General features: G+C 60.5%; 105 protein-coding genes, 2 tRNA genes and 1 other RNA gene (1 of these 108 only partly in view). 63 read left to right on the top strand and 45 right to left on the bottom strand.

The window, feature by feature from the left end:
• Positions 1-371 carry the final stretch of a prephenate dehydratase gene (locus FHP24_RS10285; protein ID WP_139675947.1) on the top strand. The gene continues 496 nt to the left of window position 1, outside the view, so only the last 371 of its 867 coding nucleotides appear in the window; its start codon lies off the left edge, out of view; its stop codon occupies positions 369-371.
• Positions 372-426: 55 nt separating this feature from the next.
• Here FHP24_RS10285 and FHP24_RS10290 read toward each other — a convergent pair whose 3' ends face one another.
• The 4 genes from FHP24_RS10290 to FHP24_RS10305 all read right to left on the bottom strand — a co-directional run bounded on the left by FHP24_RS10290 (position 427) and on the right by FHP24_RS10305 (position 3,015).
• Positions 427-801 (bottom strand): VOC family protein, encoded by a 375-nt coding sequence (locus FHP24_RS10290; protein ID WP_139675948.1) that lies wholly within the window; start codon positions 799-801, stop codon positions 427-429.
• Between the two features lie 68 nt (positions 802-869).
• The gene (locus tag FHP24_RS10295; protein ID WP_139675949.1) at positions 870-1,565 is read right to left on the bottom strand and encodes a helix-turn-helix transcriptional regulator; all 696 of its coding nucleotides are present in this window, start codon (positions 1,563-1,565) and stop codon (positions 870-872) included.
• 50 nt (positions 1,566-1,615) lie between these two features.
• On the bottom strand, positions 1,616-2,593 hold the full coding sequence (nudC, locus tag FHP24_RS10300; RefSeq protein WP_139675950.1) for an NAD(+) diphosphatase: 978 nt from the start codon (positions 2,591-2,593) through the stop codon (positions 1,616-1,618).
• Positions 2,590-3,015, bottom strand: a complete 426-nt coding sequence (locus FHP24_RS10305; RefSeq protein WP_139675951.1) for an HIT family protein — start codon at positions 3,013-3,015, stop codon at positions 2,590-2,592. The genes nudC and FHP24_RS10305 overlap by 4 nt, the downstream gene beginning before the upstream one ends.
• Positions 3,016-3,086: 71 nt before the next feature.
• Between FHP24_RS10305 and ffs the strand changes: the two genes are divergently transcribed.
• The 4 genes from ffs (at position 3,087) to FHP24_RS10325 (ending at position 6,145) form a co-directional block, all read left to right on the top strand.
• Positions 3,087-3,183, top strand: an RNA gene (gene ffs / locus FHP24_RS10310) — signal recognition particle sRNA small type.
• A gap of 93 nt (positions 3,184-3,276) precedes the next feature.
• The gene (locus FHP24_RS10315; protein WP_139676220.1) at positions 3,277-5,166 is read left to right on the top strand and encodes a DNA polymerase III subunit gamma/tau; all 1,890 of its coding nucleotides are present in this window, start codon (positions 3,277-3,279) and stop codon (positions 5,164-5,166) included.
• Between the two features lie 18 nt (positions 5,167-5,184).
• A complete protein-coding gene (locus FHP24_RS10320) occupies positions 5,185-5,508 on the top strand; it encodes a YbaB/EbfC family nucleoid-associated protein (RefSeq protein ID WP_139675952.1) in 324 nt (107 codons plus the stop codon).
• Positions 5,509-5,533: 25 nt separating this feature from the next.
• Positions 5,534-6,145, top strand: a complete 612-nt coding sequence (locus tag FHP24_RS10325) for a LysE family translocator (RefSeq protein ID WP_139675953.1) — start codon at positions 5,534-5,536, stop codon at positions 6,143-6,145.
• Between the two features lie 7 nt (positions 6,146-6,152).
• Here FHP24_RS10325 and FHP24_RS10330 read toward each other — a convergent pair whose 3' ends face one another.
• Both FHP24_RS10330 and FHP24_RS10335 read right to left on the bottom strand, forming a co-directional pair.
• A complete protein-coding gene (locus FHP24_RS10330; protein WP_180355943.1) occupies positions 6,153-6,764 on the bottom strand; it encodes a hypothetical protein in 612 nt (203 codons plus the stop codon).
• A 101-nt stretch (positions 6,765-6,865) separates the two neighbouring features.
• Positions 6,866-7,471, bottom strand: coding sequence for an MOSC domain-containing protein (locus tag FHP24_RS10335; protein WP_139675954.1), 606 nt, complete (start codon positions 7,469-7,471; stop codon positions 6,866-6,868).
• Between the two features lie 69 nt (positions 7,472-7,540).
• On the opposite strand from FHP24_RS10335, the gene recR reads away from it, so the two are divergent.
• Positions 7,541-8,146 carry a recombination mediator RecR gene (gene recR, locus FHP24_RS10340; RefSeq protein ID WP_139675955.1) on the top strand — a complete coding sequence of 202 codons (606 nt, stop codon included), beginning with the start codon at positions 7,541-7,543 and terminating at the stop codon, positions 8,144-8,146.
• Between the two features lie 20 nt (positions 8,147-8,166).
• Positions 8,167-9,423: a lytic murein transglycosylase gene (locus FHP24_RS10345; protein WP_139675956.1), complete on the top strand. Its 1,257-nt coding sequence runs from the start codon at positions 8,167-8,169 to the stop codon at positions 9,421-9,423.
• Between the two features lie 13 nt (positions 9,424-9,436).
• Here the strand turns inward: FHP24_RS10345 and FHP24_RS10350 are convergent, their stop codons facing one another.
• Positions 9,437-11,068, bottom strand: a complete 1,632-nt coding sequence (locus tag FHP24_RS10350; protein WP_139675957.1) for an MFS transporter — start codon at positions 11,066-11,068, stop codon at positions 9,437-9,439.
• Positions 11,069-11,299: 231 nt separating this feature from the next.
• On the opposite strand from FHP24_RS10350, the gene rimP reads away from it, so the two are divergent.
• From rimP to FHP24_RS10405, 11 genes are all read left to right on the top strand, one after another.
• A complete protein-coding gene (rimP, locus tag FHP24_RS10355; RefSeq protein WP_139675958.1) occupies positions 11,300-11,899 on the top strand; it encodes a ribosome maturation factor RimP in 600 nt (199 codons plus the stop codon).
• Between the two features lie 70 nt (positions 11,900-11,969).
• Entirely contained in the window at positions 11,970-13,586 is a 1,617-nt protein-coding gene (gene nusA / locus FHP24_RS10360; RefSeq protein WP_139675959.1) for a transcription termination factor NusA, read from the top strand.
• Positions 13,583-14,296 carry an RNA-binding protein gene (locus FHP24_RS10365; RefSeq protein ID WP_139675960.1) on the top strand — a complete coding sequence of 238 codons (714 nt, stop codon included), beginning with the start codon at positions 13,583-13,585 and terminating at the stop codon, positions 14,294-14,296. The genes nusA and FHP24_RS10365 overlap by 4 nt, the downstream gene beginning before the upstream one ends.
• 100 nt (positions 14,297-14,396) lie before the next feature.
• On the top strand, positions 14,397-17,192 hold the full coding sequence (gene infB / locus FHP24_RS10370) for a translation initiation factor IF-2 (protein ID WP_139675961.1): 2,796 nt from the start codon (positions 14,397-14,399) through the stop codon (positions 17,190-17,192).
• Positions 17,193-17,263: 71 nt separating this feature from the next.
• On the top strand, positions 17,264-18,022 hold the full coding sequence (kduD, locus tag FHP24_RS10375) for a 2-dehydro-3-deoxy-D-gluconate 5-dehydrogenase KduD (RefSeq protein ID WP_139675962.1): 759 nt from the start codon (positions 17,264-17,266) through the stop codon (positions 18,020-18,022).
• 265 nt (positions 18,023-18,287) lie between these two features.
• Positions 18,288-19,526 (top strand): tonB-system energizer ExbB, encoded by a 1,239-nt coding sequence (gene exbB / locus FHP24_RS10380; protein WP_246091649.1) that lies wholly within the window; start codon positions 18,288-18,290, stop codon positions 19,524-19,526.
• Positions 19,527-19,530: 4 nt separating this feature from the next.
• On the top strand, positions 19,531-20,028 hold the full coding sequence (gene exbD / locus FHP24_RS10385; RefSeq protein WP_139675963.1) for a TonB system transport protein ExbD: 498 nt from the start codon (positions 19,531-19,533) through the stop codon (positions 20,026-20,028).
• Positions 20,025-20,987, top strand: a complete 963-nt coding sequence (locus FHP24_RS10390) for a cell envelope integrity protein TolA (RefSeq protein WP_139675964.1) — start codon at positions 20,025-20,027, stop codon at positions 20,985-20,987. The genes exbD and FHP24_RS10390 overlap by 4 nt, the downstream gene beginning before the upstream one ends.
• A 50-nt stretch (positions 20,988-21,037) precedes the next feature.
• Complete coding sequence (locus FHP24_RS10395; RefSeq protein ID WP_139675965.1) at positions 21,038-22,030, top strand: Ldh family oxidoreductase; 993 nt, start codon at positions 21,038-21,040, stop codon at positions 22,028-22,030.
• Positions 22,031-22,495: 465 nt separating this feature from the next.
• On the top strand, positions 22,496-23,119 hold the full coding sequence (locus tag FHP24_RS10400) for a ribonuclease D (protein WP_139675966.1): 624 nt from the start codon (positions 22,496-22,498) through the stop codon (positions 23,117-23,119).
• A 234-nt stretch (positions 23,120-23,353) separates the two neighbouring features.
• Positions 23,354-25,078: a hypothetical protein gene (locus FHP24_RS10405; RefSeq protein ID WP_139675967.1), complete on the top strand. Its 1,725-nt coding sequence runs from the start codon at positions 23,354-23,356 to the stop codon at positions 25,076-25,078.
• 102 nt (positions 25,079-25,180) lie between these two features.
• Here the strand turns inward: FHP24_RS10405 and rpsA are convergent, their stop codons facing one another.
• From rpsA to aroA, 3 genes are all read right to left on the bottom strand, one after another.
• Positions 25,181-26,887, bottom strand: coding sequence for a 30S ribosomal protein S1 (gene rpsA, locus FHP24_RS10410; RefSeq protein WP_139675968.1), 1,707 nt, complete (start codon positions 26,885-26,887; stop codon positions 25,181-25,183).
• Between the two features lie 168 nt (positions 26,888-27,055).
• Positions 27,056-27,691 (bottom strand): (d)CMP kinase, encoded by a 636-nt coding sequence (cmk, locus tag FHP24_RS10415; protein ID WP_139675969.1) that lies wholly within the window; start codon positions 27,689-27,691, stop codon positions 27,056-27,058.
• Positions 27,691-29,058, bottom strand: a complete 1,368-nt coding sequence (aroA, locus tag FHP24_RS10420) for a 3-phosphoshikimate 1-carboxyvinyltransferase (RefSeq protein ID WP_139675970.1) — start codon at positions 29,056-29,058, stop codon at positions 27,691-27,693. The genes cmk and aroA overlap by 1 nt, the downstream gene beginning before the upstream one ends.
• Positions 29,059-29,286: 228 nt before the next feature.
• Between aroA and FHP24_RS10425 the strand changes: the two genes are divergently transcribed.
• A complete protein-coding gene (locus FHP24_RS10425) occupies positions 29,287-29,679 on the top strand; it encodes a TIGR02300 family protein (protein WP_139675971.1) in 393 nt (130 codons plus the stop codon).
• A gap of 152 nt (positions 29,680-29,831) precedes the next feature.
• Positions 29,832-29,907 (top strand) — tRNA-Ala (locus FHP24_RS10430).
• Positions 29,908-29,931: 24 nt separating this feature from the next.
• Here the strand turns inward: FHP24_RS10430 and FHP24_RS10435 are convergent.
• The 7 genes from FHP24_RS10435 to FHP24_RS10465 all read right to left on the bottom strand — a co-directional run bounded on the left by FHP24_RS10435 (position 29,932) and on the right by FHP24_RS10465 (position 36,615).
• A complete protein-coding gene (locus tag FHP24_RS10435; protein WP_139675972.1) occupies positions 29,932-30,189 on the bottom strand; it encodes a hypothetical protein in 258 nt (85 codons plus the stop codon).
• A 119-nt stretch (positions 30,190-30,308) separates the two neighbouring features.
• Positions 30,309-31,322, bottom strand: a complete 1,014-nt coding sequence (locus FHP24_RS10440) for an ABC transporter ATP-binding protein (protein ID WP_139675973.1) — start codon at positions 31,320-31,322, stop codon at positions 30,309-30,311.
• Positions 31,323-31,335: 13 nt separating this feature from the next.
• The gene (locus FHP24_RS10445) at positions 31,336-32,397 is read right to left on the bottom strand and encodes a Gfo/Idh/MocA family protein (RefSeq protein WP_139675974.1); all 1,062 of its coding nucleotides are present in this window, start codon (positions 32,395-32,397) and stop codon (positions 31,336-31,338) included.
• Positions 32,394-33,233, bottom strand: coding sequence for a carbohydrate ABC transporter permease (locus tag FHP24_RS10450; RefSeq protein ID WP_139675975.1), 840 nt, complete (start codon positions 33,231-33,233; stop codon positions 32,394-32,396). Before FHP24_RS10450 ends, FHP24_RS10445 begins: the two co-directional genes overlap by 4 nt.
• Positions 33,234-33,246: 13 nt before the next feature.
• Positions 33,247-34,197, bottom strand: a complete 951-nt coding sequence (locus FHP24_RS10455; RefSeq protein WP_139675976.1) for a carbohydrate ABC transporter permease — start codon at positions 34,195-34,197, stop codon at positions 33,247-33,249.
• Between the two features lie 219 nt (positions 34,198-34,416).
• Entirely contained in the window at positions 34,417-35,673 is a 1,257-nt protein-coding gene (locus FHP24_RS10460) for an ABC transporter substrate-binding protein (RefSeq protein WP_139675977.1), read from the bottom strand.
• 18 nt (positions 35,674-35,691) lie between these two features.
• Positions 35,692-36,615 carry an N-acetylmuramic acid 6-phosphate etherase gene (locus FHP24_RS10465; RefSeq protein WP_139675978.1) on the bottom strand — a complete coding sequence of 308 codons (924 nt, stop codon included), beginning with the start codon at positions 36,613-36,615 and terminating at the stop codon, positions 35,692-35,694.
• Between the two features lie 205 nt (positions 36,616-36,820).
• Between FHP24_RS10465 and FHP24_RS10470 the strand changes: the two genes are divergently transcribed.
• Genes FHP24_RS10470 through nagA form a run of 4 tightly spaced genes read left to right on the top strand, consistent with a single transcriptional unit; the run spans position 36,821 to position 40,664 of the window.
• A complete protein-coding gene (locus tag FHP24_RS10470; RefSeq protein ID WP_139675979.1) occupies positions 36,821-37,708 on the top strand; it encodes an N-acetylglucosamine kinase in 888 nt (295 codons plus the stop codon).
• On the top strand, positions 37,705-38,469 hold the full coding sequence (locus tag FHP24_RS10475; protein ID WP_139675980.1) for a GntR family transcriptional regulator: 765 nt from the start codon (positions 37,705-37,707) through the stop codon (positions 38,467-38,469). The genes FHP24_RS10470 and FHP24_RS10475 overlap by 4 nt, the downstream gene beginning before the upstream one ends.
• Positions 38,470-38,487: 18 nt before the next feature.
• Positions 38,488-39,510 carry an SIS domain-containing protein gene (locus FHP24_RS10480; RefSeq protein WP_139675981.1) on the top strand — a complete coding sequence of 341 codons (1,023 nt, stop codon included), beginning with the start codon at positions 38,488-38,490 and terminating at the stop codon, positions 39,508-39,510.
• The gene (nagA, locus tag FHP24_RS10485; protein WP_139675982.1) at positions 39,507-40,664 is read left to right on the top strand and encodes an N-acetylglucosamine-6-phosphate deacetylase; all 1,158 of its coding nucleotides are present in this window, start codon (positions 39,507-39,509) and stop codon (positions 40,662-40,664) included. Before FHP24_RS10480 ends, nagA begins: the two co-directional genes overlap by 4 nt.
• 72 nt (positions 40,665-40,736) lie before the next feature.
• On the opposite strand, the gene FHP24_RS10490 is transcribed toward nagA, so the two are convergent.
• The 3 genes from FHP24_RS10490 to FHP24_RS10500 form a co-directional block, all read right to left on the bottom strand.
• Complete coding sequence (locus FHP24_RS10490) at positions 40,737-42,137, bottom strand: sensor histidine kinase (RefSeq protein ID WP_139675983.1); 1,401 nt, start codon at positions 42,135-42,137, stop codon at positions 40,737-40,739.
• The gene (locus FHP24_RS10495; protein WP_139675984.1) at positions 42,134-42,823 is read right to left on the bottom strand and encodes a response regulator; all 690 of its coding nucleotides are present in this window, start codon (positions 42,821-42,823) and stop codon (positions 42,134-42,136) included. The genes FHP24_RS10490 and FHP24_RS10495 overlap by 4 nt, the downstream gene beginning before the upstream one ends.
• Positions 42,824-42,895: 72 nt before the next feature.
• Positions 42,896-43,402 (bottom strand): DUF1993 domain-containing protein, encoded by a 507-nt coding sequence (locus FHP24_RS10500; protein WP_139675985.1) that lies wholly within the window; start codon positions 43,400-43,402, stop codon positions 42,896-42,898.
• Between the two features lie 169 nt (positions 43,403-43,571).
• On the opposite strand from FHP24_RS10500, the gene FHP24_RS10505 reads away from it, so the two are divergent.
• From FHP24_RS10505 to FHP24_RS10520, 4 genes are all read left to right on the top strand, one after another.
• Positions 43,572-44,654 carry an ABC transporter substrate-binding protein gene (locus FHP24_RS10505; RefSeq protein ID WP_139676223.1) on the top strand — a complete coding sequence of 361 codons (1,083 nt, stop codon included), beginning with the start codon at positions 43,572-43,574 and terminating at the stop codon, positions 44,652-44,654.
• A gap of 228 nt (positions 44,655-44,882) precedes the next feature.
• Entirely contained in the window at positions 44,883-45,827 is a 945-nt protein-coding gene (locus FHP24_RS10510) for a Bug family tripartite tricarboxylate transporter substrate binding protein (protein WP_139675986.1), read from the top strand.
• Positions 45,824-46,315, top strand: a complete 492-nt coding sequence (locus tag FHP24_RS10515; protein ID WP_139675987.1) for a tripartite tricarboxylate transporter TctB family protein — start codon at positions 45,824-45,826, stop codon at positions 46,313-46,315. Before FHP24_RS10510 ends, FHP24_RS10515 begins: the two co-directional genes overlap by 4 nt.
• 21 nt (positions 46,316-46,336) lie before the next feature.
• Complete coding sequence (locus FHP24_RS10520; protein WP_139675988.1) at positions 46,337-47,854, top strand: tripartite tricarboxylate transporter permease; 1,518 nt, start codon at positions 46,337-46,339, stop codon at positions 47,852-47,854.
• Positions 47,855-47,939: 85 nt separating this feature from the next.
• Here the strand turns inward: FHP24_RS10520 and FHP24_RS10525 are convergent, their stop codons facing one another.
• Genes FHP24_RS10525 through FHP24_RS10550 form a run of 6 tightly spaced genes read right to left on the bottom strand, consistent with a single transcriptional unit; the run spans position 47,940 to position 53,357 of the window.
• Positions 47,940-48,869: a glutaminase gene (locus FHP24_RS10525; RefSeq protein WP_139675989.1), complete on the bottom strand. Its 930-nt coding sequence runs from the start codon at positions 48,867-48,869 to the stop codon at positions 47,940-47,942.
• A gap of 3 nt (positions 48,870-48,872) precedes the next feature.
• Complete coding sequence (locus FHP24_RS10530; protein ID WP_139675990.1) at positions 48,873-49,556, bottom strand: ABC transporter ATP-binding protein; 684 nt, start codon at positions 49,554-49,556, stop codon at positions 48,873-48,875.
• Positions 49,556-50,305, bottom strand: a complete 750-nt coding sequence (locus tag FHP24_RS10535) for an ABC transporter ATP-binding protein (RefSeq protein WP_139675991.1) — start codon at positions 50,303-50,305, stop codon at positions 49,556-49,558. The genes FHP24_RS10530 and FHP24_RS10535 overlap by 1 nt, the downstream gene beginning before the upstream one ends.
• Positions 50,298-51,272 carry a branched-chain amino acid ABC transporter permease gene (locus FHP24_RS10540; RefSeq protein WP_139675992.1) on the bottom strand — a complete coding sequence of 325 codons (975 nt, stop codon included), beginning with the start codon at positions 51,270-51,272 and terminating at the stop codon, positions 50,298-50,300. Before FHP24_RS10540 ends, FHP24_RS10535 begins: the two co-directional genes overlap by 8 nt.
• A 9-nt stretch (positions 51,273-51,281) precedes the next feature.
• On the bottom strand, positions 51,282-52,205 hold the full coding sequence (locus FHP24_RS10545; protein ID WP_139675993.1) for a branched-chain amino acid ABC transporter permease: 924 nt from the start codon (positions 52,203-52,205) through the stop codon (positions 51,282-51,284).
• Between the two features lie 9 nt (positions 52,206-52,214).
• Positions 52,215-53,357, bottom strand: a complete 1,143-nt coding sequence (locus tag FHP24_RS10550) for an ABC transporter substrate-binding protein (RefSeq protein WP_139675994.1) — start codon at positions 53,355-53,357, stop codon at positions 52,215-52,217.
• Positions 53,358-53,586: 229 nt separating this feature from the next.
• Here FHP24_RS10550 and FHP24_RS10555 point away from each other — a divergent pair, with 229 nt between their 5' ends.
• The 4 genes from FHP24_RS10555 (at position 53,587) to FHP24_RS10570 (ending at position 57,309) form a co-directional block, all read left to right on the top strand.
• The gene (locus FHP24_RS10555) at positions 53,587-54,411 is read left to right on the top strand and encodes an alpha/beta hydrolase (protein ID WP_139675995.1); all 825 of its coding nucleotides are present in this window, start codon (positions 53,587-53,589) and stop codon (positions 54,409-54,411) included.
• 49 nt (positions 54,412-54,460) lie between these two features.
• Complete coding sequence (locus tag FHP24_RS10560; protein ID WP_139675996.1) at positions 54,461-55,669, top strand: TIGR03862 family flavoprotein; 1,209 nt, start codon at positions 54,461-54,463, stop codon at positions 55,667-55,669.
• Between the two features lie 104 nt (positions 55,670-55,773).
• Complete coding sequence (locus FHP24_RS10565; protein ID WP_139675997.1) at positions 55,774-56,490, top strand: YoaK family protein; 717 nt, start codon at positions 55,774-55,776, stop codon at positions 56,488-56,490.
• Positions 56,491-56,520: 30 nt separating this feature from the next.
• Positions 56,521-57,309, top strand: coding sequence for a YdcF family protein (locus FHP24_RS10570; protein ID WP_139675998.1), 789 nt, complete (start codon positions 56,521-56,523; stop codon positions 57,307-57,309).
• Here the strand turns inward: FHP24_RS10570 and FHP24_RS10575 are convergent, their stop codons facing one another.
• Positions 57,310-57,738, bottom strand: coding sequence for a hypothetical protein (locus FHP24_RS10575; protein WP_139676224.1), 429 nt, complete (start codon positions 57,736-57,738; stop codon positions 57,310-57,312).
• A gap of 168 nt (positions 57,739-57,906) precedes the next feature.
• On the opposite strand from FHP24_RS10575, the gene FHP24_RS10580 reads away from it, so the two are divergent.
• Positions 57,907-58,566: a trimeric intracellular cation channel family protein gene (locus FHP24_RS10580; RefSeq protein ID WP_139675999.1), complete on the top strand. Its 660-nt coding sequence runs from the start codon at positions 57,907-57,909 to the stop codon at positions 58,564-58,566.
• 3 nt (positions 58,567-58,569) lie between these two features.
• On the opposite strand, the gene irrA is transcribed toward FHP24_RS10580, so the two are convergent.
• Positions 58,570-58,986: an iron response transcriptional regulator IrrA gene (gene irrA / locus FHP24_RS10585; protein WP_139676000.1), complete on the bottom strand. Its 417-nt coding sequence runs from the start codon at positions 58,984-58,986 to the stop codon at positions 58,570-58,572.
• A 291-nt stretch (positions 58,987-59,277) separates the two neighbouring features.
• Here irrA and fabA point away from each other — a divergent pair, with 291 nt between their 5' ends.
• The 4 genes from fabA (at position 59,278) to FHP24_RS10605 (ending at position 61,765) form a co-directional block, all read left to right on the top strand.
• Positions 59,278-59,793: a 3-hydroxyacyl-[acyl-carrier-protein] dehydratase FabA gene (gene fabA / locus FHP24_RS10590; RefSeq protein ID WP_112459053.1), complete on the top strand. Its 516-nt coding sequence runs from the start codon at positions 59,278-59,280 to the stop codon at positions 59,791-59,793.
• Positions 59,794-59,838: 45 nt separating this feature from the next.
• Positions 59,839-61,062, top strand: a complete 1,224-nt coding sequence (gene fabB, locus FHP24_RS10595; protein ID WP_139676001.1) for a beta-ketoacyl-ACP synthase I — start codon at positions 59,839-59,841, stop codon at positions 61,060-61,062.
• 114 nt (positions 61,063-61,176) lie between these two features.
• Entirely contained in the window at positions 61,177-61,359 is a 183-nt protein-coding gene (locus FHP24_RS10600; protein WP_139676002.1) for a type II toxin-antitoxin system HicA family toxin, read from the top strand.
• 10 nt (positions 61,360-61,369) lie between these two features.
• Positions 61,370-61,765 (top strand): type II toxin-antitoxin system HicB family antitoxin, encoded by a 396-nt coding sequence (locus FHP24_RS10605; protein ID WP_139676003.1) that lies wholly within the window; start codon positions 61,370-61,372, stop codon positions 61,763-61,765.
• On the opposite strand, the gene FHP24_RS10610 is transcribed toward FHP24_RS10605, so the two are convergent.
• From FHP24_RS10610 to FHP24_RS10640, 7 genes are all read right to left on the bottom strand, one after another.
• Positions 61,762-62,406: a tetratricopeptide repeat protein gene (locus tag FHP24_RS10610; RefSeq protein ID WP_139676004.1), complete on the bottom strand. Its 645-nt coding sequence runs from the start codon at positions 62,404-62,406 to the stop codon at positions 61,762-61,764. The two genes, FHP24_RS10605 and FHP24_RS10610, sit on opposite strands and share 4 nt — an antisense overlap.
• 90 nt (positions 62,407-62,496) lie before the next feature.
• A complete protein-coding gene (locus FHP24_RS10615; protein ID WP_139676005.1) occupies positions 62,497-63,504 on the bottom strand; it encodes a class I SAM-dependent methyltransferase in 1,008 nt (335 codons plus the stop codon).
• Between the two features lie 96 nt (positions 63,505-63,600).
• The gene (pnp, locus tag FHP24_RS10620) at positions 63,601-65,736 is read right to left on the bottom strand and encodes a polyribonucleotide nucleotidyltransferase (protein ID WP_139676006.1); all 2,136 of its coding nucleotides are present in this window, start codon (positions 65,734-65,736) and stop codon (positions 63,601-63,603) included.
• Positions 65,737-66,034: 298 nt separating this feature from the next.
• A complete protein-coding gene (rpsO, locus tag FHP24_RS10625; RefSeq protein ID WP_139676007.1) occupies positions 66,035-66,304 on the bottom strand; it encodes a 30S ribosomal protein S15 in 270 nt (89 codons plus the stop codon).
• 164 nt (positions 66,305-66,468) lie between these two features.
• Positions 66,469-67,398 (bottom strand): tRNA pseudouridine(55) synthase TruB, encoded by a 930-nt coding sequence (gene truB, locus FHP24_RS10630; protein WP_139676008.1) that lies wholly within the window; start codon positions 67,396-67,398, stop codon positions 66,469-66,471.
• A gap of 22 nt (positions 67,399-67,420) precedes the next feature.
• Positions 67,421-67,828: a 30S ribosome-binding factor RbfA gene (gene rbfA, locus FHP24_RS10635; RefSeq protein WP_139676009.1), complete on the bottom strand. Its 408-nt coding sequence runs from the start codon at positions 67,826-67,828 to the stop codon at positions 67,421-67,423.
• Positions 67,829-68,015: 187 nt separating this feature from the next.
• On the bottom strand, positions 68,016-69,725 hold the full coding sequence (locus FHP24_RS10640) for a hypothetical protein (RefSeq protein ID WP_139676010.1): 1,710 nt from the start codon (positions 69,723-69,725) through the stop codon (positions 68,016-68,018).
• 359 nt (positions 69,726-70,084) lie between these two features.
• Between FHP24_RS10640 and FHP24_RS10645 the strand changes: the two genes are divergently transcribed.
• From FHP24_RS10645 to FHP24_RS10685, 9 genes are all read left to right on the top strand, one after another.
• On the top strand, positions 70,085-70,414 hold the full coding sequence (locus FHP24_RS10645) for an STAS domain-containing protein (RefSeq protein ID WP_139676011.1): 330 nt from the start codon (positions 70,085-70,087) through the stop codon (positions 70,412-70,414).
• A complete protein-coding gene (locus tag FHP24_RS10650; RefSeq protein ID WP_139676012.1) occupies positions 70,411-70,779 on the top strand; it encodes a response regulator in 369 nt (122 codons plus the stop codon). The genes FHP24_RS10645 and FHP24_RS10650 overlap by 4 nt, the downstream gene beginning before the upstream one ends.
• A complete protein-coding gene (locus tag FHP24_RS10655; RefSeq protein ID WP_139676013.1) occupies positions 70,776-72,761 on the top strand; it encodes a chemotaxis protein CheA in 1,986 nt (661 codons plus the stop codon). The genes FHP24_RS10650 and FHP24_RS10655 overlap by 4 nt, the downstream gene beginning before the upstream one ends.
• The gene (locus FHP24_RS10660) at positions 72,758-73,273 is read left to right on the top strand and encodes a chemotaxis protein CheW (RefSeq protein ID WP_139676014.1); all 516 of its coding nucleotides are present in this window, start codon (positions 72,758-72,760) and stop codon (positions 73,271-73,273) included. Before FHP24_RS10655 ends, FHP24_RS10660 begins: the two co-directional genes overlap by 4 nt.
• A gap of 24 nt (positions 73,274-73,297) precedes the next feature.
• Positions 73,298-74,980: a methyl-accepting chemotaxis protein gene (locus FHP24_RS10665; RefSeq protein WP_139676015.1), complete on the top strand. Its 1,683-nt coding sequence runs from the start codon at positions 73,298-73,300 to the stop codon at positions 74,978-74,980.
• 185 nt (positions 74,981-75,165) lie between these two features.
• Positions 75,166-76,971, top strand: coding sequence for a methyl-accepting chemotaxis protein (locus FHP24_RS10670; RefSeq protein WP_139676225.1), 1,806 nt, complete (start codon positions 75,166-75,168; stop codon positions 76,969-76,971).
• Positions 76,972-76,974: 3 nt separating this feature from the next.
• Positions 76,975-77,481 (top strand): chemotaxis protein CheW, encoded by a 507-nt coding sequence (locus tag FHP24_RS10675; RefSeq protein ID WP_139676016.1) that lies wholly within the window; start codon positions 76,975-76,977, stop codon positions 77,479-77,481.
• On the top strand, positions 77,478-78,350 hold the full coding sequence (locus FHP24_RS10680; RefSeq protein ID WP_139676017.1) for a CheR family methyltransferase: 873 nt from the start codon (positions 77,478-77,480) through the stop codon (positions 78,348-78,350). Before FHP24_RS10675 ends, FHP24_RS10680 begins: the two co-directional genes overlap by 4 nt.
• Before the next feature lie 7 nt (positions 78,351-78,357).
• Complete coding sequence (locus tag FHP24_RS10685) at positions 78,358-79,440, top strand: protein-glutamate methylesterase/protein-glutamine glutaminase (protein ID WP_139676018.1); 1,083 nt, start codon at positions 78,358-78,360, stop codon at positions 79,438-79,440.
• Between the two features lie 5 nt (positions 79,441-79,445).
• On the opposite strand, the gene FHP24_RS10690 is transcribed toward FHP24_RS10685, so the two are convergent.
• A complete protein-coding gene (locus tag FHP24_RS10690; RefSeq protein WP_139676019.1) occupies positions 79,446-80,360 on the bottom strand; it encodes an SDR family oxidoreductase in 915 nt (304 codons plus the stop codon).
• A 76-nt stretch (positions 80,361-80,436) separates the two neighbouring features.
• Between FHP24_RS10690 and FHP24_RS10695 the strand changes: the two genes are divergently transcribed.
• On the top strand, positions 80,437-81,045 hold the full coding sequence (locus FHP24_RS10695) for a TetR/AcrR family transcriptional regulator (RefSeq protein ID WP_139676020.1): 609 nt from the start codon (positions 80,437-80,439) through the stop codon (positions 81,043-81,045).
• A 287-nt stretch (positions 81,046-81,332) separates the two neighbouring features.
• Positions 81,333-82,052, top strand: a complete 720-nt coding sequence (locus FHP24_RS10700) for a ParA family protein (RefSeq protein ID WP_139676021.1) — start codon at positions 81,333-81,335, stop codon at positions 82,050-82,052.
• 6 nt (positions 82,053-82,058) lie between these two features.
• Here FHP24_RS10700 and FHP24_RS10705 read toward each other — a convergent pair whose 3' ends face one another.
• Positions 82,059-83,096, bottom strand: coding sequence for an NAD(P)-dependent alcohol dehydrogenase (locus tag FHP24_RS10705; RefSeq protein WP_139676022.1), 1,038 nt, complete (start codon positions 83,094-83,096; stop codon positions 82,059-82,061).
• Positions 83,097-83,403: 307 nt separating this feature from the next.
• Here FHP24_RS10705 and yghU point away from each other — a divergent pair, with 307 nt between their 5' ends.
• Both yghU and FHP24_RS10715 read left to right on the top strand, forming a co-directional pair.
• Positions 83,404-84,309 (top strand): glutathione-dependent disulfide-bond oxidoreductase, encoded by a 906-nt coding sequence (gene yghU, locus FHP24_RS10710; RefSeq protein ID WP_139676023.1) that lies wholly within the window; start codon positions 83,404-83,406, stop codon positions 84,307-84,309.
• Between the two features lie 12 nt (positions 84,310-84,321).
• Entirely contained in the window at positions 84,322-84,699 is a 378-nt protein-coding gene (locus tag FHP24_RS10715; RefSeq protein WP_139676024.1) for a hypothetical protein, read from the top strand.
• 12 nt (positions 84,700-84,711) lie between these two features.
• On the opposite strand, the gene ubiV is transcribed toward FHP24_RS10715, so the two are convergent.
• The 3 genes from ubiV to ubiT are packed head-to-tail and all read right to left on the bottom strand — an operon-like array spanning position 84,712 to position 87,148.
• On the bottom strand, positions 84,712-85,650 hold the full coding sequence (gene ubiV, locus FHP24_RS10720) for a ubiquinone anaerobic biosynthesis protein UbiV (RefSeq protein WP_180355944.1): 939 nt from the start codon (positions 85,648-85,650) through the stop codon (positions 84,712-84,714).
• Between the two features lie 5 nt (positions 85,651-85,655).
• The gene (gene ubiU / locus FHP24_RS10725; protein WP_139676025.1) at positions 85,656-86,633 is read right to left on the bottom strand and encodes a ubiquinone anaerobic biosynthesis protein UbiU; all 978 of its coding nucleotides are present in this window, start codon (positions 86,631-86,633) and stop codon (positions 85,656-85,658) included.
• Positions 86,624-87,148, bottom strand: a complete 525-nt coding sequence (gene ubiT, locus FHP24_RS10730; RefSeq protein WP_139676026.1) for a ubiquinone anaerobic biosynthesis accessory factor UbiT — start codon at positions 87,146-87,148, stop codon at positions 86,624-86,626. The genes ubiU and ubiT overlap by 10 nt, the downstream gene beginning before the upstream one ends.
• 109 nt (positions 87,149-87,257) lie before the next feature.
• Here ubiT and FHP24_RS10735 point away from each other — a divergent pair, with 109 nt between their 5' ends.
• The 6 genes from FHP24_RS10735 (at position 87,258) to scpA (ending at position 94,493) form a co-directional block, all read left to right on the top strand.
• Positions 87,258-88,787 (top strand): UbiD family decarboxylase, encoded by a 1,530-nt coding sequence (locus FHP24_RS10735; RefSeq protein WP_139676027.1) that lies wholly within the window; start codon positions 87,258-87,260, stop codon positions 88,785-88,787.
• Positions 88,781-89,356 (top strand): UbiX family flavin prenyltransferase, encoded by a 576-nt coding sequence (locus FHP24_RS10740; RefSeq protein WP_342782338.1) that lies wholly within the window; start codon positions 88,781-88,783, stop codon positions 89,354-89,356. Before FHP24_RS10735 ends, FHP24_RS10740 begins: the two co-directional genes overlap by 7 nt.
• Positions 89,349-90,458: an NnrS family protein gene (locus tag FHP24_RS10745; RefSeq protein ID WP_139676029.1), complete on the top strand. Its 1,110-nt coding sequence runs from the start codon at positions 89,349-89,351 to the stop codon at positions 90,456-90,458. Before FHP24_RS10740 ends, FHP24_RS10745 begins: the two co-directional genes overlap by 8 nt.
• A 93-nt stretch (positions 90,459-90,551) precedes the next feature.
• Entirely contained in the window at positions 90,552-90,995 is a 444-nt protein-coding gene (locus FHP24_RS10750) for a hypothetical protein (protein ID WP_246091651.1), read from the top strand.
• An 80-nt stretch (positions 90,996-91,075) separates the two neighbouring features.
• Positions 91,076-91,759 carry a DUF2161 domain-containing phosphodiesterase gene (locus FHP24_RS10755; RefSeq protein ID WP_139676030.1) on the top strand — a complete coding sequence of 228 codons (684 nt, stop codon included), beginning with the start codon at positions 91,076-91,078 and terminating at the stop codon, positions 91,757-91,759.
• Positions 91,760-92,321: 562 nt separating this feature from the next.
• Positions 92,322-94,493 (top strand): methylmalonyl-CoA mutase, encoded by a 2,172-nt coding sequence (scpA, locus tag FHP24_RS10760; RefSeq protein WP_246091652.1) that lies wholly within the window; start codon positions 92,322-92,324, stop codon positions 94,491-94,493.
• A 4-nt stretch (positions 94,494-94,497) separates the two neighbouring features.
• Here scpA and FHP24_RS10765 read toward each other — a convergent pair whose 3' ends face one another.
• Both FHP24_RS10765 and FHP24_RS10770 read right to left on the bottom strand, forming a co-directional pair.
• The gene (locus FHP24_RS10765) at positions 94,498-95,493 is read right to left on the bottom strand and encodes a LacI family DNA-binding transcriptional regulator (protein ID WP_139676032.1); all 996 of its coding nucleotides are present in this window, start codon (positions 95,491-95,493) and stop codon (positions 94,498-94,500) included.
• A 130-nt stretch (positions 95,494-95,623) separates the two neighbouring features.
• A complete protein-coding gene (locus tag FHP24_RS10770) occupies positions 95,624-96,340 on the bottom strand; it encodes a GntR family transcriptional regulator (RefSeq protein ID WP_139676033.1) in 717 nt (238 codons plus the stop codon).
• 238 nt (positions 96,341-96,578) lie between these two features.
• Between FHP24_RS10770 and FHP24_RS10775 the strand changes: the two genes are divergently transcribed.
• The 7 genes from FHP24_RS10775 to FHP24_RS10805 all read left to right on the top strand — a co-directional run bounded on the left by FHP24_RS10775 (position 96,579) and on the right by FHP24_RS10805 (position 103,559).
• On the top strand, positions 96,579-97,670 hold the full coding sequence (locus FHP24_RS10775; RefSeq protein ID WP_139676034.1) for an ABC transporter ATP-binding protein: 1,092 nt from the start codon (positions 96,579-96,581) through the stop codon (positions 97,668-97,670).
• A gap of 33 nt (positions 97,671-97,703) precedes the next feature.
• Positions 97,704-98,993: an ABC transporter substrate-binding protein gene (locus tag FHP24_RS10780; protein WP_139676035.1), complete on the top strand. Its 1,290-nt coding sequence runs from the start codon at positions 97,704-97,706 to the stop codon at positions 98,991-98,993.
• Positions 98,994-99,235: 242 nt separating this feature from the next.
• Positions 99,236-100,144 (top strand): ABC transporter permease, encoded by a 909-nt coding sequence (locus FHP24_RS10785; RefSeq protein WP_139676036.1) that lies wholly within the window; start codon positions 99,236-99,238, stop codon positions 100,142-100,144.
• A 1-nt stretch (position 100,145) separates the two neighbouring features.
• Positions 100,146-100,964, top strand: a complete 819-nt coding sequence (locus FHP24_RS10790) for an ABC transporter permease (RefSeq protein ID WP_139676037.1) — start codon at positions 100,146-100,148, stop codon at positions 100,962-100,964.
• Between the two features lie 9 nt (positions 100,965-100,973).
• Positions 100,974-101,720 carry an aspartate/glutamate racemase family protein gene (locus FHP24_RS10795; protein WP_139676038.1) on the top strand — a complete coding sequence of 249 codons (747 nt, stop codon included), beginning with the start codon at positions 100,974-100,976 and terminating at the stop codon, positions 101,718-101,720.
• Positions 101,717-102,550: a GNAT family N-acetyltransferase gene (locus tag FHP24_RS10800; RefSeq protein WP_139676039.1), complete on the top strand. Its 834-nt coding sequence runs from the start codon at positions 101,717-101,719 to the stop codon at positions 102,548-102,550. Before FHP24_RS10795 ends, FHP24_RS10800 begins: the two co-directional genes overlap by 4 nt.
• Positions 102,551-102,782: 232 nt before the next feature.
• The gene (locus FHP24_RS10805) at positions 102,783-103,559 is read left to right on the top strand and encodes a siderophore-interacting protein (protein ID WP_139676040.1); all 777 of its coding nucleotides are present in this window, start codon (positions 102,783-102,785) and stop codon (positions 103,557-103,559) included.
• A 75-nt stretch (positions 103,560-103,634) separates the two neighbouring features.
• Here the strand turns inward: FHP24_RS10805 and FHP24_RS10810 are convergent, their stop codons facing one another.
• From FHP24_RS10810 to FHP24_RS10820, 3 genes are all read right to left on the bottom strand, one after another.
• Positions 103,635-104,294, bottom strand: a complete 660-nt coding sequence (locus FHP24_RS10810; protein ID WP_139676041.1) for a peroxiredoxin — start codon at positions 104,292-104,294, stop codon at positions 103,635-103,637.
• 213 nt (positions 104,295-104,507) lie between these two features.
• The gene (gene recQ / locus FHP24_RS10815) at positions 104,508-106,367 is read right to left on the bottom strand and encodes a DNA helicase RecQ (RefSeq protein WP_139676042.1); all 1,860 of its coding nucleotides are present in this window, start codon (positions 106,365-106,367) and stop codon (positions 104,508-104,510) included.
• Positions 106,368-106,542: 175 nt separating this feature from the next.
• Positions 106,543-106,619, bottom strand: a tRNA-Met gene (locus FHP24_RS10820).
• Positions 106,620-106,912 lie beyond the last annotated feature (293 nt).

Here is a 106,912-nt window from a genome sequence, read left to right on the forward strand (position 1 = left end):
AAAATGTCGAAGACACGGAAAACAACGTGACACGCTTCGTCGTTCTCTCGCGGGACGAGAGGTGGGTGCAGCGGAACGATTTGGACGACATGATCGTCACGACCTTCGTGTTCAACGTCCGCAACATTCCCGCCGCGCTCTACAAGGCGATGGGCGGATTTGCGACCAACGGCATCAACATGACGAAGCTCGAAAGCTACCAGCTGGGCGGCAAGTTCGTCGCAACGCAGTTCTATGCGGATATCGAAGGCCATCCGGATGACGCGCCGGTACGCCGGGCACTGGAAGAGCTGCGGTTCTTCTCGGAAAAGGTCCGCATCCTCGGCACCTACAAGGGCCACCCGATGCGCGGGACATTGCAGAAGGCGTAATTCAGGAAGTCTCGGCGTGAGGTAAGGCGGCGTATTGAACGCCGCCCTACCGGTTTCATGCAGCGCCGCTCATGGCGTAAACACGCAGGCGATGGCCATCGGGATCTGTAACGGCGAAAGTGTAGCCGAAATCCATCTCTGCCGGTGTCTGTAACACCCGCAAGCCGCGCTTCGCCCAATCGGCATAGATCCGATCGACGTCTGTGGCATTTTCGAGCCGAAAGCAGACCTCTGCGCCGCCGGTCTGCCCCGTCACTGTGGGTAGCGCCGTGTGGCGGGACCAGAGGCCGAGTTTCATGCCGGTGGACAGCACGAACAATGCGAATGTGGGAGAATTTTCGACAGGTTCCGCACCCAGCAGGTCGCGATAGAATGCGGCACTTGCAGTCGGATTGTCGACGAAGAGAATGATGAAATCAGGATGGGTCATGTCAGCTCCTTTGTTTGGGACTGACCGGAGCCTATCGTGCTCTACTGTCAAATTCTGTCAGTAGCAATCTAGCCGGGCGCAGCAATGCCTTCCTCTTTCCGCCATTCCTTGAGCAATACCAGACGCCGACGCGTATAACGTTCTCCCGTCGAAACAGCAGAAATTATGCGGTCCGTGCGGAAATGGCGAAATCCCCGTCGCATCTCGCACCAGGCGACCACAACCCGAACGCTATCGAAAAAACCGAGCGCAAAAGGCCAGATACGGCGTTGCGTGATTGTACCTTTTTCATCCTCGTAGGCGAGGTCGAGCATGTGCTCGGCGCGGATCGCGTTGCGGATCATCGCCAGATCGGTCTTGTCCTCCCTGCTCCGCGGTGTGGCAACCAGCAAGGTGGAATTGTCGATCTCCTCCTTGAGTTCCGGTGGCAATACAGCAGCAATCTTTTGCAACGCGTCCACGGCACCGGCGGCAAGTCTGGGGTCAGCCATCTTCGCAACCCAGCGGGAGCCGAGCACCAGCGCTTCGATCTCCTCCTGTGAAAACATCATGGGCGGCAGCATGAAGCCCGGCTTCAGGACATAACCAAGCCCGGCCTCGCCTTCGATCAACGCGCCCTGCGCCTGCAGGCTGGCTATGTCTCGATAGAGAGTACGAAGGCTGACGCCTGTTTCCACGGCAAGGATCGCACCGCTTACCGGCTGCCGATAACGCCGCAGGACCTGCAGCAGGATCAGAAGACGTTCCGAGCGGGCCACGGTCATGAAAATCTCCATTCTGCGGCGGCACGCAACAGTGTCATCGGCCGGAGAGCTCAGGCATCGCCCGCCCCCTCATCCGCCCAGTCGATCCAGTCCTTCATCAGCCGGTAGGCGATCGCCCCATGGGCGGGACCGTAAGGTTTTACGTCAGGACCGGCATCGAGCATGGCGCGCACCTCGTCACGGGTGAACCAGCGCACGTCCGACATTTCCTGCGTATCGATGGTGATCTCAGTCGAGACCGCCTCGGAATAGCAGCCGATCATCAGGGAATGCGGCATTGGCCAAGGCTGCGACGCGTGATAGCGCACGCGGCCGACCTCGATACCGGATTCCTCGACCGTCTCGCGGCGGACCGCAGCCTCGATCGTCTCTCCCGGCTCGACGAAGCCCGCGAGACAGGAATACATACCCTCCTGGAAATGGTGGCTGCGTCCGAGCAGGCAACGGTCGTTGTCGATATCGACGGTCAGCATGATCACGACCGGGTCGGTACGCGGGAACATCATATGCTCGCACGCGGTGCAGACGCGCTTGTAGCCGCCGATCTTGGTTTCCGTCGGCGCGCCGCATTTGCCGCAGAAGCGGTTGGCCGCGTTCCAGGCCAGAAGCGAAACGGCCTGGGCGACTTCCCCCTGCAGCTCGCCATCGATCAGCGCCTCGCGGTAAAGCGCGCGGGCATCCGTCGGCTTGTACTGGCCCGTCAGTTCATCGGCTGCGACCTGAACCGGTACGGCGACACGCGGTTCACCCGTTTCGCGGTAACCAAGCAGGACGGCATTGTCGAAATCCGGCTTGAATTCGGCAAGCTCGTAGACCGAAAACAGCGGATCGAGAATCTGCCCGTCATGTTTGAGGATGAGCTTGCCCGCCGCAAAAGCGAGGATATGCATGCCTTCGATGGCAAGCGCCTGCTCGACGCAGTCATCGGCGCGATATTCCGCACGGCGATCGAGCCTGTTGCCGGCAAAGGCCGTCAGGCTGCTGGGCTCCGGATGGGGAGCATTCGATTCGAAAAGGTCTTTCGTCATGATGCGAGATTTTCCGTCAACCTGTCGATGAGGATTTGCCGTGCGGCATCGTCGTAGGATTCGGCCTGGCCGAATCCCCATATGGGGCCGGGCCAGTTCGGGTCACCTTCGGAACGTGCGACGATATGGACATGCAGCTGTCGGACGATATTGCCGATGGCCGCAACATTGGTCTTTTCGGCACCGGTCGCCTTTTTCAAGGCAGCCGCTACCGTATTGGTCTCGAATGTCAGTATCGCCTGATCGAGCGGCGTCAGCTCGAAAACTTCGCTGACGCCATTGCGTTGCGGCACCAGCATGAACCAGGGCCAGCGACTGTCCTTCATCATCCGAAGCTGACAGAGCCCGAGGCTCGCGACGAGTTCGGTATCCCTGGCAAGCCGTGCGTCCAGTTCGAATTCGCTCAAGCGTTCCTCCTGCATTTTTTTATTTCGATAGCATTTTTTACAGGGTTGGCTTGCATTTGGAAGCATTATTGCCGATATGTGCGGCGGGAGGTTGGTGGTGGACGAGCCACTCGCCAACCGGGTCAGGTCCGGAAGGAAGCAGCCCTAACGAGCCAGGCACGGGTCGCCGTGCCAGCCTCCCACCTTCTCATCTTGGTCAACATCCGGCCCGGTCAAGATCGCCTGACAGCCGGAATGGCCCGTACAGGCGGCCGATCGGCCTATAGTCAGGACCTTATGAGCGACAGCGGGCCGACATCATCCACTCCTTCTACGCCGGCCTCGGCTGGCAGCGCCTACCGGGTGCTTGCCCGTAAATATCGCCCGAAGGATTTCTCCGATCTGATGGTCGGCCAGGAGCCGATGGTCCGTACGTTGACCAACGCGTTCGAGACCGGCCGTATCGCCCAGGCCTATATGCTGACCGGCGTTCGCGGGGTCGGCAAAACGACGACTGCCCGCATTCTTGCCCGCGGGCTCAACTACAAGACACCGGAGATCGACCGTCCGACGATCGACCTGCGTGAACCCGGCGAACATTGCCAGGCGATCATGGAAGGCCGGCATGTCGACGTGATCGAGATGGACGCCGCCTCCCATACTGGCATCGACGATATAAGAGAGATCATCGAGCAGGTACGCTACCGCCCGGTTTCGGCCCGCTACAAGGTCTATATCATCGACGAAGTGCACATGCTTTCGACGCAGGCCTTCAACGGCCTGCTGAAGACGCTCGAAGAGCCGCCCGAGCATGTGAAGTTCATCTTCGCGACGACCGAAATCCGGAAAGTTCCGATCACCGTCCTGTCGCGCTGCCAGCGTTTCGACCTGCGCCGGATCAGCGCCGCCGATCTCGTCGGCCTGTTTACCACCATTCTCGAAAAGGAAGGCGTTCCCGCGGAGCAGGAAGCGCTTGCGATGATCGCGCGTGCCGCCGAAGGCTCTGCCCGTGACGGCCTCTCCTTGCTCGACCAGTCGATCGCCCATGGCGGCGGCAGCGTGCATGCGGATACCGTGCGCGGCATGCTGGGTCTTGCCGACCGTGCGCGTATCGTCGACCTGTTCGAACATATCGTGCGTGGCGACGTGACCGCTGCACTTTCGGAATTCAACACGCAATACGAGGCCGGCGCCAATCCGGTTGTCGTGCTGACGGATCTTGCCGACTTCACCCATCTTGTCACCCGGTTCAAATATATTCCCGAAGCCGCCGACGATCCTTCGCTGAGCGAAGTCGAGCGCCTGCGCGGCCGGGAGTTCTCCGAAACCGTGGCCGTCAGCGCCCTTTCGCGTATCTGGCAGATGCTGCTCAAGGGTATTCCCGAGGCAGAAAACTCCTCGCGTCCTGCCGGTGCTGCCGAAATGGTACTGATCCGGCTGACCCATGCGGCATCGTTGCCTTCTCCGGAAGACGCGGCCCGCAAGCTTGCCGACTTCGCCAATGGCGACATCCAGGGTATGCCGAACGGCGGCGGTGGCGGAAACGGCACCGGACGCGGGACACCGATGGCCCAGCAGGCATCCGTCAATGCCCGCGGTTTCGACGGCGGCGGTCAGCGATCCCCATCCGGCGGGCCGACGGCAATGCTGAAGGCGGTGCCCAACACGACGCCGCGGGAGATGCCGGTCGGTCATGCCGAGACGCGCCCTTCCGAACGGCCCGAACCGAAAGTTCCGGTCCGGTCGCTGCATGACATCGTCGATCTCTGCACCCAGAACCGCGATCCGCGGCTGAAGGCGCTGCTGCGCAACTTCGTCCGTCTGGTGAAGATAGAGCCCGGCCGGCTCGATATCCGCATGACCGATGGCGGTCCCGGCACGCTGCCCGGCGAACTCGGCGTCAAGCTGAAGGAATGGACCGGTATTCACTGGATCGTCTCGCTCAGCAAGGACGAGGGCGAACCGACGCTGGTGGAAGCCGATGCCAGCGCCCGCGAAGCACGTTTGACCGACGCACGATCCGACCCGGATGTCGCGGCCATCCTATCGCAGTTTCCGGGTGCGAAGATCACCGACGTCCGTATCCGCGTCCTTGAGGACGACAACGAAATCGAGGATGCACCGGCTCCGGCCGTTGCGGAATCCGCCGAGGGCGACATCCTGCCCGGCGACGACATCGAGTTTTAAGAGAAGAGGACAAAGACGATGCGCGACATCATGGGCATGATGGGCAAGGTCAAGGAAATGCAGGCCAAGATGGAGAAGATGCAGGCGGATATCGCTGCTGTCGAAGTCGAAGGTGCTGCCGGCGGCGGACTCGTCACCGTCAAGATGAACGGCAAGGGCGAAATGCTCGGCCTGAAGATCGATCCGTCGTTGTTCAAGGAAGACGATATCGAAATCCTCGAAGACCTGATCGTTGCTGCCCACAAATCTGCCAAGGACCGGGCCGAACAGATCACGGCCGAAAAGACCAAGGAACTGACCGCCGGCCTGCCGATCCCACCCGGCATGAAGCTGCCGTTCTAGGTCCCGTTTCTAAAAGGCCGCTCCGATGACATTGGCTTCCGTGCTCGTATTCGCCGCCGCGCTGTTTGTCGCAGCGGGTTCTCCCGGCCCCAGCATCGCAGCGCTCGTTTCGCGCGTGCTGACCAAGGGCTGGCGCGACGTGCTGCCCTTCCTCGTGGCGATGTGGGTGGGCGAGACCGTCTGGCTGTCCTTTGCGGTTGCCGGTCTTTCCGCCATCGCCGAAAGTTTTCATGTCGTCTTCATCGCGATCAAGTGGATCGGCGTTGCCTACCTTCTCTATCTCGCATGGAAGATGTGGTTTGCCGGAACGGATGGCACCGATGGCGAACTGCCGGAAAGCCGCTCTGCGACAAGGATGTTTTTCGCCGGGCTGACGGTGACGCTCGGCAACCCGAAGATCATGATGTTCTACGTGGCGCTTTTACCATCGATCATCGATCTCAATGGGGTAACGGTGACCGGCTGGCTGGAACTGATCGCCGCGATGCTGATCGTGCTTGCCACCGTTCAGATCGGCTGGATGGTGCTGGCCAACAAGGCGCGGCAATTCCTGAAAAGCCCGCGTGCGTTGTGCATCGCCAACCGGGTTTCGGCCGGGACGATGGCAGGGGCTGCCGCGGCGATCGCGACCCGATAAAATCCGCTCAGAAGTTATATCTGACGCCAACGACATTGGCGTTGGACCCGCCATGCATGTCGCCAAGGGTGCCCCAAGCGCCGGAGCGGTGGTGCAGGCGCCAGAAAACCTCAAGCTCCGGCCGTGAGACCGCACTGAAGCTGAGTTCCGGCCCGAGATAGAAGAGCGTCGAGGCATTGCCTTTGCGCGCGTCTTCATTGTTCTTTTCGCGACCGTCCATGGTTTCGGTCACATGGCTGAGGCCGAAGGTGAAGGACGGGATGATACGGATCGTATTGGCGATCTCGATCGCATCATAGCGGCCGACCACGCCACCCCAGATCTCGGCATTGGCGTTGCCGCCAAACCGCCCGGCAAGGCCCGCCTCGAGGCCGAGCTTCACGGAGCCGATGCTGTAGGGAAAGAACTGATAGCCGATACCGAAGATCGGGTGATCCTCGTAATCGACGCCGAAGGGATTAGCCGATTCGGCCATATCGCCATCGACCATCGCACCACCAAAGGTGAAGAGCGAATGTTCGACATCGGTCCCTTCGGCCACGGCAGCACCCGCTGTCACGAGCTGTACGATCAGCGCGCCGGAAAGAAACCCGAAGGGGATGCGTCTCAGAAAACTCATACAAAGCTCCGCATAGCCATCATTCATGCGGTATAGGGCCTGAAACCTAAGCAACCATATCACCAAACATCACGGTTTCGTGAGATACGCCTAATGGATGCCTAAAGCTTTTCTCTCCAGCGGCTGCCGATCGGCACCGAAAGGAAGCGGGTTCTCTCGGCATCCGATATCCTTCGTCCAATCGAAGCCAGCAAATCGGCAACGGGCACACGCTCGCCAATATGGAGCTTGTGCTCCACAACATCTGCGGGGTGAAGGGTGCCCGGCCGAATGATCCTGCAATAGATGCCGGGACGGCCAGCCGTGAGAAATGCCCGGGAAAATCCCGGATCGCCCATGCGGGCAGCAAGCGTGTTGCAGGGCGAACGGGGAGAGGTGGCTTCGAGCACAATCTCACCAATGTGAAACCGGTCACCCACTGCCACGTCCCGATTGTCAAGATTTTCGATGACGAGGTTTTCGCCGAATGTGCCGAACGGCATGTCGCGACCGAGTTCGGCCGACCACCAGTCGAGGGTCAGCGATCCCTCGAGAAGGACCGCCTGATCCGGCCCGCCGTGATGTTTTTTGTTGCAGACGGCATCTCCGACCAGACCAAGCGCATCGACCATTACGGCAGCATTGACCACGGCCTTGTTGATGCCGGTCTTGTAGCTCTTGCCGGGCAGCTTTTCCGCATGGCCGGTGCAGATCGCAAGAAGTTTCATCGAACCGCTATCCTTGGTGATGGCTTTCAGTCTTTCCGTCTACCGGGCATATGGGCTAAAGGGGACGATATGGCAAAGCGAGTCACCGGACCAGAAATCGAAAAACTCATCCAGCTGCTGGCAAAGGTCCCGGGCCTTGGTCCGCGGTCGGCACGGCGTGCGGCGCTGCATTTGATCAAGAAGAAGGACCAGTTGCTCGGTCCCTTGTCGCATGCGATGGGCGAGGCCTATGACAAGGTGAAGATCTGTTCGCGCTGCGGCAATGTCGATACGTCCGATCCCTGCACCGTCTGCACCGATATCCGCCGTGACCACTCGATGCTGATCGTCTGTGAAGACGTCTCCGACCTCTGGGCGCTGGAGCGCGCCGGCGCGATGAATGCGGCCTATCACGTTCTTGGCGGTACGTTGTCGCCGCTTGACGGCGTCGGCCCCGACGATCTCAACATCCGCACGCTTGTGGATCGCGTCAGCGAAGGGACGGTGAAGGAGATCATCATCGCGGTCAACGCGACCGTCGAGGGGCAGACGACCGCGCATTACATCACCGACCAGCTTTCCGATTTCGGCGTCAAGATCACGAGGCTCGCCCATGGCGTGCCGGTCGGTGGCGAACTCGATTATCTCGATGAGGGCACGCTGACGGCAGCGCTTCGGGCACGAACGGCGATCTGACGTTTTTGAGGAGGACGACAATGGAAAAGCCTGCCCGCCGCCATGCAACAGCCTTGCTTGCAGTTCTGGCAGCCGCCCTCCTTCCCCTCCCCGCTTTCGCCCAGAACAAACCGGATGTCGAACGCCAGTTCCAGCAATGGATCGCAAGCGATCTTGGCCCGGAGGCACACAAGGCGGGGATTTCGGAAAAAACGCTGAATGCGGCATTCGACGGGCTGAAGCTCAACTGGAGCCTGCCGGATCTGGTGCCGCCCGGTTCCAAACCGCCAAAACAGCAGGACCAGAGCCAGGCGGAATTTTCCTCTCCCGGCGCCTATTTCAACGAGAACCGGCTTCAGACGCTGGGCTTGGCTGGGCGCGGGCTGGCCGGGACCTATGCTGCGGGTCTCAAGAAGATCGAAGCCACTTACGGCGTTCCGGGTGAGATCATCATTGCGATCTGGGGTCGGGAATCCGGTTTCGGAAAAGCTAAACTGCCCTATTCGGCGATCGAGGTGCTGGCGACCAAGGCCTTCATGTCGACCCGCAAGCCGATGTTTCGCGAGGAGTTGATCGCCGCGCTCACCATGATCGAACGTGGAGATGTCAGCGCCTCGACGATGAAAGGGTCATGGGCCGGTGCGCTCGGCCAGCCGCAATTCATGCCGACGAGCTATCTGAAATATGCCGTCGATTTCGACAAGGACGGGCATCCGGATATCTGGAATTCGGTGCCGGACACACTTGCTTCCATAGCCAACTATCTGAAGCACGAGGGCTGGAGCCGAGGCCGCGACTGGGGCTTCGAAGTGTCGATTCCCGCCAATGTCTCTTGCGCACAGGAAGGTCCAGATCTTGCCAAACCGATCTCCTCATGGGCGGCGACAGGGATCACACGCATTTCCGGCAAGGCGTTTCCCGCTCCCGAGATGAAGGCCCAGGGTATGATGCTTCTGCCGGCTGGCAGAAACGGGCCGGAATTCATCGTCACGCCGAATTTCTACGTGCTGAAGGAATATAACAATTCCGACCTCTATGCGCTGTTCATCGGCAATCTGGCCGATCGCATCGCTTCTGGCGGCGGGCCGTTCGAGGCCAAATGGGGCGATGTCGGGAAGATGCTGCGTTCCGACGTGCTTTCGATGCAGAAGGCTCTGGTCACCAAGGGATATGACGTCGGCAATGTCGACGGGCTACCGGGCTTCAAGACCCGCCGCTCGCTGGGTGACTGGCAGGCGAAGGCAGGAATTTCACCCACCTGCTATCCGGATGCATCGTTAAAGGCAAAACTTAGATAGCGATCTGCCTGCATCAATGATGCAGGTCGACATGGTGTTTGTGGAAGATATCGTCGCTCGGCGGGATCGTCTGGCGCTCGATCATGCGGTGGACACGCGGTCCCTCAATGCCTTTGTGCAGTTTTCGGATGGCGTCCCATATCTCCTCGTCGATCTGCAGCCGGCGGCGATTATGGCGAACGTAATCCGCCCAGGTGGCCGTATGATAACTCTCCGTCCAGATTTCAGGATTTTCCAGATCACGCATGAGCGCCCACTGGCGGGCGCCGTCGCGAATGCGAACACGCCGGCGCCGCGCCATCAGGGTAAGAAATTCGGGAATGTCATCCTCGCCGATCTCATAGTCGATCTGCAATACGATCGGGCCGCTCCGCGGTTGCAGGTCGAGCTTAAGCATCGGCTCGTTGAACTTGTTCAGCGGGCTCAAATCGAGGTCGCTGAATTGCGGCAGCGGGTTCTTCAAACCGGCCATGCCGCCCACGAGCATCGCCAGGCTTGCGAGGCTCAGGGAAACGGAAACACCCAGATCTTCAGCGGCCAGACCCCAGATCCAGCTGCCGACCGCCATACCGCCGAATGTTGAGGTCTGGTAGAAAGACAAGGCGCGGCCAACGACCCAGCGCGGCGCCGACAGCTGCACCGTGGTGTTGAAAAGCGACAGAGCCAGGACCCAGCAGGCCCCCGGCACGATCAGCACGATTGCGGTCAGGGCCGTATTGGTGCTCAGGGCGATAACGGCCGAACTTGCGGCAAAACCGACGAAAGAAAACTGGACGATCCTCTCGCTCGTCAGCTTTTCGCGCAATCTCGCATTCGCCATGGCGCCGCCGATCGCGCCCACTCCGAAGCAACCGAGCATGATGCCGTAGGTCAACGGACCACCGGAAACGAGGTCGCGGGCAACGATCGGCAGAAGCGCGAGGATGGCGCTGGCAGAGAAGCCGAAAAGCATGCCGCGGAAAAGCACGTTCAGAATATTCGGCGACATGGAGACGTAACCGAGCCCTGCCGACAGCGCCCGCAACAGGGTTTCGCGCGGCAAAGCATCGTCGCGACGCTCCGGCTTCCAGCGCAGCAGCGCATACATGAGCGCGATATAACTTGTGGCATTCAGTGCGAAAGCGGCCGCAGCTCCCGCCGCAGCAACGACGGCACCGCCGATCGCCGGCCCGACGCTGCGGGTGATATTGAAGCCGACGCTGTTCAGCGTCACCGCCTGAGGCAGCATTTCGCGCGAGACGATGTCGCCGACGGAGGCCTGCCATGCAGGGTTATTGAGCGCCACGCCGCAACCGAGAAGGAAGGTGAAACAGAGAAGCAGCCAGGGTGTCAGCAGATCGAGATAGGCGAAAACCGTCAGCGCGATCGAGACGACCAGCATGAAGACCTGCGCAGTCAGCATGATGCTGCGGCGGTTGAAATTATCCGCCAGGGCGCCGGCGATCAACGAGAACAACATGATCGGCAAGGTCGTCGAGGACTGGACAAGGGCCACCATGTCCTGCGAACTGGAAATCGACGTCATCATCCAGGCGGCGCCGACGGCCTGAATCAAGCCGCCGAAATTCGACGCAAGGCTTGCTATCCATATCGTCCGGAATGTTTCGTTCTTGAATGGCGCGAGTGTTGCGATCCTGTCCGGCACGATGTGGCCCTAGCTCCTCTTTCGGGTCTGAACCCCGGTTATAGACATCGAGCCGGCTAATTCCAGCTTTCGATGGCGGAAATGCGGAAGTCTTGCAATTGCCGGTTCAAGCGCGTATATGCAGCCCATATTCTTGATCGTCCGATGAAGAGTGGGCCCTCCCGGACCCGCTCTTTTTTGTTAGGCGATCGCTTCAACCCGCAGTCACGCGGGCATTGAACCGGAGAGCTTATGCAGCAGACAGACCACGAGCCGCGTCTCATCGTCGAGACAGGACTCGACCTGAGGGTCGCCGAGATCATCGAGCCGGTACTGACGGCAATGGACTACCGTCTGGTGCGTGTTCGCATGCTGAACCAGAACGGCATGACCTTGCAGGTCATGGCCGAGCGCAACGACGGCACGATGGATGTCGAGGGTTGCGAAGCAGTTTCGACAGCGATTTCACCCGTTCTTGATGTGGAAGATCCGATCGATCGCGAGTATCATCTCGAAGTGTCTTCGCCCGGCATCGACCGGCCGATGGTGCGCAAGTCGGATTTCAGCCGCTGGCTGGGACATATCATCAAATGCGAAACGTCGATCATGATCGACAACCGCAAGCGATTCCGCGGCAAGATCGCCGACGTGAATGATGATGGGTTCACCATCGAGCGCGACCAGGTCGCTTATGGCGAAGAGCCGAGCGTGACGATCCCGTTCTCGGCACTTGCCGAAGGTAAGCTGATCCTGACCGACGACCTGATCCGCGATGCGCTGAGGGCCGACAAGCTCGCCAAGCAGCAGGCCGCGAACCAGAACGACGAAGTCGAAGCTGAAGACGAAGAATAATCGACCAACACACTGGCCTTCTCCTTGAAGATGAAGGCCGCCAGAATTGGACCTACGGAGACCAACGACAATGGCAGTGAGCGCAAACCGGCTTGAACTTCTGCAGATCGCAGATGCTGTGGCACGCGAAAAGGTCATCGACCGCGAGATCGTGCTGGCTGCGATGGCCGACGCCATCCAGAAGGCTGCGCGCTCGCGTTACGGCTCGGAAACCAATATCCGCGCCGACATCAATTCCAAGACCGGCGAAATTCGCCTGCAGCGCCTTCTTGAAGTCGTCGAAGTTGCAGAAGACTACGGCACGCAGATCCCGCTGATTCTGGCCCGCGACCGCAATGTCGACGCCAAGATCGGCGATTTCATCGCCGACCCGCTGCCGCCGATGGATTTCGGCCGTATCGCCGCACAGTCGGCCAAGCAGGTCATCGTGCAGAAGGTGCGCGAAGCCGAGCGTGACCGCCAGTTCGACGAGTTCAAGGATCGCGTCGGCGAAATCGTCAACGGTACCGTCAAGCGCGTCGAATACGGCAACGTCATCGTCGATCTCGGCCGTGGCGAAGGCATCATCCGTCGCGACGAGATGATCCCGCGCGAAAACATGCGTTACGGCGATCGCGTCCGTGCCTATGTCTACGACGTACGCCGCGAACAGCGCGGCCCGCAGATCTTCCTGTCGCGTACCCATCCGCAGTTCATGGTGAAGCTGTTCACCATGGAAGTACCGGAAATCTACGACGGCATCATCCAGATCAAGTCGGTTGCCCGTGACCCCGGTTCGCGCGCCAAGATCGCCGTCATCTCGAACGACTCGTCGATCGATCCGGTCGGCGCCTGCGTCGGTATGCGTGGTAGCCGTGTTCAGGCCGTTGTCGGCGAGCTTCAGGGCGAAAAGATCGACATCATTCCGTGGAGCCAGGATCCGGCTTCCTTTATCGTCAACGCCCTGCAGCCGGCTGAAGTCGCCAAGGTCGTTCTCGACGAGGACGCAGAACGGATCGAAGTCGTGGTTCCGGACGAGCAGCTGTCGCTCGCCATCGGCCGCCGCGGCCAGAACGTTCGTCTGGCCTCGCAGCTGACCGGCTGGGACATCGACATCATGACGGAAGCCGAAGAGTCGGAACGCCGTCAGAAGGAATTCAACGAGCGCACCAACCTGTTTATGGAAGCGCTGGACGTCGACGAAATGGTCGGCCAGGTGCTTGCCTCGGAAGGCTTCGCCCAGGTCGAAGAGCTCGCCTATACCGAGCTCGAGGAAATTTCTTCGATCGACGGTTTCGACGAAGACACCGCAGTCGAGATCCAGACCCGCGCACGCGAGTATCTGGAGCGTATCGAAGCAGAGAACGATGCCAAGCGCGTCGAACTCGGCGTTGCCGACGAGCTGAAGCAGATCAATGGCCTCACCGCCCAGATGCTGGTTGCACTCGGCGAAGAAGGTATCAAGACGATCGAGGACTTCGCCGGCTGCGCCGCTGACGACCTGGTCGGCTGGAGCGAACGCAAGGACGGCGAAACGAAGAAGTTCGAAGGCACGTTCTCCAAGTTCGACGTTTCACGCGTCGAGGCGGAAAACATGATCGTTCAGGCACGTCTTGCTGCCGGCTGGATCACCGAAGCCGATCTCGCCAAGGACGAAGAAGAAGTCGAAGTCGCCGAGGAGGAGGCCGTCGCCGCCGATCAGGAATGATCGCGGTCGGCAACCAGCCGGATGATGCAGATGCCTTGGATGATCATTTTGATGATCAGTGGCCGGACGATTTCGTCGTGAACGATCGCACCTGCATCGTGACCCGCGAAGCGACCAGCCCGGATGCGCTGATCCGTTTCGTCCGGGCTCCGGACGGAAGCGTGGTGCCGGACCTGAAGCGTCAGCTTCCGGGCCGGGGCTGCTGGGTCCGCGCGGACCGTCAGCTCATCGAGCGGGCGATCAAGAAGCAGCTGTTTGCGCGTGCGCTGAAGAGCGACGCCAAGGCGGCTGCCGATCTTGGCGCCCTCGTCGAGCGGCTGTTGGTGGCAGATCTTGCCGGCATGATGAACCTGGCGCGCAAGGCTGCCCAGTTCATCAGCGGCGCTGCTAAGGTTGATGCGGCAGTGCGCTCCGGAGCGGCGATCGCGGTGTTTCACGCCTCGGATGCTGCCGCGGACAGCGTGAGAAAGATAGACCAGGCCCGCAAGGCCTGGAAGCTCGGCACAGATGCCGGGCAAGACATTCCGTCCTTTTTGCTGCTTACAGCGGCAGAATTGGACGAAGTGATAGGCGAGAATGCTTTTATCCATGCCTGCGCGCTTGCGGGGCAGGCAGGTGAAGGTGTAGTGAAGCGCGCAAACCTACTTGAACAGTTCCGCAAGGGCGGTCTGTCCCAGACAAAAGGTGTCGCTGACATGCCGAAACAATGACGCGGTCACCGGCTTTAGCCGGACGCACATCGATATGTATGATTTGAACGACAGGTTCTGATGGTTTCCATCTGTTCCTGTACGAAGGAACAGGAACGGAATGACCGATAACAACGACGACAAGACACTGGGCGTGAAGAAGACCCTTTCCCTCAAACCTACGGGGATGAGCCAGGGTACTGTACGCCAGGATATGGGTCGCGGCCGCACCAAGGCGGTCGTCGTCGAGACGGTAAAGCGTCGCCCGACGAGACCCCAGGACGAAAAGCCGATTACACCCATCGTTACCCCTGTCGCAGCAGCACCGGCTCCCCGCCCGGTCGAGGCAGCAGCAGTGCAGCCGGCTGCTCCGCAGCCGCAGCAACCCGTTGCCGCTGCACCGCAGCCTCGCGTCCAGCAGCCTGCACCGCAGGGTCAGCGTCCAGCCCACCAGGGCCAGCGCCCCCCGCATCAGGGTCAACGCCCAGGCCAGCATGGTCAGCGTCCGGGACAGCCGCAGGGCCAACGCCCGCAGCAGTCCAACCAGCCGAACCGCCAGCAGCAGCGTCCCAACGTACTTCACGATCTTTCCGCAGGAGAGATGGAAGCCCGTCGTCGCGCTTTGATGGAAGCACAGGCCCGCGAAGTCATCGAAGCCAAGCAGCGTGCCGAAGATGAAGCCCGCCGTGCAGTCGAAGAAGAACGCCGCAAGGTCGAGGAAGCTGCCGAGGCTGCCCGTCGTGCAGCCGAGCCTGCGCCAGAGCCAGAACCGGTTGTCGCAGCACCTGCTCCAGTTGTTGCCCGCACTCCTGCAGGACGTCCGCAGGAACAGCAGCCGCAGCCTCCCCGTCCGGGTGCACCCGCTCCCGCCGGCCAGCCTGGAGCCGTACGCGGCCGCCGTGGCAATGAAGAAGAAGAAGATCGTGGCCCAGCCCGTGGTCCGGCTGGCGCACCCGGCCGCGGCCGCGTGACCGCTCCGGCCCCGGCCAAGCCGCCGGCACGTCCGAAGGGCGACGAAGGCCGCCGTCAGGGCAAGCTGACGATCACCGCTGCCAGCACCGACGACGACGGTAACAACCGTGGTCGTTCGATGGCTGCCATGCGCCGCCGCCAGGAAAAGTTCCGCCGCAGCCAGATGCAGGAGACCCGTGAAAAGGTCATCCGCGAAGTGACCCTGCCGGAAACCATCACCATTCAGGAACTGTCGCAGCGTATGTCCGAGCGGGCCGTCGATGTGATCAAGTACCTGATGAAAGAAGGTCAGATGATGAAGCCGGGCGACATCATCGATGCCGACCTCGCAGAACTCATCGCCAGCGAATTCGGCCATACCGTCAAGCGTGTTTCGGAATCCGACGTTGAAGAAGGTATCTTCAACAAGGCCGACGATGCCGGCGAAATGGTTTCGCGTCCTCCGGTCGTCACGATCATGGGTCACGTCGATCACGGCAAGACCTCGCTGCTCGACGCCATCCGTCAGGCGAACGTGGTTTCGGGCGAAGCCGGTGGCATCACCCAGCATATCGGTGCCTATCAGGTCGAACAGAACGGCCAGAAGATCACCTTCATTGATACGCCCGGTCACGCCGCCTTTACGGCAATGCGTGCTCGTGGTGCGCAGGCGACGGATATCGCGATCCTGGTGGTTGCAGCCGACGACAGCGTGATGCCGCAGACGATCGAATCCATCAGCCACGCAAAGGCTGCCGGTGTTCCGATCATCGTGGCGATCAACAAGATCGACAAGCACGAAGCCAATCCGGACAAGGTCCGTCAGCAGCTTCTGCAGCACGAAGTCTTCGTTGAATCCTTGGGTGGTGAAGTGCTCGACGTCGAAGTTTCGGCGAAGAACAAGACCAACCTCGACAAGCTGCTCGAAGCCGTACTGCTGCAGGCCGAAATCCTCGACCTCAAGGCTGACCCGACGCGTACCGCAGAAGGTATCGTGATCGAAGCTCAGCTCGACCGTGGCCGCGGTGCGGTTGCGACCGTGCTCGTCCAGAAGGGTACGCTGAAGCCGGGCCAGATTATCGTTGCCGGCGATCAGTGGGGCCGCGTTCGCGCCCTGGTCACCGACAAGGGCGACCATGTCAAGGAAGCCGGTCCGGCCATGCCGGTCGAAGTGCTCGGCCTGTCGGGTACGCCTGCTGCCGGCGACAAGTTCGCCGTCGTCGAAAACGAAAGCCGTGCCCGCGAGATTTCCGAATATCGCCAGCGGCTTGCCCGTGACAAGGCGGTTGCTCGCCAGACCGGCCAGCGCGGTTCGCTCGAACAGATGATGAGCAAACTGCAGAACACCGGCTACAAGGAATTCCCGCTGCTCATCAAGGGCGACGTGCAGGGTTCCATCGAAGCGATCATCGGCGCTCTCGACAAGCTCGGCACCGACGAAGTGCGGGCACGTATCGTCCATTCGGGCGCCGGCGCCATCACCGAGTCGGATCTTTCGCTGGCCGAATCCTCCGACGCTGCGATCATCGGCTTCAACGTCCGTGCCAATGCACAGGCGCGTCTTGCCGCTGAACGTGCCGGCACCGAAATCCGCTACTACAACATCATCTACGATCTGGTGGATGACGTGAAGGCAGCGATGTCGGGCCTGCTGTCGCCGGAACGTCGCGAAACCTTCCTCGGCAATGCCGAAATCCTGGAAGTGTTCAACATCACCAAGACCGGCAAGGTCGCGGGTTGCCGTGTCGTCGAAGGCAAGGTCGAACGTGGTGCGGGCGTCCGCCTGCTGCGCGACAACGTCGTCATCCACGAAGGCAAGCTCAAGACACTCAAGCGCTTCAAGGACGAAGTCTCGGAAGTGCCTATGGGCCAGGAATGCGGTATGGCCTTCGAGAACTACGAAGACATCCGTGCCGGCGACACGATCGAGTGCTTCCGCGTGGAACATATCACGCGCACGCTTTAAGCTTGACAATTGTCATGTTACGAACCGCCGGGGAGAAATCCCCGGCGGTTTTCGTTTATGTGGAGGTTTGTATGGCTATTTCGTTCGATCTGACCGGCAAGACAGCAATTGTCACCGGCGCCAATACCGGGTTAGGCCAGGCCATTTCAGTGGCGCTCGCCCAGGCCGGCGCCAAGGTCGCGCTGGTCGGCCGCTCGTCGATGGCGGAAACGGAGGCCGCGATCAAGGCCACCGGAGGCGAGAGCCTTGCCATATCGGCCGACCTTTCCACGCTTGAACCAATCGAACGCATCTTCGACGAGACCACTTCATGGTCCGGCGGCGCCGATATTCTGGTCAACAATGCCGGGATCATCCGCCGCGCCGATGCGCTGGATTTCACCGAGGCAGACTGGGACGCGGTGATGGACGTCAACCTGAAGAACGTTTTCTTTCTTTCGCAAGCCTTCGGCCGACGCCTCGTCGCGGCCGACAAAGGCGGAAAGATCGTCAACATCGCCTCGCTCCTATCCTTCCAGGGCGGCATCCGTATCCCGTCCTATACGGCATCGAAGAGCGGACTTGCCGGCCTGACCCGGCTTCTGGCCTGCGAATGGGCGGGCAAAGGCATCAACGTCAACGCTATCGCACCCGGTTATTTCTCGACCAACAATACCGAGGCACTGCGCGATGATCCCGACCGCAATGCTGCCATTCTGGCGCGCATTCCCGCCGGCCATTGGGGTAAACCGGAGGAGCTTGGTGGCGCAGCCGTATTCCTCGCATCATCGGCGTCAGACTATGTTCATGGCACCGTCCTGCCTGTCGATGGCGGATGGCTCGCCCGCTAGTCCCTCATGATCCCCCGTCAAAAGTCAAACCTGCGCCATCATCACTTGGCGCAGGCGAACTTCGGCGTTGCTCATCGTCATGTTTCGATATCATGAAGTTAAAATTGGCTGCTTCACTCAAGATTTATTAGTTGCCATTTGCAGTCATGTTTATTATCGCATAGCAGCAAAGTCTGTTGCTGGCCTCGGGGGCTGGCCTTGACCGAGTGATGTCATGCCGAGCCGGCAAAAATGCCTTTCGGCAATAGTCGGAGTACCGCCTGAAATGTCTGCTTTTGTCCCTGCCGTCGCCGGAAACCGCCGCTTTGGGAAGGTTGCCAAACAGCTCGGGACGACGGCTGCGGCGCTTGCTCTGTTGAGCGCAATAGCGATGGCCCAGACGGCCGAGACCCCTGCTTCGCCGACACCGACCGTTCCACAGGCAGAGAATACGACACAGCAACCGGCTCCACCCTCTTCCGCTGCACCGACCACTGGCCGAACCGCTCCGGCCTTGCCATCTGCGACGGCGCCTGCCCCGGCAGCACCTTCTGCCCCTGCGGAAAGCACAACACCCGCAACGCCTGCCACACCTCCGGCAAGCCAGACCGCTCCTGCAGATCAGGCGCCGGTACAACCTGCCCAGCCTGCAACCCCGACCGATACGGCAGCTCCTGCCGCTCCGCAGCCCGCTCCCGCGTCAACGCCAACCGAGACCAACACCGCTCCTGCCCAGCAGCAGGCGCTGCAGGAAACCGTGACCGATCTCGAGCCGGCCGAAGAGCCGCCGGTCCTGACAATTCCGCATAACCTGTCCCCCTGGGGCATGTTCATGGCGGCGGACTGGGTCGTGAAGAGCGTCATGATCGGACTTGCCATCGCCTCGCTCGCAACATGGACCGTTTGGGTGGTCAAGACACTTGAGCTTGCCGGTGCCCGAGCCCGCGCAGGCCGGATCATCAAGATCATCCGCACCTCCCGCACACTCGCTGAAGCGGTCGATGCCTCTGCCGGACGCGGCGGCCCCGCCGCATACATGCTGCAAGCCGCAGCAGAGGAAATAAAGATGTCTGCGGATGCTCTCGACCATGTCGAAGGCGACGGCGTGAAGGAACGGGTCGGATCCTCCCTGTCGCGCATCGAAGCTTTTGCCGGTCGCCGGATTGCCCGCGGCACCGGAATTCTCGCAACCATCGGCTCGGTCGCTCCTTTCGTCGGCCTGTTCGGCACTGTCTGGGGCATCATGAACTCGTTCATCGGCATCTCCGAGACGCAGACGACCAATCTTGCTGTCGTAGCGCCCGGCATTGCCGAAGCACTGCTGGCGACCGCCATCGGCCTGGTTGCCGCAATTCCGGCGGTGGTGATCTACAACCTCTTCGCCCGCTCGGTGACAGGTTACCGTCAGTTGCTTGCCGATGCCGCCAGCGGTGTCGAGCGGCTGGTGAGCCGCGACCTCGATTTCCGCAAGGTTCCTCCGGGTGGCCGCAAGTCGGCCCCGGTATCTCTCATGGCCGGAGAATAGATCCATGGCCGGCGGTATTCGCGAACATCACGGCGAGGAACTGCAGGAGAACCACGAGATCAACGTGACGCCGTTCATCGACGTCATGCTGGTGCTCCTGATCATCTTCATGGTTGCCGCACCGCTTTCGACAGTCGACGTCAATGTCGATCTGCCGGCATCGAGCGCCAAGCCTGCGCAACGGCCTGAAGAACCTCTCTATCTGACGGTTCAGTCGGATCTGACGCTCAATCTCGGCAATGACCCGGTGGCCCGCGAGCAGCTGGCAGCCAAGCTCGATACGGTCACCGGCGGTAACAAGGAGACGCGGATCTTCCTGCGCGCCGACAAGGCCGTCGATTACGGTCAGTTCATGGAAGTGATGAACCTGCTGCGCAATTCCGGGTATTTGAAGATCGCGCTGGTCGGGCTGGAGACGCTGCCGGGAGCTGCTTCTCCGGCAGCCGAACCCGCAGGTCAGCCTGCAGTACCCGCTCCGGCCACACCGGGAGTATCGCCATGAACCCTGCTGCCCCGTATCGCAACCGGGTCCAGAAGATCGGCGAGATCTCGTTGTGGACCGGCGCCGGAATTCTGGTGTTGAGTGCGCATATCGCGGCGGCGGCTCTTCTTATGCAGGAAGAGCCGACAATGCCGGCTGACAATGCGCCTCCCTCGGCAATCATGATCGAACTCGCTCCGGAACCGGAAGCCGTCATGCCGGAAGAGGAGCAAATTGCTCCCGATACGTCTGATTCGGAAAAGGTGGAAAGCGAGCAGACGCAACCCATCGAAGAAGCTCAGCCTGAGTCGACGCCGGATCCTATCGAACCACCGCCGCCGGAAATCGCGGAGCCTCTGCCGGAACCACCACCGCCGGAACCTGTCGAAGAACCCACACCTCCGGAGCCGGAGATCGCCGAAACTCTGCCCGAACCGCCCCCCGAGCCTATTGAAGAGCCGGAGCCGATCGAAGAACAGGTCATGGCTGCGCTCGACAACGTGGAAGTGCCGCTGCCGACCATGCGCCCGCCGCCACCACCGGAAAAGCCGGAGGTCGCGGAGAAAAAGCCCGAGCCCAAGAAGGAGCCGGTCAAACGCGTGGAACGCCGCAAGCAGCAACAGGCGCAGAAGGAAATGGCGGAGGCAAAAGCAGAAGCCACCCAATCCGATCGTAATGCCGCCAGCCAGACGTCTTCCGGATCGCGCTTTTCGTCGCTCTCCCCGGCCACTTGGAAGTCGCGCGTGCAGTCGCGTTTGGCCCGTAATGCCCGTCGTTGCCCTGGCGGCAATACCGGCACGGCAGCAGTTCGCTTCAACTTCGACAATGGGGGCAACGTGACCAGCGTGTCGCTGCAAAGGTCTTCCGGCGACTCGAATATCGACGACTATATCGTCTCGATCGTCCGCCGCGCTTCCCCCATACCGGCACCGCCTGCAGGCGTACCGAATTTTCTGACGCAAGCACTGACCTGCTCCTGACAAAACGCTATAAGCGGGCTCCCTCGATGTAAACAATCCCGGAAGCCTGCATGCATTTAAGCCTTACCGAAGCCGAGACGCTGGTCCTCGGCATCTTCGAAGACAATGGCGTCCTGCCCTCGGCGGCCGTTTCCGTTGCCCGCGCACTGGTGCAATCGGAAGCCGCCGGCCAGTCCGGTCACGGTTTTCGCCGCGTGCCTGCCTATATAAAACAGGTTCGTACCGGCAAGGTGGACGGCGCTGCCACGCCACAGCTCACGCGGCCCCGCCCTGCAGTTCTTTCCATCGATGCCGCACATGGCTTTGCCTACCCGGCGCTCGACCTCGCCGTTACCGAACTTCCCGCCGTGGCACGCGAACAGGGTATCGCCTTTGCCGCAATCGGCCGCTCACATCATGCCGGTGTTATGGCACTGACAGTGGAGCGTTTTGCCGAACAGGGCCTGATTGCGATGATGTTCGCCAACGTGCCGGCTGCCATGGCCCCCTGGGGTGGCAAAAGCCCGCTCTTCGGCACCAATCCGATCGCCTTTGCAGTCCCTGTCGCCGATGCGGATGCCTTAGTTATCGACCTGGCGCTGTCTAAAGTCGCGCGCGGCAAGGTCATGGAAGCGAACCAGAAGGGAAAAGCCATTCCCGACGACTGGGCTTTCGATATCGATGGAAACCCCACGACCGATGCCGCTGCGGCGCTGAAGGGCACCATGGCGCCCTCCGGCGGCGCAAAGGGCGCCGCACTGGCGCTGATGGTGGAAGTGCTCTCGGCGGGCCTTGCCGGCGCGAATTTCTCCTATGAGGCGAGCTCGCTGTTCGAGGAAAACGGCCCGCCACCGGAGCTTGGCCATACGATCATCGCAATCGACCCGGACGCCGCCAATGGCGGCGGCACGTCGATGCGCATGGCAAGCCTTGCCGAAGAAATGGCAAAGCAGGACGGCGTACGGCTTCCCGGCCGCAGGGGAAGAGGCCTGCGGGCCGATGCGCTTGCGAATGGGATCGAGATCGAGGACGACGTGCTCAAGGCAATCGACGCTCTTCGCTGATCGCGTGATGTGAAACCGCTGCAGCGTCCTTGGTGCGCCTCGCATGAGAGCGCCAAAGGACGCTGCGCATCTCGCCGATTCGGCGCAGACAAGATGCACGATCGCGCAATCACCTGGGTGATGCTGTTTGATTGTATTTAGGGGAAAAGACCTCCAGAAAAGCGAAAAGCCTGGCGCGGGAGGAGGATGCGCCAGGCTTTAAACTTGATCGACAACTGGGAGGAGGAGGATGTTGTCGATCCGTATCGAACGACACTGGGAGGAGGAGTGCGTCGTTCGATGACCAACATATAGGCTGACACAGGTATGTTCGCCAAGCCGGTTGGGCGCATTGCAGCAATGCATTAGGTGCAATGCTGAGCATTTGCCCAATATGCTGATACCGGCTCGTCATCACAGCTATATCGCGGCGGGGAAAGCTGGATTATAGCCAATATCGATTCAAATGCTTGGAAAGGCACGGATATGGCCGAGATACGCTATCACGAAGGAGACCTTCCGGCAGCAGCAGCAGCCCGTTACACCGGCGCGATTGCGATCGATACCGAAACGCTTGGTCTTGTCCCGCGCCGCGACCGCCTATGCGTTGTGCAACTTTCCTCGGGCGATGGCACAGCCGATGTCATTCGCATTGCTGCCGGACAAAACCAAGCGCCAAATCTCGTCGCATTACTGGCTGATTCGTCGCGCCAGAAGATATTCCACTATGGCCGATTCGACATTGCCGTCCTGTTCCATACGTTTGGCGTAACCACTACGCCGGTCTTCTGCACCAAGGTCGCCTCCCGCCTGACCCGAACCTATACCGACCGGCACGGGCTCAAGGACAATCTGAGAGAATTGCTCGAGGTGGACATTTCCAAAGCCCAGCAACAGACCGACTGGGCAGCTGAAAAACTATCCCAGGCACAGCTCGAATATGCGGCATCCGATGTGCTTCATCTGCATGCCTTGCGTGACAAGCTCACCATGCGGCTTATCCGTGACGGCCGAACGGAACTCGCCGCTGCCTGCTTCGAGTTCCTGCCGACCCGTGCCAAGCTCGACCTTCTCGGCTGGGAAGAAACAGATATCTTTGCTCATAGCTGAGCGACGCAGACCCGATTTCCGATCCCAGATGGGCGGCCCGATAATGCCGACATAGTTTCCGTGCCGAAGTCTATGTTCCGTATCAATGGTGAATTAGCCGGCCGTTAACCATTCTCGTTTAACGTCTGTCAATCGGCATCATCTCGCCATGAGGCGCCGCGGCTGCATGGCCGCACAATTTTCAAAAGCATGGCCGAACTGTTCCACCGTCGCAGATAACAGATGGAGCATGCGATGCTGCCACCCGTTCGTGCCGCGTTGAGTTCGAATGCAGAGTACCAGAGCCAGGCGCAGGCAACGATCAGCCGCGCCCGCGTGGATGTGTCGCCGAACTCCGCACAATCGCAGCTGAAGAGTGACGCTACCCTTTCAGGCGCGCGCTTCGATGCCGCCTCGTTGTCGGCCCAGCTCAAGCTGGCGCAAGGCTCCTCGATTTTTGCCGAGACGATCGGCAAACTGCTGAAAACGCCACGCCGTGAAAACGAGACGCTGATCGACTACACGACGCGCCTTGTCGCAGCCGTACAGGCATTGAAGCCGCAGGAAGTCGCGAATGTGGAGCGACTGTTGAACCAGATCGTCAAGGGTATCTCCCTGCGGCTCATGGCAGAAATCCTGAAGGAACCTTCTGGCCCGACCGCTGCCCGGCTTGCCGCCCATATCGAGGCCTCGAACCTTGCGCAGCGCGATCTTGCCGCAAAGACCGTGGTCAGCTTCTACCGGCAGAACGCCAGCACGGAGGTTCCTCCGAATGCCAACACAGCGCGTGTAGCGCAAGGCGGCAACCCGGCGGCTGCGCAAGCGAATTCGGCCGTTCAGACATCTGTTGCCGCAGCCGACGATCAGATTGCCGTTCCCGGCCAGCCAGCGACGAACGATGCTTCGTCGAAGGCTTTGGAGGGACAAAGTCAGCGCTCTGCGAGTTCGCCACTGTCCCCGACATTGGCGGCGAAGCCGGAGCAGTCGGTGCAAGTATCGAAACCCGCGATCAGCCAAATCGCGGTTCCCTCACAGGACACACCAGACCAACCAACTGCCGCGCCGTCGAGCGAGGTGGCAGGAGCGACCAAGGCCACGACGCCTCAAACTACGCAACCGGCTGGGCCACAGCCGAGCTCTGAGCGGGTTGAGAACAATGTCGATAAGACCGCCACAGTCGGCACGATCACCGGTAATCAGGCTCAGATTGAAACCGATGAAGCCGCACGACAGACTGCCACGGCAAAGCCGAATGAGATGCAGGCCTTGGCTCGCTCCGCCGTAGAGATTTTCAAGTTGGAGATGCCGGTTCCCGAGCGGCTGTGGTCGTCGCTTTCCGACCAGACGCTTTTGAAACTGGCAACCTGGCTCGCGACAGTCCTGTCCGAACTCGATGGACCGGAAACCGCGCAGACGCTGCCGCCCTTGCCCACCGCCCAAACGGCAACCAAGGATGGACCCGTCGAGCAACAGCGCGCCGCAGTTGGCCAGAACGCTCAAGTACCGTCCCCCACGTCGCAGGGCACGCAGACACCTGTACAAGCCGGCCCGGTCGACAGGCCGGATAGTGCCCGGCTGGCCGCTGTGGCGGTTTCAAGAGGCGAGACGGCGGAGCAGCAGATGGCCATCATGGCGGCTGCTCTACCGGCTGTGGCGGCACGCGAGGCTTTGCCTTGGCCTTATGTGGCCGCCTACCCTCCTGCAGACGACGAACCCCGACGCGAGCAGCGAAAGACCCATCCGATCGAGGCTATCGAGGACGAGGAACAGGATGGATCGACACAGCAGCAATTCTTCGATGACGAGCAACAGGATAGCGATCCTGAACAGGAAGATGCTCATGGCGAGGAAAAGGCTACGGAAAGCATGACGGTGGCCGAGAAGGCTGCCGGATACACCGCTTCCGAGGCCAACGTCGAAGCGGAAGCTGCCGAAGCGCGCCCGAGCGATCTCTACTGGCGCATGGCCGGCTGGAACTGAGCCTGCAGTCAGGCACGGTTACGCGCCTCACCAAAATTCGAGCATAAAAAAAGCCGCCGGATCTTTCGATCCGGCGGCTTTCTCAATTTGAGGAAACGACGATTACTCGTTGTTGCCGCGGTTCTTCAGGGCTGCGCCCAGGATGTCGCCGAGCGAAGCGCCAGAGTCGGACGAACCGAACTGTGCGACTGCTTCCTTCTCTTCGGCGATTTCCAGCGCCTTGATCGAAAGCATGACCTTGCGGTCCTTCTTGGAGAAGTTGACGACGCGGGCGTCGAGCGTCTGACCTACCGAGAAACGCTCCGGACGCTGATCGTCACGATCACGTGCCAGGTCGTTGCGGCGGATGAAGGAGGTGAGGTCTTCGTGGGCAACGAGCTTCACTTCGATACCACCGTCGTTGACGGCGATGACTTCAGCCGAGACGACAGCGTTCTTGCGCAGTTCGCCGGACGTTGCGGCATCGCCGACAGCATCCTTGCCGAGCTGCTTGATGCCGAGCGAGATACGCTCCTTCTCGACGTCAACATCGAGAACGACAGCCTTGACGACGTCGCCCTTGTTGAACTCTTCGATGACCTGTTCGCCCGGACGGTTCCAGTCCAGATCGGACAGGTGAACCATGCCGTCGACATCGCCTTCGAGGCCGATGAACAGGCCGAATTCGGTCTTGTTCTTGACTTCGCCTTCGACTTCAGTGCCGGCCGGATGCGTGAAGGCGAATGCCTGCCACGGGTTTTCCAGCGTCTGCTTGAGGCCGAGCGAAATACGGCGCTTGGACGGGTCGACTTCGAGAACGACAACGTCGACATCCTGCGTCGTGGACAGGATCTTGCCGGGATGTACGTTCTTCTTGGTCCAGGACATTTCGGAGATGTGGATCAGGCCTTCGATGCCCGGCTCCAGCTCTACGAATGCACCGTAGTCCGTGATGTTGGTGACGGTACCGGAGATCTTCTTGCCGATCGGGTACTTGGCCGCAATGCCATCCCACGGATCCGACTCGAGCTGCTTCATGCCGAGCGAGATACGGTGGGTTTCCTGGTTGATGCGGATGATCTGAACCTTGACCTGCTGGCCAATGGACAGGATTTCCGACGGATGGTTGACGCGGCGCCAAGCCATATCGGTGACGTGCAGCAGGCCGTCGATGCCGCCGAGGTCAACGAACGCACCGTAATCGGTGATGTTCTTGACGACGCCGTCAACAACCTGGCCTTCTTCGAGGTTCTGAACGATTTCAGAACGCTGCTCGGCGCGGGACTCTTCAAGCACGGTACGACGCGAAACAACGATGTTGCCGCGACGCTTGTCCATCTTGAGGATTTCGAAGGGCTGCGGGTTGTGCATGAGCGGGGTGACGTCGCGGATCGGACGGATGTCGACCTGCGAACGTGGCAGGAAGGCAACGGCGCCATCGAGATCGACGGTGAAGCCGCCCTTGACCTGGTTGAAGATAACGCCTTCAACGCGCTCGCCAGCTTCGAACTTGGCTTCGAGCTTGACCCAGCTTTCTTCGCGGCGAGCCTTCTCGCGCGACAGCACAGCTTCGCCGAGAGCATTTTCGATGCGCTCGACATAGACTTCGACTTCGTCGCCGACCTTCAGCGAACCGTCTTTGCCCTTGGCGCCGAATTCCTTCAGTGCGATGCGACCTTCGACCTTGAGGCCGACGTCAACAACCGCCATGTCCTTTTCGATCGCCGTTACCAGACCTTTGGTAACGTAGCCTTCGGCCAGATCGTTGGATGCGAAGGATTCCTCGAGAAGAGCTGCAAAGTCTTCGCGCGTGGGGTTAGTTACTGCCATGAAATCTCCTGATCGTGTCCGGCAAGGACACGAATGCGTCGGTGGTTCGTGTTAAACACGCCCGAAGTCCAGGCCCGCCTCTCTCAACGGTTGTTCCGTGGGAGGCAATCCGACGCTGGGACTGAACTGCGGGTATCAAAAACGAAACGCCGGATAACCGGCAATTCGTCAATTCTTCTTCAGAGCGGCATCGATGAACGATTTCGCGGCCTGAAACGCCGCCTCTATACTCATTTCCGACGTATCAAGCAAGTGCGCGTCGTCGGCAGGCTTCAAAGGGCTGTCGGCGCGGCCCATATCGCGCTCGTCGCGCTTCTTCACGTCGGCAAAGATGTCCGCATATTCGGCGACACCACCCCTGCCGACGATCTCGTCATAGCGGCGTTTTGCCCGCACATCCGCTGAGGCCGTAACGTAAAGTTTCACCGGCGCGTCGGGGCAAACCACCGTGCCGATATCGCGGCCATCAAGAACGGTGCCGGGCTGGCGCTTCGAAAATGCCCGCTGCGCCTCGACCAGCGCGCGCCGGACCTTGGGCATGACGGCGATCTTCGATGCCGCCTCGCCGATCGCATGGGCGGACAGGATATCGCGATCGAGCCCTGCCAGCTCAACCTCGCGCGCCATCGTTTCGGCTACGGCCTCATCATCCAGCGCCAGGCCGGCATCGAGCAGCGCCTTGGCCGTGGCCCGATAGGTCAGGCCGGTGTCGAGGTGATGAAAACCGTATGCATCGGCAATCTGCCGCGACAGCGTGCCTTTGCCCGCCGCCGCAGGCCCGTCGATAGCGATGACGAAGCCCATCAGGCCAACTCACTGCCAACCAGGTCGATCTTCGCGCCGAGACCGGTCATCAGGTCCATGAATTCCGGAAAGCTCGTGGCAATGATCGAGGCATCGTCGACCGTGACCGGATGTTCGGATGCCAGTCCGAGCACCAGGAAGCTCATGGCGATGCGGTGATCGAGATGGGTGACGACGGCTGCCCCAGCGGCATTGCCGTAACCCTTGCCGCCCGGCCGACCGCGAACGGTGAGCGTTTCCTTGCCTTCGTCGCAATCCACACCGTTCAGTTTCAAGCCATCGGCGACCGCGGAAAGACGATCAGATTCCTTCACCCGCAGTTCTTCCAGGCCAAGCATGGTCGTCGTGCCGGAAGCGTAGGCGGCGGCGACAGCGAGAACCGGATATTCGTCGATCATCGACGGCGCGCGATCGGCCGGCACGGTAACGCCCTTCAGCTCCGAATATCTTACACGCAGGTCTGCGACATCCTCGCCGCCGGCAAGCCGGGCATTCAGCACTTCTATATCCGCGCCCATTTCCTGCAGCGTCAGGATCAGGCCGGTACGCGTCGGGTTCATCAGCACGTTGAGGATGGTCACGTCGGAACCCGGCGTCAGCAGCGCCGCCACCAGCGGGAAGGCGGTCGAGGACGGATCACCCGGCACATCGATGACCTGGCCCTTGAGCTGACCGCGGCCGACAAGGCGAATGGTGCGGACGCCATCAGCATCGGTTTCGACGGAGAGATCGGCGCCAAAGCCCTGCAGCATCTTTTCGGTATGATCGCGGGTCATGACCGGCTCGATGACGGTCGTGATACCGGGCGTATTGAGACCGGCCAGAAGCACCGCCGACTTGACCTGCGCAGAGGCCATAGGCACGCGATAGGTGATCGGGTTCGGCGTTTTGGGGCCACGCAGCGTTACCGGCAGACGGTCTCCGTCATGCGAGGTGACCTGTACGCCCATCTCGCGCAGCGGGTTCAGAACGCGGCCCATCGGGCGCTTGGTGAGCGACGCGTCACCGATGAAGGTGCTGTCGAAATCATAAACGCCGACAAGGCCCATGGTCAGGCGGCAGCCGGTGCCGGCATTGCCGAAATCGAGCGGCGCTTCGGGTGCGAGCAGCGCGCCGTTGCCGGTGCCCTGAATGATCCATTCTGCGCCGACCTTTTCGATCTTCGCGCCCATGGCGCGCATCGCCTTGCCGGTATTGATGACATCCTCGCCTTCAAGCAGGCCGGTGATGCGGGTTTCGCCGGACGCAAGACCGCCGAACATAAAGGAACGATGCGAAATCGACTTGTCGCCGGGTATCCGGATCGTCCCTTTGAGAGCTTCCGACCGTGCCGATTTCGCCGGCTTCAACGCGGTACCATGCGACATTGAGTATCCCTATTCCTCAAGCGTTCCTGAATTTTGCGCCGTCGTTATCACAAAGCGTTTTGGCGGTCATCCGGTTGTTGGCCCCACCTGTCCAAGAAAGCCCGGAAAGTTTGGCTTTGACATGAAGTCCTGTTGGCCTTATGGGGTCCGGCTTAGATTTTTCACCCTTTCATCCATCGCTGCGAGAGTGGCGCGCCGATCTGATCGGCCGGCTTATGAGGCTTAACAGTGGCAAAAGCGGAACTCGGAACAAAACGTACCGACCCCGATACCGGAAAGAAGTTCTACGACCTGAACCGTGATCCGGTCGTTTCCCCCTATAGCGGCAAGTCCTGGCCGATGTCTTTCTTCGCTGAGAACAGCGCTGCGATAAAGATGGAGCAGGCTGCGGAAGACGAGGACGACGTCAAGGAAGTCGACAGCGAGAGCCAGGAGGCCGAAGTCGTATCGCTCGAAGACGCCGACAGCGAAGCCAGTGGCGACGACATCCCGGATATCGGTGATGACGAAGACGTCGATATCGGCGATGACGACGACGACACCTTCCTCGAGCAGGAAGATGAAGACGACGACGACATGACAGGCATCATTGGTGTCGGCGGCGACGACGACGAACAGTAATTCAAGCTAACGCCCGGCAATTTCAGAAAAATTGCCGGGCGTTCGAATTTTCGGCTTGCACTTTGAAAAATCACGAAGTAATAAGCCGCCACCCCGGAGCAAACGATGCTTCGGAGTTTCCCAGGACCGGAAAAATACCGGACCACCCTGATGGGGCTATAGCTCAGCTGGGAGAGCGCTTGCATGGCATGCAAGAGGTCAGCGGTTCGATCCCGCTTAGCTCCACCAATCTTCCCAGACTACGTATCCAAATCAGACATGCGTGAAAACGCGATTACCTGCCACACAGGCATGATCTATCCTGCGCCGTGCCAGGGCAGTATTGCGCAGGCGGGTGGATGCTGTCTTGAGCTGCGGCTTCGAGCGGAATGACCCGATAAGTGCGGGTTCGTTCAAGGCGGCCTGATCGCGATAATATTCCTGATGTGCAATTGCCTTCTGGCGGATCACTAGACCGATCAGGACGGCAGACAGGGAAAGAACGGCGAGCAGTGTAATTGCTGTTATCATGACGTTTCCTCTGCCTTGATAACGCAGAGGGTGGCATAAGGTTCGCTTTCCAGGTCAAAGCCTGAATGCCCGCATCGTTGATGTCCGTTATCTGATGGGCATTCAGGCGGCCGTGCCGTTTATGCGATCGCCCGATCGTTCGCGTCGAAGCGATGAATGGAGGCCTTGTCCGGCGTTGCGAAGACGATGTCGTCAGCGGCATAACGATGTTCGCCGAACAGGCGTACGGTCACCAGATCCGCCGTCTCGGTTTCGAGATAGAGGATGGTATCGGCACCGAGATGTTCGGCATGGATGACCTTGCCCTTCCAGTCGCCGCTTTCGCGCGAGAGCGCGATATGTTCAGGCCGGATGCCGATAGTTTTTACCGCCCCCTGGGCTCCGGCTTCACCGAGCTTCTCGGCAGGAATGAAATTCATCTGCGGCGAGCCGATGAAACCGGCGACGAAGATGTTGGCAGGTTTGTTGTAGAGATCCATCGGCGAGCCGATCTGCTCGATTGCGCCGGCATTGAGCACGACGATCTTGTCGGCAAGTGTCATCGCCTCGACCTGGTCATGCGTGACGTAGATCATCGTCGCCTTCAGGCGCCGGTGCAGGCGGGCGATCTCGAGCCTTGTCTGGACACGCAATGCGGCATCCAGATTGGACAGCGGCTCGTCGAAAAGAAACAGGCTCGGCTCCCGCACGATGGCACGGCCGATCGCGACGCGCTGCCGCTGGCCACCGGAAAGCTCTGCCGGGCGGCGGGCGAGATAGGGATCGAGCGACAGCATCGACGAGGCTTTCGCCACGCGCTGCTCGATCTCAGGCTTGGGCGTGCCGGCCTGCTTGAGACCAAGCCCCATATTGTCCTTCACCGTCAGATGTGGATAAAGCGCGTAGGACTGGAAGACCATGGCGATGCCGCGTTTGGCGGGTGGCACGGTCGCCACTTCCTGACCATCGATGCGGATCGAACCGGAACTTGCATCCTCGAGACCGGCGATGACCCGCAGCAGCGTGGACTTGCCGCAACCGGACGGTCCGACGAAGATGACGAATTCGCCTTCCTTGACGTCGAGATCGATGCCCTTGAGCACCTCATGGTCGCCAAAGGCCTTGCGGATGGATGACAGTTGCAGCGAACCCAAGAGCTTAATTCCTTTAAAGATAGACCGGCTTGCCGATACGGGCACTTTCGTCCGCCGCAAGGCATATGCGCAGCGATTGCACCGCGTCGTCCATATGTCGTGTGAGATCGATATTTTCGATGACGGCCTTCAGCATATAGGCCTGTTCCAGATCGCAGAGCTGCTGATGGCCCGGCTCACCCGCCATCTTCATGTCCTCGTCGGGCGACAGGAATTTTCCGTCCGGACCGGTTTCGGCGCTGTGCAGGCGGATGACCGAGGTTTTCGTATGAGTGTCGATATCGTCCGATTTCGCATTCGGATCCATGACGATCGACACCGAGCCTTTTGGCGACATCACATCCTTCACGAAGAAAGCGGTTTCCGAGATCATCGGTCCCCAGCCGGCCTCGTACCAGCCGACGGATTTATCGTCGAAAATCACCTGAAGATGGCCGTAATTATACATATCCGGTGCGATCTCGTCGGAGAGGCGCAGGCCCATGCCGCGAACCTCGACGGGCCTGGCATCGGTGATCTGGCACATGACATCGACATAATGCACGCCGCAATCGACGATTGGCGGTGTCGTGTTCATCAGCGCCTTGTGCACATCCCAGGTCGGGCCGGAGGACTGCTGGTTGAGGTTCATGCGGAAAACGTAAGGCGGGCCGAGCTTTCGTGCTTCCTCGATCAGCCGGATCCAGGACGGGTGATGGCGCAGGATATAACCGATCACCAGCTTCTTGCCTGCAGCCTTCGCGGCTGCCACGACGCGTTCGGCATCAGCGACCGTGGTCGCCAGAGGCTTTTCGACGAAGACATGGCAGCCGGCCTCGAAAGCGGCAACGGCATAATCCGCATGGCTGTCGGAATAGGTGCAGATCGCGCAGAGATCCGGCTTCAGCTCGGAGAGCGCGGTCAGAAAATCCGGGTGGATCTCGTACTCCGACAGCGCCGGATCGAGTTTTGGCGTCGAACGGTTGACCAGGCCGACGATCTCGAAGCCCGGATCGTTGTGATAGGCGAGCGCATGACTGCGGCCCATATTGCCAAGGCCGGCGATGAGGACGCGGATCGGCTTCTGCTCACTCATTTGACCGCCCCAGAGGTGATGCCGCGGATCAACTGGCGTGAGAAGATGACGTAGAGAACCAGAACAGGCAGGATGGCGAGCGACAGCGCCGAAAGAACCGCATTCCAGTTGGTGACGAACTGGCCGATGAACATCTGAGCACCCAAAGTCACCGTCTTGGTCGCCTCGCCCGGTGCGAGGATCAGCGGGAACCACAGGTCATTCCAGATCGGGATCATGGTGAAGACGGCAACCGTTGCCATGGCCGGCCGCACCAGCGGCAGGACGAGGCGGAAGAATATCGCATATTCGGACAGCCCGTCGATCCGCCCGGCATTTTTCAGATCATCGGACACGGTGCGCATGAATTCCGACAGGATGAAGATCGCCAGCGGCAGTCCTTGCGCCGTATAGACCAGCACCAGCGCCGTCAGCGTATTGACGAGGCCGGCGGCGACCATGCCCTGCAGGATGGCGACGGTGCCCAATCGGATCGGGATCATGATGCCCAGCGCCAGATAGAGCCCCATCAGCAGGTTACCGCGAAACCGGTATTCCGACAGTGCGAAGGCCGCCATGGCGCCGAACAGCAGCACGAAAGCGATAGAGACGACGGTGACGATCATGCTGTTCTGAAAATAGCCGAAGAAATCCCCCTGTTTTAGAACCGTCTCGTAACCGACAAGGCTGAAAGTCGAGGGCGTCGGGATCGCCATCGGATCGCGGAAGATGGCGTTGCGGCTCTTGAACGAATTGACCAGCGTCAGGAACACCGGAAACAGCGCGATCAGGGTGTAGCTGATCAGCGCCAGATGGATCAGTCCGGTGCGCAGATACGACGTGCGGGCCTTGGCCATTTGGTGCGCCTCCTCAGAACTGGTAGCGGCGGATGCGCCGCTGGATGACGAAGAGATACAGCGAAACGCCGGCGAGAATGATCAGGAACATCACGGTGGCGATCGTCGCGCCCATGGAGCGGTCGCCCATCTGGTTCTGGAAACCGAAAAAGGTGCGATAGAGAAGCGTGCCGAGAATATCGGTAGAGCCATCCGGCCCCGCGAGCGCGCCCTGCACAGTATAGACGAGGTCGAAGGCGTTGAAATTGCCGACGAAGGTGAGGATCGAGATAATGCCTATCGAAGGCAGGATCAGGGGCAGCTTGATCTTCCAGAACTGGCTCCAGCCGGTAATGCCATCGCATTCAGCTGCCTCCAGCACCTCCTCGGGAATGTTCAGGAGGGCGGCATAGATCAGCATCATCGGGATGCCGACATATTGCCAGACCGAGATCAGCGACACGGTGATCAGCGCGCTTTCCGGCCTGCCGAGCCACGGGGCGAATGCCCATTTCAGCCCGACCAGATCCATCATGCTGGGTGCGATGCCCCAGATCGGCGACAGGATCAGCTTCCAGATAAAACCGACAATGACGAAAGACAGAAGTGTGGGCACGAAAATGGCTGTGCGGTAAAAAGTTGCGAACCTGAGCTTTGGCACCGACAGCATGGCGGCAAGCGCGACCCCGATCGGGTTCTGCACCAGCATATGGATGACGAAGAAGATCAGGTTGTTCCAGAGCGCGTTCCAGAAGTTGGCTGCAAGCCGCGGATCGGAAAACAGGGTGATGAAATTGCTGAGGCCAACGAAGACGGTTTGGTTATCGACCAGATTGTAGAGCGACAGCCGTAGGGTCTCGATCAACGGCAGGATCATGACTGCCGTGTAGACAAGAAACGCCGGTGCCAGGAACACAAGAATGTGCCAGCGAGCGGGCCGCTTGATCGGAGCGATCTCAGGATCGGCAGTGTCGATGTCGCTCATGGGTCGGTCCTGGGTGTTATTTTGTAATTTCTTGGCTTTTTGGCTTCTTGGGTGCGGCCAACCCTCATCCGGCTGCCGCCACCTTCTCCCCGCCAGCGGGGAGAAGGAATATGCCGCGACCTCTCGCCCCATCGCAACGTTGCGTGATGAACGTCCCCTCTCCCAGTTTACGGGGAGAGGGTCAGAGGCACTTCAGCCTGTCGAAGCAGCCAAAGGCTGTCACTTCGCCGGCTTGTACCAGCTGTCGAGGCCCTTCTGGGTCTCGGCTGCCGCCTGTTCCGGCGTCTCGCTGCCATTGATGACATTGGCCGAGACGCGCCACATTTCCAGATCGAGGTTCGGCTGGCCGCGGCCGACGATTGCCGCGCTTGGGCGGATGGTCGGCTTGCAGTTCTGCCGCCAGGAGACGAATTCCTGGGCCAGCGGATCTTCCATCTTCACCGCCGTCGAATTCAGGCTGAAGAAGCCCGGCAGCGAATTGGCGTAAAGCGTGGCGAATTCCGGAGAAGCGACCCAGGCCAGGAATTTCTTCGCGGCTTCCGGGTTCTTACCCTTGGCATTCAAACCGATGCCGATGTCGTTATGGTCGGAAATGTAGCAGGTATCGCCGGCCTTCTTCACCGGCGGCGGGAAGGCGCCCATTTCGAAATCAGCCTGCGCCTTGAACGGCGCGATTTCCCAGGAACCGGCAGGATAGATCGCGGCACGGCCGAGCGTGAACAGGTTCTGGCTGTCCGGATAGGTCTGGGCTTCGAAACCGTCGCCGAGATAAGGCTTCCACTTGGCGAGCGTCTTGTAGGGCTCGACCCAGTCGGCATCGGTCAGCTTCTGGGTGCCTGCAATCAGCGCCTTGCGGCCTTCCTCGCCCTTCCAGTCGTTGGGACCGATATTGTAATAGCCCATGGTGGCGGCTTCCCACTGGTCCTTGGTGCCCATGGCCAGAGGGATGTAGTTGCCGTCCGCCTTGATCTTGTCCAGAAGCGCGAAGAACTCATCCTCGGTCTTCGGCACTTCGACCTTCAGCTCTTCAAACGCCTTCTTGTTGTAGATGAAGCCGTGGATGACCGATGCCATCGGCACGCAGAAGGTCGTTTTGCCGTCGTCGGTGGTCCAGGCGGACTTGGCCGTGTCGGAAAAGTTCTTGATTCCGTCCAAATCGTTCAGCGGCGCCAACTGGCCCTTCTGGAACATGGCAAGCGACAGGTCGAACGGGCGGCAGGTGATGAGATCGCCTGCGGTGCCGGCTTCCAGCTTGGCGTTGACGGCGGAATTGTATTCGGTCGGCGCCATCGGTGCGAAGGTCACCTTGATGCCGGGGTTCTTCGCTTCGAAGGCCGGGATCAGCTTTTCCTGCCAGATCGACAGGTCGTCATTGCGCCAGCTTTCGATCGTCAGCGATGCGTCCTGCGCCAGAACCGCGCCTGCCGGAGCAAACATGGTCGTGGCAAGAAGCATGCCTTTCAATAGACGGGTCATGATGTTCTCCCTTATTGGTTAGCGCTTGGCAGCGCGTTTCACGGTATTTTCCGTCATGTTCAGTTCCGTCAGTGCTTTCCTCAACACTTGGCCGGAACGATCCAGCAAATCTCTTGCGGCAGCCGCATCCGCGGCACCGGCGGCCAGCAGCACGGCGACTTTTACCGATCCATCCGCCTGACCAAACCATTCGCGGGCTTCATCAAAGCCGATGCCGGCAATCTCGGCCACCATTGCGGCAGCGCGGATGCGCAGTTTCTCATTATCGGCACGCAGATTGACCATATGGCCGTCATGCACATGACCGAGCTTGATGGCCGCGAGCGTGGACAGCATGTTGAAGGCAAGTTTCTGGGCCGTGCCGGCACCCATGCGCGTTGAACCTGCCACCACTTCGGGCGGAGTTTCGAGCAGAACGGACACATCTGCGCCTTCAAACAGTTGCGCCCCCGGATTGTTGGCGAGCGCTACGACCTTTGCGCCACGGCCGCGGGCGATTTCGACAATTTTCAACACATATGGGGTAGAGCCGCTTGCGGAGACGGCAAGCACGCAATCACCTTTCGCGATGACGGAAGCGTCTTTTTCGGCAAGCACCACATCGTCTTCCGGAGCGCCTTCCATGTCGGAAAGGCTGGATACGCCACCGGCAAGCAGAAGCGCGATCTGCTCTCGGGCAATGCCGTAGGTTCCGGGCAGTTCGAGCGCATCGGCCATTGCCATCAGACCGGAACTGCCGGCGCCGACATACACAAGCTTGCGACCTGCCCGTATCGATGCGGCAACCAGTTCCGCTGCCTCAGCCAAAGCCGGGATCGCAGCATCCACCGCACGGGCCGCGTCCTGCTGGCCTGATGCCAGAAGCACAAGAATGTCCTTCGGCGCCCTCGTGTCGAGGCCGTCCGCTTTTCCATGCCTGGCTTCGGTGGCTTTTTGGCTCATCCGTTTCTCCCTCTAGTTAAAATGATGCCAAAAAAATACCAATTGTCCAGCGGGAAATTAATGATTGTTACCAGGTCCGGCCATGCCAGCGCTCCAATCAGCTAAAACATTAGGAAAACTGGGCTGTTACGCTCGAATTTTGTAATTTCGTCATTTCACTCTTGGTAAATGGTATTTTTTTGGTATCATTTCCGTGGAGGTACCAATGACGGGTTTCATTCTCGGGATAGATGGCGGCGGAACAAGCTGCAGGGCGGCGCTGGCCGATGCTGACGGCGTGATGCTCGGCCGGGGCAGGAGCGGCGCATCCAATATCCTGACCGACCCCGATACCGCCCTCAAGCACATTACCGAGGCCGCAAGGCTTGCCTTCGAGGATGCGGGACTGAAACCGCGGCTCGACGCGACACAGGCCATTCTCGGGCTTGCCGGCAACAATGTCGGCGATGCCGTTGGTTATGTGACGGCCCGCCTGCCGTTTGCCCGCTCGCAGATCGTCTCCGACGGTGTGATCGCGTTGCAGGGTGCGATCGGCGACGAGGATGGGGCGATCGGTATCGTCGGGACCGGAACCGTCTACATCATCCGCGACCAAGGCCAGTTCAGATCCATAGCCGGCTGGGGTTTTCAGGTCAGTGACCTCGGCAGCGGCGCAAGGCTCGGGCAGCTGGCGCTGCAGGAAACACTGCTCGCCTTCGACAAGATCCGGCCGATGAGCCTTCTGGCCGAGGCGATCCTTGCGGAATTCGACGGCAATCCGGAGCTGATCGTCGATTTCGCGCGGCTGGCAAAACCCGGCGATTTCGGCCGCTACACGCCCAAGGTTTTTGAGTTCGCCGACCAGGGTGACGAGACCGCGCTGCGGATACTGAAAGTCGGGGCGAGTGGCGTCGATGAGGCGCTGGATGCTGTTTACGCCGTCACCGGAGCCGCGGGTAAACTCTGCCTGCTCGGCGGTCTGGCGCCGCTTTATCCGCCCTATCTGGCCGAACGACACCGGACACGCCTTTCCGAACCCCGGGCCGACGCGTTGACAGGTGCCGTCGAGCTGGCCGTAAAGGCTTATGCGGAGAAATCGGGGGTGCGCGCATGAGCGATGCGCTGACCGCCATCCTTCCCCTCGACGGACTGCAATCGGCCGGATCGGGGCCGCTTTATCTGAAGCTGCGGCAAAGTCTCGAAGACGCCATTCTCTCCGGCAAGCTCGGCCATGGCGATGCGCTGCCGGCCGAACGGGATCTTGCCGATTATGCCAATGTCAGCCGTGTCACGGTGCGCAAGGCGGTCGACGATCTCGTCAGGGACGGGCTTCTGACGCGCAGGCACGGGTCCGGCACATTCGTGGTCAAACCGCTATCGCGCGTCGAGCAGCCGCTGACGAAGCTGACCTCGTTTACCGAGGATATGGCACGGCGTGGGCTCGTTTCACGGTCCGAATGGCTGGAACGCGGGCTCTTTCATCCGTCGCCGGAAGAGATGATGATGCTGGGTCTCGCGCCCGGCACGATGGTGGCACGGATCGGCCGCCTGCGTTTCGGCAACGACATGCCGCTTGCGATCGAGCGGGCCAGCATTTCCGCCGAATTCCTGCCCGACCCGACCCTGCTTACGGGTTCGCTTTACGCAGAACTGGAAAAAAAGGATGCGCGGCCGGTGCGCGCGATCCAGCGGATTTCCGCCACCAATATGAAGAAGACCGATGCCGGGCTGCTGGAAGTGCCGATCGAAGCTGCCGGCCTGTCGATCGAACGGGTTTCCTATCTGGCGTCCGGGCGCGTGGTGGAATTGACCCGTTCGCTCTATCGCGGCGACGCCTATGATTTCGTGGCCGAGCTCTCGCTCGGCGAAAACTGACACTTCGAGGACCGTAAGATGCAGACCCATATGCGCCAGGAGATCAACGAGATACCGGAAGCAGCCGCACGTCTGCTCGACCGGTCAGCCGCGGACTTGGCCAAAGCAGGACACGCGCTTCGGAAAAAAGACCCCGCCTTTCTGGTGACGATCGCCCGCGGCTCTTCCGACCATGCCGCGACTTTCATCAAATATGCGATCGAACTGACGGCCGGCCGGCCGGTCGCCTCGCTCGGGCCATCGCTCGCCTCGATCTACGGCGCCGACCTAAAGCTCGGCGGCGGCGCGGCCATCGCCATCTCGCAGTCGGGCAAAAGCCCCGACATCGTCGCCATGGCCGATGCGGCAACGAAAAGCGGTGCGGTTACAATCGCGCTTACAAACACCCTGCCATCGCCGATCGCAGAAGCGTCGCTGCATGCGGTGAATATCAGCGCCGGTCCCGAACTTGCCGTCGCAGCAACTAAGTCCTTCGTCAATTCGATTGTGGCCGGTCTGGCACTTCTGTCGGAATGGACTGGTGACGAGGCGTTGAAGGCTGCCGTTCGCGCTCTGCCAGGCCATCTGGAAAAGGCCGTCACGCTCGACTGGAGCGAATTCGCCGGCCAGCTCGGCGATGCGGAATCGCTTTACATGCTCGGCCGCGGCCCGGCGCTGGCGATTGCCAGCGAGGCGGCACTGAAATTCAAGGAAACCTCCAACATGCATGCCGAGGCCTATTCGGCGGCTGAAGTGCTGCACGGACCGGTGGCGCTGGTGGAGAATAGGTTCCCGGTGCTCGCCTTTGCCGCCCGCGACGCAGCCGAAGCCTCGATCGTGGAGATCGTCGACAGCCTCGCCGGAAAACGGGCACTGGCTTTCGCAACCTCCGACGCGGTCAAGGCTGCCCAAAGGCTGCCTTTCGTCGCGACCGGTCATCCGCTCACAGATGCCCTGACACTGATCGTGCCGTTCTACGGTTTTGTCGAAGCATGGTCCCGCTCAAAGGGTTTTGATCCCGACCAGCCCGCAGCTCTGAAAAAGGTCACGGAAACGCTATGACCGAGACAAAAGCACTTATCGGCCAACGCATTTTCGACGGCACGGACTGGCATGAAAATGCTGCAGTCGTTTTCGAAGGCGGCAAGATCACGGCCATTCTGCCGGTCGAGCAGCTCGCACGGGAGATCGAAAAGATCGAGGGTGGCGAGATCATCGCACCGGGTTTCATCGATCTGCAGGTGAATGGCGGCGGCGGGGTGCTTTTGAACGAGGAACCGACGGTCGAAGGCCTGATAACGATTTGTGCCGCGCATGCGAAATTCGGTACGACGTCCCTTCTGCCGACGCTGATCACCGATACGTTCGAGATCACCAGCCGCACGGTAACCGCAGGTATCGAAGCGAAGAGGCTCGGCGTTCCCGGCTTTCTGGGCCTGCATCTGGAAGGTCCGCATCTCTCCATCGCCCGAAAGGGTGCGCATGACCCGGCGCTGATCCGGCCGATGGACGATCGGGATCTCGAAATGATCCTTTCCTGCGGCGAGGCGCTTGATGCGCTGATGGTGACGATCGCGCCGGAGAGCGTCTCTCCCGAACAGGTCAACACCCTCGCACGCGCCGGCATTACAGTCAGCCTCGGCCATACGGAAGCAAGCTATGACACGGCTCGCCTCTACGCCACGGCCGGCGCGCGGACTGTGACCCATCTGTTCAACGCCATGAGCCCGCTTGGTCACCGCGAACCGGGCATGGTCGGCGCCGCACTCGATACGAGGAACCTTCACGCGGGCCTGATCGCCGACGGCCTGCATGTGCATCCGGCAGCGATGGCTGCAGCTTTGCGTGCCAAGAACGGACCAGGCAGGATTTTTCTTGTGACCGACGCGATGTCGCCGATCGGTACCGATATGACCTCCTTCACCCTCAATGGCCGCGAAATCCTGCGCCAGGACGGCCGGCTGACGCTTGCGGACGGCACGCTGGCCGGTGCCGATATCGACATGGCATCCTCCGTGCGGCTGGTTCATGAAACGCTCGGCCTTCCGCTTGAGGAAGCGCTGCGCATGGCCTCCACCTATCCGGCGGAAGCCGTCCAGATCGCCGAGACCAAGGGATCGATCAGGCCAGGCCTCGACGCCGATTTCGTGGTACTGGACGCCAGTTTGCACACGCAGAACACATGGATCGGCGGTGTGGAAGTGTATCGGCCCTAAAGCCCCTCATCCGGCTGCCGCCACCTTCTCCTCGCAGGCTGGAAGAGAGTTAGGGTGAGGGGCAGACATGGCCTATTTCGCAGCGGGAAAAATGATTACAACCCTCAGCCCCTCGCCGCCACGTCCGTCATCAAGACCGAGGCTTGCGCCATGCAGGCGCGCGATTTCATCGACAATCGGAAGGCCCAGTCCCGTTCCCGGTCGGCCCTGCCCGTGAGTACCCGCTTCGCCACGCTCGAAGCGCCTCAGCACGGCCTCGCGGCGATCGGGCGGGATACCCGGGCCGTTGTCCTCGACCTCGAGAACTGCCCTGTCCTCTTCCGCGCGCACGCGTACCGTCACCTCGGCGCCTGTCCCGGCATAAAGCAGGGCGTTGGAGATCAGGTTCTTGACCAGTTCGCCGATCAGGATCGGTTCGGCGATGGTCATCACCTCGCCCTCTCCTTCGAAACCGAGATCGATGCCGGCCTCGGCAGCGCGCGGCACATGTTCGGCGGTCACGGCACGGGCAAGATCCACGAGGTCGACTTCGCGCATCGCTTCCGGGCGGGCGGCGGCGTCGATGCGTGCCATGAGCAGAAGCTGCGCCAGGATGCGCTCGGCGCTGCCGACCGCTTCATCCGCCTTTTCCGCCGCCTGTTGAACTTCCCCAAGATTATCCGAGCGTCTGGCAAGCGTCAGCTGGGTGCGGACGATCGCCAGAGGCGTGCGCAACTGGTGGCCGGCATTGCCGGTGAAATGGCGCAGCGCATCGAGCGCGCCTTCAAGCCGGACCATGAAGGAATTGACCGTATCGACCAGTCCCTGCACCTCGTTCGGTACCCGCTCGGTAATCGGATGCAGATCGTCGGGGCTGCGCTCGGATAGCGCTTCGCTGAAGCGATAGAGCGGCCGCAGCGACAGCGTGACGGCGACCCAGACGATGGCGGCGGCACCAAGGATCATGAAGAGGATACGCAAGGCCGAGCGCAGCAGGATGGCATGGGTCAGCTGCTGGCGGGCAATCGTCGTTTCGGCCACCGTGACAGTGAAAGGCACCGAATTGATGCCGGTCGAAGCCGAGCGCGCCAGTGCCGCGACACGGATCGGTTCGCCGCGAAAACTGGAATCGCCGAAGGCCGCCGCCTGCCCTTCGCGCCGCGGGATCGATGGCAGGTTCTGATAGCCCGTGACGAAAGTGCCGGGCGGTCCGTCGACCCGGTAGAAGACCCGGTCCTGCGCAGCCGATGTCAGCATTTCCAGCGCGACATAGGGGATATCGACTTCCAGCGAGCCATTTTCCGAGACGATGACCCGCTCGGCGATGGCAAGGGCCGAGCCGGCAAGCACGCGGTCGGAAACCTCGTTGGCAGTATCGATCGCCTCGTCCCAGGTATCGATCATGGCGATAGCGCCGATCGCCGCCGTTGAGACCAGCAACCAGGCGAGCAGCCGGCGACGCAGGGAATAGGCGCTCAGGACCGCAGCCGTCATGAGGCCCCACCTGACGCAGTGCTCACGGCTTCGAGATAATAACCGATGCCGCGGGCCGTCTTCACGGTCAATCCATGCGGCATCAGGCGTTTTCTTAGCCGGCTTACATATTGCTCGATCGCGTTGGCCGACAGGTCGTCGTCAAAGCCGGTCAGCGAAGCGACGATTGCTTCCTTGGAGACGACTTTTCCCATTCGGAGGAACAGCAATTCAAGAAGCGCGATCTCGCGCGCCGGGATGTCAAGCGGCGTGCCGTTGCAGGAAAAGGTGCGCGAGGTGAGGTCGAAGGTAACGCCGCCATGGCTGATCAGCGAGCTGCGCAAGCCGGCCTGGCGACGCAGCAGAACCCGGATCCGCGCCTCGAATTCCGGCACGTCGAAGGGTTTGATCATGTAGTCGTCGGCGCCGAGATCGAGCCCGCGCACCCGCTCTTCCGGCAGACCCCGCGCGGTCAGGATCATCACCGCAGCACGGTTTTGCCGGGCCCGCATGGCGCGCAGCACGTCGAGGCCGTCCATCTCCGGCAGGTTCAGATCGAGGATGACCAGATCATAGGCCTGAGCGACAACCGCCGCTTCTGCAGAGGCGCCATCGGCAACGAAATCGACGACATAACCGCTGCCGCGCAAGATGGCCCGCAGGCCCTCGGCCAGAGCCAAATTATCCTCGACCAGAAGTATGCGCACGAAATCCCCCCATTTGCCCGCCGACTATAGTCGGTGAAGCGGAGGGATGTCACGATGGCACACCGCTTATGCTCAGGGACGGCCGAGATAATCCATCTTGCCGATCGGCACGCCCTTGTGGCGCAGGATCGCGTAGGCCGTGGTGACGTGGAAATAGAAGTTCGGCAGCGCAAAGCCGAGGACATAGTTTTTGCCGGTAAAGACTGTTTCGCCCGAGCGGGTCTTCAGCACGACCTCGATGTCCTCGCGATCGGCCATGCCCGTCGGCACGACGGCGTTGAGGAAGGCAACGGTCTTGTCGATACGTGCGTGAAGATCGGCGAAGGTTGCTTCCTCGTCGGCCATCGAGACATTTTCGGCAGCGCCGAGACGGACCGGCACGAATTTGGCGGCATCGCTTGCCCGCTGGATCTGCCCCGTCAGCGGCAGCATGTCCTCGATCAGCCGCGCTTCGAGAAGCTCCTTATGGGCGATACCCTTCTCGTCGGCAAATGCCTCGCCCTTTTTCAGGATTTCGGTGAGGTTGGCAAAACCGCGCAGGAAAGCCGGGACGGAAACGTCATAAAGCGAAAGCGACATGGAGATCTGACCTCGTTGAGGGTGGCAGGAACGGATAAGGTCGCCCTCAGATAGTCCGGCTAAACTGCGAAACAAGACAGCCGAAACGAAACTCTCCCAACCCTTGCCGGAAGGTGATGAGCTGCGGCGGCTTGCCGCAGCCCCAAGTGTCGGGCATTCTCGAATAATGATGCGGTTTCTTATCCTCTGTCTCTGTCTTGCCGGGCTCTGTCTCAGCGCCCTGCCCGTTCCAGCCGTGGCGGATGTGCTGATGTTTCCGGCGCCGTCCGGCAAAAAAGATGCACCGGTCCTGACGGTCTATTCTTCGCTCGACGAACCGTTGGCGAAACCGATGATCGATGGTTTCCAGGCCGCAAACCCGGATGTGACCGTTTCCTACGAGGACATGTTGACCGGCGAGATCTACGACCGGATCGTGCGCGAAACGGATGCGGGCAAAAAAACCGCCGATTTCGCCTTTTCGTCTGCCATGGACCTGCAGGTTAAACTCGCCAATGACGGTTATGCCCAGGCAAGCGACCTGCCGATGAGCGACCGGTGGCCGGAATGGGCGAACTGGCGCAATACCGTCTATGCGCTGACCTTCGAGCCTGCCGTTTTCGTCTACAACAAACCGAGTTTCCAGAACGAGGCGCCGCCTTCCACCCGCGCCGAGTTCATAGAGTTCCTGCAGAAGCACGGCGATTCGATCCATGGGCGGATCGGCACCTATGACATCGAACGGTCCGGAGTCGGCTTCCTGTTCATGTCGCGCGACCAGGAACAGTTCGGCGATATCTGGTCCGTGGTGCGGGCCATGGGGTTTGCCGGCGTGAAACTCTATTCGACCAGCGGGGCTATCCTCGAACGGGTAGCGGACGGACGTTTTCTGCTCGGCTACAATATCGTCGGCTCCTACGCCGCCGACTGGGCCTCGCGCAGCCCGAATGTCGGCATCGTATTGCCGAAGGATTATACCGTCGTCATGTCGCGCATCGGGCTTGTACCCCAGGCAGCAGCCCGGTCGGATCTCGGTAAGCGCTACCTGGAATTCTTCATGTCGAAAGAGGGCCAGACGATCATGGCGCGCGAGCTGCAGATCCCGGCCGTCAGCCCGGAAGTGGCCGGCAATAATACCGCGACGACGATGCGCGAAATGCTCGGCGGGCAGCTGAAGCCGGTTCCCGTCAGCCTCGGGCTGATGGTCTATCTGGATCAGGTGAAACGGGCGCGGCTGATCGCAAAGTGGAATGAAGAACTGAGGCTGCAGTAGGCTGAAAAATGGCTGGCAGAAGCGTTTCGCTTGCTGCAAGAATGACAGCCGTCAAGCGATGTCAGGTAAATGTCAGCTTCCTGTGATCGCTTAAGGCATCCGGAACCCATGGAGGTGGGGCCGTCGATAACGGGAGGAGAACGGCAGGGGAAGCTATCGCCCTGCCCAATGCGCCCTCTCGTTGCGTAAAAACACTTCGTCCCACGGGACGACAACGGAGGACATACCTTGAAACATTTCTTGCTCGCTTCCTTCCTCGCGGGTGCAATCGCCCTTCCGGCGGCTGCGGCCGATTATTCGATCATGGCACCGGCAGCGCCGGGCGGCGGCTGGGACCAGACCGCGCGCACGATGCAGAACGTGCTGCAGCAGGAGAAGATCTCCAAGCGCGTACAGGTGATGAACGTACCGGGCGCCGGCGGCACGATCGGCATTGCCCAGTTCGCCAGCCAGCAGAAGGGCAACGCGAATGCCCTGATGGTCGGTGGTTACGTCATGGTCGGCGCGATCCTCACCAACAAGTCGCCGGTCACGCTGAAGGATGTCACCCCGATCGCCCGTCTTACCGGCGAATACGAAGTGATCGTCGTTCCGACATCGTCCGACATCAAGTCGATCGGCGATCTGATCACCAAGCTGAAGGCTGATCCGGGCTCCGTGTCCTGGGGCGGCGGCTCGGCCGGCGGTACCGACCATATCGGTGCAGGCCTGATCGCCAAGGCGGCCGGGGTCGATCCGACCAAGATCAACTATATTGCATTCTCCGGCGGCGGCGAAGCACTGGCCGCGATCCTCGGCAGCCAGGTGACCGCAGGCATTTCGTCCTACGGCGAGTTCGAATCGCAGATTAAGTCCGGCACACTCCGTCTTCTGGCTATCTCCTCGGCGGAAAAAGTTGCCGGCATCGATGCCCCGACGCTGAAGGAATCCGGTCTCGACGTCGTGCTGCAGAACTGGCGCATGGTTGCCGCGGCTCCGGGCATCTCCGACGAGCAGAAGAAGGCGGTCACCGCCGATGTCGAAAAGCTGGTGAAGTCGGCCTCGTGGCAGGAAAATCTGAAGACCAAGGGCTGGATGGACACCTACCTTTCCGGTCCGGCCTTCGACGAGCAGCTTGCCAAGGACATCGCCTCCACGGAGACGATCCTGAAAGAAATCGGACTGGTTAAATGAGCCTCGACACCAACAAGACCAGCAGTGAGCGCCGCCCGGATTGGGCGGCGCTTGTCATTGCCGCCGTCCTCGCCATCGTCGCCGTCGTCATCTTCGTCGATGTATCGCGTCTGACAGCTACGACCGGTTATTCGCCGGTCGGACCGGCCTCGGTTCCCTACTGGATCGCCTTCGGGCTGATCGGCCTTGCCATCTGGACCGTCTTCGCCGCATTCCGCCGCGACTTTCCCGAGCGTGAGCGTCAGGAAGTCAGCCCGGTCCTATGGATCGTCGGCGGGCTTCTCGCCCAGATGATCCTGATCCGCTTTGCGGGCTTCTCCATCGCCACCGGCATCATGTTCGGCTGTGCGGCACGTGGCTTCGGCGCACGCAGGCTGCATATCAGCATCCCGGTCGGCATCATCATCTGTCTCGCCATCTGGTGGCTGTTTGCGGGCGTATTGCAGCTCTCGCTTCCCGCCGGCCCGCTTGAAAACCTGCTTCAGTAACGGGGCTGGGGAGTCAATCTCATGAGCACATTCGAATTCCTTCTCCAGGGACTGGTCTCGGCCGCAGAGCCGATGAACCTGTTCTATGCGCTGATCGGCGTGACGCTTGGCACCATGGTCGGCGTGCTGCCGGGTATCGGCCCGGCCACCACAGTCGCGTTGCTTCTGCCCGTCACCTACCAGCTCGATGCGACCGGCTCGCTGATCATGTTCGCCGGCATCTATTACGGTGGCATGTATGGCGGCTCGACGACCTCGATCCTGCTCAACACGCCGGGTGAAAGCGCCTCGATCGTCACCGCGCTCGAGGGCAACAAGATGGCCCGTGCGGGTCGAGGCGGACCGGCGCTCGCGACAGCGGCCATCGGCTCCTTCGTCGCCGGCCTGATCGCGACCCTCGCGCTCGCTTTCATCGCGCCCTATATCGTCAAGCTGGCGCTGGTCTTTGGCCCACGCGAGTATTTTGCTCTCATGGTGCTCGCTTTCGTTACCGTGTCGTCGGCTTTCGGCAACTCGACGCTGCGTGGCCTCACCTCGCTGTTCATCGGTCTTGCCCTTTCGCTCGTCGGCATCGACCAGCTGACCGGCCAGAACCGCCTTTCCTTCGGCGTTCCCGACCTGCTCGACGGCATCGAAGTGACGACCATGGCGGTTGCGATGTTCGCGATCGGCGAGACTTTGTTCATCGCCGCGCAGGGCGCACAGGCTCCCGACAAGATAGAGGCGATCAAGGGCTCCGTCTGGATGACAGGCCAGGACTGGGCGCGCTCGTGGAAAGCCTGGCTGCGCGGTACCGTGATCGGTTTTCCGATCGGCGCCATGCCGGCCGGCGGCGCCGAAATCGGTACCTTCCTCTCCTACGCGACGGAAAAGAAGCTCTCCAAGCATCCTGAAGAATTCGGCAATGGCGCGATCGAAGGCGTCGCGGGACCGGAAGCTGCCAACAATGCGTCTGCCGCCGGCACGCTCGTACCGCTGCTGACACTCGGCCTGCCGACCTCGGCAACGGCTGCGATCATGCTCGCCGGTTTCCAGCAATACGGCTTGCAGCCGGGCCCGCTTCTGTTTGCGACCAATCCGCAGCTCGTCTGGGGTCTTATCGCCTCGCTGCTGATCGCCAACCTGATGCTGCTGGTTCTCAACCTGCCGCTGGTCGGTCTGTGGGTGAAGCTGCTGACGATCCCGAAACCGTGGCTTTATGCCGGCATTCTGGTGTTTGCGACGCTCGGCACGATCGGCGCCAACCCGTCGGTGTTCGAACTCGGTATGCTGCTTGTCTTCGGCCTCGTCGCCTATGTCATGCGGGTGTTCGACTACCCGATCGCGCCGGTCATCGTCGGTCTGATCCTTGGCCCGCTGGCCGAACAGCAGCTGCGCCGTGCGCTGTCGATCAGCCAGGGCGATGTGACGGTGCTGTTCACCTCGCCGATCGCAGCCGTTCTGCTACTGCTTGCTGCAACTGCATTGATCCTGCCGCTGGTGCTTCGCCTGCGCGGTCGCGGCGACGTGCTGAACCAAATGGCTGCCAGCGAAGACTGAAACAAACCGGTCCTTTCAGGACGGAAAAGCCCGGCACTCTAAAAAGAGGTGCCGGGCTTTTTTATGTTTACCTGCTTAGGCAGTTTCAGTGTCCGAACACCGACCAGCCCGTCCGATCCGCCAGCATTTCCAACGCCAGCGACCCGACCAAAGAATTGCCATTGTGATTGAGGCCCGGCGACCAGACGGCGATCGACGCCTGCCCCGGGGCAACGGCCATGATGCCGCCGCCGACGCCGCTTTTTCCCGGCAGACCGACGCGATAGGCGAATTCGCCGGAGCCGTCATAATGGCCGCAGGTCAGCATCAGCGCATTGATCCGCCGCGCCCGCTGGCTCGAGACGACGGTGTGGCCGGTCATCGGGTTGCGACCGCTGGCAGCCAGGAAAAGGCCGGCCCTGGCAAGCTGGGTGCAGGTCATGGCAATGGCGCAGTGGTGGAAATAGACACCGAGCACATGTTCGACCGGATGGCTGAGCTTGCCGAAGGAGCGCATGAAGTTGGCAAGCGCGAAGTTGCGAAAACCGGTCGCCTCCTCGGACTTCGCCACCGCGGGATCGATGGCAATCGTATCGTCATCCGCCAGATAGCGGACGAAACGCAGAATCTCGCCGATCGCCTCACGCGGCGTATGCCCCGCCAGCACGAGATCGCTGACCGCAATCGCGCCGGCATTGATAAAGGGATTGCGCGGCTTGCCTTCCTCATGTTCCAGCTGGATGATGGAGTTGAAGGCCGAACCCGAGGGCTCTCGGCCGACGCGGTTCCAGGTCGTTTCGCCATGTTTGCCGAGTGCCAGCGTCAAAGTGAAGACCTTCGACACGCTCTGGATCGAAAAAGGCTCATTGCAATCACCGGCGCTGTGAACGTTGCCGTCTGTGGTGACCAACGCAATGCCGAATTTCTTCGGATCGACATGGGCAAGCTGGGGGATGTAATCGGCGACCTTGCCTTCGCCCAGCCGCTTCTGCAGCTTTGCATGGATTTCATCAACGATTGCCTGCAGGTCGCTCATCGTTCACACCCCGAGATATCGGTCCTGCACTTGCGCAGTTAGTTCGGCCGGGACACCGGTCCAGACACTTCTTCCGTTTTCGAGGATGACGCAACGGTCCGCAACCGGCAAAAGCTCGGAAAGCGTCTTGTCCACCACGAGAATGGAGAGACCTTCCGCCTTCAATTGCCGGATCGCCCGCCAGATATCCTGCCGGATCACGGGGGCAAGCCCCTCCGTCGCCTCGTCGAGGATCAGCAGGCGCGGATTGGTCATCAGCGCGCGGCCGATCGCCAGCATCTGCTGCTCGCCGCCCGACAGCGATTTTGCCATCTGCGCATGCCGCTCTTGCAGCCGCGGGAACAGCGCATTGACTTTATCCAAGGTCCACTTGCCCGGCCTCGCAGCAGCCACGAGATTTTCATGGACGGACAGATTGGGGAAACAGCGTCGTCCTTCCGGCACCAGCCCGACGCCGAGCCGCGCCACCTTGTAGGGCGCCATCCGCTCCGTCCCCTTGCCACCGAAAAAGATGCGGCCGGTCTTCGGCGGCACGAGGTTGCAGATCGACTTGATCGTCGTCGATTTACCCATGCCGTTACGGCCCATCAGCGCCACGACCTCGCCTTCGCCCATCCTGAATTCTACACCTAACAGTGCCTGGCTGGCGCCGTAATAGGTGGTGATATCCTGAACATCCAGAAGCATCAGGCGTGATCTCCCAGATAGGCGGTGCGGACCGTGGAATTGTTGCGGATCTCGTCCACCGTTCCGGTCGCGATGACCTTGCCGTAAACCAGAACCGAAATCCGGTCGGCGAGTGCAAAGACCGCATCCATGTCGTGCTCGACCAGCAAGATCGGCGCCTCCCGGCGCAGCGTGTCGAGAAAGCCCGTCAGCCGTTTCGAACCTTCCGGCCCCATGCCGGCCATAGGCTCGTCGAGCAAAAAGGCCTTGGATTGCAGCGCCAGAGCCATGGCGATTTCCAGCTGGCGGCGCTCGCCGTGGGAAAGCTCGGCTGCCGGCAGACGCGCACGGTCGGCAAGCCCTACCCGCTCAAGGATCGCCATTGCCGGATCGACAAGCGAGGCATCGCGCATCACCGGCCGGAAGAAACCGAAGCTCGATCCCTGCTTTGCCTGCACGGCGAGCATGACGTTGCGCAAGGCGGAAAATTCCGGTGCCAGCGACGACACCTGAAACGTGCGGCCAAGCCCCCGTTGAGCGCGTTCGGCGGTATTCAGTGTGCCGATATCCTCGCCGGCAAAACGGATCGTGCCCGAATCCTGCCTCAGCGTGCCGCAGATCTGGTGGATCAGCGTCGATTTGCCGGCGCCGTTCGGGCCGATCAGCGCGTGGATTTCGCCGGGTCGAAGATCGAGCGAAACGCCGTCAGTTGCGCGAAGAGCAGCGAAATTCTTGACGAGATTGTCTATCTGGAGAACCGGCTCAACCATGTCTGGCCTTTCCTGCCAGAAGGCCAAGCAATCCACCGCGCGCAAACAGAACGACACCGAGAAGGATGAGGCCGAGGAAGAACTGCCAGCGTTCCGTCAGGCCACCCAGCGCGAATTCGAAGGCGACATAAAGGGCAGCCCCCGCAAGCGGCCCGAACAGCCGCCCAGTGCCGCCGAGAATGATCAGCACGATCAGCTCGCCGGACATGTGCCAGGAGAGCATGGACGGGCTGACGAAGCGGTTGAGATCGGCGTATAGCGCACCGGCAAGCGCGGTAATCATCGCCGAGATGACGAAGCCGGTCAGGCGGATACGATAGGGATGGATGCCGACTGTGGCGACGCGCGTCTCGTTCTGCCTTGCCGCCTGCAGGGCCGCGCCGAAACGGGAGGCGCGGATCAGGGAAAAAAGGCCGATGCCGACCAGCAGCACGACATAAGAGACGAAGAAGAAGCTCAGCGGCTTCATCGTGTTGATACCCGGAAACTGGTTGCGTACCAGGATCGACAACCCGTCCTCGCCGCCATAGGCCGGCCAGGAGATGGCGAAATAATAGACCATCTGGGCGAAGGCAAGCGTGATCATGATGAAGTAGACGCCGGATGTCCGCAGGCTGATCGCGCCGATCGCCAGCGCCACGAGACCGGCAGCGATCACCGCGACAATCCAGATGATCGGCATCTGCACCGTGCCGGGTAGACCGAAGATCATCGGCTCATAGGAGAGCGCGTGGCTGGACAGTATCCCCGCCGCATAACCGCCGATGCCAAAGAAGGCGGCATGCCCGAAGGAAACGAGGCCACCAAGACCAAGCGCAAGGTTGAGCCCAAGCGCTGCCAGCGCCAGAATGGCGATGCGGGTTGCCAGCGTCACATAAAAAGGCTGGCCGAATGCATTGGCGGCCAAAGGAGCCGCAAGCAGCAGAACGGCAGCTAAGAGATTGACGGTGTTTTCGCGTGTCAGCATTTTTCGGCCTCACGCATGTGCCGGCGGGAAAAGCCCGCGCGGCTTGACGGCCAGAATGACGGCCATCACGACATAGATCAGCATTGAGGCCATCGCGCCGCCGATCATGCCAGCCTGGGACGGATCGACGAAAACCGCCAGAAGCTGCGGCAGCAGAAAACGGCCTAGCGTATCTGTAATGCCGACCAGAAGCGCGCCATAGAGAGCGCCTTTGATCGAGCCGATACCGCCGATGACGATAACGACGAAGGCAAGGATCAGCACCGGCTCACCCATGCCGACCTGTACCGATTGCAGCGCGCCAACAAGGGCACCGGCAAGACCTGCGAGCGCCGATCCCAGCGCGAAAACCAGCGTGTAGAGCGTGCGGATGTCGACGCCGAGCGCGCCGATCATCTCCCGGTCGCTTTCGCCGGCACGAATGCGCATGCCGAGGCGGGTTTTTCCGATCAGCAAGTAAAGGCCGAGCGCGATCAGCGCACCGACGGCAATGATCGCCAGACGGTAAACCGGATAGCTCGCGTCTCCCGGCAGGTTGACGATACCCTGCAGCAGCGGCGGAATATCGAGATACAGCGGGAAATCGCCGAACAGCCAGCGGGTGCCTTCAGAAAAAATCAGGATCAGCGCAAAAGTCGCAAGCACCTGATCGAGATGGTCGCGGTCATAAAGCCGTCGGATGACGGCAAGCTCGACGATCGCACCGGCGGCAGCGGCACAGGCAAGGCTGGCGATCAGGCCAAGCCAGAACGAACCGGTCCAGGCGGCGACGGTGGCGCAGGCGAATGCTCCGACCATGTAGAGCGAACCGTGAGCGAGGTTGATGAGGCCCATGACGCCGAAGATCAGCGTCAGCCCGGCTGCCATGAGAAACAACATGACGCCGAGCTGGATGCCGTTCAGCAGCTGCTCGAGAGCAAGTGCGATGGTCACGCTGCGACCTTAGATCTTGCAGTCTTTGGCATAGGCATCGCCGTGATCGGCAAAGATCTTCTCGACCGTCTTGTTGGTCAGAACTCCGTCCTTCTTCACCACTTCCGTCAGGTAGATGTCCTGGATCGGATGCTGGTTGGTGTTGAACTTGAAGTTTCCACGTGGCGACTTGATGTCGGCCTTCAGCAGTTCGGCACGGAAGGCATCAGCATCCTTGACGCTCGCCTTGGCGGCAGCCGATACGATCAACTGGCCGGCATCATAGGCCTGCAGGGCATAGATCGACGGAAGGCGGCTGTATTCCTTCTGGAAATCGGCAACGAACTTCTTGCTGACATCGGTGTCGAAATCGGGTGCCCACTGGCCCGACGCCTTGGCGCCCAACGCTGCATCACCGATTGCCGGCAGAACGTCCTGACTGAAGGAGAAGCCCGGGCCCATGACCGGAATCTTGACGCCCGACTGGGCGAACTGCTTCATGAAGGAAATGCCCATGCCGCCCGGCAGGAAGACGAAGATGCCATCGGCACCGGATGCGCGCATCTGGGCAATTTCGGCGGCGTAGTCCGTCTGGCCGACCTTGGTATAGACCTCGCCGGTCAGCTCACCCTTGTAATACCGCTTGAAACCGGTGAGCGAATCCTTGCCGGCCGGGTAGTTCGGCGCGAGGATGAACATCTTCTTGTAGGTCTTAGCCGCGTATTCGCCCATCGCCTCGTGCAGGTTGTCGTTCTGGTAGGCGGCGTTGAAATAGAGCTTGTTGCAGCCGGCACCGGCAAGAGCGGCCGGCGCCGCATTGGTGGACACGTAGAACTTGCCCTGCGCGACCGCACCCGGCACCACCGCCATCAACAGGTTCGACCAGACGATGCCGGTCAGAACGTCGACCTGATCGCTCTGGATCATCTTGTCGGCGATCTGGACGGCCAGTTCCGGCTTCTGCGCATCGTCTTCGGTGACGACGGTGATGTCCTTGTTGCCGGACTGCTTGATCGCCAGCATGAAGCCGTCGCGCGTATCGACGCCGAGGCCGGCACCGCCGCCAGACAGCGTGGTGATCATGCCGATCTTGAGCGGTTCGGCCATCGCCAGACCCGACACGCCGAGGCCGAGGCCGAGCGCCATCGTGGCTGCTGCAAGGATTTTTTTCATCTTCGTATTCCCCTTCTTCGTTCCCCAATCCGCCTGTCCGGCAGTTGGCTCCTACCTTCCACATTCCTCGCAAAACTTCCACCTCCAGAGCGAAAATTCGCAGCCCCCCGTCGCTTTCAGAAACAGTGCAGACAAAGGTTCTCTCGCATCCGTGTACGGTCATCGCCCTTTCCCTGAACCGGCGATACGATATGTGGAAAAAGACGGAAAAACTTTTATGGAGAACCGCATGCGCCACAAGATCACCGACTGGGACGACGCCTATGCCAACGGCATCAACATTCCGCAGGGCGATCGCTGGCCGGGTGCATGGGCCGAACCGGCGAAGGCGTATCGCGAGCGCATGGTGGAAACCGGTCAGGCGAAGCTGGGCTTGAGTTACGGCGACAAGCCGCGCAACCGTTTCGATCTGTTCGTGCCTGCCGGCGATCCGCTCGGTCTCGTCGTCTTCGTCCATGGCGGCTTCTGGATCAGGCTCGACAACAGCTATTTTTCACATCTCGCCCATGGCGCGGTTGAAACCGGTTATGCCGTGGCGATGCCGACCTATACGCATGCCCCGGAAAACCGGATCTCGGAGATTACGCAGGAGATCGGAAAGGCGATCGAGGCCGCAGCTGAGATCGTCTCCGGCCCGATCCGACTGGCAGGGCATTCGGCCGGCGGTCATCTGGTCACCCGCATGGCCAGCGCCTCATCTCCCTTGCCGGAGGAGATCCGCAAACGGATCGTCAATGTCGTGTCGATCTCCGGCGTTCACGACCTGCGGCCGATCATCAATACGCAGATGAACGAAATGCAGCGGATCGATATCGAGGAAGCCTACCTTGAAAGCCCGGCCCTTCTCGAACCGCTCTTTCGAACCCGCGTTACCTGCTGGGTCGGCGCTTCGGAGCGCTCGGAATTCCTGCGCCAGAACGCCCTGCTCGCCAATATTTGGAAGGGGCTCGACGCCGAGACGGATTGCGTCGAGGAGCCCGACCGGCACCATTTCAACATTCTGGACGGACTTGCCGATCCGCATCATCCGCTGACGGAAGCGCTGCTTTCGTGACGATACGAAGCCTCTGGAAAAGCGGCACGATCTGCCGTAACCGGGGAGCATGACGAAACAGGTGGCAATCATCGGCGGCGGGCCGGCGGGACTGATGGCAGCGGAGGTGCTTTCGGCAGCCGGTCTTTGCGTGACCGTCTACGATGCAATGCCGACATTTGCGCGCAAATTTCTGCTTGCCGGAAAATCCGGGCTGAACATCACCCATTCGGAGGATTTTGCCCGTTTTGCCGAACGTTTCGGCAGCGCTTCCCCTCGCCTGCGGCCGGCTCTGAATGACTTCACGCCGGACGACGTGCGGCAATGGGCGACGGGGCTCGGCACGGAAACATTCGTCGGCACATCCGGCCGGGTTTTCCCGACAGTGATGAAAGCCTCTCCGCTGCTGCGCGCATGGCTGAAGCGGCTTGAAACGCAGGGCGTGACGCTGAAGACCCGACATCGGTGGGCCGGCTTTGACGGTGATGGATTTTGCTTCATAACGCCGGACGGCGAAACCACCATCCGGCCCGACGCCGCACTTCTTGCGCTCGGCGGCGCAAGCTGGCCAAGGCTCGGTTCGAATGCCGCCTGGGTGCCGTGGCTGAAGGGCCAGGGCATAAATGTTCACGACCTGCAACCCGCCAATTGCGGTTTCGATGTCGCTTGGAGCGATGTCTTCATCGAGCGTTTCGCCGGTGCGCCGCTGAAATCGGTCTCAACGACATCCGATGCCGGCACTTATCCGGGCGAATTCGTCATATCCAAACACGGGATAGAGGGCAGTCTCGTTTATGCCCATTCGGCAGCACTGCGCGATCGGCTTGCCCGTGACGGGAAAGCCGCCCTTACCGTCGACCTGATGCCGGGACGAGTGCCGGAACGTCTCGCCCGTGATCTCGCAAGACAGGATGCCAGGGCAAGCTTTTCCAACCGCTTGCGCAAGGGCGCCGGACTGGATGGCGTCAAGGCCGCGCTCATCCGCGAACTTTCTGCGGATGCGAACCGGCTGCCAGCGGAGCAATTGGCGGCTCTGATCAAGGTGCTGCCTATCCCGGTTCTGCGACCTCGTCCGATCGCCGAGGCGATCTCGTCGGCCGGCGGCATCGCTTGGAGCGAAATCGACGAGCGCTACATGTTGAAATCCCGTCCCGGACTGTTCGCGGCCGGTGAAATACTCGACTGGGAGGCGCCGACCGGCGGTTATCTGCTGACCGCCTGTTTCGCCACCGGGCGGGCAGCGGCACGCGGCATCAAGAACTGGCTTTCAAACAATTAGTTTCGACAGGACCGCGCGCCTTTCTCCCGCTATTGTCATGGATCAATGCCGCCAGGTGGCTTTACGGCAGATTGCCTAGAAAGCACCCCAACCACTCTCGTCCAATGACACGCCAGCGACGTCGACACCTCATCCGCAAACGACGGACCACAACCGGTTTGGCGCTTGTTGCCGCCATTTCCTTTATTGCCGGGATGACGGATGCCATTGGCCTCATCCTGTCCGGAGATTTCGTCTCGTTCATGAGCGGCAACACGACGCGCGCGGCAATCTCGTTTGCAGACGGCAACTATGCTCATGCGCTGACCCTGTTCGGCGCAATCTGGATTTTTGTCCTCGGCAATGCGCTCGGCATCGTGCTTGCCCATCGGGTATCGGCACGGCGCGCCTTCGCAGTGCTCTCGACGGTAGCGATCCTGCTTGCGGGCGCTTCGGTCGTGCCGGCGGATCACCTTCGGCTGCAATTCTATCTCGTCGTGCTTTCCATGGGCATGATTAATGCGACCGTGGAGCAGATCGAAGGCCTGCCGATCGGGCTGACCTATATTACCGGTGCGTTGTCCCGTTTCGGCCGCGGCATTGGACGGTGGATGATCGGCGACCGCAATCCGCGGGGCTGGCTGATCCAGACCGTGCCCTGGACCGGTATGGCGGCCGGAGCCTTGGCCGGAGCTTTCGCGACCCACTACATGGGCAAGGATGCGCTTTCGATCGTTGCCCTGGTGGCGATCGTCGTCGCGCTCGCCACCAGGGCCCTGCCACGCCCACTCCACCTGCATTTCCAGCAGCCGATCGTTCACCGGCGTCGCGACGCATTGTAGACTGGCCGCGAATCGAATTCGCGAGCCTTCATGTTTCTTCTTTCCAAACTATTCTGGGTTTTCGCCCAACCGCTCTCTCTTGCCTTCCTGCTGGCTGCCCTTGCGGCAGTGCTCGCCGTCGTCGGCTGGCGAAGGTTTTCCGGCCTCTCGGCTTTTCTGGCCGCACTCACGCTTTTCATCACGCTGTTCACGACAACGGGGACTGTCGCGCTTCAGGTTCTGGAAGCAGGCTTTCCGAAACCGGCAACCGAGCCCTCCGAAGTCGCCTGCATGATCATCCTCGGCGGCGCATTCGATAACGAGATCAATACGGCGCGGGGCGGCATGGAGCTCAACCAGTCGGCCGACCGCTTCGTCGAAGCCCTCAGGCTCGCCCGCAATTACCCTGAGGCGCGTATCCTGATTTCAGGCGGCGACGGGTCGATCAGCGGTACCTTCGAGGGCGAGGCACAAACGGCGGAACGCTTCTTCTCGGCCTTCGGCATATCGCCGGACCGGCTGATCAAGGAAAACACCTCTCGCACGACCTACGAGAACAGCCTCAATACGGCCGAACTCCTAAAGGCTCAGGGTCTGGAAAACTGCCTGCTGATCACCTCCGCCTTTCACATGCCGCGCTCGGTCGGCCTGTTCCGCAAAGCCGGCATCACGGTCACCCCCTGGCCGGTCGATTACCGAACGAGCGGCGTTGTCTCGCCCGCCCTCGACTTCACCCAACCAGCGCTCAACGCGCAGATCACCACGACGGCCGTGCGCGAATGGATGAGCCTGACCGCATATTATCTGACGGGCCGGATAGACAGGATCTTCCCGCAATAACTACTTCTTGGAAATCGTGACGAATTTCGTGCCCCGAACTCGGACGCGCATTTCGCAAGGCTCGGCATCGGTGCGCTCGCAGAAACGCGGATGCATTTTGAACATGAAGACCATGTTGCCGAAATACTGTACGAAATCGTAACCGTAGACCTGCGCGGTGGCTATCATGATGTAACCGCCCTCCTTGGCCTGAACGTAGAAATTCTGCGGGCAGCCGTCCTGATTGCATTTCGGACCACGCACCCCGTCGCAGGTCAGGGCGCTGTGATCGATTACCACATCGACGATATTGTCGTTGTTGATATCGAAGCGCTTGACGAAATCGGGGCCGAAATCGACCGTCTTGCAGCTTTTCCGAAAGAAACCCTTTTCGAACATTTCAGGGTCCTGCAGCAATTGCTGCTGAGCCGATGCCATGACAGGCATCATCACCAGAAGGGCAATGGCTTGGATTATCGCGACAAAATGCTTTTTCACGGTTCTCACCACGGAAAATTGATCTGTTCATGATGCAGCGGCACGGATGACGTGTACGCACGGCACGGACTATATCCTCAACCCTTAGCCTTAAGCACTTGCGCGACGCTGGAGAACGACATGTCCCTGCTGATGATACTCGATTATGCGGGCGTTGCGGTGTTTGCAGCGACCGGCGCACTTGCCGCCTCGCGAAAGGAGCTCGATTTCATCGGTTTCCTGTTCTTTGCGGCGGTGACGGGATCGGGTGGCGGAACGGTGCGTGACCTTATTCTCGGTCGTCCCGTCTTCTGGGTCATGGACCCTGCCTATATTCTCATCTGCGTAGCAACCGGTGCTTTCGTGTTCTTCACCGCCACTTATGTGGAATCGCGCTACAAGCTGCTTTTATGGCTGGATGCGATCGGCCTTGCCGCCTATTGCGTGCTGGGTGCCGCCAAAGGCATGGCCGCCACCGGTTCTCCGACGATCGCGATCGTCACGGGCGTGATGACCGCGACGCTCGGCGGTGTGCTGCGCGATGTCCTGGCCAACGAACAGTCGGTGCTTTTGCGGCCGGAGATCTACATCACCTCCGCACTGGCAGGCGCCGGGGCATTTACGGCCGTACATATGATGGGGCAGCCGCTGATCGTCAGCGCCGGCTTCGGCGTGGTTATCTCATTTGCATTGCGCGGCGGCGCGCTTCACTACGGCTGGACCCTGCCGCGCTACATGTCACGGCCGGGTCGGCCTCCCGAGGAAGCTCTGAAGTCCGGTAAAAGGAAAAAACGCCGTTAAGCGTCAGGAGCGCTTTTCGCGCAGGCGGATAACGACATCCACATGGGCGATTTCCATGCCTTCCGGAGGTTCCGGGAGGTTGCCGATAACCAGATTGCCGATCGGTACGTCCAGCACTTCATTGCGTCCTTCGACGAAGAAGTGGTGATGATCCGACGTGTTGGTGTCGAAATAGGTCTTTGCGCCTTCGACGGCGAGAACGCGGATCAGCCCGGCTTCGGTAAACTGGTGAAGCGTGTTGTAAACGGTGGCCAGCGAAACCGGCACGCCAGCGATAATCGCCTCTTCGTGCAGCTCCTCGACCGTCAGGTGGCGGTCACCCTTGGCGAAAAGAAGATCGCCCAGCGCAACGCGCTGCCGTGTCGGCCGCAGACCATAACGGCGCAACTTCACTTCGATTTCGGGCATGGCTTCTGCCATTCTATCCTGGAGCTCCTGCAACTCGCGATACTTCTCAAGTTTCGGATATAACTTTTGACGGCTTGAGTTTCAACAGTTTCCCGCGTCGGATGCGCGCGCGGTGTCTCAAATATTCGGATTTTATGCCCGCGCCTCTGGTTTGCACGCTCCGGTTCCTATATGCGGACGTGACAAAACGACGTTCTGAGGCCCAATACGCAGGGCCTGGAATGTTGAACGCTTCAATCATGGCCGTGCCTGGAACAGGCTTGGCCCGCCTGACCTAGCGATCATAGGGGAACGCGGAATTCGATGACCACCAGACAGTCCAGCTTCAGCTACGAAGAAATCATCTCTTGCGCGCACGGTGAACTCTTCGGACCGGGTAACGCGCAATTGCCGCTGCCGCCGATGCTGATGGTCCACCGTATCACCGACATTTCCGAAACCGGCGGCGCCTTCGACAAGGGCTATATCCGCGCGGAATACGATGTGAAGCCGGATGACTGGTATTTCCCCTGCCATTTCGAAGGTAACCCAATCATGCCGGGCTGCCTCGGTCTTGACGGCATGTGGCAGCTGACCGGCTTCTTTCTCGGCTGGCTGGGCGAAGAAGGCCGCGGCATGGCGCTTTCGACCGGCGAAGTAAAGTTCAAGGGCATGATCCGCCCGACCACAAAACTTCTCGAATTCGGCATCGACTTCAAGCGCGTCATGAAGGGCCGGCTCGTGCTCGGCACCGCAGACGGCTGGTTGAAGGCCGATGGAGAGACTATCTATCAGGCGACCGACCTTCGCGTCGGCCTGTCCAAGGATAAGACGGCCTGAGGTGAACTCAAGGCCAACTCACGGAAACAACAAGGGTTACAGCAAATGAGACGGGTAGTTGTCACGGGCCTCGGTATCGTGTCCTCGATCGGTAACGACGCAGGCGAAGTCACCGAATCCTTGCGGACTGCGAAATCCGGCATCTCCTTTTCTCCCGATTTCGCGGAGCACGGCTTCAAGTGCCAGGTTTGGGGAAAGCCGGATATCGACGCGACGGACCTCGTCGATCGCCGCGCCATGCGCTTTCTTAGCCAAGGCGGCGCCTGGAACCACGTTGCAATGAAGCAGGCGCTGGCTGATTCCGGACTTGAGGAAAAGGACTACGCCCAGAACGAGCGCGCAGGCATCATCATGGGTTCGGGCGGTCCTTCCACCCGCACGCTGATCGAAGCCGCCGACATCACCATCAAGAACAACAGCCCGAAGCGCATCGGCCCGTTTGCCGTGCCCAAGGCAATGTCGTCCACGGCATCCGCCACGCTTGCCACCTGGTTCAAGATCCACGGCGTCAACTACTCGATCTCGTCGGCCTGCTCGACTTCGGCACACTGCATCGGCAATGCTGCTGAAATGATCCAGTGGGGCAAGCAGGACATCATGTTCGCCGGTGGCCACGAAGATCTCGACTGGACCATGTCGAACCTGTTCGACGCCATGGGCGCGATGTCGTCGAAGTATAACGAGAATGCTTCCAGCGCCTCGCGCGCCTATGATGCCGACCGCGATGGTTTCGTCATCGCCGGCGGTGCTGGCGTTCTGGTTCTCGAAGAACTGGAACATGCCAAGGCCCGCGGCGCCAAGATCTATGCGGAAATCACCGGTTATGGCGCAACCTCCGACGGTTACGACATGGTCGCTCCGTCGGGCGAAGGCGCCATTCGTTGCATGCGCCAGGCGCTTGCGACGGTGAAGGGCGAAGTCGACTACATCAACACGCACGGCACCTCCACGCCAGTCGGCGACTCGAAGGAAATCGGCGCGATCCGCGAAGTCTTTAAGGACAAGATCCCGCCTATCCAGTCGACAAAGTCGCTGACAGGCCACTCGCTGGGTGCTGCCGGCGTGCAGGAATCGATCTATGGCCTTCTGATGATGCAGGCCGGCTTTATCGGCGAAAGCGCCCATATCCAGAACCTCGATCCCGAATTCGACGGCGTGCCGATCGTGCGCAAGCGCATCGACAACGCCAAGATCGACACGGTCCTGTCCAACTCGTTCGGCTTCGGCGGCACCAACGCCACGCTCGTGTTCCAGCGCTACAACGGGTAAACCCAAACGGGTTGCCTCTACTGGCCGATCAAAGACAGGTGCGCATCATGATGCGCACCTGTCTTGCGTTTGAGGGATACTCGCATTAGGATCTCGTATCGTTTGGAGCGACCGATGGAGCGGAATAGCCAGAAGATCATCGCCCAATTGAAGCGCGAGGGTTTCGAGTTGGTCTCGATCAAGGGATCGCACCATAAATTCCGCAAAGGCTCACAGACGATCATCGTTCCGCATCCGAAAAAAGACCTGCCGGTCGGCACCGCCATGGCTATCGCCAAACAGGCAGGTTGGATTTGAGGCTTACGCAATGAAACACTACATCGCCATCGTGCATAAGGATAAAGGCAGCGCTTTCGGCGTCACCTTTCCGGATCTCCCATCCGTCTTTTCCGCCTCCGACGGTGAGGAGGATTTGATCGCAAATGCGATCGAGGCACTGCGTCTTTGGGCGGAAGACGAGCAACTCCCTCTCCCCTCGACCTATGAACAGGTGACGGCACGTGAGGCTGTTCGTGCGGAGCTGGCAAAAGGGGCGTTCCTGGTGCGTGTCCCCGTTATAGAGGACGATGCGCGTGTGGTGCGTGCAAATGTAACATTCGAGAAGGGCATGCTGGATGCAATCGATGCTGTCGCTCGTGAACGAGGCCTGACCCGCTCCGCCTTTCTCGCAAGTGCGGCCCGCAAGGAAATCGACGCCGCTTAATCACGGTACCGCTTCAGGTCCTCCGCCGCCTGAACATTTCCGGCGGTTGCGGCTTCTCTCAGCAATGTTTTTGATTTCGCGGGATCTTCCGCCTCGATCAGATGGGCAAGCTTCCATTTTGCCCAATGATCATTGGTCTTCGGCAGGCTGAGTTCGAGGTAGCGTCTCGCCAAAGCCGGATCCTTCTTCATGCCCTCGCCATCGGCGAGCATGAAGGCCAGCATATGATAACCCCAGATATTGTCGTTCTCGGCTGCGGTCCGATACCAGATGGCAGCGATCGCCGGATCGGCTGCAACGGCTATGCCCTTCTGGTAACACCAGCCGACCTTGAGCTGGCCGTGCTTGTCGTTCCTGGCCGCTGCTTTCATATACCAGGAGAAGGCCTGAACCGGGTCTTTGGCGATGCCCTGGCCGTTTTCATAGATCTCGCCGAGCTTGTAGGCCGCGGCCGCATTGCCCTTTTCGGCGGCAAGCCGGAAGTAATGGGTAGCGAGCCTGGGATCGCCCCTTCCCCGGCCCGTCTGGACCTGATGGAGTTCGGCGGCGTTATACCATTCCCAGCTGATATTCGGCGGCTCGGCATGGAGCGGCGCTGCCGATGCGGCCAACCATATCAAAACAGAGCCGACCCGCTTCATGCTCACCCCCGACACCACCGAATGCAACTCTAGTTTGCATTCGGCAACATTGGCAAGATGGGATAAAGCCTCCGGCGTTTCCTTGGGTGCTTACTTCTTCGCCCAGAGAATCTTGAACTTGGAGTTACGGCAGGTCTCGCCGTATTCGCGAAAAGCTTCGGCCAGGACCGGTTCGTAAGGCAGGCCGCGATTGGCGACCATCATCAACCGGCCGCCCTGCTTCAAGGCACCGGCGGCGGTGCGGATCATCGTGCAGCCCAGTTCCGGATCGGCGGCCTGCGCCTCGTGGAAGGGCGGGTTCATGATGACCAGATCGTATTTTTCCTTCGGCGGCTCGGCGCCCAAATCCTGCCAGAAGAAACGTGCCTCCAGATCCGGGGAGTTATGGGCGACGTTCTGCTTGGCGAATTCCAGCGCCCGGTAGTCAGCCTCGAAAAGATCGATGCGATGAACCCGCGGCGAGCGCTCGGCCAGCATGATCGACAGATAACCCCAGCCCGCGCCGAAATCGGCAACATTGCCGTCAAAATCGGTCGGGAAACGGCTCGCGAGAAGCTCCGAACCGGCGTCGACGCGCTCGTGGCTGAACATGCCCGGAGCGGCCTGGTAACGGCCCTCGACGGTCACAGCCGGCTTCTTCAGTGCGCTCAGAGCAGCAGAGACATCTTCCGGCCGTCCGAACCAGATCGCCACGCCATGATATTTCGGCGCGTAGTCCAGAACGATACCGAGTTTCAGCAGCATGGTGCGGATCGACTGGATACCGTCTTCCTTGCCGCCAGCGACGACGATCAGTCCGCCGACCTTTACCCGCGCCAGCGCCTCGGCAATGCGGTTCTCGTTGTCGCCGCGATGTTTTCCGCACAGAACCAGCGCAGCATCGTAATCCTCGCCCTCGGGCTCCGGAAAGGCGTTTTCGCGCAGCGAGCGAAAGAGTGGGCGGAACGGCTGCACGGAGGTGATCTCCGCATCAAAGCCTTCCGGCCGGGCATTGCCGGCCTCGGCGCCGAGAAAAATCACCCGCTCGCCTTTACCGGGCATGGGCACGGCATCGGTAGCGAAAGGATGGAAGAGGGTTTTCAGGGCGTCGCGGCTCATGGGTGCGGACCTTAGTGGAGAGAGTGTATGTCTACGAATAAAGAAAAGGCGCGGAAGAAGAAACTTCCGCGCCTCTCGTTTTGATTAAGCGAAAGCTTATTCGGCGGCGGCGTCGCCGTCGGCTCTCTTGATTTCCTGGCCGGTGGCCTGATCTACGACCTTCATCGACAGGCGAACCTTGCCGCGCTCATCGAAGCCCATCAGCTTGACCCAGACCTTGTCGCCTTCCTTGACGATGTCGGAGGTCTTGGCAACGCGCTCGGAAGCGAGCTGCGAGATATGGACGAGGCCGTCACGGGCGCCGAAGAAGTTGACGAAGGCGCCGAAATCGGCGGTCTTCACAACGGTGCCTTCATAGATGACGCCAACTTCAGGCTCGGCAACGATCGAGTGGATCCACTTGCGGGCCGCTTCGATTTCCTTGCCGGAAGACGAGGCGATCTTGACGGTGCCGTCGTCCTCGATGTTGATCTTGGCGCCGGTCTTTTCGACGATTTCGCGGATGACCTTGCCGCCCGAACCGATGACTTCACGGATCTTGTCGACCGGGATGTTCATCACTTCGATGCGCGGAGCAAATTCGCCGAGCTGCGAACGGCCTTCGGTGATGGCGTTGGCCATTTCGCCGAGGATGTGGGTACGACCGCCCTGTGCCTGGGCAAGTGCGACCTTCATGATCTCTTCGGTGATACCGGCGATCTTGATGTCCATCTGCAGCGAGGTGATGCCGTCGGCAGTACCTGCAACCTTGAAGTCCATGTCGCCGAGGTGGTCTTCGTCGCCGAGGATGTCGGAGAGAACAGCAAAACGGTCACCTTCGAGGATCAGGCCCATGGCAATACCGGCAACCGGCTTGGCCAAGGGAACGCCTGCATCCATCAGGGCGAGCGAAGTGCCGCAGACGGTTGCCATCGAGGACGAGCCGTTCGACTCGGTGATCTCGGAGACGACGCGCAGCGTGTAGGGGAACTGTTCAGCCGAAGGCAGCATCGGACGGATAGCGCGCCATGCGAGCTTGCCGTGACCGATTTCGCGACGGCCTGGGGAGCCCATGCGGCCGGTTTCGCCAACCGAGTAGGGAGGGAAGTTGTAATGGAGCAGGAAGCGCTCCTTGTACATGCCTGTCAGGCTGTCAACGTACTGTTCGTCTTCGCCGGTGCCGAGCGTCGCAACAACGATCGCCTGGGTTTCGCCGCGGGTGAACAGAGCCGAACCGTGGGTGCGCGGCAGGAGGCCGACTTCCGAAACGATCGGGCGAACCGTGACGAGGTCACGACCGTCGATACGGCTCTTGGTGTCGAGGATGTTCCAGCGAACGATCTTCGCCTGAAGATGCTTGAAGGTCGCGCCGATGACTTCGGCGGTGTATTTCGGCTCTACGCCTTCCGGGAAGAAGTGAGCCTTGACCTTTGCCTTGACGGCATCGACGGCAGCGTAACGATCAGCCTTCTGGGTGATCTTGTAGCCTTCGCGCAGCTCGGCTTCGAAATGCTTGAGCATTTCGGCTTCGAGTTCGGAATAGTCTTCCGGCTGGAAGTCGCGCGGTTCCTTGGCAGCCACTTCGGCGAGCTTGATGATCGCATCGATGACCGGCTGAAAACCACGGTGGCCGAACATTACGGCGCCGAGCATGACGTCTTCGTTCAGTTCCTTGGCTTCCGATTCAACCATCAGGACGGCGTCCTGGGTGCCGGCGACGACGAGATCGAGAACCGATTCTTCCATCTCGTCGAGATGCGGGTTCAGGATGTATTCGCCGTTGATGTAGCCGACGCGTGCGCCGCCGACCGGGCCCATGAAGGGAACGCCGGAGAGCGTCAGCGCTGCGGAAGCGGCAACCATCGACAATACGTCGGGATCGTTTTCAAGGTCGTGCTGGACGACGGTGACGACGACCTGGGTGTCGTTCTTGTAGCCTTCCGGGAAGAGCGGACGGATCGGACGGTCGATCAGGCGGGAAACCAGCGTTTCCTTTTCCGACGGACGACCTTCGCGCTTGAAATAGCCACCCGGGATCTTGCCGGCGGCATAGGTCTTTTCCTGGTAGTTGACGGTCAGCGGGAAGAAGTCCTGGCCCGGCTTCGGCGACTTGGCCGAAACGACGGTGGCGAGAACGACGGTTTCGCCGTAGGTGGCGAGAACGGCGCCATCAGCCTGGCGGGCGATCTTGCCCGTTTCCAGCTTCAGCGTACGGCCGGCCCATTCGATTTCGACGGAGTGGGTATTGAACATATGTTGTCCTTCAACGCGGGAAACGGCGTCTCGCCCCAGCATTTCTGCAAAGGGCGGCAACACACTTCACCGCAATCATTGCGACACATCACGGGCAAGACAACGAGAGGCTTTTCAAACTGACCGAAGCCGCCTAGCGGCTTCGGTCAAAAGCATCCTGCAATCCTGCCCCATGACAGATCTGGTTTTGGTGGCGAAACCGGCCCATCCGGGTCCACCTTAGGCTTTGGCACCTTCATAAAGGTACCGAAAAGTGATCCGGCGGGCACTTCACGAGGAAATGCCCGCCGGGACCATATTAGCGGCGCACGCCCAGGCTGGTGATCAGCTTGGTGTAACGGCCTTCGTCCTTCTTCTTGAGATAATCAAGAAGCGAACGACGGCTCGAAACCATGGTCAGAAGGCCACGACGGGAGTGGTTGTCCTTCTTGTGACCCTTGAAGTGTTCCGTCAGATTGTTGATCCGCTCGGTGAGGATCGCAACCTGGACTTCCGGCGAACCGGTGTCGCCTTCGACGGTTGCGTATTCCTTGATGAGTTCGGCCTTGCGCTCTGCAGTGATCGACATCGTCTGATCCTTTATGAGAAGAGGAAATAGGGTCGCCAAAGGCCGGGATGTCGTCCAGCCTTGGCCGTGAAAAGCCTCGTAAACCGAAAGCTTGCGGGGCCTATAGACGAATTTCAGGTAAAAGGAAAGAGCCGTGAATCGAGCGAGGGGATCCGTCCAACCGCTTACCCAAACACGCGCTTCGGGCGGAATTCGCCTTGGCCGATCTCTCCGATGGCAATCAGCCGGCCGCGTACGGTCGCATAGGCTTCCGGCTCCTCGACCGGCGCGGCGTTGCCGCGCAGGATGATCGGATTGCCCATCTTGATACGATGGGCCTGTTCTTCCGTCACCGGCAGATGCGGAAGACTGGACAGCGCTTCGGCGGTATCGATCAGATAAGCATCGAGTGCGGCGAGACGCTCGTCACGATCCTCGATCTGTTCCAGCGCCACGAGATCGGCGAGCGGCACCATCCTGTCCTCGCCGAAGGGAGCGACGAAGGTGCGGCGGAGATTGGAGATATGGCCGTAGCAACCGAGCTCGCGACCGAAATCGCGGGCAAGCGAACGGACATAGGTACCCTTGCCGCATTCGACTTCGAAATAGGCCTCGTCTGCCGTGACGCCGAGCAACGTAAGCCGGAAAATCTCGACTTCGCGCGACGGGATCTCGACCGTCTCGCCTTCGCGTGCCAGATCGTAGGCACGCTCGCCGGCGATTTTGATGGCGGAAAACTGCGGCGGGATCTGGCTGATGACGCCGGTATATTTCGGCAGGAGATCGCGGATCGCCTGCTCATCCGGACGCGTATCGGACGAGGCCGTCACCTCACCCTCGAGGTCGTCGGTCGCACGCTCTTCACCCCAGCTCACGGTGAATTCGTAGATCTTGCGGCCGTCCATGACGTAGGGGACGGTCTTGGTCGCATCGCCCAGCGCGATCGGCAGCATGCCCGAGGCAAGCGGATCGAGCGTACCGGCATGACCGGCCTTCTGGGCGTTGAGCAGCCACTTGATCTTGGAGACGGCTTCGGTCGAACCGAAGTCCACCGGCTTGTCGAGGATAAGCCAGCCGGAAACCGCCCGGCCCTTGGGTTTGCGTGGTTTGGACATGCGTTCTTTCAGATTGTGCTTGTTATTCGTCGTCGCCCTTCGTCTCGCCGAGATCCCTCTGGACCTCCGGCGAACGAAGCAGTTCGTCGATCTTCTTGTAGTTGTCGAAGCTCGTGTCATCGCGGAAGCGGACTTCCGGCATGTATTTCATCTGCTTCAGCGGACCGCCGAGCCGGCCGCGGATATATTTTGCATGACGGTTGAGAGTATCGATCACTGCCTGATGATCGGGCAGTCCAAGCGGCGTCACATAGGCAGTCGCGATCTTCAGGTCGGGCGACATACGCACTTCCGACACTGAGATCACCGTCTTTTCGATCAGGTCGTCGCGCACTTCGCCGCGCTGCAGAACCTGGGTGATGGCGGCGCGAACCTGCTCGCCAACACGAAGCATGCGCTGGGAGGGCGCCGAAGAAGTAGCCTTTGCCATGTTTAATCTCTTTGCTAACGCCGCCGGGGTTCGTCCCGCCAGGGTGAGACCCCAGGGCGCCTTTTCAATCAAGGGGCGTCAAATGACCCACAGCCGGCCAAAGGTCAAGGCGCAGGTGTCGATAAATCACGCCCTGGCTCTGCAGGATGCAGGCTCCGATCTTCAGAAATGAGGGCCGTATGCCCTATCAGAACAGGGCGTCGTCGATGTCATCGTCGCTCATCACGGCAGCAACCACCGCCGTCTCGGCCGGAGGTGCGGTTCCCAGAATGGCTGCATGCAGCTCGCGTTCGGAGACCATCGTATAAAGCCGGGCGATGCGACCGCCAAGATCGGCCAGCGCCGGCTCCAGCCCGGCTGACGGCTCGGCAATTTCGACCATAGAGATTTCATCGGCGCAGCTGCGCAGGACTTCGCCGAGTTCGGCCTGAAAATCGAGACGCGAAAGGCAATTCTCCATCTGATCGATGGCGACACCGCTCTGCTCGCTCAGCGCATCCATCTCGCTATCCATCCGGTCGCCGACGGCGCGGATATTCTGCATTGCCCTGGCCAAACGATCGTCCAGCAGTTCCTGACCGCCATCATCATGGCCGATATCGAGCTTGTCCGAGGCCGTTTCCAGGGTTTTCAGCTCGACCAGCACGTTCTCTGCGGTTTCATCCAGCCGCGCTGCGAAATTGCGCAATTCTGCCGTGACGACGTTGAGCGCCTTGCCGTGCTCTCCGATCTTGCCGCAGCGAAGATTGGTGTTCAATGCCATATAATGGATGTCGGTGCGCACCAACTGCAGCAACCCGACGCCATTGATGAGTTCGCGAACCGTGGTTCCGGTCGAGCGGCTGAGTTCGCCCGCCTCCAGCGCGACGGCTTCGATCTCGCTTACCGCTTCGCGGGCCACGCCGACATTGCCTTCCAGGCGGCGCATCGCGTTGTCGCCGCCACTTTCGGTCATCACCCGGCGCAGGCTATCGATCTCGGCGAGGTCCGAACGAAAGCTCGCGACGGTCTTGACGATCTTTGCCGTGTCGCGGTCGAAATCGTCGATCGACTGGCTGAGCTGCAGAGCGACGAGGTTGGTGATGATCGATGACAGATTTGCCCTGTCTTCCGCCGTCAGCGTTGCCGCCTCGGTTTCAACATAGCTTTCCATGAGTGATAGCGAACTCTGGCAATGTTCGATACGCTGGCGGGTGATGTCGCCGATCTGCATCGCCGACAGAACGGAAGCCAGCTTGCCCTGAATGCCGGCCGCAATCTTGCGAACCCGTGCCGCCCGCTCGACAAGCACTTTCTGCTGCGTGCTGATTTCGGCACCGCCCGTCGAAAGACCCGTAACGATGTCGGGAATGGTCGCTTCATATCGCTGAATGGTGGTCGCGCCGCGTTCCATGACGGAACCCAGACCGGAGCCGAGAGACTTCAGCTGGTCGCCGAACTCGTTCACCTGCCTTGTGCCGGTGTGGATGCGTTCGAGAATCTCTTCGGCAAATCCGGCAAAATCATCAATGCCTGCCCCGGTGATCTTGGCCGTCACCGCGAACGTGCGCAGATAACGCATGGTTTCCTGCATGTCGGCCACATGCGGACGAAGATTGCGTTCCGCCCCCGAGATATCGACAAAACCCGCCTGGCGCGCGGTTTCGATCTTGCTGAGTTCGGAAAGCCGGCCAACCGTTTGCTGCAGTTCGGCCATGGTCTTGGCTGCGGTTTCCTCGTCGAGCGATCCGGTGATCTGGTCGAGTGATCCGGTCAGCTTGTTGAGGACGTCCAGAACGGAAAGAAGTGCCGCACCACCGTCGAGGAAACGCTCTTCCAGACGAACTCGTGCCGTCTCCATCCGCTCCACGAGGCCCGAAACCGGGGCCAGACCTTCAAAAAGCTCGGTCCTATTCACCAAAACTGCCGCAACTGCCACTTCGGCCACCCTTTACGCTCTGCCGGGACTCTTGAGTCCTTATCGGCAACGATTTGCCCTGTTCATTATGGGACAACTCTCCGCCAGCCGGAAAAGCCGGTTCTGGGCACGGGTCGTCCTCACATGCGGACAATCTGCGTCGGCGACAGTTAACCGGGTCGAAACAGCCCGCCGGTTTCGGCGCTCGTGGTTAATTTTCAGAAGATATGAATATGATCTAAATGCGAATGATGACTAATGCACATGAAAACTCACTGGCGCCAATTAACCTCTGATTAAGCATGATGGCCCAAATTTGGCAGGCTATTTCAGCATATTCTAAGGCTTTTGGAGCAGGTATGAATATTGCAGGCCAAAACGAAGCATGCCTCCGCTTGCCTGAAAACCTGACGGTCCGGGCGATCATCCCGGTGCGCGAGGACATGCTGACATTCATCGACGCACACGAGACCGCCACGATCGAGCTGGCGGATGAGGTGCAGGTCGACATCAGCTTCATCCAGATCATCGAGGCGGCCCGCGTTTACGCCAGTACGGCCGGCAAGCAGATCACGCTTGCGCAGCCGGCAAGCGGTGCGCTTCTCGAAACGCTCCGCAGAAGCGGTTTTCTGGAAGGCATGTCGGACGACGACGCGAAATTCTGGCTTCATCAAGGGAAAATTCAATGAGTGCCAACATCCTGACCGTCGACGATTCGGCGAGCATTCGCCTGACGACGAGGGTCGCGCTTTCCAATGCCGGCTATCAGGTCACGGAGGCCGTCGATGGCGTCGATGGCATCGCCAAGCTCAATGCCGGACAGTTCGATTTGGTCGTCACCGACCTCAACATGCCCAACATGGACGGCCTGACGATGATCCGCGAATTGCGGAAACTAACGGCACACACGGGCGTTCCGGTGATCTTCCTCACCACCGAATCAGATGGTGAGATCAAGCAGCAGGCCAAGGCCGCCGGCGCGACCGGCTGGCTGACCAAACCCTTCGACCCGGAAAGCCTGGTGAAGATCGTCAAGAAGGTGCTCGGCAAATGAGTTTCCCTGATCCTATCGCAGTATTCAGGACAGAAGCGGCCGAGCTTCTGGAACAGATCGAAGCGGGGCTTCTCGATCTCAATGTGAATCTCGGCGACAAGGATCAGGTCGACGCGGTTTTCCGCGGCCTCCACACGCTCAAGGGCTCCGGCGCCATGTTCGGCTTCGAGGCGCTTGCTGCCTTCACCCACCATTGCGAAACGGCCTTCGACCGGGTGCGCAAGGGCGAGGTTCCGGCAACCCATGCCCTCGTGACCGCCGTTCTCGAAGCCAAGGATCACATGCGGGCGCTGGTGGAAACACCGTCCGGCGACCATGAGGCGATGAGCGAAGCGCTGCTCGTCAATCTGCGCCGCGCCGTCGATGGTGGTGGTGATGCCGCCACAGCGCCTGCGGCAGCGCCTCCGGCCCAGACGCTCTACAAGATCCGTTTCAGCCTGCCCCAGAACGCCATGGCAAACGGCACCAATCCGCTGCCGCTGCTCGATGAATTGCGCGATCTCGGCACCTGCCGCATCGTCGCCGACCGTTCGGGTATCCCCTCGCTCGACGAGCTCGTTCCGACCGACTTGCACATCTCCTGGGATGTCGAGCTTCTGACAGCCGAGCCGCGATCGGCGATCGACGACGTGTTCATCTTCGTGATGGACGACATGGAACTTACGGTCGAAGAGATCGCAGCTCAGGCACAAGCGCCTGCCGTCATCGCACCTGCATCCGTCGCAGCAGCGCCCGTTGCGGCCGCGGCAGTCGTATCGGCCGCCGCAGCATCGGCGCCAGCGCCGGTCGATGCCAAAACTGCCAAGGCGAATGAAAACGTCCGCGTTCCCGCCGAAAAGCTCGACGAGTTGATGGACAGGGTCGGCGAGCTTGTAATCGCCCAGTCGCGGCTGTCTCAGCTGGCGGGCGGCAGCGGCGATCTCACGCTGCGCGCCGTTTCCGAAGACGTCGAACGCCTTTCCGGCGAGCTGCGCGACACGATGATGGTCCTGCGCATGGTGCCGGTCACACATCTGTTCAGCCGCTTCCGCCGGCTGGTGCACGATCTCGCCAACGAAACCGGCAAGAGAATAGAACTGATCACCGAGGGTGAAACGACGGAAGTCGACAAGAGCGTCATCGAACGCCTCGCCGACCCCCTCGTCCATCTTGTGCGCAATTCCTGCGACCATGGTCTGGAAACGGCAGATGAACGCCTGGCGACCGGCAAAACCGAAGCCGGCCATATCCACCTTTCGGCCCGCCAGCAGGCCGGCGAAGTTATCATCACGATCAAGGATGACGGTCGTGGCATCAACAAGGATCGGGTTCGCGCCAAGGCGGAATCCTCCGGCCTGATCGCCGCAAATGCCAGCCTTACCGACCAGGAACTCTACCAGTTGATCTTCCAGCCGGGCTTTTCCACGGCAAGCGAAGTCACCAATCTGTCCGGCCGCGGCGTCGGCATGGATGTGGTGAAGCGGACGATCGACGCGCTACGCGGCACGATCAACGTCGTCAGCCGTCCGGGTGAAGGTTCGGAAATCTCGCTGGCCATCCCGCTGACGCTCGCCATCATCGACGGCCTGCTCGTGCGTGTCGGCAATGCGCGCTACGTCATCCCGCTTTCGGCTGTCGAGGAATGCCTCGAACTTTCGGTCGAGGAAGACATGCGTTCGCGCGGTCGCAGCTTCATCTCGCTGCGCGACAGCCTCGTGCCCTTCCTTCGCCTGCGGGACCTCTTCCGCACCGGCACCAAGCCCGATCAGTTCCAGAAGGTGGTGGTGATCTCGACCGGTTCGGAACGCGTCGGCCTCGTCGTCGACCAGATCATTGGCGACCACCAGACGGTGATCAAGGGCATGTCGAAACTTCACCATGACGTGGCGACTTTCTCGGGCGCCACCATTCTCGGCGACGGCGATGTCGCCCTTATTCTCGATGTCGGCCACCTCGTCGCCGAGGGCCAGCAGCAGGAGGCGCATCTGCGCGCAGCCGGATGAACCAAGTGGTCAGAAAACTCTCGGAAGACCTGTGGCAAGGACGTGACGAACTCGAGGTCCTGACCTTCGAGATTGCCGGCGAAACCTTCGCGCTTGAAGCCTTTATCGTTCAGGAGATTCTCGATCTCTTGCCGGAAACCAGTGTTCCGGGCGCCAAGGCCTTTGTCGGCAGCGTCATCAATTTCCGCGGCAAGGTTATTCCGCTCGCCGATATAAGGCTTGCCTTCGGCATGGAAGCGACGAAGCCGACGATCGACAGCCGCATCATCGTCATCGTCATCGAGATTGATGGAGAGCCGGTACTTGCCGGGATCCGCACCGACAAGGTGAACGAAGTCACGACACTTCTGCAATCCGCCAACGAACCGCCGCCAAGTGTTGGCATGCGCTGGCGTCCGGATTTCATCAACTGCCTGGTCAAGCGGGGAAGCGAATTCATCATTCTTCCCAATCTGCAGGTCATCTTTTCGGCCAGACACGAGCATTCCGCAACCGCGTCGACCCACGGTTGATCATATTTTGACGGAGATAAATATATGCGTGCCTCGATCAAGCTAAAGCTCGCTTCGGCCTTCGGCTTCATAATCCTGATGCTGATTGTGACCGCCGGTTACGGCGTCTTCAGCCTCAGCAATCTCAATGACACTCTGGAGCAGGTGATCCAGGGACCGGCGACGCGCCTTAAGCTGACGCAAACGCTCAATGCCGAACAGCTGCAGCAGCTGCGCCAGCAGAAGAACCTCCTGCTTGCCTCCAATCAGGCCGACATGCGCCGCTATATCGAAAGCAACGACACCGCACGGGCGGCTTTCGACGAGACCCTCAAGATGGTCCAGGCGCGCGCGACGGAGCAGGGCAAAGTCTACTGGGACAAGCTTTCCGGCATGACTACCGAATTCCGCAAGCAGGATGATCGCATCCGCGCGCTCATGCTCGCAGGGGATTCGGTCGGCGCCAATCAGATTTCCAGCAACGAGGCACGCGTGATCATCAACGAGATCGACGCCCTGCTGGAAGAAGTCATCAAGCTCGAAGATAGCCGGCTTCAGGCCGCTGACGAACAGGCCGATGTCGACTACGCCCAGACCCGCACGATCATGATCGCGGTTGCCGCTTCGGCCCTTCTGATCGCCGCCCTTGCCGCCCTGTGGATCGCGATGAGCATCAGCAAGGGGCTGCGCAATGCAGTCAGTGCCGTACAGAATGTTGCCGAAGGCGACCTCACACGCTTTGCCACGATTTCCAGCAAGGATGAGATCGGTGACCTGCTGGGTTACGTCAACACCATGATCGAGCGGCTGCGCGGCGTCGTCGGCGATGCGCTGTCGGCCTCCGACAATGTTTCATCCGGCAGCCAGGAGCTTTCGGCAAGCTCGGAACAGCTCTCGCAGGGTGCGACCGAACAGGCATCCTCGGCCGAAGAGGCTTCCGCCTCGATGGAAGAGATGGCTTCCAATATCAAGCAGAATGCCGACAACGCCGCCCAGACGGAAAAGATAGCCCGCCAGTCCTCCAAGGACGCCGAGCTTTCCGGCCAGGCGGTCAACCGTGCCGTCAGTGCGATGCGGACGATCGCCGAAAAGATCTCGATCGTTCAGGAAATTGCCCGCCAGACCGACCTTCTGGCACTCAACGCCGCCGTCGAGGCAGCGCGTGCCGGCGAACATGGCAAGGGCTTTGCCGTCGTCGCGTCCGAAGTGCGCAAGCTTGCCGAACGCAGCCAGGCGGCTGCCGCCGAAATCAGCGCGCTTTCCGGTGATACCGTACAGGTTGCTACCGAAGCCGGCGAAATGCTGAACAAGCTCGTGCCGGACATCCAGAAGACCGCCGAACTGGTCTCGGAGATCTCTGCCGCCTGCCGCGAACAGGATATCGGCGCCAGCCAGATCAACGAAGCGATCCAGCAGCTAGACAAGGTGACCCAGCAGAATGCCGGTGCATCGGAAGAGATGTCGGCAACCTCCGAGGAACTCGCCTCCCAGGCCGAGGAATTGCAGGCTTCGATCGCCTTCTTCCGGGTCGATCAGGCCGGCGCGAAGCCTGCGCCCAGACGGGCTGCCGCCCCCGCCCCGCGCGCTACGGCAAAGCCTGCCTACAGAGCCCCTGCCCACGCCGCCCATTCCGTTCATGCACAGCAGGCCAAGGCCAAGGGCTTTGCACTCGACATGTCGATGGGCGGTCCGGACGCGGACGACCAGCACTTCCGCGAAAGCGCCTGAAACAAATAGCTGGTTCGGACCGCGTTCAGCGGCCCGAACCACCGCCGCCGTGTGTATGCGACGACGTCAGACCGGTTCTCAATCAGGTCCCGGGGCGAATGCCTTGCCCGAATACCTATCCATTCGGCTTTCACCATCCAGAGTGAAGGCTTCACGTCGCCATCCATGCATATCGGGGTATGACCTTGCGTTTCACCATCAAACTTAAGCTGGCCTTGTCTTTCGGACTGATGATCGTCCTTCTGGCATTGACCGCCGGCTACGGCATCTTCAGCCTCTCCAACCTCAATACAGCCGTCTCCGACCTCATCGCTGGGCCTGCCAAGCGGCTTGAGCACGCGCAGAATGTCGGTGCATTGCAGCTGCGGATCGTCCGCGCCCAGATGAATATGGCCACGGCCACCAATTCGGCTGACGTAGACAACTATATCAAGGCCAGCGACACGAACCGCCAGAAGTTCAAGGACGAGATCGCATGGCTGATTTCGGCCGCGACATCGGACCAGGGCCGCAAGTCCTGGCAGGATGTCGGCGATCTCGGTGACAAGCTGTTTGCGATCGACGACAAGATCCGCGAGTTGGCGAAATCCGGAAACGGTTCGGAAGCAGTCCGGCTGGCAACGACCGAAGGCCGCACCACGGTCGATGCGATCGAGGAGCTGGCAAATGCTCGCGCGGATGCGAGCCGGGAAGCCATGCAGAAAGCCGATGCCGACACCAACGAACAGTATACGACGACCCGGAACTTCATCGTCGGCCTTGCAGCGATCGCCCTCCTCATCGCAGTCGTCGCAGCTCTCTGGATCGCACTCGGAATCAGCAGTGGCCTGCGCAAGATCATGGGCGTTGCCGAAGCCGTCGCGATCGGCGATCTCAATCAGAATGTGCAGATCAAATCCAACGACGAAATTCGCGATCTGGTCAACATCATCAATCTGATGACCGCAAATCTGCGCAACACCGCCGATATCGCCGACCAGATTGCCAATGGTAACCTGACCGTGACGCCGAAGCCGCTCTCCGACAAGGATACGCTCGGCATCGCACTCGAAAGCATGGTACAGCGCCTTCGCGGCGTCGTGGCGGACGCTCTTGCTGCTGCCGACAACGTATCTTCGGGTAGCCAGGAACTTTCCTCCAGCTCCGAACAGCTGTCGCAGGGCGCAACCGAACAGGCATCGTCTGCCGAAGAAGCCTCGGCTTCGATGGAGCAGATGGCCGCCAACATCAAGCAGAATGCCGATAACGCTGCCCAGACGGAAAAGATCGCCCGCCAGTCCTCCAAGGATGCAGAAGCATCCGGCGAAGCTGTCGCCCGTGCCGTCGGCGCCATGCGCACGATTGCAGAGAAGATCTCGATCGTTCAGGAAATCGCCCGGCAGACCGACCTTCTGGCTCTCAACGCCGCCGTCGAGGCCGCGCGTGCCGGCGAACACGGCAAGGGTTTTGCCGTCGTCGCTTCGGAAGTCCGCAAGCTTGCCGAGCGCTCGCAGGCAGCGGCTGCCGAAATCAGCTCGCTCTCCGGCGAAACCGTGCAGACGGCCGCAGAAGCCGGCGACATGTTGAACAAGCTGGTGCCCGCGATCCACAAGACCGCCGAACTGGTTTCGGAAATCTCCGCCGCCTGCCGCGAGCAGGATATCGGTGCTTCCCAGATCAACGAAGCGATCCAGCAGCTCGACAAGGTCACCCAGCAGAACGCCGGCTCGTCGGAAGAAATGTCCTCGACCTCGGAAGAACTCGCTGCCCAGGCCGAGGAACTGCAGGCTTCGATCGCCTTCTTCAAAGTCGATACGGGCAGCTCCCGCGAGCGTGCGGCACCGGCCGCAAGGGCACCGGCCTATAAGCCTGCCCAGCAGGCTTCGCGGGCCAGCGCCTCGGCATCGGCCAACAACATCAAGTCGCAACAGGCGCGCGCCAAGGGTTTTGCCCTCGACATGTCGATGGGTGGGCCGGATAGCGACGACGCCGATTTCCGGGAAAGCGCTTAAACCATGGCCGCATCATCCGAATCCCAGTTCGTAACCTTCAGTCTCGGCGAGGAACTCTTCGCCGTGCCTGTCGAGGTGGTGCGGGAAATCCTCGACCATGAGGACGCCTTCAAGATCCCGCACGGGCCAGACTACCTTCTCGGCCTGCGCGACGTGCGCGGACAGGGCGTGCCGATCATCGATCTTCGGATCCGTCTCGGCTTGAGCCCGACCGCCAGAACGCCGCATACGCGTATGCTCGTGCTCGACGTGCCGATCGGCGACAAGGTTCTGGCGCTCGGCCTCGTCGCCGACCGCGTCTATGAAGTCGTGCCGTTCCGCACGGAGCAGATCGAGAATGCGCCCGATATCGGCATTCGCTGGCGATCCGACTATATCGCCGGCGTCGTCCGGCGCGATGGCGGCTTCGTCGTCATCATCGATCTCGCCCGACTGTTTTCAGATACGGGCCCGGCGCTTTCCGGCGTTGCGCCCACATCGCAGGCGGCGCCCGCCTCGCAGGTCGCATGACGGGACCCGGCGTGAACGCAGCAGTAAAGACCCAGCCGCTGGACGACCGGCTCAGCAAGCGCGATTTCGAAGCACTGTCGAAATTCATCTACAGCTACAGCGGCATCAAGATGCCGCTGAACAAGGTAACCATGCTCGAAGGCCGGCTCCGTCGCCGGCTGCGGGTCACGGGCATCGCCACCTTCGGCGACTATTGCGACTACCTCTTCAACCAGGGTGGCATCGAACGCGAGGCCATCTACCTGATCGACGTGGTCACGACCAACAAGACCGACTTCTTCCGCGAACCGAAACATTTCGACTACATGCGGGATGTGGCGCTTGGCGATATCGTAACGCAATTTTCCGGGCGCCGGATCCGGGTCTGGAGTTCCGCCTGCTCCACGGGTGCCGAGCCCTATACGCTGGCCATGGTGATGTCCGATTTCGTCCAGTCGCAGGCGTCGGACAGGGACTATTTCATCCTCGCGACGGACCTTTCCACCGACGTGCTGCAGAAAGCGCAGAAGGGTATCTATTCCTCGGACATCATGGCACCGGTGCCGCCGGAGATGATGCGCAAGTATGTCCTGCGGGCAACGAACTCGCACCGGCAGGAAATGCGGGTTGCCCCGATGCTGCGCCAGAAGGTCGGATTTGCCCGTATGAACCTGATGGACGCGAAATATCCCATCGGCGATCCGATGCACATCATCTTCTGCCGCAACGTGCTGATCTATTTTGACAAGCAGACCCAGCAGCAGGTTCTGACTCGGCTTTGTAACAACCTGGCACCCGGCGGTTATCTGTTCATCGGCCATTCGGAAACCGTCAGCGGCTTCGATCTGCCGATCCGGCAGGTCGCCAACACAATCTTCAAGCGGATATAGGAAAAGCATGGGCGGGAAAATTCGTGTCCTGATCATCGACGACTCGGCGAGCGTAAGGCAGACGCTCTCGACCCTGCTATCGGAAGACCCGGATATCGAGATCATGGGGGTCGCCAATGACCCGTTCATGGCCGCCAAGAAACTGCGCGACGAGATACCGGACGTCATCACGCTCGATGTGGAGATGCCGCAGATGGACGGTATCACTTTCCTGCGCAAGCTGATGGTGCAGCATCCGATCCCCGTGGTCATGTGTTCTTCGCTGACGGAATCCGGCTCGGAGACGCTGATGCAGGCACTGGAAGCGGGTGCCGTCGATGTCATCCTCAAACCGAAGATCGGTGCGGCCGACCATCTGGCCGAACATGCCGAACAGATCCGCCAGGCGGTGAAGGGCGCAGCGCGCGCCAGCGTTTCCAAACTGCGGGCAAGTCGCCTCAAGGAGCGGACCGTCCAGGGCAAACTGACGGCCGATGCCGTGCTGCCGCCGCCGAAGATCGGCGCAATGGCGAAAACCACCGAAATGGTCGTCTGCGTCGGTGCATCAACCGGAGGGACCGAGGCCTTGCGCGTATTGCTGGAAGCGCTGCCGGCGAACTCGCCGGGCATGGTCATCGTCCAGCATATGCCGGAAAAATTCACCGCCGCCTTCGCCAAACGGCTGAACAGCCTATGCGAAGTCGAGGTGAAGGAAGCCGTCAACGGCGATCCTGTCCTACGCGGCCACGTGCTGATCGCGCCTGGCGACAAACACATGCTTTTGGAGCGCCGCGGCGCACGTTACGAGGTTTCCGTTCGGGAAGGCCCGCTGGTCAGCCGGCACCGGCCTTCGGTCGACGTACTGTTCCGCTCCGCCGCACGGTCGGCCGGTTCCAATGCAATGGGCGTGATCATGACCGGCATGGGCGATGATGGCGCCCGCGGCATGAACGAGATGCACCAGGCCGGCGCGTTTACTGTGGCGCAGGACGAGGCAAGCTCGGTCGTGTTCGGCATGCCGAAGGAAGCGATCGCCCACGGCGGCGTCGATCGCATCGTGTCGCTTGACCAGATCGCGCGCGAGATATTGGCGGCGGATAGGCGGCGGTAGGCCACCTATCCGAAGGACGCTCCCGTCAATTGGATCGACCTGTCCCACAGGCGGGCAGCGACCTCCCTGTCCTCAGCCTGCGACGGCATTTTCGCACGTGCAGGTGCCCCACGGGTCTCGCCCATCTTGTCCGGGCCGTAATAACCACCAGGCTTGGCATTCGGCGAGGTTGCTGCAAAAAGCGTCGGCAGCGCCCCTTGGGCCGAGGGCTGAAACAGGAACCAGAACAGTGAGCGCGCCAGGCCCATCGGACTGAACCTTCCGGGAGCGTTGTGGAGCAGGCTGGTGCGCGAAATGCCGGGATGCGCGGCAATACTGGTCAGCCCCCAACCCGCGGCGTCGCTTCGCCGCTGCAATTCGAGGGCAAACATCAGGCAAGCGAGCTTCGACTGGCTGTAGACCGACATCGGCCTGTAGTTCCGTTTGGCCTGCAGATCATCGAGATCAATTATCCCGGACCGGGCAGCGATACTTGAAAGCGAAACCACGCGCGGGTTCTCACCCTTGCGCAGCAGGGGCATGAGTTGCGCCGTTAGCGCAAAATGGCCGAGATAATTTGTAGCGAACTGAAGTTCAAAGCCATCCGATGTCTCATGTCGGTTCGGCGGCATCATCACAGCGGCATTGTTGATCAGGATATCGAGCCTTTGCTGCTGGCGCGCCAGTCGCATACCGAAATCTGCAATCGAAGAAAGGCTCGCAAGATCGATCATTTCGAAGCGGATGCTGGCGCCGGGGACCTCCCTCCTGACACTTGATACAGCATCCTCACCCTTATCGGTGCTGCGGCCCGCAATAATCACATCGGCGCCGGTCCGCGTCAGTGCCAGAGCATCCTGGTAACCGAGGCCACCGGTTCCGGTGACAACGATCGACCGTCCCTTTTGAGATGGAATATTCGAAACGCTCCACGTCGCCATATTTCTAACTTCCTTAAAAATCGCACTTGGTGTAAAATTATAATTGCACTGAGTGTAATTTTCAAGAGGCACGAAATTGTCGCCACCCGACATCGAAAAACAGGAATATGGCGGAAGCGGCCTGCGCGAGCGGAAGAAACAGGAAACCCTGCAGCGCCTTATCGAAACTGGGGTGAAGTTATTCCTTGCAAACGGCTACGAGACGACAACGGTGGACGCCATCGCAGCCGCAGCAGGCATTTCGCGCCGCACTTTCTTTTATTATTTCAAATCGAAAGACGATATCCTGCTCTCGATGCAAAGCAGCGGTTTTAAGATCGTTTGCGATGCTGTTGCAAAGTCTGCTTCAGATCTGGCTCCTCTTGATGCCGTTCAAGCCGCTTTCGTGGAAGCCTGCGCTCCTTATCTTCCTGACGAGATGATGATTCTCGACAGAGTGATGCTTTCCAGCGAAAGTCTGCGGGCTCGAAAACAAATGGCTTATATGCAACAGGAGCAGGAACTCCTCGCCAGTTTATACAGACGCTGGCCCGATCCTGCCAAGCGTAGCTCGCTGCGTCTCGTCGCCATGGCATCGATGGGCGCGATGCGCCTTGCAATGGAGGCCTGGCGCGAAGACGGTGGCAAACGGCCCCTTACGGCACTGATCGTAGAAACCTTCACAGCACTTAGAACGGAAATCTGATCCGATTGTCTCGACGCGTCGCCGAATGCCAGCTTACTGAACCGGCCTTTACGCTATCAATGGCATTTCTATCGTTGGTACGGCCATTGAAAAAGTGCTGAATGCTACGACGGAGTGACTGTTTGGGACGCCTGACGACCTCCGCTCATTCCAACCGGGGCGAAAATCTCACAGCCCGATCTTCATCGCCTATTAACCATGTTCACCAACAATGGAACACACGCATCATGAGGGTGCGGTCAGAGCCATGACCATCATCGGCTCGCAGCCGAACAGGTTCCCTTAGAATGCCCGTCATCACTTTCGCCAACACCAAAGGCGGCGCCGGCAAGACGACTGCGGTGCTGCTGCTCGCAACTGAGCTTGCGCAGGTCGGTTATCGCGTCACCGTTCTCGATGCCGATCCGCAGCGCTGGATCTCGCGCTGGCACCAGCTTTCGCCGGCTCTGCCGCATCTCAACGTGATTTCCTATGTGACGCAGGCATCGATCGAGCGGCATATTGCCGATAACCGCTACACGACGGACTATTTCATCGTCGATCTTCCCGGCGCCCAGACCCCGCTGCTCGCCAAGGCGATCGGCCTTTCCGACCACGTGCTGATCCCGATCCAGGGCTGCGCCATGGATGCCCAGGGCGGCGCCAATGTGCTGGAACTTCTGCGTTTCCTCGATGACAAGGCGGGCATCAAGGTCCCACACTCGGTCGTGCTCACCCGCGTCAACTCGATGGTGACGACGCGCGCACTGCTGGCGGTCAAGATGCTGCTTCTCGAGCGCGGCGTCGAGGTGCTCGGTACCCCGATCATCGAACGCGCGGCCTTCCGTGACATTTTCGATCTCGGCGGCACGCTTCATACGATGGACGATGGCCGGATCAGCAATCTCGACAAGGCCCGGCAGAACGCTCGCGCGTTTGCGCTCGAAATGCTGCGGCACGTGCCACTCAGGGGCACAAAGCCGATCGCAGAGAGCACGACCGCCCGCCGTTTCTGGCAGGCGGCCTGAGCAGGTTCAAGGCTTCAGCTTGATCTGCAGCTTGACGTCGGACGCATGTCCGGCGGCGGCGCGTTCGAAGGCAGCGATCGACTGGCTGAAATCGAAAGTGCCGGTGATCAGAGGCTTCAGATCGACCTTGCCCGAGGCGATCAGTTCCAGCGCCCGGTCGAAAATGTTGGCGTAACGGAAGACGGTCTCGATCCGCACTTCCTTGGAGATTGCACTCGCCACGTCGAACGGCACCGGCTCGACGGGCAGGCCGACGAGAACGAAGGCACCGCCCGGCCGCACGAGATCGAACATGCCCTGATAGGCCTTCGGGCTGCCGCTCGCCTCGAACACCACATCAGCGCCCCAACCGGGAGTCTCTTCAGCAATCACGTCGGCAAAGGCTTTTTCGCGGATATTGACCGGGATGATGCCGGGATATTGCGCGGCGATCTTCAGTTTGTCGGCGCTCAGGTCCGAAATGAAGACGCGGGCGCAACCGCCGGCAAGTGCCGCCAGCGCCACCATGATGCCGATCGGGCCGGCACCGATGACGGCTGCCACGTCGCCCGGCTGTAGCCTGGCGCGGGTCGCGGCCTGCATGCCGATCGCAAACGGCTCGACCATCGCCCCTTCCTCGAAGGACACGTTGTCGGGCAGTTTGTAGGTGAAGGCCGCCGGATGGACGGTATAGGGCGCCAGCACGCCGTGGATCGGCGGCGTCGCCCAGAAACGCACGTCCGGATCGACATTGTAGAGGCCAAGCTTTGAGGCGCGCGACGAGAGGTTGGGGATGCCCGGCTCCATGCAGACCCGGTCGCCGACCTTGAGGTTCTTCACCTCGGCGCCGATTTCGACAACGATCCCGGCAGCCTCATGGCCCAGCACCATCGGTTCGCGCAGCACATAAGGGCCGATCGCGCCGTGGGTGTAATAATGCACGTCGCTGCCGCAGACACCGACTGTGTCTATCTCGATCTTCACGTCGCCAGGGCCGACATTCAGCGGAAGATCGATCTCCCGCAGCGCCAGCTTGCCTTTCTGCTCCAGTACAAGAGCCTGCATGTGTTTTCCTTCCCTATTGTCCGGAACAGCCCGGCTGCCTTTTCGGCAGCTCAGGCCATGGGGTGTTCATTCCAGTCTTGACATACATAGCCGCGCAAAAGCCGCCGCGCGACTGGGCGTCGCGTGACAAATGAGAAATATTTCGCAGAAGAAACTTTTGCTCATTCGCTCGCACCGGATGAAAAAACGCGCCTCGCCTGACAGCCGTCATCTTTATAAAGGTCGGTGGTAGCAGGCCGCGGACCAATCCCTATATTGATCCCGGCGCAAGCCGCTTTTAAGGCGCGATGAGCAAGGACCGATTTCGATGACCGATAAATCCCCCGCCGACAATTTCCCCGCAGGTTACGAACCCTCCAAGATCTGGACCTGGGAAAAGGGCAATGGCGGCCAGTTCGCCAATATCAATCGGCCGATCGCCGGCCCGACGCAGGAGAAAGAACTGCCGGTCGGAAAACATCCGCTTCAGCTTTACTCGCTCGGCACGCCGAACGGTGTCAAAGTCACGATCCTGCTTGAGGAGCTTCTGGCGGCCGGACATTCCGGTGCCGAATACGATGCCTGGCTGATCAATATCGGCCAGGGCGATCAGTTCGGTTCGGGCTTCGTCGATATCAATCCCAACTCGAAAATCCCGGCGTTGATGGACCATGCGCCGAAGGATGGCGGCAAGCCGCTGCGTCTGTTCGAATCCGCCTCGATCATGACCTATCTGGCAGAAAAATTCGGCGCCTTCCTGCCCACGGACTTGCGGACACGTGCCGAAACCCTGAACTGGCTGTTCTGGCAGATGGGCTCGGCGCCCTTTCTTGGCGGCGGCTTCGGGCATTTCTATGCCTATGCGCCGATGAAGATCAAATATGCGATCGATCGTTATGCGATGGAGGTCAAGCGCCAGCTCGATGTGCTTGATCGGCATCTTGCCGACAACCAGTTCATGGCGGGCAAGGAATATACGATTGCCGACATGGCGATCTGGCCATGGTACGGCAATCTGGCACTTGGTCAGGCTTACGGCGATGCCGGTGACTTCCTCGACGTTCAGAGCTATAGGAACCTGCAACGCTGGACGGCAGAAGTTTTAGCTCGGCCGGCAGTGAAGCGTGGACGTATGGTCAACCGGACATCCGGCGAGCCTTCCGAGCAGCTACGCGAGCGTCACGACGCTTCCGATTTCGACACCAAGACGGTCGACAAGGTCGCAAACACTTAAAGGAACCACGACATGGCAAACCTGCCCGAAATGACCAAACACCGCGGTTTTCCGGGCGGGATGCCAAGCACGGGGATTCAGTTCACCATCCGTCGCGCCAATCCGAAAGGCGTGACACCGCTCAAGGCCATTCCCCGGCGGAAACGTCCGGGAATGGCCGAACACCGGGTCGATGCTGCCTTCCTGCATGCGCTCTGGCACCATTTCGGCAATGAGCCGTTCGAACGCGGCAATCTCGATGCCGCTCGCCTCAGCCTTCTGTTCGGCCGCGAGGTGCTGCCGGCGGACAAGGAATTCGATCCCCTGTCCTATCAGTCGATGCTCGTCATCAATGAAAAACTCGCCCGCGAGAATTTCCCGGAATCGTTCGAAAACTTCTTCGAAATCTGATCCGGGAAAAGGTCAGGCCGGCCATGCCGCCTGCAGGCTGCGCGTGCGCGCAACCCAGGCGGCGCCTTCCTTTGCATGATGAAAACCGTTCGCCAGCGGTGCTGCGGCATAAAGCTGCCGAAGTTTTGCGACGGCTGCATCCGCATCCACCGTTTCGTCCAGAACCGCACGGTGCAGCTTTGCCACCGCCACCATGTCACAATCCTGCGGCGACAGACGAAACGAACGCACACCCGCTTCGACCAGATGATCCAGTTCGCCCAGCAGCGACTGGCAGGCATGCGACACCGTCTGCACGCCGTTCAGCGCCAAGAAGGACTGGCGATCCAGGGTTTTTACCGGCAGCCCATCCGGATCCTCGCGGCAGACGAACTGGCAATTGTCCTTGATCTTGCCCTTGGAACGGGCATGGGCGCAGCGTGCCGAGATTGCCAGCGGCATGCGGCCGAAGGCAAAAACCTCGAAATCGATGTCCGGGAACTCGGCAACGATTTCCCGGACCGAGGAGAAGGGCAATTCCGGCGGCAGGCAGATGCGTCTTGCGCCGCGGCTTGCTAACAGCCTTGCGGTCGGCGCGTTATAGACATTGACCAGCGGCCCGATCGTGTGCGGCTTGTCCTTCAGGATCGCCAGCGCCGACAGGTCGTTGGCCTCCAGCAGATGCTCGCTCACCTCCGCCATTTCGCGGATCTGCTTGGCTTCGCGGTTGAGTGTCACCAGCGCCAGCGTCGACAGGATCACCGTCTTGCCGGCGCTTTCCAGGCGCTCGACGACGTCGGCCAGATGCGGCTCGATGAAATGCTGGCGTTTCGAACAGACGGTTTCGCCGATCACCACTCGGTCCACGGGTGCTTCGTCGGCAATGCGGAAGTGAAAATCCCGCCACTTTTCCGCATCCCAGAGATAATAGACCGGCCCGAGCGTCAGGCTGGTTTTCTTCATATCGGTCATGACGCTTATCTCCAGCGTTTCTCATAGGCGCCGGACGTCGTTTTCTGCCCTTCGCTCATGCTGCGCAGACGCGCCAGAAGCGGTGCGCGGCGTTCCGGCGGGCTGTTCAGAGCCGCCTTCATGGTTGATACAACCTCGGCCACATAGGCCTTGCCGCGCTGCCGGCCCTCGATCTTCAGAGCCTTCACACCGGCTGCCTTCAGCGCTTCCAGCTCGCCCATGACGTCCAGCGAGACCGGGTCTTCGAAGGCATAACCATTGCTGTCGGCAATATCGAAACGCCCCTTGCACAAGGTCGGGTAACCCGCCGCTTCGCCGGCCGGAAAGCGGTTGATGGTGAATTCGCCGAGTTCGGAGACGAGTTCGCCGCCATCCTTGCGGTAACGGACATGGCTTGCCGGCGAACAGACGCCGTTCATGTTGGGCGATTTTCCGGTCGCATAGGAAGAGAGCGAACAGCGACCTTCCGCCATGACGCAGAGCCCGCCGAACACGAAGACTTCCATTTCGCAGCGGATATTCTTGCCGATCCGCGCGATGTCGGCGATCGTCAATGTGCGTGGCAGAACGACACGCTGGGCATTGAATGCATCGACGAGGAAATTGATCGCATCCGGATTTGACGCCGACGCCTGGACCGAAACGTGCAGCCGCTGCTGCGGATACCGTTCCGCCACATGCGCCATCAGACCGAAATCGGCCAGAATGAGGGCGTCAGCGCCTGATGCCACGGCATCGGCTGCGCCCTTGTACCAGATCTCTTCGGCGCCTGCGCGCATGAAGGTGTTGAGCGCCACGAAGGTCTGCGTGCCCCGGCTTTTGGCATAGGCGATCGATTGCTTCAGTTCCTCGCGGGAAAAGTTGAGGCCCGGAAAATTGCGGGCATTGGTCTCGTCGCGAAAACCGCAATAAACGGCATCGGCACCGGCATCGACGGCCTCGTGAAAAGCGGCCGGCGTGCCTGCGGGGCAGATCAGTTCCATGCTGCTGCTTCTCCTGCGGGCCTCATCTGATCCTTCAGCGCACGGTCACGAACCTCGCCGATGACACGTCTCGCAATGGGTGCGAAGGGACCGGCAAGCTTCGCCAGGTCCTTCTGCAGATCGATATTGCTGGCATCCAGCGCGTTTCGCATGGCGAGCATCGCTTCCATGTCGCCGGTCACCGAAAGATCGCGGGAAAAGAACAGCGCATCTGCGTCACAACGTCCCTCCATCAGCGCCAGAAGCAGGAAAAGCGGGGCCTCGGTCACACAATCCGCCACGACATCCACCGGCTTGCGCAGCACGGAAATCTCCTGCCTGCCCGGCACGACGACGAAAGCCAGCGGAAGGTCGGTCGGCAGGAAGGCGAAGCGTTTCTCCCGATGCTCGTCCAGCCGTTCGAAAAGACCCGGATGAGCCTTGGCGATACGGCCGAACATAAGCCTGCAGATCCGCTCGATCAGCGGGATCGGGATCATGTGCAGGGGTGCGGAAAGAATAGGTGGTATCTGCATGGGCGGACGACATTTTCGTTTCAGGGTTCTACGGAACGTAAATCCCCGGTCAGCAAATCCACTTGAGCTATGACAAGGACATCTGCAGAATCTCCCGGCAGACAGAGGCATGCCCCACGCCTCCCCTTCCCAGCCGGCTCCACGGCGTTACGACGACCTGCAGCATTTCGCCCGCGAACTCGAAAATCGCGGCCTGCTGAAGCGGATTTCCCGGCCGGTCAGCCTCGTGCATGAGGTCACCGAAATCCATCGCCGCGTACTTCTCGATGGCGGGCCGGCGCTGTGGTTCGAAAAGCCCGTGGATGCGGATGGCAATGTGGCTTCGATGCCGCTTCTCGCCAATTTGTTCGGCACGCGCGAACGGATCGAGCTCGGCTTCGGGCTGGAACCCGGCAGGATCGGCGACCTCGCCGCGCTGCTCGGTGAACTGCGAGAACCGAAGCCGCCGGCCTCGCTGAAGGACGCATTCGGAAAATTGCCGATGTTGCGCTCGGCGCTGTCGCTCGGCGTGCGGCGTCAGGTCAGCCATGCGCGTTGCCAGGAGCAGCTGCTGATCGGAGACGAGATCGATCTTGGCAAGATCCCGATCCAGTGGTGCTGGCCGGGCGAACCGGCACCGCTGGTCACCTGGCCACTCGTGGTCACCCGCGGCTTTACGGATGAGAACGACGTCAATCTCGGTATCTACCGGATGCAGAAGCTCGGTCGCGACCGGCTGATCATGCGCTGGCTTGCCCATCGCGGCGGTGCCGGGCATCATCGGCAGTGGCAAAAGGCAGGACAGGACATGCCGGTGGCGATTGCCATCGGCGCTGATCCGCAGACGATCCTTTCCGCCGTCATGCCGCTGCCGGAGGGAATGAGCGAGCTCTCCTTCGCCGGCGTTCTGCGTCGCCGCCGCAGCCGTGTCGTCAAGGCCAAAACCCAGCCGCTCTACGTTCCGGCCAATGCGGAAATCATCATCGAAGGAACCGTCTCGGCAACCGAGATGGCCGACGAAGGGCCTTATGGCGACCATACCGGCTATTACAATGCGGTGGATCGTTTCCCCGTCATGCAGGTGACCGCGATCACCATGCGGCACAAACCGGTCTATCTCTCGACCTATACTGGCCGGCCGCCGGACGAACCGTCAGTGATGGGCGAAGCGATGAACGAGCTTTTCATCCCGCTGGTGAAAAAGCAGTTCCCGGAAATCGTCGATCTGTGGCTGCCACCGGAAGCCTGTTCCTACCGCGCGATCGTCGTGTCGATCGACAAGCGTTATCCCGGCCATGCACGGCGGATCATGCTCGGCCTGTGGTCGATGCTGCCGCAGTTCAGCTATACGAAGCTGATCATCGCCGTCGATCCGGACGTCAACGTGCGCCACTGGCCCGACGTCATCTGGGCGCTTTCGACCCGTTTCGACGCCTCGCGCGATATGGTCGTGCTTGAAAACACACCGATCGACTATCTCGATTTCGCCTCGCCGAAACACGGGCTCGGCGGCAAGCTGGGCATGGACGCAACCGACAAGATCGGCGCTGAGACGGACCGGGAATGGGGCCGGGTTCTTGCCATGACACCGGAGGTCAAGGACCGCGTGTCCGCCATGTGGGGCGAGCTCGGCCTTGCTCCCGCCGGGGATGCATCTTGAAGCGGGTCGTGCTGGGCGTATCCGGTGCCTCGGGCGCGGTCATCGCGCTGAGGATCGGCGAGTTGCTCGCAAGTCTGCCGGATGTGGAGCTGCATCTCGTCGTCTCCGAGGCGGCGAAGCGCACCTTTGCCCACGAACTCGGACCGGATGCGCTTGGACGCCTGGTCGAATTCGCCCGTCACAATTACCCGGCTAATGACATTGGCGCCACGATCGCCAGCGGCTCGTTCAGAACTGCCGGCATGATCGTCGCACCCTGCTCCATGCGCTCTGTGGCGGCGATCGCTACCGGTCTTTCCGACAATCTTCTGACCCGTGCAGCAGACGTGCACTTGAAGGAACGCCGAAAGCTTATTCTGCTTGCCCGCGAAACCCCGCTGCATCTCGGCCATCTGCGCAACATGGTCGCCGTCACCGAAATGGGTGCCACGATCATGCCGCCAGTGCCGGCCTTCTACCGGCGCCCGGAAACCATCACCGACATCATCGATCATATCGCTGCCCGCGCCATCGATCAGCTCGATCTCGGCCAGCCGCCGCTCGCCGTGGAATGGGACGGCGATGCCTGAGAAAGATGCGTCGGAAAAGGCGCCTTTCGATTTTTTCCGCATCGCCTTTTTCCTCGCCGCGATCACCGCCATCCGCGCGATCGCCTCACCTGCGGACATCTGGAGAGGCGATTATTCGCATCATGCCAACGAACTGATCTTCGGTTTCATGCTGGTGCAATTGTTCGGCTTCATGCTGAAGGCGCTGCCACGCTGGGTCGGTCGGCCGATATTGGCACCACAATGGATCCGGCTGTTGCTGCTTGCCCAAGCCCTCGCCTTTCTCGCGGGCTTCTATGACCTTGCTCTTGGAGCACAGTTGCGATCGATCATCGGTCTCGCCGCCGTCGCCGCCTTCTCCACGACCGCGATCCGGGCGCGCGCGATCCAGGCATGGCCGCTGCTCGGACTGGCGGCAGCCCATGCCGGCACCGGAATCATTGCCGCTTATGATCTCTGGCCGGGCGCCACGATGCTCGGTTTCTGCCTGATCCTGGCAATCTGCTTCGAAGTCGGCAACCGTATCTTCCCGATGGTGATCGATTCGGGCCGTACGCGCGAAGGCGGAAAGTCGCGGCCGCTTCCGGCTGCATGGCTCTGTCTCACCCAGCGGATCACCAGTCTCCTGACGCTGCTGCTCTGGGCCTTCGATCTGCCCTATGCGCTTGCCGCCGCACTGGCCGGTATCAGCGGAATAATCTGGATGATCCGGATCGCGCCATGGCAGGCGTTCCAATATGGCGGCGTGCGCTTCATGACCTTCGCCATGGTGTCGAAACGCGCAGGCTTTCTGCTTCTGGCGATCCAGGCATTGCCTCAAAGCACCATGCCGCTTGCCGTGCCGCAACATGTGCTGGCGATCGGCGGGCTCGCTTCGCTTGCGCTCGCGATCGCCACATCGATGGTGCGAAAACGCAACGGCCAGTCCTTCCAGCACTCGTTGCTCGGCTCGGCGACCTATCTCTGCCTTGCCGGTGCACTTGCCCTGCGGATCGCCTATGCGCTCTATCCCGAGCATGGAAAGGGCCTGCTCCACGGCGCGCAGATTTTCTGGCTCGCCGGGTTCAGTGGCTATGCGATGCTTGTTCTTCGTCGGCGCAGTGCTCCGAAAAGCTCGCGCTGATTTCGAGGCCTGCTCAATAAAACATGCGAAAAAGCGCTTGAGCATGCTGGCCGGCCGCGCGACAAATGGTGCGTTGAAGAGGAGTTCGACACGATGCCGCTCTCATTCATCCTGCAGATGGCGAAACTGCCCGATCCATTCGACTGGCTGAAACCCCGTCGGCTCCGGCGATGGACCGACCGGCAAAGAGCGCGCGACGCGTTGCTTCACAATTCCCGCAAGCCGAAAATGACGCCCGAGGAAGCCCGCCGCGATCACCAGGAGATGCTGCGTTTTCTCGGCCTCAACGCGGTCTTGGGCATCGTCATCGGCCTTGCTGTTGGTTGCTGCCTGATCGGGCTCGATATCGGAGGATTGCGCGGGCTGATCATCCGGGCAGCGAATCCGATCCTGCCTCTTTTTCTGGTGCTCGTGCCTTTCGCCTCATTGTTCGGCGGGGCTGCGGCGGCATCGGCCATTCTGACGCTTCCCTACGAGAGCAAGTTCCGCGAAGAAGAGGAAGACGATAAATCCGGGGACGATCGCCGGTCTCCATAAGACGCACGGCCGCGCCTGCAGGGGGTGGGTTTGCAGGCGAAAATCAGCTATCGGTCGCCGATCATCGATTTCGGGCCTTCATGGAAACGTCGCTCTACCTCCCCGTCAAACAGTTTCTCGAAACAGCCGGTTATTCGGTCAAGGGTGAAGTCGGCGGCTGCGATATTCTTGGCTTGAGCGACGGTGACCCGACCGTGATGGTCGTCTGCGAACTGAAACTCAGCTTCAATCTGGAACTGATCCTGCAGGCTGTCGATCGCGCCGCGGCTGCCGACGAAGTCTGGATTGCCGCGCGCATTTCGGCCAAGGGCCGAGGCCGGGAAGCCGACAAGCGCTATCGCGACCTCTGCCGCCGGCTCGGCATCGGAATGCTGGGCGTGTCCGATATGGGGGAGGTCAGCATCCTCGTCAGCTCCGTCTCGCCCATGCCGCGCAGCAATCCGAAACGACGCACGAAACTCATCAAGGAACACCGCAAACGTCAGGGAGACCCGGCGCTCGGAGGCTCCACCAAGGTGCCGATCATGACCGCCTATCGTCAACAGGCCCTTGCCTGCGCAGCGGCGCTTGTCGATGGCCCCTTGAGGCCCCGTGACCTGAAAGCGATCACACCCAAAGCCGGTGCGATGCTGCGCGACAATTATTACGGCTGGTTCGAGAGGATCGACAAAGGCGTATATGGATTGAGCGAGGGCGGTTTGAAGACAGTTGAAAAAATGGCGGGGATAAATTCACCCTCGACGTCAGCAATTACAACGACCTAACCGAAATCTCATCCCCGCCCTCCAAACCCGTGCCTACAATCACCCCGTTCCGTCACGGATACACCGGCAGGCGTGCCGGCGAGGCGGGACCGGCGCTGGTGGTGGCGGGACGACGTGAATCGTCACCACTGGGGTTCGCGGAAAATGGTCTCCCTCCGGCGACACGGGGGAAGCGGTTAAGGTTCCGGACCGGCCTTTCCGCTTCTGATGCCCGAATGGCGCGTCGGATGTGCCTGTGCGGCACACAGGGTGACTTGAAGAATGGTTTCGCCGGGCTATTGAAGTCCGCCTGCCAAAAGCGGGTAGCCCGGCGGCGGTAAAGCGGAGTGTCGGCGGTAAGTCGTTCCGTCCGTGTTCCGTGGCATCAGACGAACACCATCCTGAAAGGCCAAGGCAGAGGGACCGGAGTCGCGGATAAAAACTGCCGAACGGGGCGCTGAGAGATGTCACCTATAAACTTAACTTACGAGGCAGCTTTCAGCGCCCCGTCCGAGTTCTATATTGATCATCACGGCGTTCAAAAAACGCGCGTGGACGAAACCGCATGTTCAGGAGGCAACCGGTGCCGGACAACAGCTCGAAGACCAATACGCAGTCCAACAGGCAGGATTGGGAAACGCTTGCCGAAAAGGAGCTGAAGGCCTCACCCGAGACGCTGACCTGGCACACTGCCGAAGGCATCGACATAAAGCCGCTCTATACGGCGGAGGATCTCGACGGTATCGACCATCTGGACACGATGCCGGGTATAAAACCCTTCGTGCGCGGGCCGCGCGCCACCATGTATGCCGGCCGGCCCTGGACGATCCGGCAATATGCGGGCTTTTCCACCGCGCAGGAATCCAACGCTTTTTATCGCCGCAATCTCGCCGCCGGCCAGAAGGGGCTTTCCGTCGCCTTCGATCTTGCCACTCATCGCGGTTACGATTCGGACCATCCCCGCGTCGAAGGCGATGTCGGCAAGGCGGGCGTGGCGATCGATTCGGTCGAGGACATGAAGCTCCTGTTCGACGGCATTCCGCTGAAGGACATGTCCGTCTCGATGACGATGAACGGCGCCGTCATCCCGATCCTCGCCTCCTTCATCGTCGCCGGCGAGGAACAGGGCTGTTCGCGAGCCGAGCTTTCCGGGACCATCCAGAACGACATCCTCAAGGAGTTCATGGTCCGCAACACCTATATCTATCCGCCCGAGCCTTCGATGCGGATCGTTGCCGACATCATCGAATATACGGCAAAGGAAATGCCGCGTTTCAACTCCATCTCGATCTCCGGCTACCATATGCAGGAGGCCGGCGCGACGCTGGTGCAGGAACTGGCCTTCACGCTGGCCGATGGACGTGAATATGTGCGCGCCGCGCTCGCCAAGGGCCTCAACGTCGACGAGTTCGCCGGGCGGCTGTCCTTCTTTTTCGCCATCGGCATGAACTTCTTCATGGAGGCGGCGAAACTGCGTGCCGCGCGCCTGCTCTGGTCGCGAATCATGGAGGAGTTCGAGCCGAAGAAACCCGGCTCGCTTATGCTGCGTACTCATTGCCAGACCTCGGGCGTGTCGCTGGCCGAACAGGATCCCTATAACAACGTCATCCGCACGGCCTATGAGGCACTGTCGGCCGTGCTCGGCGGCACGCAGTCGCTACATACCAATGCGCTCGACGAGGCGATGGCGCTACCGACCGATTTTTCCGCCCGCATCGCCCGCAATACCCAGCTTATCCTGCAGCACGAGACCGGTGTCACCAAGGTCGTCGATCCGCTTGCCGGCTCCTATTACGTCGAAAGCCTGACGAACGAACTCGCGGAAAAGGCTTGGGCGCTGATCGAGGAGGTGGAAAATCTCGGTGGTATGACCAAGGCCGTGGCCGACGGTCTGCCAAAGCGTCTCATCGAGGAGGCGGCGACGCTGCGCCAGGCGAAGGTCGATCGCTCGGAAGAGATCATCGTCGGCGTCAACAAATTCCGGCTGGAAAACGAGGACGACATCGACATTCTGGCAATCGACAATTCAGCCGTGCGCAAGTCGCAGATCGAGCGGTTGGAAAAGGTACGCCGCCAGCGTGATCCGAAAAAACTCGAGGAAACTTTGGCCGCGCTGGCCGATGTGGCGAAGACGGGAACCGGCAATTTGCTGGAAGCCGCCGTCGAAGCCGCTCGAGCCCGCGCTACCGTTGGCGAGATTTCCGACGCGATGCGGCAATCCTTCGGCGATCATGCCGCCGTGCCGGAAGTGGTGGGCGATATCTACGGCCCCGCCTACAATGGCGACCCGGAATACAAGACGATCGTAAGCCGGCTATCTGACTACGGCAATTCCTCCGGCAAGGGCAAGCCGAAGATCCTGGTCGCCAAGCTCGGTCAGGACGGGCATGACCGGGGCGCCAAGGTGATTGCGTCGGCCTTCGGAGATATCGGTTTCGAAGTTCTCGCCGGCCCGCTGTTCCAGACGCCGGAAGAGGCGGCGGATCTGGCAGTAAAGGAAAAGGTGCAGGTCGTCGGCATGTCGTCGCTTGCCGCCGGCCATCGGACGCTGGCACCGCAACTGGTCGAAGCCCTGAAACAAAAAGGTGCGGAGAACGTCATCGTCGTGGTCGGCGGCGTCATCCCTCGGCAGGATTACGAATACCTGCTGGAGCGTGGTGTGGCCGCCGTGTTCGGGCCGGGCACCAACGTTCTTGATGCCGCAAATTCGATCATCGACCTGCTGGAAGGCAAAAGGAGAAATGCCGTCGCCTGATCTTTCAGGGGTGAAGGAAACTTTTGCGGAAAACGAGTTGCGGAATGACCCGCTCAAGGGCACGCGGCTCGTCGGGGTTTTGCTGCCGCCGATCGATCAGCATCACCGCACGGGCCGCTATCGTCGCTGGATCCTGCCGGAACGTGGTAAGGCCATAACTCAGCCAGGCCGCCTCCGGCACGTCGTCGAAGCCGATCAGCGCGACGTCCTGCGGTATCGAAAGGCCGAATTCCTGACGGATCACATCCATGGCGCCGAAGGCCAGGAGGTCGTTGGCGCAGAAGATCGCATCCGGCCGCTCGCCTTCCGAAAACAGCGCGCGGGCCGCAATAACCCCGCCGTCATAATCGGAATCACGGCCGTGGGCGATCCGCGCTTCAAATCCCGAAGCGCGGGCTGCGATGACGAAAGCGTTCTCGCGTTCGGCGATGCTTGGCGTGGCTGAACGCGAGGCGATGACCGCCAGCCGGCGACGGCCGGCAGCGATGAACGTATCTGCCGCCTCGCGCGATGCCTCGGCATTGCCGGCCAGAACACGGTCGGCATCCGGCTCGGACCGACCGATGACGACTAGCGGCTGGCCGTTGCGTTGCGCGAGTTCGAAAAAGCTTGCCGGCGGCGAACCGGAGAGAATGACCGTCGCCTCTGCGCGATGCCCGATCAGCATCTTCTGGGCTGCAAGAAGCTCTTCCTCGGTTTCGCCGGTATTGATGAGGACAGGAATGGAGCCACGGCGAATCAAAGCCTTGGTGAGCGCCGCGGTTAGATGGGCGCGAAAGCCGATTTCCGGCTTGGTCGCTACCACGCCGACCAACCGGCTCTGGTTGGCGAGCACGCCGCGGGCCAGATCGTTGACGTGATAACCGAGTTCTTCGGCTGCCTTCAGCACCTTTTCACGGGTCGCCGGCGCAACACTGGCGCCTTCGGTAAAGGTTCGCGATACAGCGGAACGTGAGACCCCCGCGAGTTGCGCTACCTGTTCAGCGCTGACAAAGCGCATTCTTCTATCGTCTTTCATGCCATGCTTCACGCCTGTTTGCTGCACAGGCGTGCAGACTGCGTAAAATGTCATAATCAGCGATATTTACAGTGGCATGACAGTCGGTCACGGAAAAGGCCGATCGGGATCTTCAGCTGATCGCCAAGGCATCCTTCAACGCCACGCCCTGCTTCGGCTGCAGGTCCAGGTCGGCTTCGATATGATCGATATGGTGCAGCATGAGGGCGGCGGCACGCTTGGCATCGCCGCGTTCGATCAGATCGAGAATGGCGAAATGCTCGCTGTGACCGCAGCTCGACACGCCGGATCGGCCGTAGAGCGCAATGACCAGCGAGGAACGCGCAACGAGTTCATCCATGAAACGCTGGAGAATGGCATTTCCGGCGACCGAGGCCAGCATCAGGTGGAAATCGCCGGATGCCTTGATTTCCGCCCGCCGGGCCGCCGGGCCGCGCTCGTTCATGTAGCGCTCTTCCTCGACAAGCTGTTCGCGAAAACGGGCGATATCGTCCGATGTGATGCGATCGACGGCTGCGGCAACGATACCCGGCTCGATCAGGCGGCGGGATGCGAAAATCTGGCGCGCCTCTTCGGGAGAGGGGTTGGAGACGAAGGCGCCGCGGTTGCGCTCGGTCTTCACCAAGCCTTCGAAGGTCAGCATCTGCAGGGCGGCACGGGCAACGGTACGGCTGACATCGAACAGCGCGCCGACTTCCGCCTCGGACAATTTCGTCCCCGGTGCCAGCCGCCGGTCTATGATGGCGTTGCGCAGGGACTCGCGGATCGCCATCGAGCGGTCCTCGATCGTCGGGTCAAGAGAGGATGGGGTGTTTTCGATCAAGGTCATGGGTTTTCGTCCGGCATGCCCTGTTCTAGCGCGTCTGGGGGCTTTCTGCCTAGTAGGATGTTTTGCAATCCCCCATTCAGATTGCATACAATTTGGACAGGTGATCGAAAACGATCGCTGTAAATTTGCGCAACCGCAAATGCCAAAAGATAGGCCGGCCCAAAATATCGTGACTCTTCAACGAGAAATCGAATTGGCACGCCTCCTGCATTACCAGAATAGTCGCAGGAGAATGCCTATGAGCAAAGCCGCTGAAATAGACATCGTGTCCGTCTCCAAGATTTATGGCAGCACGACCGCTGTCCACGAGATCAGCCTGAAGATCCCGGCCGGCACCTATTGCTGCCTGCTTGGCCCGTCCGGCTGCGGCAAAACATCGACGCTCAGAATGATTGCCGGCCATGAATCGATCTCGACCGGCGATATAAGGCTTGGCAATAGCGTCATCACCGACCTGCCGCCGGCACGGCGCGGTACGGCGATGATGTTCCAGTCCTATGCGCTGTTCCCGCATCTCGATCTCGTCGACAATGTCGCTTTCTCCTTAAAGATGAAGGGCGTCGAGAAAGACGAGCGGCGCGCCAAGGCGATGGACATGCTGCGGCTGATGCAGCTCGAAGCCTATGCGACACGCCGGCCGGCCCAGCTTTCCGGCGGCCAGCAGCAACGCGTGGCGCTGGCCCGTGCGCTCATTACCGATCCGGAAGCGCTGCTGCTTGACGAACCGCTTTCAGCCCTCGACCCATTCCTGAAGATCCGCATGCGGGCGGAGCTCAAAAAGCTGCAGACCTCGCTCGGCATCACCTTCGTGCATGTGACCCACAGCCAGGAAGAGGCGATGGCGCTGGCCGATATCATCGTCATCATGAATGACGGACGCATCGAACAGGCGGCCCATCCGCGTGTCGTGTTCGAAAAGCCGGCAACGGCCTTCGTCGCCAAGTTCATGGGCGACCATAACGTGATTTCTGGTCGGGTGACGAAAAGCGAAGGCGACGAGTTGATGATCTCGGTGCCGGCCGGCGGCGATTTCCTCGCCATCGGCGCCGAGGCCGCGGGCTTGACCGATACGGCCGACATTGCGGTGCGCACCGACCATGTGCGGGTCGCACCGGCCGCCGAAAAGGGGCTGGGTTTCACCGGTTCGGTCTCCAATGTCGAATATCGCGGCTCTTCGGTGAAGCTCACCGTCAATGGCGCCGGTGTCGAGGATTTCACCGCCATCCTCAGCGACAAGGACTTTTTCGCCAATCCGGTGAAGGTGGGCGATGCCATTCCGCTTTCTTGGGAGCGCGAGGACGCACTGGTCCTCGGGCGCCTGAAGCACTGAACCACAACAATAAACCTCAAGAGGAGAACTGACATGACGGAGACCAAAAAGACGGCCAAGGGGATTTCCCGCCGTTCGCTTTTGAAGACGGCATCTGCCGCAGCCGGCCTTGCCGCCGGTTCCGGCGCGATTACCGGCTTCCCGACCATCTGGGCGCAGAACCCGATCACGCTTCGCCAGTTCGGCACCGGCGTGTCCAACATCAATGCGATCGCCGAGAAGTGCAAAGCCGATCTCGGCATCACGCTGGAAATGACGGCAACCGATTCCGACGCCGCAGCCCAGCGCGCGGTAACCCAGCCGAAATCCTACGACATTGCCGATATCGAATACTGGATCCTGAAGAAGGTCTATGCCGCCGGCGTGATCCAGCCGATGGATGTGAAGAAGCTGAAATATTACGACAAGGTCGTTCCGCTGTTCAAGAACGGCAAGCTGAAGCCCGACAGCGTGATTGCCCAGGGCACGGCGCCGCACACGGTCGGCTTCGTCGAAAAGGCGGGCGACAAGAAGTTCGCCAAGGAAGAAACCCAGTGGTTCACGATGATGCCGACGATCTACAATGCCGATACGCTCGGCATTCGTCCGGACCTCGTCGGTCGCGAGATCACCAGCTGGGCCGATATCCTTGACCCCGCATTCAAGGGCAAGACGGCGATCCTCAACATCCCGTCGATCGGCATCATGGATGCCGCGATGATCATGGAAGCCTCCGGCCAGCTGAAATATGCCGACAAGGGCAACATGACCAAGGCGGAAATCGACAAGACGATCGACTTCCTGATCAAGACCAAGCAGGCCGGCCAGTTCCGCGCCTTCTGGAAGTCTTTCGACGAGTCGGTCAACCTGATGGCATCGGGCGAAGTGGTTATCCAATCAATGTGGTCGCCGGCCGTTGCCGCCGTCCGCTCCAAGGGCATCGCCTGCAAGTTCCAGCCGCTCAAGGAAGGTTATCGCTCGTGGGGCGGTGGTCTCGGCCTCGCCTCGCATCTCAAGGGCGCCGAGCTCGACGCAGCCTATGAATATATCAACTGGTACACGTCCGGCTGGGTCGGCGCCTACCTGAACCGCCAAGGCTATTATTCCGCCTGCATGGACACCGCCAAGGGCTTCATGAGCGAAGACGAATGGGGCTACTGGATCGAAGGCAAGTCGGCCAAGGGCGACATTCTTTCGCCCGAAGGCAAGGTGATGGAAAAGGCCGGTGCGGTGCGCGACGGCGGCTCGTTCGAAGAACGCATGGGCCATGTCGCCTGCTGGAACTCGGTGATGGACGAAGACCGCTACATGGTCCGCCGCTGGAACGAGTTCATCGCGGCTTAAGGGGCTGAAGGTTGCAAAGAAGGGGTTCTTCTTCCACGACGAAGAACCCCTCCCAACCCTCCCCACAAGGGGGGAGGGCTTAACCCAGTCGCTCCGCCGAACCTCAATCGAAGCAAAGCGGTTGCCGCGAATTTTCTCCCGCCTTGTGGGGGAGATGGCCGGCAGGCCAGAGGGGGTCTTGCCGGACGCGATGTCTTTCCCGTGACGGAAAACCCTGACGGCCCAAAGGGAGAAGTTAAACGATGGCGACGATCACATCATCGGAGACGGAAAATGCCGGGCGGCGGCCGAAAAGCTTTCGCCTGCCGCTTGCCGTCATCTCCTATCTGCAATCGGTGCCGCTGGCGCTGATCCTCGGTTTCTTCCTGCTTCTGCCGATCCTGATGATCGCCGTCGTCAGCTTCTGGGATTATGATTTCGCCCAGATGTATCCCGACTTCCTGACGATGAACTATGCCGAGACACTCGGGTCCTGGGTCACCTGGAAAACCTATCTCAACACGCTGAAATATGCCCTGATGGTCTGGGCGATCACGCTCGTCATCGGCTTCTGGGTCGCCTATTTCCTCGCCTTCCATATCCGCACAACCTCGATGCAGATGGTGCTTTTCCTGATCTGCACCGTGCCGTTCCTGACCTCCAACATCATCCGGATGATCTCGTGGATCCCGGTTCTCGGACGCAACGGACTGATCAATTCGGCGCTGGTCGGATCGGGGGTGGTGTCGGAACCGGTGGAATGGCTGCTCTATTCCGACTTTGCCGTCGTGCTCGCCATGGTGCATCTCTACACGCTGTTCATGGTGACGCCGATCTTCAATACGCTGATGCGCATCGACAAATCGCTGGTCGAGGCGGCGCGTGATGCCGGCGCCACTTCCTGGCAGATCCTTGCGAACGTGATCATTCCGCTCGCCAAACCCGGCATGGCAATCGGCACTATCTTCGTCGTGACGCTGGTCATGGCCGATTTTTCCACCGTGCAGGTGATGTCGGGTGGCCAGAGCGCGTCCGTAGCGCTGATGATGAAGAACCAGATGTCGCTCTTGCAATATCCGGCAGCCGCGGCAAACGCCGTCGTGCTGCTGGTGCTCGTTCTCCTGATGGTCGCGGGCATTCTGCGTATCGTCGATATCCGCAAGGAGCTTTAAGATGTACCGCGAAAAACGCTCCCGCGAATTCTATATTCTTGCCATATTCTTTGCCGTCTTCGTGCTGTTTCTCTATGGGCCGCTTTCGGCGATCCTGATCCTCTCCTTCCAGGGACCGAATGGCGGCCTGACTTTCCCGCTCAACGGCGTGTCGCTGCGCTGGTTCGCCAATCTGTTCGAAACCCAGGCGGTCGGCGATTTCGGCGGTTCGTTCCGGCGCTCAGCCATGCTCGGCATCATGGTGATGGCGGTGACCGTCGTCGTGTCGCTGCTGGCCGGCCTTGCGTTTCGCCGCAAGTTCATCGGCGCCACCGCTCTGTTCTATCTGGCGGTCGCAAGCCTTGTCGTGCCGTCGATCATCGTGTCGCTCGGCATCGGCGTGCTGTTCAACCAGCTCGGGCTGCAACCGGCCTGGTATTCGTCGGCTTTCGGCGCGCATCTGACCTGGACATTGCCGTTCGGCGTGCTGATCATGTTTGCGGTGTTCAACCGCTTTTCGCCGGCTTACGAAGAGGCCGCACGCGATCTCGGCGCCTCGTCGTGGCAGACATTTTCAAATGTCGTTTTGCCGATGATCGCGCCGAGCCTGATCGGGGTTGGCCTGTTCGGCTTCACGCTTTCCTATGACGAATTCGCCCGCACGCTGATGACATCAGGATCGTTCAACACGCTGCCGCTCGAAATCTACGGGATGACTACCAACGTGACGACGCCAGTGCTTTATGCGCTCGGCACGGTGACGACGGTGTTCTCCTTCCTCGTGATCGCCGGCACGCTCGGCCTGATCATTCATCTCAACCGCCGCCGCCTGAAATCGTAAAGCCAGACCATGCGCATTCTCGTCATCAATCCCAATACGACCGCCAGCATGACCGCGACGATCGCCGATTCGGCACGCCGCGTTGCTGCCCGCGACACCGTGATCACTGCCGTCACCTCCTCGATGGGGCCGGTGTCGATCGAGGGTTACTATGACGAGGTTTTCGCCATTCCGGGCCTCCTCAAAGAGATCGCGGCGGGGCAAAAAGCCGGCGCGGATGCGGTGGTGATCGCCTGTTTCGACGATACCGGGCTTGATGCGGCCCGGGCTCTCGCCGATATTCCGGTGATCGGCATCTGTGAGGCAGCGGTTTCCGCCACTGCATTCATCGCGCAGAAATTCACCGTGGTCACGACCATGGAGCGCTCACGGCTGCCGCTCGAACATCTGGTCTATCGTTACGGCATGTCGTCGCGCTGCAAGGTGCGCGCCGCCGACATTCCTGTCCTGTCGCTGGAAGACCCTAATTCCAACGCCCGCGACCGGCTGCGGGCCGAAATCACGCTGGCACTGAGGCAAGACCGGGCGGAAGCGATCGTGCTCGGCTGCGCCGGCATGGCGGATCTGACGGCTGAGCTGAGGGCCGAATTCGGCGTGCCGGTCGTGGATGGCGTGGCCGCGGCGGTGAAACAGGCGGAAATGCTGGTGACGCTCGGCCTATCAACCGGCAAAAGCGGCGCCTACGCGACGCCGATTTCCAAACCTTATCTCGGCATGCTGGAAGCCTTTGAACCGGGCCGGCTGACCGGCGCATGACTGAGATCGTGATCCGCCCGCTCAATCTTTCGGAGGTCGAGACGCTTCTCGGCTGGGCGAAGGACGAGGGCTGGAACCCGGGACTTGCCGATGCGGCACCTTTTTATTCGGCCGATCCTGACGGTTTTATCGGCTGTTTCGTCGATGGCGTGATGGCGGCCGGTCTATCGGCAGTGCGTTACGGCAGCGATTTCGGCTTTATCGGCCTCTACATCACCCACCCGGATTTTCGCGGTCGCGGCTATGGGAGACGGGTGTGGGATGCCGGAATGGCACATCTTGCCGGCCGCACGATCGGGCTCGATGGCGTACCGGAACAACAGGCTAATTACCGGGCGATGGGTTTTTCACCGGATTACGATACACATCGCTGGAGCGGAAAACTGGAAGGGCGGATCGGGCAGGATATCCAGACGCTGGACGAGAGCCATGTCGCGGCATTGATCGATTTCGATAGCCGGCATTTTGCAGCATCGCGCCCCGGTTTCATTGCGGAATGGCTGAAGCCGCCGCGTATGGTCAAGGTTTTGATCCGTGGCGGTGTGATCGAAGGTTATGCTGTCTCGCGGCAATGCCATGAGGGCCATAAGGTGGGGCCGCTTTTTGCTGCCGATGCGACAGCGGCAAAGGGTTTGCTGGATGCCTGCGCAGCGGAGAACCCCGGAGAGACGCTCCATATCGACGTGCCTGAAAGCCGGATAGAATTTTCGGCTACCCTCGAACAGACGGGTTTTCCCAAGGGGTTCCGGACGACGCGGATGTATCGCGGGCCTGCCCCCTCCATGGCGCTTGCCGGCGTTTTTGGCGTGACCACACTGGAACTGGGATAAGGTTTTCGTCTTATTCCGTAGACTCAAGTTAAGTTGACAAATACGCGCAAGTTTTTCGTCGCGGTTGCTTGCGGGCCTCCGGCCAGCGCGATAATTATGCGTCATTGCCCAAGCCACAGGCCGGCACGTAAGCGTTCACGTCAATCAACGCGCATGATCGATCGGAAACGAGTGCGGTCTGCGCGGGCGTGTCCGGCAGGCTGTGGCCTTTTCCTTAAGGACAGGACAAAAAATGGACAGTTCAAGCCAGACTTCGGTACCTTCTCCCGTCTATCCCGTGATCGAGCGGGTGAGGCACGAACTCAAGCGGCGCGAGTTGACCGTGGATGCGGTCGACTACATCACGCCGCAGATGTTGCGCATCACACTCATCGGCGAGGCGCTTTCCGATTTCACAAGCCTCGGTACCGACGACCATGTGAAACTCGTCGTGCCCGGTGCAGGCGGCGAGATGGAGATGCGGGATTACACACCGCGTTCCTATGACAATGCGACCGGCCGGCTGGTGCTGGATTTTGCCGTGCATGAGGCGGGACCGGCGACCAAGTGGGCGCTCGAGGCCCGGCCCGGGACGGCGGTGACGATTGCCGGGCCGCGCGGCTCGGCCGTCGTCTCCGGCGTCACAAAATGGGTTCTTGTCGGCGATGAAACGGCAATTCCTGCCATCGGCCGGCGTATCGAGGAAGCCAAGTCCGGTGACGTGATCACCGCGATCGGCGTGGTGACCGATAAAAACGAGGAACAGCAGTTTGCAAGCGCTGCAAAGCTGACGATGCAATGGGTGCATCGCCCGGCCTCGGCGGTCACCGATCTGGCGCCGGTCATTGCAGCCCTCGACGGGATCGCGCTGACACAAGACACATTCGTGTGGGTCGCGGCGGAGGCATCCGTCGCGCGCGCGATCAAGACCTATCTGACGACCACCCGCAACCACCCGCTTCCCTGGCTGAAAGCTGCCGGTTATTGGACAATCGGTCAGGCCGATTCCAGCGTGAAGACGATAGATTGAGGATGCAGGGCGCGGTTTTGAACATAAAAAAGGGGAGCCCAGCGGCTCCCCTTTTGCTTGCGATGATTTGACCGCTCAGGCGGTCGGCTGTTTGGTCTTGCGCAGATAGGGCAGGACGGTATCGAAAGAGCCGAAGCGCTGGATGGCGTCCTCGTTCGATACTGCGGCGGTGATGATGACGTCATCGCCCTGTTTCCAGTTGGCAGGCGTTGCGACCTGGTGTTTTGCGGTCAATTGAATGCTGTCGATCGCACGCAATATTTCGTCGAAGTTGCGGCCGGTCGTCATCGGATAAGTCAGAACCAGCTTGATCTTCTTATCCGCGCCGATGACGAAGACCGAACGGACGGTGGCATTGTCGGCGGGTGTGCGGCCTTCCGAGCTTTCGCCGGAGCCGGCGGGCAACATGTCGTAAAGTTTTGCGACCTTCAGGTCCTTGTCGCCGATCAGCGGATAGTCGACTTCAAAGCCGGTGGCGGTGCGGATATCGCTTTTCCACTTTTCATGGCTTTCGACCGGATCTACGGAAATGCCGATGATCTTGACGCCGCGCTTGGCGAATTCGCCGGCAAGGCCGGCCATGGTGCCAAGTTCGGTTGTGCAAACGGGCGTAAAGTTTTTCGGATGCGAGAACAGGACCGCGTAGCTGTCGCCGATCCATTCGTGGAAGGAGATCGGGCCTTTGGACGTGTCGGCCTGAAAATCCGGGGCGATGTCGTTGATACGTAGGCTCATTTTTACTCTCCATTGAATGGCGGATTGAACCGCAAAGTCGAATGAAAGGGGAGCTTCAACATGCTCCATTGACTGCCGACTATGAAAATAAACTCCCGTGAACCGGGGGAAAACGGCAGGATCATTCCCGGCAGGACCTGTCAGGTCAACTCCCCTTTTTCAAGAGGCAACTCAACGCTCATTTTTCCATGGGCTTAAAGGCCAACTTGACGTCTATCCATTGTGCTCACGGATGATATCTAGAAACGCATCGCCGTAGCGTTCAAGCTTCGTCTGTCCGACGCCGGAAACTTCAAGCATCGCGTCGTGGCCCATCGGTCGAAGGGTTGCCAGGCCGACAAGCGTCGTGTCGGCAAAAACGACGTAAGGCGGGATAGACAATTCTTTCGCGATTTCCATCCGCTTTCTGCGCAAGGCCTCGAACAGAACAGCATCCTGCTCGTCCAGCTGGGAGCGCGCGTCTTTCGCGCTGGCGGAACTCTGTCTGTCCGCCTTGCGGCCTGCCGGACGATCCTTGCGAAAGCGGACCCCCCGTTCATGCCGGAACACGGCCCGCGCCTCCGGCTCCAGTTTCAGAGCGCCAAATGCGTCGTGATCGACCCGGATGAGACCCGCGGCGAGAAGCTGGCGGTAGACAGATTGCCATGTCTTCAAAGGAAGGTCTCGGCCGGCGCCGAATACGGGCATCTCGACATGGCCGAAACGGCGGGTCTTGTCGTTGTCGTTGCCGATGAGCACGTCGATCACATGACCGGTACCGAACCTCTCACCGGTTCGATAGATGGCAGCAAGTGCTTTGATTGCGGCTTCCGTACCGTCCCATGTATCGACGGGCTTCACGCAGGTATCGCAATTGCCGCATCGACCCGCATGCGCTTCACCGAAATGGGCGAGGATCGCCTGCCGACGGCAGCCCGCCGTCTCGCAGATCCCGAGCAGCGCATTCAGCTTGGCGCGTTCGACCCGCTTGACCTCGTCAGCGGAGTTGCCGCTGTCGATCATCCGGCCGCGCTGTATGACGTCGGCCATGCCGTAAACCATCCAGACCTCGGAAGGCAGGCCATCGCGACCGGCGCGGCCGGTTTCCTGATAATAAGCCTCGACCGAACCGGGAAGATCGAGATGGGCAACGTAGCGCACATTCGGTTTGTCGATTCCCATGCCGAAGGCGACGGTTGCGACGAGGCAGAGGTCCTCCTCCTTCAGAAAGGCGTCCTGATTGGCGTCGCGCACCTGGCGCTCGAGACCCGCATGATAGGGCAAGGCGCGGATACCCTGCGCATCGAGCCATTCGGCCGTCTCCTCCACCTTGGCGCGGGAGAGGCAATAGACGATACCGCTCGCTCCTTTGTGGCGGGACAGGAACTGCAGAAGCTGCTGGCGCGGCTGGTTTCGTTCGACAATTTCATAAGCGATATTGGGACGATCGAAGGATGAGCTGAACACCGCAGCATTGCGTAGCGCCAACCTCTCGATGATATCGTCGCGGGTATGCGGATCGGCGGTCGCCGTCAGCGCCATCCTCGGTACGCCTGGATAAAGGCGGGCAAGCTCACCGAGCTCGCGATATTCCGGGCGGAAATCATGCCCCCACTGCGAAACGCAATGCGCCTCGTCGATCGCGAACAAAGCGACCTTGGTATCACCGAGCACATCGCGAAACCCTTGCGTCGTGATCCGTTCCGGGGTCACGTAGAGAAGGTCCAGGACGCCGTTGGCCAGATCCCGGCGAACCTCGCCGAATGCCTCACGCGAGAGCGACGAATTCAGCGCTGCGGCCCGGACGCCGACCTGTTTCAAAGCTTCCACCTGATCGCGCATCAGCGCGATAAGCGGCGAGACGATAATGCCGACGCCATCGCGGCAGAGGGCCGGAATCTGGAAGCATAGCGATTTTCCGGCGCCCGTCGGAAACAACACGACCGCATCGCCACCCGCTACGACATGATCGATGACGTCCGCCTGCTGGCCGCGAAACGACGAATAACCATAAATTCTTCGCAGCACCTCGACCGGATCTTCGGCCCGACCACTATCGGCTGGCGCAACAGAGCCGCCTGATTTCCCCTGCATGGTCCCCTCGCTTTTCCAACCTCCCCACTATGGCACAGGACCTGTCCCGACCGCGAGCGTTTGTCTCAAGAACAGGTCTAAGTCCGCAACGATCGGCATGTCGAGAGACGCAAAAAGCCCCTTTAGGGGGTGCGGGATTCCATGTGTCCTAGGTTATTTTCGGGGAAAATGTTTTTGGTTGCGGGGGCAGGATTTGAACCTGCGGCCTTCAGGTTATGAGCCTGACGAGCTACCGGGCTGCTCCACCCCGCGCCAAGCGCAAACTTTGGTTTGCGCGACTGCGTCACAGCTTTGCTGTGATGCGTAGTGCCGGAGCAAATTGCTATGCAATTTGTCTCCTGTAAGGGCCGCACCAAATGGCGTCCCCGACATTCATTTAAGTTCTGCGAACGATAAAGGGCCGCTTATGCGGCCCAATTTGGTGTTTCGGCTTGGGCCGAGAAGTGTCGAGAAGATTGTACCACGCTTTTGCGTGCATTGCCTTTAAAAGACCTGGCAGCGACCTACTCTCCCGCGTCTTGAGACGGAGTACCATTGGCGCTGGG

It is taken from the genome of Aliirhizobium smilacinae (assembly GCF_006335145.1).
GTDB lineage: Bacteria > Pseudomonadota > Alphaproteobacteria > Rhizobiales > Rhizobiaceae > Neorhizobium > Neorhizobium smilacinae.

Excerpts from the sequence above, each read along its gene's own strand:
- FHP24_RS10290 (WP_139675948.1), bottom strand. The coding sequence starts at position 801 with ATGACCCATCCTGATTTCATCATTCTCTTCGTCGACAATCCGACTGCA.
- FHP24_RS10295 (WP_139675949.1), bottom strand. The coding sequence starts at position 1,565 with ATGACCGTGGCCCGCTCGGAACGTCTTCTGATCCTGCTGCAGGTCCTG.
- nudC (WP_139675950.1), bottom strand. The coding sequence starts at position 2,593 with ATGACGAAAGACCTTTTCGAATCGAATGCTCCCCATCCGGAGCCCAGC.
- FHP24_RS10305 (WP_139675951.1), bottom strand. The coding sequence starts at position 3,015 with ATGCAGGAGGAACGCTTGAGCGAATTCGAACTGGACGCACGGCTTGCC.
- FHP24_RS10315 (WP_139676220.1), top strand. The coding sequence starts at position 3,277 with ATGAGCGACAGCGGGCCGACATCATCCACTCCTTCTACGCCGGCCTCG.
- FHP24_RS10320 (WP_139675952.1), top strand. The coding sequence starts at position 5,185 with ATGCGCGACATCATGGGCATGATGGGCAAGGTCAAGGAAATGCAGGCC.
- FHP24_RS10325 (WP_139675953.1), top strand. The coding sequence starts at position 5,534 with ATGACATTGGCTTCCGTGCTCGTATTCGCCGCCGCGCTGTTTGTCGCA.
- FHP24_RS10330 (WP_180355943.1), bottom strand. The coding sequence starts at position 6,764 with ATGAGTTTTCTGAGACGCATCCCCTTCGGGTTTCTTTCCGGCGCGCTG.
- FHP24_RS10335 (WP_139675954.1), bottom strand. The coding sequence starts at position 7,471 with ATGAAACTTCTTGCGATCTGCACCGGCCATGCGGAAAAGCTGCCCGGC.
- recR (WP_139675955.1), top strand. The coding sequence starts at position 7,541 with ATGGCAAAGCGAGTCACCGGACCAGAAATCGAAAAACTCATCCAGCTG.
- FHP24_RS10345 (WP_139675956.1), top strand. The coding sequence starts at position 8,167 with ATGGAAAAGCCTGCCCGCCGCCATGCAACAGCCTTGCTTGCAGTTCTG.
- rimP (WP_139675958.1), top strand. The coding sequence starts at position 11,300 with ATGCAGCAGACAGACCACGAGCCGCGTCTCATCGTCGAGACAGGACTC.
- nusA (WP_139675959.1), top strand. The coding sequence starts at position 11,970 with ATGGCAGTGAGCGCAAACCGGCTTGAACTTCTGCAGATCGCAGATGCT.
- FHP24_RS10365 (WP_139675960.1), top strand. The coding sequence starts at position 13,583 with ATGATCGCGGTCGGCAACCAGCCGGATGATGCAGATGCCTTGGATGAT.
- infB (WP_139675961.1), top strand. The coding sequence starts at position 14,397 with ATGACCGATAACAACGACGACAAGACACTGGGCGTGAAGAAGACCCTT.
- kduD (WP_139675962.1), top strand. The coding sequence starts at position 17,264 with ATGGCTATTTCGTTCGATCTGACCGGCAAGACAGCAATTGTCACCGGC.
- exbB (WP_246091649.1), top strand. The coding sequence starts at position 18,288 with ATGTCTGCTTTTGTCCCTGCCGTCGCCGGAAACCGCCGCTTTGGGAAG.
- exbD (WP_139675963.1), top strand. The coding sequence starts at position 19,531 with ATGGCCGGCGGTATTCGCGAACATCACGGCGAGGAACTGCAGGAGAAC.
- FHP24_RS10390 (WP_139675964.1), top strand. The coding sequence starts at position 20,025 with ATGAACCCTGCTGCCCCGTATCGCAACCGGGTCCAGAAGATCGGCGAG.
- FHP24_RS10395 (WP_139675965.1), top strand. The coding sequence starts at position 21,038 with ATGCATTTAAGCCTTACCGAAGCCGAGACGCTGGTCCTCGGCATCTTC.
- FHP24_RS10400 (WP_139675966.1), top strand. The coding sequence starts at position 22,496 with ATGGCCGAGATACGCTATCACGAAGGAGACCTTCCGGCAGCAGCAGCA.
- FHP24_RS10405 (WP_139675967.1), top strand. The coding sequence starts at position 23,354 with ATGCTGCCACCCGTTCGTGCCGCGTTGAGTTCGAATGCAGAGTACCAG.
- rpsA (WP_139675968.1), bottom strand. The coding sequence starts at position 26,887 with ATGGCAGTAACTAACCCCACGCGCGAAGACTTTGCAGCTCTTCTCGAG.
- cmk (WP_139675969.1), bottom strand. The coding sequence starts at position 27,691 with ATGGGCTTCGTCATCGCTATCGACGGGCCTGCGGCGGCGGGCAAAGGC.
- aroA (WP_139675970.1), bottom strand. The coding sequence starts at position 29,058 with ATGTCGCATGGTACCGCGTTGAAGCCGGCGAAATCGGCACGGTCGGAA.
- FHP24_RS10435 (WP_139675972.1), bottom strand. The coding sequence starts at position 30,189 with ATGATAACAGCAATTACACTGCTCGCCGTTCTTTCCCTGTCTGCCGTC.
- FHP24_RS10445 (WP_139675974.1), bottom strand. The coding sequence starts at position 32,397 with ATGAGTGAGCAGAAGCCGATCCGCGTCCTCATCGCCGGCCTTGGCAAT.
- FHP24_RS10450 (WP_139675975.1), bottom strand. The coding sequence starts at position 33,233 with ATGGCCAAGGCCCGCACGTCGTATCTGCGCACCGGACTGATCCATCTG.
- FHP24_RS10455 (WP_139675976.1), bottom strand. The coding sequence starts at position 34,197 with ATGAGCGACATCGACACTGCCGATCCTGAGATCGCTCCGATCAAGCGG.
- FHP24_RS10460 (WP_139675977.1), bottom strand. The coding sequence starts at position 35,673 with ATGACCCGTCTATTGAAAGGCATGCTTCTTGCCACGACCATGTTTGCT.
- FHP24_RS10465 (WP_139675978.1), bottom strand. The coding sequence starts at position 36,615 with ATGAGCCAAAAAGCCACCGAAGCCAGGCATGGAAAAGCGGACGGCCTC.
- FHP24_RS10470 (WP_139675979.1), top strand. The coding sequence starts at position 36,821 with ATGACGGGTTTCATTCTCGGGATAGATGGCGGCGGAACAAGCTGCAGG.
- FHP24_RS10475 (WP_139675980.1), top strand. The coding sequence starts at position 37,705 with ATGAGCGATGCGCTGACCGCCATCCTTCCCCTCGACGGACTGCAATCG.
- FHP24_RS10480 (WP_139675981.1), top strand. The coding sequence starts at position 38,488 with ATGCAGACCCATATGCGCCAGGAGATCAACGAGATACCGGAAGCAGCC.
- nagA (WP_139675982.1), top strand. The coding sequence starts at position 39,507 with ATGACCGAGACAAAAGCACTTATCGGCCAACGCATTTTCGACGGCACG.
- FHP24_RS10490 (WP_139675983.1), bottom strand. The coding sequence starts at position 42,137 with ATGACGGCTGCGGTCCTGAGCGCCTATTCCCTGCGTCGCCGGCTGCTC.
- FHP24_RS10500 (WP_139675985.1), bottom strand. The coding sequence starts at position 43,402 with ATGTCGCTTTCGCTTTATGACGTTTCCGTCCCGGCTTTCCTGCGCGGT.
- FHP24_RS10505 (WP_139676223.1), top strand. The coding sequence starts at position 43,572 with ATGCGGTTTCTTATCCTCTGTCTCTGTCTTGCCGGGCTCTGTCTCAGC.
- FHP24_RS10515 (WP_139675987.1), top strand. The coding sequence starts at position 45,824 with ATGAGCCTCGACACCAACAAGACCAGCAGTGAGCGCCGCCCGGATTGG.
- FHP24_RS10520 (WP_139675988.1), top strand. The coding sequence starts at position 46,337 with ATGAGCACATTCGAATTCCTTCTCCAGGGACTGGTCTCGGCCGCAGAG.
- FHP24_RS10525 (WP_139675989.1), bottom strand. The coding sequence starts at position 48,869 with ATGAGCGACCTGCAGGCAATCGTTGATGAAATCCATGCAAAGCTGCAG.
- FHP24_RS10530 (WP_139675990.1), bottom strand. The coding sequence starts at position 49,556 with ATGCTTCTGGATGTTCAGGATATCACCACCTATTACGGCGCCAGCCAG.
- FHP24_RS10535 (WP_139675991.1), bottom strand. The coding sequence starts at position 50,305 with ATGGTTGAGCCGGTTCTCCAGATAGACAATCTCGTCAAGAATTTCGCT.
- FHP24_RS10540 (WP_139675992.1), bottom strand. The coding sequence starts at position 51,272 with ATGCTGACACGCGAAAACACCGTCAATCTCTTAGCTGCCGTTCTGCTG.
- FHP24_RS10550 (WP_139675994.1), bottom strand. The coding sequence starts at position 53,357 with ATGAAAAAAATCCTTGCAGCAGCCACGATGGCGCTCGGCCTCGGCCTC.
- FHP24_RS10555 (WP_139675995.1), top strand. The coding sequence starts at position 53,587 with ATGCGCCACAAGATCACCGACTGGGACGACGCCTATGCCAACGGCATC.
- FHP24_RS10560 (WP_139675996.1), top strand. The coding sequence starts at position 54,461 with ATGACGAAACAGGTGGCAATCATCGGCGGCGGGCCGGCGGGACTGATG.
- FHP24_RS10565 (WP_139675997.1), top strand. The coding sequence starts at position 55,774 with ATGACACGCCAGCGACGTCGACACCTCATCCGCAAACGACGGACCACA.
- FHP24_RS10570 (WP_139675998.1), top strand. The coding sequence starts at position 56,521 with ATGTTTCTTCTTTCCAAACTATTCTGGGTTTTCGCCCAACCGCTCTCT.
- FHP24_RS10575 (WP_139676224.1), bottom strand. The coding sequence starts at position 57,738 with ATGATGCCTGTCATGGCATCGGCTCAGCAGCAATTGCTGCAGGACCCT.
- FHP24_RS10580 (WP_139675999.1), top strand. The coding sequence starts at position 57,907 with ATGTCCCTGCTGATGATACTCGATTATGCGGGCGTTGCGGTGTTTGCA.
- irrA (WP_139676000.1), bottom strand. The coding sequence starts at position 58,986 with ATGGCAGAAGCCATGCCCGAAATCGAAGTGAAGTTGCGCCGTTATGGT.
- fabA (WP_112459053.1), top strand. The coding sequence starts at position 59,278 with ATGACCACCAGACAGTCCAGCTTCAGCTACGAAGAAATCATCTCTTGC.
- fabB (WP_139676001.1), top strand. The coding sequence starts at position 59,839 with ATGAGACGGGTAGTTGTCACGGGCCTCGGTATCGTGTCCTCGATCGGT.
- FHP24_RS10600 (WP_139676002.1), top strand. The coding sequence starts at position 61,177 with ATGGAGCGGAATAGCCAGAAGATCATCGCCCAATTGAAGCGCGAGGGT.
- FHP24_RS10605 (WP_139676003.1), top strand. The coding sequence starts at position 61,370 with ATGAAACACTACATCGCCATCGTGCATAAGGATAAAGGCAGCGCTTTC.
- FHP24_RS10610 (WP_139676004.1), bottom strand. The coding sequence starts at position 62,406 with ATGAAGCGGGTCGGCTCTGTTTTGATATGGTTGGCCGCATCGGCAGCG.
- FHP24_RS10615 (WP_139676005.1), bottom strand. The coding sequence starts at position 63,504 with ATGAGCCGCGACGCCCTGAAAACCCTCTTCCATCCTTTCGCTACCGAT.
- pnp (WP_139676006.1), bottom strand. The coding sequence starts at position 65,736 with ATGTTCAATACCCACTCCGTCGAAATCGAATGGGCCGGCCGTACGCTG.
- rpsO (WP_139676007.1), bottom strand. The coding sequence starts at position 66,304 with ATGTCGATCACTGCAGAGCGCAAGGCCGAACTCATCAAGGAATACGCA.
- truB (WP_139676008.1), bottom strand. The coding sequence starts at position 67,398 with ATGTCCAAACCACGCAAACCCAAGGGCCGGGCGGTTTCCGGCTGGCTT.
- rbfA (WP_139676009.1), bottom strand. The coding sequence starts at position 67,828 with ATGGCAAAGGCTACTTCTTCGGCGCCCTCCCAGCGCATGCTTCGTGTT.
- FHP24_RS10645 (WP_139676011.1), top strand. The coding sequence starts at position 70,085 with ATGAATATTGCAGGCCAAAACGAAGCATGCCTCCGCTTGCCTGAAAAC.
- FHP24_RS10650 (WP_139676012.1), top strand. The coding sequence starts at position 70,411 with ATGAGTGCCAACATCCTGACCGTCGACGATTCGGCGAGCATTCGCCTG.
- FHP24_RS10655 (WP_139676013.1), top strand. The coding sequence starts at position 70,776 with ATGAGTTTCCCTGATCCTATCGCAGTATTCAGGACAGAAGCGGCCGAG.
- FHP24_RS10660 (WP_139676014.1), top strand. The coding sequence starts at position 72,758 with ATGAACCAAGTGGTCAGAAAACTCTCGGAAGACCTGTGGCAAGGACGT.
- FHP24_RS10665 (WP_139676015.1), top strand. The coding sequence starts at position 73,298 with ATGCGTGCCTCGATCAAGCTAAAGCTCGCTTCGGCCTTCGGCTTCATA.
- FHP24_RS10675 (WP_139676016.1), top strand. The coding sequence starts at position 76,975 with ATGGCCGCATCATCCGAATCCCAGTTCGTAACCTTCAGTCTCGGCGAG.
- FHP24_RS10680 (WP_139676017.1), top strand. The coding sequence starts at position 77,478 with ATGACGGGACCCGGCGTGAACGCAGCAGTAAAGACCCAGCCGCTGGAC.
- FHP24_RS10685 (WP_139676018.1), top strand. The coding sequence starts at position 78,358 with ATGGGCGGGAAAATTCGTGTCCTGATCATCGACGACTCGGCGAGCGTA.
- FHP24_RS10690 (WP_139676019.1), bottom strand. The coding sequence starts at position 80,360 with ATGGCGACGTGGAGCGTTTCGAATATTCCATCTCAAAAGGGACGGTCG.
- FHP24_RS10700 (WP_139676021.1), top strand. The coding sequence starts at position 81,333 with ATGCCCGTCATCACTTTCGCCAACACCAAAGGCGGCGCCGGCAAGACG.
- FHP24_RS10705 (WP_139676022.1), bottom strand. The coding sequence starts at position 83,096 with ATGCAGGCTCTTGTACTGGAGCAGAAAGGCAAGCTGGCGCTGCGGGAG.
- yghU (WP_139676023.1), top strand. The coding sequence starts at position 83,404 with ATGACCGATAAATCCCCCGCCGACAATTTCCCCGCAGGTTACGAACCC.
- FHP24_RS10715 (WP_139676024.1), top strand. The coding sequence starts at position 84,322 with ATGGCAAACCTGCCCGAAATGACCAAACACCGCGGTTTTCCGGGCGGG.
- ubiV (WP_180355944.1), bottom strand. The coding sequence starts at position 85,650 with ATGACCGATATGAAGAAAACCAGCCTGACGCTCGGGCCGGTCTATTAT.
- ubiU (WP_139676025.1), bottom strand. The coding sequence starts at position 86,633 with ATGGAACTGATCTGCCCCGCAGGCACGCCGGCCGCTTTTCACGAGGCC.
- ubiT (WP_139676026.1), bottom strand. The coding sequence starts at position 87,148 with ATGCAGATACCACCTATTCTTTCCGCACCCCTGCACATGATCCCGATC.
- FHP24_RS10735 (WP_139676027.1), top strand. The coding sequence starts at position 87,258 with ATGCCCCACGCCTCCCCTTCCCAGCCGGCTCCACGGCGTTACGACGAC.
- FHP24_RS10745 (WP_139676029.1), top strand. The coding sequence starts at position 89,349 with ATGCCTGAGAAAGATGCGTCGGAAAAGGCGCCTTTCGATTTTTTCCGC.
- FHP24_RS10750 (WP_246091651.1), top strand. The coding sequence starts at position 90,552 with ATGCCGCTCTCATTCATCCTGCAGATGGCGAAACTGCCCGATCCATTC.
- FHP24_RS10755 (WP_139676030.1), top strand. The coding sequence starts at position 91,076 with ATGGAAACGTCGCTCTACCTCCCCGTCAAACAGTTTCTCGAAACAGCC.
- FHP24_RS10765 (WP_139676032.1), bottom strand. The coding sequence starts at position 95,493 with ATGCGCTTTGTCAGCGCTGAACAGGTAGCGCAACTCGCGGGGGTCTCA.
- FHP24_RS10770 (WP_139676033.1), bottom strand. The coding sequence starts at position 96,340 with ATGACCTTGATCGAAAACACCCCATCCTCTCTTGACCCGACGATCGAG.
- FHP24_RS10775 (WP_139676034.1), top strand. The coding sequence starts at position 96,579 with ATGAGCAAAGCCGCTGAAATAGACATCGTGTCCGTCTCCAAGATTTAT.
- FHP24_RS10780 (WP_139676035.1), top strand. The coding sequence starts at position 97,704 with ATGACGGAGACCAAAAAGACGGCCAAGGGGATTTCCCGCCGTTCGCTT.
- FHP24_RS10785 (WP_139676036.1), top strand. The coding sequence starts at position 99,236 with ATGGCGACGATCACATCATCGGAGACGGAAAATGCCGGGCGGCGGCCG.
- FHP24_RS10790 (WP_139676037.1), top strand. The coding sequence starts at position 100,146 with ATGTACCGCGAAAAACGCTCCCGCGAATTCTATATTCTTGCCATATTC.
- FHP24_RS10795 (WP_139676038.1), top strand. The coding sequence starts at position 100,974 with ATGCGCATTCTCGTCATCAATCCCAATACGACCGCCAGCATGACCGCG.
- FHP24_RS10800 (WP_139676039.1), top strand. The coding sequence starts at position 101,717 with ATGACTGAGATCGTGATCCGCCCGCTCAATCTTTCGGAGGTCGAGACG.
- FHP24_RS10805 (WP_139676040.1), top strand. The coding sequence starts at position 102,783 with ATGGACAGTTCAAGCCAGACTTCGGTACCTTCTCCCGTCTATCCCGTG.
- FHP24_RS10810 (WP_139676041.1), bottom strand. The coding sequence starts at position 104,294 with ATGAGCCTACGTATCAACGACATCGCCCCGGATTTTCAGGCCGACACG.
- recQ (WP_139676042.1), bottom strand. The coding sequence starts at position 106,367 with ATGCAGGGGAAATCAGGCGGCTCTGTTGCGCCAGCCGATAGTGGTCGG.